Annotated in this window: 109 protein-coding genes and 4 tRNA genes (1 of these 113 only partly in view); 63 read left to right on the forward strand and 50 right to left on the reverse strand. The window is 69.3% G+C overall.

The genetic code is table 11. The features are described 5' to 3' along the window. Together E7T09_RS06685 and E7T09_RS06690 are read left to right on the forward strand one after the other, a co-directional pair. On the forward strand, positions 1-886 hold the 3' portion of the coding sequence (locus E7T09_RS06685; RefSeq protein ID WP_136388293.1) for an FAD-binding oxidoreductase. 101 nt of this gene lie to the left of the window's left edge; 886 of the gene's 987 nt are visible here — the last part of the coding sequence; its start codon lies beyond the left edge, outside the window; it ends in the stop codon at positions 884-886. Between the two features lie 43 nt (positions 887-929). Further along, positions 930-1,928 (forward strand): isocitrate/isopropylmalate dehydrogenase family protein, encoded by a 999-nt coding sequence (locus E7T09_RS06690; RefSeq protein ID WP_136388294.1) that lies wholly within the window; start codon positions 930-932, stop codon positions 1,926-1,928. Positions 1,929-2,025: 97 nt separating this feature from the next. On the opposite strand, the gene E7T09_RS06695 is transcribed toward E7T09_RS06690, so the two are convergent. Continuing rightward, on the reverse strand, positions 2,026-3,345 hold the full coding sequence (locus E7T09_RS06695) for a S41 family peptidase (protein ID WP_240741648.1): 1,320 nt from the start codon (positions 3,343-3,345) through the stop codon (positions 2,026-2,028). Between the two features lie 180 nt (positions 3,346-3,525). On the opposite strand from E7T09_RS06695, the gene ftsE reads away from it, so the two are divergent. The 8 genes from ftsE to E7T09_RS06735 all read left to right on the forward strand — a co-directional run bounded on the left by ftsE (position 3,526) and on the right by E7T09_RS06735 (position 9,250). Further along, positions 3,526-4,209: a cell division ATP-binding protein FtsE gene (gene ftsE / locus E7T09_RS06700; protein ID WP_136388522.1), complete on the forward strand. Its 684-nt coding sequence runs from the start codon at positions 3,526-3,528 to the stop codon at positions 4,207-4,209. Then, positions 4,206-5,069 (forward strand): ABC transporter permease, encoded by an 864-nt coding sequence (locus tag E7T09_RS06705; protein ID WP_240741649.1) that lies wholly within the window; start codon positions 4,206-4,208, stop codon positions 5,067-5,069. The genes ftsE and E7T09_RS06705 overlap by 4 nt, the downstream gene beginning before the upstream one ends. Next, complete coding sequence (locus tag E7T09_RS06710) at positions 5,066-6,496, forward strand: murein hydrolase activator EnvC (RefSeq protein ID WP_240741650.1); 1,431 nt, start codon at positions 5,066-5,068, stop codon at positions 6,494-6,496. Before E7T09_RS06705 ends, E7T09_RS06710 begins: the two co-directional genes overlap by 4 nt. A gap of 145 nt (positions 6,497-6,641) precedes the next feature. Next, positions 6,642-6,887, forward strand: a complete 246-nt coding sequence (gene rpsP / locus E7T09_RS06715) for a 30S ribosomal protein S16 (RefSeq protein WP_136388297.1) — start codon at positions 6,642-6,644, stop codon at positions 6,885-6,887. 73 nt (positions 6,888-6,960) lie between these two features. Then, positions 6,961-7,200 (forward strand): KH domain-containing protein, encoded by a 240-nt coding sequence (locus E7T09_RS06720; RefSeq protein WP_168734721.1) that lies wholly within the window; start codon positions 6,961-6,963, stop codon positions 7,198-7,200. An 11-nt stretch (positions 7,201-7,211) separates the two neighbouring features. After that, on the forward strand, positions 7,212-7,772 hold the full coding sequence (gene rimM, locus E7T09_RS06725; RefSeq protein ID WP_136388299.1) for a ribosome maturation factor RimM: 561 nt from the start codon (positions 7,212-7,214) through the stop codon (positions 7,770-7,772). Beyond that, a complete protein-coding gene (gene trmD, locus E7T09_RS06730) occupies positions 7,773-8,579 on the forward strand; it encodes a tRNA (guanosine(37)-N1)-methyltransferase TrmD (RefSeq protein ID WP_136388300.1) in 807 nt (268 codons plus the stop codon). Between the two features lie 59 nt (positions 8,580-8,638). Continuing rightward, a complete protein-coding gene (locus E7T09_RS06735; protein ID WP_240741651.1) occupies positions 8,639-9,250 on the forward strand; it encodes an LON peptidase substrate-binding domain-containing protein in 612 nt (203 codons plus the stop codon). Positions 9,251-9,308: 58 nt separating this feature from the next. Here the strand turns inward: E7T09_RS06735 and E7T09_RS06740 are convergent, their stop codons facing one another. Beyond that, complete coding sequence (locus E7T09_RS06740) at positions 9,309-10,373, reverse strand: peptidoglycan bridge formation glycyltransferase FemA/FemB family protein (RefSeq protein WP_136388301.1); 1,065 nt, start codon at positions 10,371-10,373, stop codon at positions 9,309-9,311. An 80-nt stretch (positions 10,374-10,453) separates the two neighbouring features. Between E7T09_RS06740 and E7T09_RS06745 the strand changes: the two genes are divergently transcribed. The 6 genes from E7T09_RS06745 to E7T09_RS06770 all read left to right on the forward strand — a co-directional run bounded on the left by E7T09_RS06745 (position 10,454) and on the right by E7T09_RS06770 (position 16,699). Further along, positions 10,454-11,536 (forward strand): peptidylprolyl isomerase, encoded by a 1,083-nt coding sequence (locus E7T09_RS06745; protein ID WP_136388302.1) that lies wholly within the window; start codon positions 10,454-10,456, stop codon positions 11,534-11,536. 176 nt (positions 11,537-11,712) lie between these two features. Beyond that, positions 11,713-12,528, forward strand: a complete 816-nt coding sequence (locus tag E7T09_RS06750; protein ID WP_136388303.1) for an intradiol ring-cleavage dioxygenase — start codon at positions 11,713-11,715, stop codon at positions 12,526-12,528. Between the two features lie 119 nt (positions 12,529-12,647). Then, on the forward strand, positions 12,648-14,339 hold the full coding sequence (gene ilvD / locus E7T09_RS06755; RefSeq protein ID WP_136388304.1) for a dihydroxy-acid dehydratase: 1,692 nt from the start codon (positions 12,648-12,650) through the stop codon (positions 14,337-14,339). 215 nt (positions 14,340-14,554) lie between these two features. Then, positions 14,555-15,202: a DUF6683 family protein gene (locus tag E7T09_RS06760; protein WP_136388305.1), complete on the forward strand. Its 648-nt coding sequence runs from the start codon at positions 14,555-14,557 to the stop codon at positions 15,200-15,202. 22 nt (positions 15,203-15,224) lie between these two features. Beyond that, entirely contained in the window at positions 15,225-16,160 is a 936-nt protein-coding gene (locus E7T09_RS06765; RefSeq protein ID WP_136388306.1) for a hypothetical protein, read from the forward strand. Further along, on the forward strand, positions 16,157-16,699 hold the full coding sequence (locus tag E7T09_RS06770) for a GNAT family N-acetyltransferase (protein ID WP_136388307.1): 543 nt from the start codon (positions 16,157-16,159) through the stop codon (positions 16,697-16,699). Before E7T09_RS06765 ends, E7T09_RS06770 begins: the two co-directional genes overlap by 4 nt. Before the next feature lie 108 nt (positions 16,700-16,807). On the opposite strand, the gene E7T09_RS06775 is transcribed toward E7T09_RS06770, so the two are convergent. After that, the gene (locus tag E7T09_RS06775) at positions 16,808-17,986 is read right to left on the reverse strand and encodes an acyl-CoA dehydrogenase (RefSeq protein ID WP_136388308.1); all 1,179 of its coding nucleotides are present in this window, start codon (positions 17,984-17,986) and stop codon (positions 16,808-16,810) included. A 37-nt stretch (positions 17,987-18,023) separates the two neighbouring features. Then, on the reverse strand, positions 18,024-18,275 hold the full coding sequence (locus tag E7T09_RS06780; protein WP_136388309.1) for a hypothetical protein: 252 nt from the start codon (positions 18,273-18,275) through the stop codon (positions 18,024-18,026). Between the two features lie 125 nt (positions 18,276-18,400). Between E7T09_RS06780 and E7T09_RS06785 the strand changes: the two genes are divergently transcribed. From E7T09_RS06785 to E7T09_RS06815, 7 genes are all read left to right on the forward strand, one after another. Then, positions 18,401-18,655, forward strand: coding sequence for a hypothetical protein (locus tag E7T09_RS06785; protein ID WP_136388310.1), 255 nt, complete (start codon positions 18,401-18,403; stop codon positions 18,653-18,655). Positions 18,656-18,749: 94 nt separating this feature from the next. Further along, the gene (locus tag E7T09_RS06790; RefSeq protein ID WP_168734722.1) at positions 18,750-19,790 is read left to right on the forward strand and encodes a rod shape-determining protein; all 1,041 of its coding nucleotides are present in this window, start codon (positions 18,750-18,752) and stop codon (positions 19,788-19,790) included. A gap of 98 nt (positions 19,791-19,888) precedes the next feature. Continuing rightward, the gene (gene fabZ, locus E7T09_RS06795; RefSeq protein ID WP_136388312.1) at positions 19,889-20,317 is read left to right on the forward strand and encodes a 3-hydroxyacyl-ACP dehydratase FabZ; all 429 of its coding nucleotides are present in this window, start codon (positions 19,889-19,891) and stop codon (positions 20,315-20,317) included. Positions 20,318-20,324: 7 nt separating this feature from the next. Further along, positions 20,325-21,470, forward strand: coding sequence for an LptF/LptG family permease (locus E7T09_RS06800; protein ID WP_136388313.1), 1,146 nt, complete (start codon positions 20,325-20,327; stop codon positions 21,468-21,470). Continuing rightward, positions 21,467-22,588, forward strand: coding sequence for a glycosyltransferase (locus E7T09_RS06805; protein WP_240741652.1), 1,122 nt, complete (start codon positions 21,467-21,469; stop codon positions 22,586-22,588). Before E7T09_RS06800 ends, E7T09_RS06805 begins: the two co-directional genes overlap by 4 nt. Next, a complete protein-coding gene (locus tag E7T09_RS06810) occupies positions 22,585-23,790 on the forward strand; it encodes a polysaccharide deacetylase family protein (RefSeq protein WP_136388314.1) in 1,206 nt (401 codons plus the stop codon). Before E7T09_RS06805 ends, E7T09_RS06810 begins: the two co-directional genes overlap by 4 nt. Before the next feature lie 10 nt (positions 23,791-23,800). Further along, a complete protein-coding gene (locus tag E7T09_RS06815; RefSeq protein ID WP_136388315.1) occupies positions 23,801-24,541 on the forward strand; it encodes a class I SAM-dependent methyltransferase in 741 nt (246 codons plus the stop codon). A 13-nt stretch (positions 24,542-24,554) separates the two neighbouring features. On the opposite strand, the gene E7T09_RS06820 is transcribed toward E7T09_RS06815, so the two are convergent. From E7T09_RS06820 to glcF, 3 genes are all read right to left on the reverse strand, one after another. Continuing rightward, positions 24,555-25,214, reverse strand: a complete 660-nt coding sequence (locus E7T09_RS06820; protein ID WP_136388316.1) for an FAD-binding oxidoreductase — start codon at positions 25,212-25,214, stop codon at positions 24,555-24,557. Beyond that, a complete protein-coding gene (locus E7T09_RS06825) occupies positions 25,201-26,649 on the reverse strand; it encodes an FAD-binding oxidoreductase (RefSeq protein ID WP_136388317.1) in 1,449 nt (482 codons plus the stop codon). Before E7T09_RS06825 ends, E7T09_RS06820 begins: the two co-directional genes overlap by 14 nt. Before the next feature lie 79 nt (positions 26,650-26,728). Then, positions 26,729-28,006, reverse strand: a complete 1,278-nt coding sequence (gene glcF / locus E7T09_RS06830; protein WP_136388318.1) for a glycolate oxidase subunit GlcF — start codon at positions 28,004-28,006, stop codon at positions 26,729-26,731. A gap of 143 nt (positions 28,007-28,149) precedes the next feature. On the opposite strand from glcF, the gene E7T09_RS06835 reads away from it, so the two are divergent. Beyond that, positions 28,150-29,202, forward strand: a complete 1,053-nt coding sequence (locus tag E7T09_RS06835) for an LLM class flavin-dependent oxidoreductase (RefSeq protein WP_136388319.1) — start codon at positions 28,150-28,152, stop codon at positions 29,200-29,202. Between the two features lie 39 nt (positions 29,203-29,241). On the opposite strand, the gene E7T09_RS06840 is transcribed toward E7T09_RS06835, so the two are convergent. Further along, entirely contained in the window at positions 29,242-29,820 is a 579-nt protein-coding gene (locus E7T09_RS06840; RefSeq protein WP_136388320.1) for a hypothetical protein, read from the reverse strand. A 93-nt stretch (positions 29,821-29,913) separates the two neighbouring features. Then, on the reverse strand, positions 29,914-31,080 hold the full coding sequence (locus tag E7T09_RS06845; protein WP_136388321.1) for an MFS transporter: 1,167 nt from the start codon (positions 31,078-31,080) through the stop codon (positions 29,914-29,916). 99 nt (positions 31,081-31,179) lie between these two features. Here E7T09_RS06845 and E7T09_RS06850 point away from each other — a divergent pair, with 99 nt between their 5' ends. Next, on the forward strand, positions 31,180-31,686 hold the full coding sequence (locus E7T09_RS06850; protein ID WP_136388322.1) for a hypothetical protein: 507 nt from the start codon (positions 31,180-31,182) through the stop codon (positions 31,684-31,686). A 94-nt stretch (positions 31,687-31,780) separates the two neighbouring features. Here the strand turns inward: E7T09_RS06850 and E7T09_RS06855 are convergent, their stop codons facing one another. The 6 genes from E7T09_RS06855 to trpC all read right to left on the reverse strand — a co-directional run bounded on the left by E7T09_RS06855 (position 31,781) and on the right by trpC (position 36,668). Further along, positions 31,781-32,314: an isoprenylcysteine carboxylmethyltransferase family protein gene (locus tag E7T09_RS06855; protein ID WP_136388323.1), complete on the reverse strand. Its 534-nt coding sequence runs from the start codon at positions 32,312-32,314 to the stop codon at positions 31,781-31,783. Then, positions 32,311-33,249 carry a methylmalonyl Co-A mutase-associated GTPase MeaB gene (gene meaB / locus E7T09_RS06860; protein ID WP_136388324.1) on the reverse strand — a complete coding sequence of 313 codons (939 nt, stop codon included), beginning with the start codon at positions 33,247-33,249 and terminating at the stop codon, positions 32,311-32,313. The genes E7T09_RS06855 and meaB overlap by 4 nt, the downstream gene beginning before the upstream one ends. An 11-nt stretch (positions 33,250-33,260) precedes the next feature. Then, entirely contained in the window at positions 33,261-33,974 is a 714-nt protein-coding gene (locus E7T09_RS06865; protein WP_136388325.1) for a histidine phosphatase family protein, read from the reverse strand. Beyond that, positions 33,971-35,029: a phosphoribosylformylglycinamidine cyclo-ligase gene (gene purM, locus E7T09_RS06870; RefSeq protein WP_136388326.1), complete on the reverse strand. Its 1,059-nt coding sequence runs from the start codon at positions 35,027-35,029 to the stop codon at positions 33,971-33,973. Before purM ends, E7T09_RS06865 begins: the two co-directional genes overlap by 4 nt. A 52-nt stretch (positions 35,030-35,081) precedes the next feature. Further along, positions 35,082-35,792 carry a TVP38/TMEM64 family protein gene (locus tag E7T09_RS06875; protein WP_136388327.1) on the reverse strand — a complete coding sequence of 237 codons (711 nt, stop codon included), beginning with the start codon at positions 35,790-35,792 and terminating at the stop codon, positions 35,082-35,084. Positions 35,793-35,873: 81 nt separating this feature from the next. Then, positions 35,874-36,668 carry an indole-3-glycerol phosphate synthase TrpC gene (gene trpC, locus E7T09_RS06880; protein ID WP_136388328.1) on the reverse strand — a complete coding sequence of 265 codons (795 nt, stop codon included), beginning with the start codon at positions 36,666-36,668 and terminating at the stop codon, positions 35,874-35,876. A gap of 62 nt (positions 36,669-36,730) precedes the next feature. Between trpC and hpt the strand changes: the two genes are divergently transcribed. Further along, a complete protein-coding gene (hpt, locus tag E7T09_RS06885) occupies positions 36,731-37,258 on the forward strand; it encodes a hypoxanthine phosphoribosyltransferase (RefSeq protein WP_136388329.1) in 528 nt (175 codons plus the stop codon). 131 nt (positions 37,259-37,389) lie between these two features. After that, positions 37,390-38,667, forward strand: coding sequence for an arsenical efflux pump membrane protein ArsB (arsB, locus tag E7T09_RS06890; protein WP_136388330.1), 1,278 nt, complete (start codon positions 37,390-37,392; stop codon positions 38,665-38,667). Between the two features lie 3 nt (positions 38,668-38,670). On the opposite strand, the gene E7T09_RS06895 is transcribed toward arsB, so the two are convergent. Next, on the reverse strand, positions 38,671-39,888 hold the full coding sequence (locus E7T09_RS06895; RefSeq protein WP_136388331.1) for a hypothetical protein: 1,218 nt from the start codon (positions 39,886-39,888) through the stop codon (positions 38,671-38,673). A 208-nt stretch (positions 39,889-40,096) separates the two neighbouring features. Between E7T09_RS06895 and leuS the strand changes: the two genes are divergently transcribed. Then, positions 40,097-42,577 (forward strand): leucine--tRNA ligase, encoded by a 2,481-nt coding sequence (gene leuS / locus E7T09_RS06900; RefSeq protein WP_136388332.1) that lies wholly within the window; start codon positions 40,097-40,099, stop codon positions 42,575-42,577. Between the two features lie 50 nt (positions 42,578-42,627). Here the strand turns inward: leuS and E7T09_RS21855 are convergent, their stop codons facing one another. Together E7T09_RS21855 and E7T09_RS06905 are read right to left on the reverse strand one after the other, a co-directional pair. Further along, positions 42,628-42,768, reverse strand: coding sequence for a hypothetical protein (locus tag E7T09_RS21855; protein ID WP_168734723.1), 141 nt, complete (start codon positions 42,766-42,768; stop codon positions 42,628-42,630). A gap of 278 nt (positions 42,769-43,046) precedes the next feature. Continuing rightward, a complete protein-coding gene (locus tag E7T09_RS06905; RefSeq protein WP_136388333.1) occupies positions 43,047-44,546 on the reverse strand; it encodes an amidohydrolase in 1,500 nt (499 codons plus the stop codon). A 101-nt stretch (positions 44,547-44,647) separates the two neighbouring features. Between E7T09_RS06905 and E7T09_RS06910 the strand changes: the two genes are divergently transcribed. The 4 genes from E7T09_RS06910 to E7T09_RS06925 all read left to right on the forward strand — a co-directional run bounded on the left by E7T09_RS06910 (position 44,648) and on the right by E7T09_RS06925 (position 50,866). Next, entirely contained in the window at positions 44,648-45,682 is a 1,035-nt protein-coding gene (locus E7T09_RS06910) for a response regulator (RefSeq protein WP_136388334.1), read from the forward strand. Between the two features lie 109 nt (positions 45,683-45,791). Then, on the forward strand, positions 45,792-48,482 hold the full coding sequence (gene alaS, locus E7T09_RS06915; RefSeq protein WP_136388335.1) for an alanine--tRNA ligase: 2,691 nt from the start codon (positions 45,792-45,794) through the stop codon (positions 48,480-48,482). 108 nt (positions 48,483-48,590) lie between these two features. Continuing rightward, a complete protein-coding gene (locus E7T09_RS06920; RefSeq protein WP_136388336.1) occupies positions 48,591-49,976 on the forward strand; it encodes a serine hydrolase in 1,386 nt (461 codons plus the stop codon). 8 nt (positions 49,977-49,984) lie between these two features. Beyond that, positions 49,985-50,866 (forward strand): carbohydrate kinase family protein, encoded by an 882-nt coding sequence (locus E7T09_RS06925; RefSeq protein WP_136388337.1) that lies wholly within the window; start codon positions 49,985-49,987, stop codon positions 50,864-50,866. Here the strand turns inward: E7T09_RS06925 and E7T09_RS06930 are convergent. Genes E7T09_RS06930 through E7T09_RS06940 form a run of 3 tightly spaced genes read right to left on the reverse strand, consistent with a single transcriptional unit; the run spans position 50,863 to position 52,055 of the window. Then, a complete protein-coding gene (locus E7T09_RS06930) occupies positions 50,863-51,411 on the reverse strand; it encodes a hypothetical protein (RefSeq protein WP_136388338.1) in 549 nt (182 codons plus the stop codon). The genes E7T09_RS06925 and E7T09_RS06930 overlap by 4 nt on opposite strands. A gap of 10 nt (positions 51,412-51,421) precedes the next feature. Beyond that, complete coding sequence (locus E7T09_RS06935) at positions 51,422-51,778, reverse strand: MmcQ/YjbR family DNA-binding protein (protein WP_136388339.1); 357 nt, start codon at positions 51,776-51,778, stop codon at positions 51,422-51,424. Between the two features lie 16 nt (positions 51,779-51,794). Further along, entirely contained in the window at positions 51,795-52,055 is a 261-nt protein-coding gene (locus E7T09_RS06940; RefSeq protein ID WP_136388340.1) for a hypothetical protein, read from the reverse strand. 90 nt (positions 52,056-52,145) lie between these two features. Here E7T09_RS06940 and E7T09_RS06945 point away from each other — a divergent pair, with 90 nt between their 5' ends. Continuing rightward, entirely contained in the window at positions 52,146-53,264 is a 1,119-nt protein-coding gene (locus tag E7T09_RS06945) for an FAD-binding oxidoreductase (protein WP_136388341.1), read from the forward strand. Positions 53,265-53,333: 69 nt separating this feature from the next. Here E7T09_RS06945 and E7T09_RS06950 read toward each other — a convergent pair whose 3' ends face one another. The 3 genes from E7T09_RS06950 to glp all read right to left on the reverse strand — a co-directional run bounded on the left by E7T09_RS06950 (position 53,334) and on the right by glp (position 57,344). Continuing rightward, complete coding sequence (locus tag E7T09_RS06950; protein ID WP_136388342.1) at positions 53,334-54,692, reverse strand: alpha/beta fold hydrolase; 1,359 nt, start codon at positions 54,690-54,692, stop codon at positions 53,334-53,336. 152 nt (positions 54,693-54,844) lie between these two features. After that, complete coding sequence (locus E7T09_RS06955; RefSeq protein ID WP_136388343.1) at positions 54,845-56,113, reverse strand: dienelactone hydrolase; 1,269 nt, start codon at positions 56,111-56,113, stop codon at positions 54,845-54,847. Positions 56,114-56,147: 34 nt separating this feature from the next. Next, positions 56,148-57,344: a gephyrin-like molybdotransferase Glp gene (glp, locus tag E7T09_RS06960; RefSeq protein WP_136388344.1), complete on the reverse strand. Its 1,197-nt coding sequence runs from the start codon at positions 57,342-57,344 to the stop codon at positions 56,148-56,150. Between the two features lie 62 nt (positions 57,345-57,406). Between glp and E7T09_RS06965 the strand changes: the two genes are divergently transcribed. The 3 genes from E7T09_RS06965 (at position 57,407) to E7T09_RS06975 (ending at position 59,940) form a co-directional block, all read left to right on the forward strand. After that, positions 57,407-58,534: a CAP domain-containing protein gene (locus E7T09_RS06965; RefSeq protein WP_136388345.1), complete on the forward strand. Its 1,128-nt coding sequence runs from the start codon at positions 57,407-57,409 to the stop codon at positions 58,532-58,534. Positions 58,535-58,650: 116 nt separating this feature from the next. After that, positions 58,651-59,127 carry a peptidylprolyl isomerase gene (locus tag E7T09_RS06970; protein ID WP_136388346.1) on the forward strand — a complete coding sequence of 159 codons (477 nt, stop codon included), beginning with the start codon at positions 58,651-58,653 and terminating at the stop codon, positions 59,125-59,127. Positions 59,128-59,259: 132 nt separating this feature from the next. Further along, complete coding sequence (locus E7T09_RS06975) at positions 59,260-59,940, forward strand: spermidine synthase (RefSeq protein WP_136388347.1); 681 nt, start codon at positions 59,260-59,262, stop codon at positions 59,938-59,940. A gap of 90 nt (positions 59,941-60,030) precedes the next feature. Here E7T09_RS06975 and E7T09_RS06980 read toward each other — a convergent pair whose 3' ends face one another. From E7T09_RS06980 to E7T09_RS06990, 3 genes are all read right to left on the reverse strand, one after another. After that, positions 60,031-60,663, reverse strand: coding sequence for a hypothetical protein (locus E7T09_RS06980; RefSeq protein ID WP_136388348.1), 633 nt, complete (start codon positions 60,661-60,663; stop codon positions 60,031-60,033). Between the two features lie 80 nt (positions 60,664-60,743). Then, positions 60,744-62,084 (reverse strand): aspartate--tRNA(Asn) ligase, encoded by a 1,341-nt coding sequence (gene aspS / locus E7T09_RS06985; RefSeq protein WP_136388349.1) that lies wholly within the window; start codon positions 62,082-62,084, stop codon positions 60,744-60,746. 175 nt (positions 62,085-62,259) lie between these two features. Next, on the reverse strand, positions 62,260-62,862 hold the full coding sequence (locus tag E7T09_RS06990; protein WP_136388350.1) for a hypothetical protein: 603 nt from the start codon (positions 62,860-62,862) through the stop codon (positions 62,260-62,262). 106 nt (positions 62,863-62,968) lie between these two features. Between E7T09_RS06990 and E7T09_RS06995 the strand changes: the two genes are divergently transcribed. Together E7T09_RS06995 and E7T09_RS07000 are read left to right on the forward strand one after the other, a co-directional pair. Continuing rightward, the gene (locus tag E7T09_RS06995; protein ID WP_136388351.1) at positions 62,969-63,829 is read left to right on the forward strand and encodes a CoA ester lyase; all 861 of its coding nucleotides are present in this window, start codon (positions 62,969-62,971) and stop codon (positions 63,827-63,829) included. Continuing rightward, on the forward strand, positions 63,822-64,301 hold the full coding sequence (locus tag E7T09_RS07000; protein WP_136388352.1) for a MaoC family dehydratase: 480 nt from the start codon (positions 63,822-63,824) through the stop codon (positions 64,299-64,301). The genes E7T09_RS06995 and E7T09_RS07000 overlap by 8 nt, the downstream gene beginning before the upstream one ends. Position 64,302: 1 nt before the next feature. Here the strand turns inward: E7T09_RS07000 and E7T09_RS07005 are convergent, their stop codons facing one another. From E7T09_RS07005 to E7T09_RS07025, 5 genes are all read right to left on the reverse strand, one after another. Next, the gene (locus E7T09_RS07005) at positions 64,303-65,031 is read right to left on the reverse strand and encodes an MBL fold metallo-hydrolase (RefSeq protein WP_136388353.1); all 729 of its coding nucleotides are present in this window, start codon (positions 65,029-65,031) and stop codon (positions 64,303-64,305) included. A gap of 15 nt (positions 65,032-65,046) precedes the next feature. Next, positions 65,047-65,931 carry an ABC transporter permease gene (locus tag E7T09_RS07010; protein ID WP_205746944.1) on the reverse strand — a complete coding sequence of 295 codons (885 nt, stop codon included), beginning with the start codon at positions 65,929-65,931 and terminating at the stop codon, positions 65,047-65,049. Next, the gene (locus tag E7T09_RS07015; RefSeq protein ID WP_136388354.1) at positions 65,928-66,791 is read right to left on the reverse strand and encodes an ABC transporter ATP-binding protein; all 864 of its coding nucleotides are present in this window, start codon (positions 66,789-66,791) and stop codon (positions 65,928-65,930) included. Before E7T09_RS07015 ends, E7T09_RS07010 begins: the two co-directional genes overlap by 4 nt. A 492-nt stretch (positions 66,792-67,283) precedes the next feature. Beyond that, the gene (locus E7T09_RS07020) at positions 67,284-68,261 is read right to left on the reverse strand and encodes an SDR family oxidoreductase (RefSeq protein ID WP_136388355.1); all 978 of its coding nucleotides are present in this window, start codon (positions 68,259-68,261) and stop codon (positions 67,284-67,286) included. A gap of 52 nt (positions 68,262-68,313) precedes the next feature. Continuing rightward, positions 68,314-69,726 carry a mercuric reductase gene (locus E7T09_RS07025; protein WP_136388356.1) on the reverse strand — a complete coding sequence of 471 codons (1,413 nt, stop codon included), beginning with the start codon at positions 69,724-69,726 and terminating at the stop codon, positions 68,314-68,316. Between the two features lie 203 nt (positions 69,727-69,929). Here E7T09_RS07025 and E7T09_RS07030 point away from each other — a divergent pair, with 203 nt between their 5' ends. Next, positions 69,930-70,451, forward strand: a complete 522-nt coding sequence (locus E7T09_RS07030; protein WP_136388357.1) for an NUDIX domain-containing protein — start codon at positions 69,930-69,932, stop codon at positions 70,449-70,451. Further along, entirely contained in the window at positions 70,448-71,359 is a 912-nt protein-coding gene (locus tag E7T09_RS07035) for a bifunctional riboflavin kinase/FAD synthetase (RefSeq protein WP_136388358.1), read from the forward strand. Before E7T09_RS07030 ends, E7T09_RS07035 begins: the two co-directional genes overlap by 4 nt. Positions 71,360-71,361: 2 nt before the next feature. Here the strand turns inward: E7T09_RS07035 and E7T09_RS07040 are convergent, their stop codons facing one another. Together E7T09_RS07040 and E7T09_RS07045 are read right to left on the reverse strand one after the other, a co-directional pair. Beyond that, entirely contained in the window at positions 71,362-71,880 is a 519-nt protein-coding gene (locus tag E7T09_RS07040) for a DUF6174 domain-containing protein (protein WP_136388359.1), read from the reverse strand. 43 nt (positions 71,881-71,923) lie between these two features. Then, the gene (locus tag E7T09_RS07045; protein WP_136388360.1) at positions 71,924-72,394 is read right to left on the reverse strand and encodes a DUF6174 domain-containing protein; all 471 of its coding nucleotides are present in this window, start codon (positions 72,392-72,394) and stop codon (positions 71,924-71,926) included. 73 nt (positions 72,395-72,467) lie between these two features. Between E7T09_RS07045 and E7T09_RS07050 the strand changes: the two genes are divergently transcribed. The 5 genes from E7T09_RS07050 to E7T09_RS07070 all read left to right on the forward strand — a co-directional run bounded on the left by E7T09_RS07050 (position 72,468) and on the right by E7T09_RS07070 (position 77,235). Further along, positions 72,468-73,328, forward strand: a complete 861-nt coding sequence (locus tag E7T09_RS07050; RefSeq protein ID WP_136388361.1) for a 1,4-dihydroxy-6-naphthoate synthase — start codon at positions 72,468-72,470, stop codon at positions 73,326-73,328. A 458-nt stretch (positions 73,329-73,786) separates the two neighbouring features. Then, entirely contained in the window at positions 73,787-74,731 is a 945-nt protein-coding gene (locus E7T09_RS07055) for an ABC transporter ATP-binding protein (protein ID WP_136388362.1), read from the forward strand. A 67-nt stretch (positions 74,732-74,798) separates the two neighbouring features. Further along, positions 74,799-75,572: an ABC transporter permease gene (locus E7T09_RS07060; protein ID WP_136388363.1), complete on the forward strand. Its 774-nt coding sequence runs from the start codon at positions 74,799-74,801 to the stop codon at positions 75,570-75,572. A 69-nt stretch (positions 75,573-75,641) separates the two neighbouring features. Next, entirely contained in the window at positions 75,642-76,055 is a 414-nt protein-coding gene (locus E7T09_RS07065; RefSeq protein WP_136388364.1) for a globin, read from the forward strand. A 91-nt stretch (positions 76,056-76,146) separates the two neighbouring features. Next, on the forward strand, positions 76,147-77,235 hold the full coding sequence (locus E7T09_RS07070) for a bifunctional 3-deoxy-7-phosphoheptulonate synthase/chorismate mutase (RefSeq protein WP_136388365.1): 1,089 nt from the start codon (positions 76,147-76,149) through the stop codon (positions 77,233-77,235). Positions 77,236-77,316: 81 nt separating this feature from the next. Here E7T09_RS07070 and E7T09_RS07075 read toward each other — a convergent pair whose 3' ends face one another. The 3 genes from E7T09_RS07075 to E7T09_RS07085 are packed head-to-tail and all read right to left on the reverse strand — an operon-like array spanning position 77,317 to position 79,631. Continuing rightward, entirely contained in the window at positions 77,317-77,916 is a 600-nt protein-coding gene (locus E7T09_RS07075) for a 2'-5' RNA ligase family protein (RefSeq protein ID WP_136388366.1), read from the reverse strand. 18 nt (positions 77,917-77,934) lie between these two features. Beyond that, complete coding sequence (locus tag E7T09_RS07080) at positions 77,935-78,579, reverse strand: metalloregulator ArsR/SmtB family transcription factor (protein ID WP_136388367.1); 645 nt, start codon at positions 78,577-78,579, stop codon at positions 77,935-77,937. Further along, positions 78,576-79,631: an Mrp/NBP35 family ATP-binding protein gene (locus E7T09_RS07085; RefSeq protein ID WP_136388368.1), complete on the reverse strand. Its 1,056-nt coding sequence runs from the start codon at positions 79,629-79,631 to the stop codon at positions 78,576-78,578. Before E7T09_RS07085 ends, E7T09_RS07080 begins: the two co-directional genes overlap by 4 nt. Before the next feature lie 110 nt (positions 79,632-79,741). Between E7T09_RS07085 and E7T09_RS07090 the strand changes: the two genes are divergently transcribed. The 4 genes from E7T09_RS07090 (at position 79,742) to E7T09_RS07105 (ending at position 86,666) form a co-directional block, all read left to right on the forward strand. Continuing rightward, positions 79,742-81,772 (forward strand): PEGA domain-containing protein, encoded by a 2,031-nt coding sequence (locus E7T09_RS07090; RefSeq protein ID WP_136388369.1) that lies wholly within the window; start codon positions 79,742-79,744, stop codon positions 81,770-81,772. Positions 81,773-81,827: 55 nt separating this feature from the next. Continuing rightward, entirely contained in the window at positions 81,828-83,345 is a 1,518-nt protein-coding gene (gene guaA, locus E7T09_RS07095) for a glutamine-hydrolyzing GMP synthase (protein ID WP_136388370.1), read from the forward strand. 124 nt (positions 83,346-83,469) lie between these two features. Continuing rightward, a complete protein-coding gene (locus E7T09_RS07100; RefSeq protein ID WP_136388371.1) occupies positions 83,470-85,092 on the forward strand; it encodes an HD domain-containing phosphohydrolase in 1,623 nt (540 codons plus the stop codon). Then, positions 85,089-86,666: a diguanylate cyclase gene (locus E7T09_RS07105; protein ID WP_136388372.1), complete on the forward strand. Its 1,578-nt coding sequence runs from the start codon at positions 85,089-85,091 to the stop codon at positions 86,664-86,666. The genes E7T09_RS07100 and E7T09_RS07105 overlap by 4 nt, the downstream gene beginning before the upstream one ends. Positions 86,667-86,673: 7 nt before the next feature. Here E7T09_RS07105 and E7T09_RS07110 read toward each other — a convergent pair whose 3' ends face one another. Next, positions 86,674-87,222, reverse strand: a complete 549-nt coding sequence (locus E7T09_RS07110; protein ID WP_136388373.1) for a GNAT family N-acetyltransferase — start codon at positions 87,220-87,222, stop codon at positions 86,674-86,676. A 163-nt stretch (positions 87,223-87,385) separates the two neighbouring features. On the opposite strand from E7T09_RS07110, the gene E7T09_RS07115 reads away from it, so the two are divergent. The 4 genes from E7T09_RS07115 to E7T09_RS07130 all read left to right on the forward strand — a co-directional run bounded on the left by E7T09_RS07115 (position 87,386) and on the right by E7T09_RS07130 (position 91,618). Next, positions 87,386-87,886 carry a hypothetical protein gene (locus tag E7T09_RS07115; protein ID WP_136388374.1) on the forward strand — a complete coding sequence of 167 codons (501 nt, stop codon included), beginning with the start codon at positions 87,386-87,388 and terminating at the stop codon, positions 87,884-87,886. 248 nt (positions 87,887-88,134) lie between these two features. Further along, positions 88,135-89,232: a redox-regulated ATPase YchF gene (ychF, locus tag E7T09_RS07120; protein WP_136388375.1), complete on the forward strand. Its 1,098-nt coding sequence runs from the start codon at positions 88,135-88,137 to the stop codon at positions 89,230-89,232. Then, complete coding sequence (locus E7T09_RS07125; RefSeq protein ID WP_136388376.1) at positions 89,233-90,066, forward strand: RNA methyltransferase; 834 nt, start codon at positions 89,233-89,235, stop codon at positions 90,064-90,066. Positions 90,067-90,118: 52 nt separating this feature from the next. Beyond that, positions 90,119-91,618 carry an FAD-dependent monooxygenase gene (locus tag E7T09_RS07130; protein WP_136388377.1) on the forward strand — a complete coding sequence of 500 codons (1,500 nt, stop codon included), beginning with the start codon at positions 90,119-90,121 and terminating at the stop codon, positions 91,616-91,618. A 16-nt stretch (positions 91,619-91,634) separates the two neighbouring features. Here E7T09_RS07130 and E7T09_RS07135 read toward each other — a convergent pair whose 3' ends face one another. The 5 genes from E7T09_RS07135 to E7T09_RS07150 all read right to left on the reverse strand — a co-directional run bounded on the left by E7T09_RS07135 (position 91,635) and on the right by E7T09_RS07150 (position 96,818). Next, positions 91,635-92,747, reverse strand: a complete 1,113-nt coding sequence (locus E7T09_RS07135) for an FtsW/RodA/SpoVE family cell cycle protein (RefSeq protein WP_136388378.1) — start codon at positions 92,745-92,747, stop codon at positions 91,635-91,637. Continuing rightward, on the reverse strand, positions 92,744-94,042 hold the full coding sequence (murD, locus tag E7T09_RS07140; RefSeq protein WP_240741654.1) for a UDP-N-acetylmuramoyl-L-alanine--D-glutamate ligase: 1,299 nt from the start codon (positions 94,040-94,042) through the stop codon (positions 92,744-92,746). The genes E7T09_RS07135 and murD overlap by 4 nt, the downstream gene beginning before the upstream one ends. 255 nt (positions 94,043-94,297) lie before the next feature. Beyond that, positions 94,298-94,450 carry a hypothetical protein gene (locus E7T09_RS21860; protein WP_168734724.1) on the reverse strand — a complete coding sequence of 51 codons (153 nt, stop codon included), beginning with the start codon at positions 94,448-94,450 and terminating at the stop codon, positions 94,298-94,300. 95 nt (positions 94,451-94,545) lie between these two features. After that, entirely contained in the window at positions 94,546-95,934 is a 1,389-nt protein-coding gene (gene trmFO, locus E7T09_RS07145) for a methylenetetrahydrofolate--tRNA-(uracil(54)-C(5))-methyltransferase (FADH(2)-oxidizing) TrmFO (protein WP_136388379.1), read from the reverse strand. Between the two features lie 44 nt (positions 95,935-95,978). Continuing rightward, positions 95,979-96,818, reverse strand: a complete 840-nt coding sequence (locus E7T09_RS07150; protein WP_136388380.1) for a YdcF family protein — start codon at positions 96,816-96,818, stop codon at positions 95,979-95,981. A gap of 45 nt (positions 96,819-96,863) precedes the next feature. On the opposite strand from E7T09_RS07150, the gene E7T09_RS07155 reads away from it, so the two are divergent. After that, positions 96,864-97,511, forward strand: coding sequence for a DUF305 domain-containing protein (locus tag E7T09_RS07155; protein ID WP_136388381.1), 648 nt, complete (start codon positions 96,864-96,866; stop codon positions 97,509-97,511). A 9-nt stretch (positions 97,512-97,520) separates the two neighbouring features. Here E7T09_RS07155 and E7T09_RS07160 read toward each other — a convergent pair whose 3' ends face one another. Further along, on the reverse strand, positions 97,521-97,826 hold the full coding sequence (locus E7T09_RS07160; protein ID WP_136388382.1) for a hypothetical protein: 306 nt from the start codon (positions 97,824-97,826) through the stop codon (positions 97,521-97,523). 96 nt (positions 97,827-97,922) lie between these two features. After that, a complete protein-coding gene (locus tag E7T09_RS07165; protein WP_136388383.1) occupies positions 97,923-98,789 on the reverse strand; it encodes a GNAT family N-acetyltransferase in 867 nt (288 codons plus the stop codon). Positions 98,790-99,046: 257 nt separating this feature from the next. Here E7T09_RS07165 and E7T09_RS07170 point away from each other — a divergent pair, with 257 nt between their 5' ends. Both E7T09_RS07170 and mnmE read left to right on the forward strand, forming a co-directional pair. Beyond that, positions 99,047-99,706, forward strand: a complete 660-nt coding sequence (locus E7T09_RS07170) for a DUF4258 domain-containing protein (RefSeq protein WP_370293751.1) — start codon at positions 99,047-99,049, stop codon at positions 99,704-99,706. Positions 99,707-99,768: 62 nt separating this feature from the next. Next, complete coding sequence (gene mnmE, locus E7T09_RS07175; protein WP_136388384.1) at positions 99,769-101,088, forward strand: tRNA uridine-5-carboxymethylaminomethyl(34) synthesis GTPase MnmE; 1,320 nt, start codon at positions 99,769-99,771, stop codon at positions 101,086-101,088. A gap of 51 nt (positions 101,089-101,139) precedes the next feature. Here mnmE and E7T09_RS07180 read toward each other — a convergent pair whose 3' ends face one another. Together E7T09_RS07180 and E7T09_RS07185 are read right to left on the reverse strand one after the other, a co-directional pair. Continuing rightward, positions 101,140-101,730: an ATP/GTP-binding protein gene (locus E7T09_RS07180; RefSeq protein WP_136388385.1), complete on the reverse strand. Its 591-nt coding sequence runs from the start codon at positions 101,728-101,730 to the stop codon at positions 101,140-101,142. Between the two features lie 52 nt (positions 101,731-101,782). After that, complete coding sequence (locus E7T09_RS07185; protein WP_136388386.1) at positions 101,783-102,268, reverse strand: roadblock/LC7 domain-containing protein; 486 nt, start codon at positions 102,266-102,268, stop codon at positions 101,783-101,785. A gap of 59 nt (positions 102,269-102,327) precedes the next feature. On the opposite strand from E7T09_RS07185, the gene E7T09_RS07190 reads away from it, so the two are divergent. Next, positions 102,328-104,445, forward strand: coding sequence for a phosphodiester glycosidase family protein (locus tag E7T09_RS07190; protein ID WP_370293753.1), 2,118 nt, complete (start codon positions 102,328-102,330; stop codon positions 104,443-104,445). A 155-nt stretch (positions 104,446-104,600) separates the two neighbouring features. Next, on the forward strand, positions 104,601-105,131 hold the full coding sequence (locus tag E7T09_RS07195; RefSeq protein ID WP_136388387.1) for a CAP domain-containing protein: 531 nt from the start codon (positions 104,601-104,603) through the stop codon (positions 105,129-105,131). 58 nt (positions 105,132-105,189) lie between these two features. Here E7T09_RS07195 and msrB read toward each other — a convergent pair whose 3' ends face one another. The 3 genes from msrB to E7T09_RS07210 form a co-directional block, all read right to left on the reverse strand. Further along, positions 105,190-105,657: a peptide-methionine (R)-S-oxide reductase MsrB gene (gene msrB / locus E7T09_RS07200; RefSeq protein ID WP_136388388.1), complete on the reverse strand. Its 468-nt coding sequence runs from the start codon at positions 105,655-105,657 to the stop codon at positions 105,190-105,192. Between the two features lie 134 nt (positions 105,658-105,791). Then, the gene (locus tag E7T09_RS07205; protein WP_136388389.1) at positions 105,792-107,657 is read right to left on the reverse strand and encodes an ABC transporter ATP-binding protein; all 1,866 of its coding nucleotides are present in this window, start codon (positions 107,655-107,657) and stop codon (positions 105,792-105,794) included. Beyond that, a complete protein-coding gene (locus E7T09_RS07210) occupies positions 107,654-109,564 on the reverse strand; it encodes an ABC transporter ATP-binding protein (protein WP_136388530.1) in 1,911 nt (636 codons plus the stop codon). The genes E7T09_RS07205 and E7T09_RS07210 overlap by 4 nt, the downstream gene beginning before the upstream one ends. A gap of 266 nt (positions 109,565-109,830) precedes the next feature. Here E7T09_RS07210 and E7T09_RS07215 point away from each other — a divergent pair. The 5 genes from E7T09_RS07215 to E7T09_RS07235 form a co-directional block, all read left to right on the forward strand. Further along, positions 109,831-109,906, forward strand: a tRNA-Thr gene (locus tag E7T09_RS07215). Between the two features lie 20 nt (positions 109,907-109,926). Further along, a tRNA-Tyr gene (locus tag E7T09_RS07220) sits at positions 109,927-110,012 on the forward strand. Positions 110,013-110,032: 20 nt separating this feature from the next. Then, positions 110,033-110,105: transfer RNA gene (locus E7T09_RS07225), tRNA-Gly, on the forward strand. 8 nt (positions 110,106-110,113) lie between these two features. Then, a tRNA-Thr gene (locus E7T09_RS07230) sits at positions 110,114-110,188 on the forward strand. A 159-nt stretch (positions 110,189-110,347) separates the two neighbouring features. Then, positions 110,348-110,582 (forward strand): GTP-binding protein (locus tag E7T09_RS07235; protein ID WP_240741655.1); only part of this gene is annotated, 235 nt, incomplete at its 3' end.

The following is a 110,582-nucleotide window of genomic DNA, read 5'->3' on the forward strand; positions in this document are numbered from 1 at the left end:
CATTCACGCCGCGAGCACCGTTCCCTCCGCGCTGCTGAATCCGGTGCGTGGACAGGCAGGTCGCGTGCCGGAGCGGGCGCTGGAGGGCCTGCCCTTCACGTGGGCGCTGCTGCGCGACCTGACCGGGGCTGGCTTCCGTATGCCCCACGGAGCCACCGGCGTGTACCGGCCCGTCCCGGACACGAAGACCCGTGAAAAGTTCGACCGGCACCGACCGGCCGCCCTGCGAGCGGACTGGCAACACGCCGACGACGTTCCCTTTCGCCTCGCCACCGGCTGGAATGCCGTTCTGCACCTGCCCGGGGGGGGCTGGGTGGACGGCGCGGCCTTCATACAAGGGCTGCGCTCCGCAGCGGGCGCCCCGGTGATCGCTGCGAAAGTAACCTCATGGACGGCCGATTCGGTCACGCTGGAGAACGGTCAGCGCCTTGCCGCCTCTACCGTCATCCACTGCGGAGGCGCCATCGGCGCGACCTGGGCGGGACTGGGCGGCACGCACCGCGCCGGAACCATGCTGCTGCTCGACCGGCCCGCCACACCGGCACCGGTCAGTTTCGGCGCCTACCTCGCCCCGGCGGCCACGGGTGGCGTCCTTGGGGCGACCTTCGAGTCGCCCACCGCGCTGTGGCATCCAGAGGCCCTGCCGCTCGCCTCGCTCGGCTGGCTGCTCGGGAAGGGCGCGGCCCTTGTTCCGCTGACCGGCACGTCCATCACCGGAACATGGAGCGGCACACGGCTGTCCGGTTCGACCGTGGGCCGTGACGACCGGGGCGTGTGGCACCTGCGGGGCCTGGGCAGCCAGGGCTTTCTGCTCGGACCGCTCCTGGCGGCGGAACTCGCGGTCACCGTCGCGCGTCACGTCGCGGGTGACGCTCCGGAACGCTGAACGCTCCTTTCCGAATGCGGCACTGGACTACACTGTGCGGGATATGGCGACTTACCGCATCTGCTTGATCGAAGGGGACGGCATCGGCCACGAAGTCATTCCCGCCACCCGCCGCGTGCTGGACGCCGCCGGCTTCGACGCCGAGTACGTGCATGCCGAGGCCGGGTACGAGTACTTCCTCGACCACGGCACCAGCGTGCCGCAGGCCACCTACGACGCCGTGGAGAACACGCACGCCACGCTGTTCGGCGCGGCCACCAGTCCCACCGGCGAGAAGCCCAAGGGCTTCGCCGGGGCCATCCGGCACCTGCGCCAGAAGTACGGCCTGTACGCGAACGTTCGCCCCACCAAGACCCGCCCGGTGCCCGGCGCGTACGAGAACGTCGATCTGGTCATCGTGCGCGAGAACACGCAGGGGCTCTATGTCGAGCAGGAACGCCGCTACGGCGACGTCGCCATCGCCGACACCGTGATTACCAAGGACGCCAGCGATCGTATCGGGAAGTACGCCGCGAACCTCGCCATGCAGCGCGACAAGCGCCTGACCGTGGTGCACAAGGCGAACGTGCTGCCCGTCACGCAGGGGCTGTTCCTGAACACCATCCTCGACCACTGCAAGACCGTCGATGGCCTGAACACCAGCACCATGATCGTCGACAACGCCGCCATGCAGCTGGTGCGCAACCCCCGGCAGTTCGACGTGATGGTCATGACGAACATGTTCGGCGACATCCTCAGCGACCTCGCGGCCGGGCTGGTCGGCGGGCTGGGCATCGCCGCCAGCGGCAACGTGGGCGACAAGTTCGGCATCTTCGAATCGGTGCACGGCAGCGCCCCCGACATCGCCGGGCAGGGCGTCGCCAATCCCACCGCCAGTATCCTGGCCGCCGTGATCATGCTCGACCACATCGGCGACCACGCGACCGCCCGCCGCCTCGACAACGCCGTGAACAAGGTGCTCGCCGAAGGCCCCCGCACCCGCGACCTGGGCGGCACCGCCGGCACCAAGGAATTCACCGACGCCGTGATCGCCGCGCTGTAAGTCCGGTTCCAGGGACGCCGGGCCGGGGGCCGTCACTTCTCCATCAACGAACCGCCGCCTCCCCACCAAGGTGGGGAGGCGGCGTTCACGGCGGTGCTTACTTGAACTGGGCCAGTCCGGCCTTGAGGATGGCATCGGTGTTCACGTCCACGACCGCTTCGCCCTGGGCGGCGCTGCGGGGCGGGCGGGCAGCCTCGCCGGTGTAGCTGAACTTGCCGTCCTTATCGGCGGTTACCGTGACGGGCTTGCCCGCCACTGTCAGCGTGACCTTATCGCCCGCCTTGAGGCCGCCGCCGGTGAAGTTCAGGGGCTGGGTGGAGCGGGTGTCGGTCACAACCACATCGGGCGTGATGCCCTTCTTGTGAATCTGACGTCCCTTGGGCGTGAGCCATTCGTTCGAGACGATGGCGACCTTGCCGCCGTCGGGCAGGCCGTCGATCGGCGTCTGGGCGACCCCCTTGCCGAAGGTCTGCTCGCCGATGATCTTGGCGCGGGCGTCGTCCTGGAGGGCACCGGACACGACCTCGCTGGCGCTGGCGGAGTTCTTGTTGACGAGCACCACGAGCGGCCCGGTGTAGTCGGTGGTCGCGGGTTTGGCGGTGCCGTACACCACGGTCTTGCCCGCGCGGTCGCGCAGGGAGACCACGGGGCCGCTCTGGAGGAACTGATCGGCCACGTCCACCCCGGCGTTCAGCAGGCCGCCACCGTTGTCGCGCAGGTCGAGGATCAGGCCCTTGACGTTCTTCTTTTTCATGTCGGCCACGGCGGCGCGGAACTGCTCGCTGACCTTGGCGTTGTAGAAGGTGTTCAGCGCGATGTACCCGATGTTCCCAGGCAGCACCGTCTGCTCGACGCTGACAATCGTGACGGGCTGGCGTTCCATCTTCACGACGTAGGATTTGCCGTCGCGGGCGAACGTGACGTTCACGGTGGTGCCCTTCTCCCCGCGAACGAGGCGCACGATGTCGTTGAGTTTTTTCGTGCTGACGTCTTCGTCGCCGATCTTCTGGAAGGTGTCGCCGATCTGTACGCCCGCCGAGGCGGCCGAGCCGCCCCGGAAGACATTGTCGATCTTGCCGCCGGTGCCGTCGGAGTTCGCGGCGATCAGCTGCACGCCGATGCCGTAGAACTCGCCGTTCAGATTCTCGGAGTCGATGGCGGTGTCGGCCGGTTCGCTGTAGTACGTGAACTGGTCGTCCAGGCTGCCGATCGCGCCGGTGATCGCGCCGCGCAGCAGCTTTTCCTGGTCGATGGGATGCAGGTAGTACTTGTTCAGGTCGCTCAGGACTTCCAGAAAGGTGCGTCCGGTGGCGCTGGAGTTCAGGGATTCCTGAGTGTAGGCGCCGAGCTGGGCGTACGCAACGGCGGCCGTGGCCGCGCCGGCGGTCAGGATCAGGGTGAGGCGTTTGGCATTCACGGCGTCAGGATAGGCCGGACGGATGAGGACGATTGAATGCCCCATGACATCACGGGTGAGAAGGGCCGCGTCCCGGCTGGACGTTCCTTCATGGTGCTGCGGAAGGGCTGGGCTATGCTGCGTCGCGAGCATGGCCAACCCCTCCTGCACCCTGTCGTCTGCCTCCGGTCGGAGCGCGGCGTGATCGAATTCCGGCACGTTTCCCTGGAGTACCCTGTGACCCGCACCCTGGCCCTGGACGACCTGAACCTGCACATCGGCAAGGGCGAGTTCACGTACCTGGTCGGGCACTCGGGGGCCGGGAAGAGTTCCTTCATGAACCTGGTGCTCAAGCGGGCGCTCCCCAGCAAGGGAGAGGTTCGCGTGGCCGGGGAGTCCCTGACCCGCTACCGGGGCCGCCGCACCGCGCTGCTGCGTCGCCGCATGGGCACGGTGTTTCAGGAGAACCTGCTGCTCTCGCACCTGAACGCCTTCGACAACGTGGCCTTCGCGCTGCGCGTGACCGGGGTGCCGCAGCGCGAGTGGGCGCAGCGGGTCACGCTGGCGCTGCGCACGGTGGGCCTGGAGCACAAGAAGTACGCCCTGCCGCTGCAACTGTCGCAGGGGGAGCAGCAGCGCGTGGCGATCGCGCGGGCCATCGTGTCGAACCCGCCGCTGCTGCTGGCCGACGAGCCGACCGGGAACCTCGACCCGGACAACAGCCGCGAGGTGCTGAAGGTGCTGCAGAACGTGAACCTGCGCGGCACGACCGTCGTGGTGGCCACGCACGCCCGCGACCTGGTGGAAACGTACCGTCACCGCACCCTGACGCTGCGCAAGGGCCGCCTGGTGCGGGATGACCCGTACGGCGGGTACGCGCTGTGATGTACCACCTCAGGCAGGCGCTGCTGGCCATGCGGGAGAACCTCACGGCGACCCTGGCGACCCTGGTGACCATGACCCTGACCCTGCTGATGCTGGGCTCGGTGCTGCTGCTCACGCTGAACGTGAACCGGACGCTGGCGCAGCTGGAATCGCAGGTGGAGGTCGCGGCGTTCCTGGCGCCGGGTTCCGACACGGCCGGTCTGCTGAAATACGCGCAGGCGCTGCCGCAGGTGAGTTCCGCCACCCTGGTCTCCAGCGATCAGGTGCTGGCCGAGATGACCAAGGACTCCCCGTACACGCGGGACGCGGCGGCCCTGGTGGGCAATCCCTTCCCAGATACGCTGCGCCTGCGGGTGGCACGGGTCTCGGATTCCCGGATCGTGGCAGCGGCGGTGTCGGCCCTGCCGGGCGTGGAGGACGTCGAGTACGGGGCCGGGTACGTCGACCCGACGGTGAAGACCCTGACCGCCGTGCGCGGCGTGGGGTACGCGCTGGTGGGCCTGCTGCTGCTGGGCACGCTATTCAACATCCTGAACGCCGTGCGGGTGGCCATGTACGCGCGGCGCAACGAGATTGCCGTGATGCGCCTGCTGGGGGCGACGCGGGCGTTCATCCGCATGCCGCACGTGATCGAGGGCCTGATGGTGGGGGTGCTGGCGGCCGTGATCGCGCTGGCGCTGCTGACGCCCGGTTATTTGCAACTGGTGGCGCGGGTGCATCAGCTGGCGCCGGTGTTCCCGGTCGTGACGGATCAGGCGACCCTGCTCCCGGTGCTCGGCGGCGTGGGCCTGCTGGGCATCCTGGTGGGCCTGCTGGGGAGCCTGTTCGCCACGCAGCGCTACCTGCAGGAGCTGGAGTGAGCCAGGCCGTGGCCGCGCTGCGCGGGATGATCCTGGGACGACCCGGCCGCGTGTGGGCGCTGGCGGCGCTGCTCGCCACGGCGGCGGCGCAGACGACCAGTGAGCGGCTCCAGCAGCTTCAGCAGCAGCTTCAGGATCAGCAGCAGCTCAGCACACAGCAGGCCGCGCAACTCGGGAAACTCCGGGCGAACATCGCGAACCTCAGTGCCCAGCAGAAGGCGACCCTGGCCCGTCTGGAAGCCCTGGCGGCGAACGTCGGTTCGCTTGAGCAGCAGGTGGTGACCCTGAACGCCCGCGTCGCCCTGGCCGAGCGGGCGCTGGCCGACACGACCTCGCAACTGGCGGTCACGCAGGCCCGCGTCGATCGCCTGAAGGGCGACGTGCGCGAGATCCTGACCACGCTGTACCGCGACCGCAGTGGCCGGTACCTGCAACTGCTGTCGCAGTCGAGCAGCCTGTCGGATCTGCTGATCCGCGTGAAGTACGCGAACCTCGCCGGGCAGTACAACGTAAAGGTCATCGAGACGCTGCGCGGTGACGTGCAGGTGCTCCAGACCCAGCAGGCCCAGCAGACCCAGCAGGCGAAGGATCTGCGGGACGTTCAGGCCCAGCGCACGGCCGCCCTGGCCAGATTGCGCGAACAGCGTCAGCAGCAGCAGGCCCTTCTGGCGCAGCTGCGCCAGTCCGAACAGGGCCAGCGCACCCTGGCCGCGCAGCAGCAGGCTGAACGGGCCCTCACGACCAACACCATCAACACGCTGTTCACGCAGGTGGTCGCGGAACGCGCCCGGATCGAGGCCGAGCGGCAGGCCCGCCTGGCCGAGGAACGCCGCCGCCGCGAGGAGGAAGCCCGCCGGATCGCCGCCGAGCAGGAGCGGGCGCGGCAGGAGGCCCTGCGGCTGGCGCGCGTGCGGGCCGAGCAGGAACGCCAGCGGGTGGCGGCGTCGCAGCTCGCCGCGCAGCGGCAGCGGGAGCAGCAGCTTCAGCAGGAACAGTCGGCGTTGAGGGCCCGGCAGGATCAGGTGCGGGCCGAGCAGCAGCAGGCCGACGTCCAGCTCGCGCCGCTGCCACAGACCAGTGGAGCTCTGGCCTTCCCCCTGCCGGGTGGGCGGGTGGCCGCGCCGTACGGCACGGACGGGTCGCCATGGGTGGTCCTCAGCGGCGCGGACGCCTCGACGGCGACCGCCGCCCGCGCGGGCAATGTGCTGGCGGCCTCGCTGTACGGCACGCTGGGCTACGTGATCATCGTGGATCACGGCAGCATGCTCACCGCGTACATGGGCCTGCGGGAACCCACCGTGAGTGTCGGGGACCGGGTGGCGCAGGGCACGCCGCTGGGAAGTATCGGCGGCAGCCCGGTGTTCGGGCCGGGCCGCATGGGCTTCTCCGTGAAACGGGGCGACTCGTACGTCAACCCCGGCTTCTGAGCCGACTCCGCTTGCCACATATGGCCCTGGGCTGATACTCTTCTGCGGTGCGCTTCCCGGTTGGCTGCTGACGGGCGCATGAACCCCGCGACCTAGGCGGGCGCTCACCCCTCATCACCACCCCAAAGCACGAGGTTACTCCATCATGGTCAAGATCCGCCTGTCCCGTTTCGGTTCCGCGCACAACCCCCACTACCGTATCGTCGTCGCCGATGCGCGCCGTCCCCGTGACGGTGGCTACATCGAGAACCTCGGCCACTACGACCCCCGCAAGACCAGCGAGAACCACGTCAAGATCGACGTCGAACGCGCCACCCACTGGATCGCGCAGGGCGCCCAGCCCACCCAGACCGCCAAGCGCGTGCTCAAGAGCCAGGGCGTCAAGTTCTAAGCTCCTCCAGACACACCGGAAAGGCTCCTGCGGGGGCCTTTTCTGTTGGCGGCACTGCACTACAATGCCCCGCATGAAGACCGATCCCGTTGACCTGACCCTGTTCCTGGCCCAGAGCGTGGTGGATCAACCGCCGCTGGTGCGCGTCTCGCGGCGGGGGCCGACGGTGATCGTGCGGGTCGCCCCGGGCGAGGAAGGCCGCCTGATCGGCCGTCAGGGGCGCGTGATCCAGGCGATCCGGACGCTGGTGCGCGCGGCGAGCGATCCGCGCGAGCGCGTGAACGTCGACCTGGACGCCCCCCGCAAGCAGTGACGGACGGGGCCATGACGGGGGCCACGGCCAGCGACCGTACCCTGCTGGGGCATCTGCTGGGGCCGCATGGCGTGCAGGGCGGCGTGAAGGTGTACGTGCTAGGCGATCCGGGCCAGTTCAGGGCGCTGAAGCGTGTGTACGTCGATGAACGTGGCTGGCTGAAGATCCGGCGCGTGGACATGCTCGCGCCGGGCGTGGCCCTCCAGCTGGCCGGCATCACGACCCGCGAGGGAGCCGAGGCGCTGCGCGGCCTGAACGTGTATGCAGCCGACGCGGAACTGCCGGCCCCCGAGGCCGGCGTGTACTACTACCACGAGCTGCGCGGCCTGACCGTCTCCGGCGCCGACGGCACGGCCCTGGGCGAGGTGCTGGACGTGCAGGACATGGGGCCGCAGGACGTGCTGGTCGTCCGACATGCGGGCGGCGAGGCGCTGGTGCCCCTCCAGGCGCCGTACGTGGTCGTGAACCTGAGTGGGCGTGGACGGCCCGAGTCGCTGACCCTCACCGCCGACACACCGGACGATCTGCTCGACGCGGACGAGGCGGCCGGAGAAGCTTCGTCCGGGACGTAGATGCTGACCTTCTCGTTCCTGACGCTGTTTCCCGAACTGCTGGTTCCCTTCGCGCAGGAGGCCATCGTTGGGAAGGCCACGGCACGTGGCCAGCTGAGCGTGAACGTCGTGGACATGCGGGCATTTTCGGGCAACAAACACCTGAAGGTGGACGACACGCCGTATGGCGGCGGGGCCGGCATGGTCATCCGGGCCGACGTGACCGCGCGCGCCCTGGCGAGCCTGCCACCGGCGGACGAAGTCATTCTCCTGACTCCGGCCGGGGAACCATTCACGCAGGTGGTCGCGGAGGAACTGGCCGCCTGCACGCACCTGGCGGTGCTGTGTGGCCGCTACGAGGGCTTCGATGCGCGTGTGGAGACGCTGGTCACGCGTGAACTGAGCATCGGGGATTTCGTGATGATGGGCGGGGAGGCCGCCGCCGCCTGCCTCCTGGAGGCCGTGGCCCGGCTGGTGCCGGGCGTGATCGGCGACCCGGACTCGCACCGCGCGGACTCGTTCAGCTCCGGCCTGCTGGATTACCCGGAGTACACCCGCCCCCCGGTGTGGAACGAACAGGACGTGCCCGAAGTGCTGCGCGGCGGAAACCACGCGGCCATCGCGGCGTGGCGCCGGGAGCGAGCGCTGGAACGCACCCTGCGCCGCCGACCGGATCTGCTGGTCAACGCCGAGCTCACTCCACAGGACACCGTGACCCTGGCCAATCTGGGCGCCACGCCGGAACAGCTCGTGGGCTGGAAGGCCCCTCCAGCTCCGCCACCCCGCCGGACGAAACGGAAAAAAAGCGTTCCTGACGCTGAAAAGTAAGCCGGGATCACCTTCGTCTGTACCATTTACGCAAGTTGGATCCCACGAAGGGGCGCACCATGACCGACAGGATGCCCGTGCCCCTCTTTCCCCTGCCCAACCTGGTGCTGTTCCCCGGCGTGGCCCTCCCGCTGTACGTCTTCGAGGAACGGTACCGTGCGCTGCTGCGGGACGTGCAGGCCTCGGGTGAGCCCTTCGGGATCGTGCGGGTGCTGGAATCCTCGCAGGAGTCCGCAAAACCATTCCAGGAACGCGTCTCGCGGGTGGGTACCCTCGCTCACCTGCGGCAGGCCCAGCTGCACGACGACGGCACCAGCACCATTCTGGTCGTGGGCGGCGAACGCTTCGAGGTTCAGGAGTTCCACCTCGATCAGCCATACCTGAGCGCGGACGTGCGTCTGTGGCCCCTGGACGACAGTGGCGTCGGGGCCGAGGCCGAACACGCGAGCGCCCGGCAGGTGCTCGCGGCCCTGCTCCGCCTGCGGCCCGCCGACAGCGAGGAGATCCGCCAGGGCGCACCGGACGACCCGCTGCTGATGGCGAGCTTTGCCGCGAACGTCCTCCCGCTGGACGGCGAGCAGCGCGAGGAGATCCTGCGGGCGCCCACCGTGATCGACCGGCTGGAACTGTTGCTCGGGATGGTGCCGAGTTCCGCGAAAACGCTGAACTGAATCGAGCCCGACCTGCCGTGTACGGACATCGACGCGGCGGTGCGGGCAAGCTTCAGGGTTACAGCACGTCGTCGGCGCTGCCGCGTTTGCGGAGGTTGTTCTGCGTCTTGCGCCAGCGCAGCGCCTTCACGATGGCGGGCGCCGCCGGGTTCAGGGGCAGGTCGTACGCGGGGTACCACACGCGCTGCTCGCTGAACTTGAGTTTCATCTTGAACACGCCGTACGAGTGCTTCTTCTCGTCGAGTTCGCGGGGAATCCCCCAGAAGTCGAACAGGTCGTACCCGCGCCGTTTGGCGTCCAGCATGGCTTGCCAGTAGAACGCGTCCGGGGCCTTGCTGTCTTTCAGAGGCTGCCCGGCGTCGTCCACGCGGTCGTCGCGGATGCTGCCGCCGAACAGGTAGGACGTGCCCTTGCCCATGGCGAGGAAGAAGCCGCCAGCCAGCGCCCGGCCCTGGTAGCGCGAGAGCACCAGGTACGCCTCGCCACCGTGGGCGTTCCCCTCGCGCAGCATGGTCTCGTAGTACTTGCGGGGAAACGCCCCGAGTTTCGCGCGCTCGTTGGTGGCGGTGAAGATCTCCCAGAAGGCGTCGAAGTCGTCGTCGCGGCCCGCGGTGACGCCCAGCTTCTGGGCGGTGCGGACGTTGCGGCGGGCCATCTGGTTCAGTCCCGCGAACATCTCGTCCTCGCTGCGGCCCAGGTCGGCGATGATGGTGTGCTCGGGCTGCTCGGTCTCCGCGCGGCGGAACGGGCCGTAGGCGTCGGGGATCACCGCCCCCTCGGTGGCGGGCAGCGGCACGGGCGGCTCGATCTTCAGCAGCGCGTCGGTCGGTCGGGCCACGGTGCGGATCGCCCGCGCGACCTCGGGCAGCAGATCGAGCCTGTCGAGGGCGGGCCCGCGTGGCGCGTACAGAATGCTCAGGCCCGGCACGAGACGTTTGCGGAGCAGCTGCACGGCCCCGACCGTGCGCCCGGCGTCCTGGATCAGGTAGCGCATGGGCTGCTGCCCCAGCGCGCGGCGAGCCTCGCCATACCCCCAGCCCTGGAGGGCGCTGGTGATGGGCAGGTGGGCGACCACGTCGTCGTAGACGCGCGGATCGCTGGTGGGAACGAGGGTCAGACGCACGGGGGGGATTGTAGCAGCCGGGCCCTGTTGTTCACGCTGTCCTCAACGCGGGACCGCCGCTGGGCGCTACAGTAGGGAACGTGAAACAATTTCTGCTGACTCTCGCTCTGCTGGGCGGCGTTGCGGTCGCCCAGACGACCCCGGCGACGCCTCCAGCGACGACCACTCCCGCTCCCGCCACGCCGGCGGCGCCCGCTCAGGATCCCGCGACGCTGGTCGGGAAGGTCGGCGCGGAGGACATCACGCTCGGCGAGTTCGAACGCGCTTTCCGTCTGGCGGCCGCCCGCGTCGTGAATGCCCAGGGCATTCCCTTCCAGGACAGCTTCCTGACCGAGTTCGCCTCGGCCCGCCCGGAGTTCCTGAAGCAGTACTTGCACGACCGCGCCACGTACCAGCTGGCCCGTGTGAACACCAGCGCCGACCCGGCCGAACTGGATCAGCAGCTCGAGGCGGCCCGTGCGGACTTCAAGTCCGACGAGGAATTCCAGACGGCCCTGACCGGCACCGGGTACACTGATTCGCAGGACCTGCGGACGGAACTGGAACGGCAGGCCGTGGTGGGCGGGTACCTGCAGACGCTCAAGGATCGTTTTACCTTCGGGGACGCCGTGGTGGCCGGGTTCTACAGCCTGAACAAGGCGAAGTTCACGAAGGCGGCCGAGGCCTGCGTGAAGCACATTCTTGTGCCCACCCAGGCCGAAGCGCAGACCATCGTCGCGGATCTGGCGGCCGGCGCGGACTTCGCCAAGGTCGCGGCCGAGAAGAGCCAGGATCCGGGCAGCGCGCCGCAGGGCGGCGACCTGGGCTGCTTCGGTCCTGGTCAGATGGTGGAGGCCTTCGACAAGGCCAGCTTCAGCGGCCCGGTCGGCCAGGTGCAGACCGTGCAGTCCCAGTTCGGCTGGCACGTCCTGGTGGTCACGAAGCGCACCGATGCCGGCGTGACCCCGCTGGCGGACGCCGCGCCCGTGATCCGCGACCAGCTGGGCAACGAGGCCGCGCAGCGCTACCTGGACACACAGATCGCCAAGTTGAAGACCGAGTCGTACCCCGAAGTCGTGACGGTGGCGCCCAGCCCCGATGCCCCCGCGCCCGATGCCGCCCCGGCTCCAGACGCGGCCCCAGACGCAGCACCGGCCGATCCCGCCGCCCCGCCGGCTCCCTGAGTGGCGTAGCTCACAACTGAAGGCGCAGGGGTGGACGGAGCAGGACGCGTCCACCCCTGCGCTCGTCCTGCGTTCAGTGGACGCTCAGCGCTTCCAACCGGGAGCTAACCGGGCGGGAGCACCATGGCCACAGGCACCGCGCACGACACCGGACACCTGCCGGAAGGAGGCCAGACATGAACCCACCCCACGATCCCCGCCTGACCGCTCCCCACCTGGACGACGACAATGACGATGAACTGGTCGGCAGCATCCTCAGCCGCCGCCGCGCCCTGAGACTGCTCGGACTGGGAGGAAGCGTGGCGGCCCTCGCTGCCGGAGGAGTCGTCGCCCAGCGGGCCGGTGGCCCGGCCGGTGCGGGCGGCACCAGCGCCGGCACGAGTGGCGCGACCGGCCTGCCCGGCTGCGTGGTGCGGCCCGCCATGACGGAAGGGCCGTACTTCGTGGAGAGCGAACCGCGCCGGTCGGATCTCCGCAAGGACACTACGACGGGCAAGGTCAGCGCGGGCGTGCCACTGACGCTGACCTTCGTGGTGAGCAAGGTCGCCGTGGGCAGCTGTACGCCACGCGGGAGCGTGCTGATCGACGTGTGGCACTGCGACGCGCTGGGCGTGTATTCAGGAGTCAGCGGCAACACAGGGAATTTCCTGCGCGGCTCGCTCGTCACCGACGCGCAGGGCAAGGCCAGCTTCACGACCGTCTACCCCGGCTGGTACCAGGGCCGCGCCGTGCACATCCACTTCAAGTTGCGCCCCCTGGACGCCAGCGGCAAGGCCACCGGGGAGTTCACGTCGCAGCTGTTCTTCCCCGAGAGCGTGAACAGCGCCGTCTTCGCGCGCGCTCCGTACAGCCAGAAAGGCCCGAAGGCCGATACCCCGAACGCCCAGGACGGCATCTACCGCAACGGCGGCAGCCAGCTTCTGCTGGATGTGAAAGGCGACGCCAGCAAGGGCTACACGGCGACCTTCGACGTCGGACTGAATCTCGGCTGAGGATCTTCACCGCAGGTGCGGGGATTGGCGATCCACAGACGTGGGGATCGCTGTCCGGTCGCGGGCGGAGACGTCGAGGTGTCTCCGCCGCCCAGCAGTCTTTGGGAGTAGCCTGAACCATGACCACCACGAGCAGGAAGAAGTTGAACTGGAACAGCCACCACGTCACGCAGGGCGACGAGCGGGCCCCGAACCGCGCGATGCTGCGGGCGGTGGGGTTCGAGGACGGCGATTTCGACAAGCCGATCATCGGGGTGGCACACGCGCAGAGCAACATCACGCCGTGCAACAACGGTCTGGGCGAACTGGCTGACCACATCACCGGGGCAATCCGCGAGGGCGGCGGGATGCCGCAGGTCTACGCGACCATCACCGTGTCGGACGGCATTTCGATGGGCACCGAGGGCATGAAGTGCTCGCTGGTCAGCCGCGAGGTCATCGCGGACTCCATCGAGACGGTGAGCCGGGGCCAGTCGCACGACGGCGTGATTGTGGTGGGCGGCTGCGACAAGAACATGCCGGGCGCGATGATCGGCATTGCGCGGCTGAACATTCCGGCGGTGTTCGTGTACGGCGGCACCATCAAGCCCGGCCATTACGCCGGAAAAGATCTGACCATCGTGAGCGTGTTCGAGGCGGTCGGGGCCTTCGGGGCGGGCAAGATCAGCCGCGAGGACTTCACCGAAATCGAGAAGCGCGCGTGCCCCGGCAACGGCTCGTGCGGCGGCATGTACACCGCGAATACCATGAGCAGCGCCTTCGAGGCGATGGGCATGAGCCTGCCTTTCTCCAGCACCATGAGCGCTGTGGACGCCGAGAAGGCCGTGAGCAGCGCCGACTCCGCCCGCGCGTTGCTGGGACTGATCGAGAAGGACATCCGCCCGCTGGACATCCTGACCAAACAGGCCTTCGAGAATGCCATCACCGTCATCATGGCCGTGGGTGGGTCCACCAACGCCGTGCTGCACCTGATGGCCATCGCACACGCCTGCGACATCGACCTCACCCTGGAGGACTTCGAGCGCATCCGTGAGCGCACGCCGGTCTTCTGCGACCTGAAACCCAGCGGCAAGTACGTGGCGACCGACCTGCACGCGGTGGGCGGCATTCCGCGCGTGATGAAGATGCTGCTGAAAGAGGGCCTGCTGCACGGCGACTGCCTCACCGTGACCGGCAGAACCATCGCCGAGAACCTCGCAGATGAGCAGGACGTGCCAGACGACGGCCAGGACGTCATCCGGCCCTACGACCAGCCCGTGTACACCGAGGGCCACCTCGCCATCCTGCGCGGGAACCTTGCCACTGAGGGCTCCGTGGCCAAGATCAGCGGCCTCAAGCACATCAAGATCACCGGCCCGGCCCGCGTGTTCGACAGCGAGGAAGCCTGCATGCACGCCATCATGGCCGACCAGATCAACGCCGGCGACGTGCTGGTCATCCGCTACGAGGGACCGAAAGGTGGCCCCGGCATGCGTGAGATGCTCTCCCCCACCAGCGCCATCATCGGCAAGGGTCTGGGCGACAGCGTGGGCCTGATCACCGACGGGCGCTTCTCGGGCGGCACCTTCGGCCTGGTGGTGGGACACGTCGCGCCGGAGGCCTACGTCGGCGGCACCATCGCCCTGGTGCACGAGGGCGACACCATCGAACTGAACGCCGAGACGCTGCAACTCACCCTGCACGTGGACGAAGCCGAGATCGAGCGCCGCCGCGCCGCCTGGGTCGCGCCGGAACCCCGCTATAAGCGCGGTGTGCTCGCCAAGTACGCGAAGCTGGTCAGCAGCGCGAGCGTCGGCGCGTATACGGACTGACACCAGCGTTGCCGGGCCGCCTGCCGATATGGTGGGCGGCCCTGCCTTATATGTCTGTCTGGAGAAACGGGAATTCGCTAAGCTCAGCCTCAATGGCCGGGAGGTCAGCTCCTGGCAGGGATGGGGGCGGGCTGTGCGGAGCGGGCCAGAAGCACTCGCGGAGAACCCGGCCGGGCCGGATGGGAGCAACCATGGGGATGGCGTTCAGGACGAGGGTGGCGGCCACGGCACTGGTGGGGCTTCTGGGCTGGAGTGGGCAGGCCCAGTTTTTCACGCCTTCATTTCAGAACTACCAGACCTTCGCGCAGCGTTCGGTCGGCTATGTGGCCGCCACGGTCAGGCCGGACTTCACCGCGAAGGCCGTGCAGCAGGCACTCTCGCCCCAGACGACCCCCGTGAAGTACAAGTACGCCCTGTCCAGAAGCGACTTCCCGTTCAAGGGGAGCCCCACCCAGCAGAAGACCTGCGCCGCCATGGTGCAGAAACCGGACGACCAGCGGCAGATGGCCACGCTGTGCCTGAAGCTGTTCGCCGCGGCCCAAGACATTCCGGACTTCCGCAAGAACAACCTCGCGTCCGGTCTGGCCCTGCTGATCGGGGTCAGTCTTCAGGTCAGCACGGGCAGCGAGCTCACGGATGCGGAAACGGACGCCCTGTACCGGGGCCTGAATGACGTGCTGATCGACGCGGGTGTCATGAAGGGCAAGCCCGCCGAGATCCAGGCCATGTACGAGACCGCCGTCATGACCGGCGCGCTGATCGCGGGCGTGGCCCAGGTCGGCACCGACGACCACAACGCGGACATGACGACCGTGGCCCAGACGCTGGCCCTCGTCGTGCTCAAGGGCTTCGGGTTGAAGTGAGCCCAGGCACAGTGGAGACACAATGAGGCAACACCTGACCATGTGGAGGCTGGGGCGGGCGGCGCGGGCGGTGGGACTGGCGGTCCTGATCTGCATACCGCCTGTGGTGCCGAACACCCTGCTGGCTGCACCGATTGGACTGGCCCAGGCACAGGTCGTGCTCGGCCCGGCCCAGCAGGAACTGAAGAGGGTGTCTGCGAAACTCAACAAGGCCATCACCTCCGGCAAGGCAGCGGATCTGGTCAATGCCGTGGCCGATGCGGAGACCACCATCAGGAATGCGCAGGCCCTGCCCACCAACCAACTGGACGCAGCCATCAAGGCCGCGAAAACGCTGTACGCCAGGGCGTATCTGAAGTTGATCGGTCAGCTCGTCGGGAGCTGCGAGAAGGGACACCGGGACGATGGGCAGGCCGCCACGACCTTTCTGGACAAGGTCGAGGCCGGCGCGGGTGACGTGGCCGACCAGACCCAGATCAGGACCTACCGGGCGCGTCTGGCCAAGTGTCTGCCCGTGGTGAAGTACGAGGGCACCTACTCTTTCAAGTCCAGAACAGCCACATCCTCGCAGAATTACGTGGCGACCATCACCTGGACGCTGTGGCAGCAACTGCCGGGCGGCATCCGCACGTACCGGGCCTCCGGCAAGATCGACGCCACCGGCACGAGCGGCGAATGCAGCGGCAGCCTGCACACCACGATCGCCAGCGACCTCGGTCTGCTGACGGTGAACGAGATCACGGGAGCGGGAGTATCCATTCCGGACACGTACATGTTCGCGTTCGGCTCGCGGGATCTGATGAAGATGACCTGTCCGAAGGGTGAACCACAGCAGGAACCGCTGTCCGGCGGCGACACCTGCGAGCCGAAGCCGTACGCAGACATCACCACCCTGGTGGGCAGTTGTCAGGACAGCGGCACCGAGGGCCGGTGGCTGTTCAGGGCCGTGAAGGAATGACCTCGCCTGTCGCTCCCACCCTCACGACTTCCCGCCTGCTGCTGCGCCCGCACCGGGCCGACGATCTGGAGGCGTGCCTGGAACTGTGGCAAGACTCGGTCGTCACGCGCCATACCAGCGGCCGGCCCCTGTCGCGGCAGGACGTGTGGACGCGGTTGCTGCGGCATCCGGGGCACTGGGCGCTGCTGGGGTTCGGGTACTGGGTGGTCGAGGAACGTGAGACCGGTCGCTTCGTGGGCGAGATCGGCCTGGGCCGCTTCAAGCGCGACCTCCTGGCCGGACAGCCGGAACTGGACGCCATGCCCGAGGCAGGCTGGGTCACCCTGCCGTGGGCCCATGGGCGGGGGTACGCGCACGAGGCCGTGTCGGCGGCGCTGGCGTGGCGGGATGAGAATGTGCCGGGCCCCGCGACCTTCTGCATCATCAGTCCGGAGAACGCGGCTTCCGTGCGGCTGGCCGAGCGGGTGGGGTTCGCGGTGACGGGCGAGGCTGGTTCACCGGAAGATCGGGTGCTGGTGCTCACCCGCTTGCTGAAATGACTGGACGGCCCGCTGCCAGCGTTCCTGTGCGCCCCGAATTCGGCCTGGGCCTACAGGAGTTGGCGGAGCATTCCCGCCACTGTGACCGGCACGGATCGAGTGGTGGGTTCAGCGCTCCAGGTCGCTGAACACCGCGCGGCTGATCACGAGCTGCTGGATTTCGCTGGTGCCCTCGTAGATCTCGGTGACCTTCGCGTCGCGGTACAGGCGCTCGACCGGGTATTCGCGGCTGTAGCCGTTGCCGCCGAAGATCTGGATGGCGTCGCGGGTGGCGTCCACGGCCGCCTCGCTGGCCAGGAGCTTGGCGATGCTGGCCTCCTTGCCGTAGGGCTGGCCCTGATCCTTGAGCCACGCGGCCTTCAGGGCGACGAGGCGGGCGCTCTCGATGCGGGCGGCCATGCGGGCGATCTTGAAGGACACGCCCTCGAACTCGCGGAGTTTCTTGCCGAACTGCTCGCGCTCGTTGGCGTAGCGGGCGGCGTGCTCCAGGGCGCTGCGGGCGATCCCGAGGGCCTGCATGGCGATCCCGATGCGCCCACCGTCCAGGCTGGCCAGGGCGATGATCAGGCCCTGTCCCTCGTCTCCGACCATGTACGCGTGGGGAATACGGACGTCCTCGAAGCTGACGGTGGTGGTGTGCGACGCGTGCAGGCCGAGTTTCTCCTCGGGTTTGCCGAAGCTCAGGCCCGGCGTGGGGCTGGGCACGATGAAGCAGCTCACGCCCCGTGCTCCGGGGCCGCCCGTGCGGGCCATGACGAGGTAGGTGTCGGCCTGCCCGCCGCTGGTGATCCACGCCTTGGTGCCGCTGAGGAGCCAGTCGTCACCGTCGCGCACGGCCTTCAGCCTCAGGCTGGCGGCGTCGCTGCCCGCGTGCCCCTCTGTCAGGCAGAACGCGCCGATGTGTTCCCCGCTGGCGAGGGGCGTCAGAAAGGTCTCGCGCTGCCTGTCCGTACCGTAGTTCAGGATCATCTGTTCGGGCAGGCCGTTCTGCACGCTCACGATCACGGCCACGCTGGCGTCGGCGGCGGCGATCTCCTCCAGGCACAGGGCGTAGGTCACGGAGTCCAGGCCCGCGCCGCCCCAGCGTTCCGGGATGGTCGCGCCCAGCAGGCCCAGCGCCGCGAGGCCACGCAGCTGCCCACGGGGGTACTCGCCGCTGCGGTCGAAGGCGGCGGCGTGGGAGGCGATCTCGGCCCGGCAGTAATCGCGGACGTGCGCGAGGATCAGGCGCTGGTCGTCGGACAGGGCGAAGGACATGCCGTCCGGAGCGGCGAGGGTGGCGGTCATGGCTCAGCGTACCAAACGGGCGTTAGGTTCCCGTGATTCAGGAGGCGATCAGGGCGTCGCGCAGCGCCTCCTCGATCCCACGTCCACGCCAGCCGGATTCGAGCTGCATGGCCTGTCCCCCATCCCAGCGCAGGGCCGCACCGATCACCGCGCCCCCGGCGATTGCCAGAGCTGCCGCCTCCAGGGTTGTGACCGGCGCGTCCGGGCACAGACGGGCAGCCGCCGCGCGCAGGGCTGGAGACAGGGGAAGCGGCGGACGGGTGACGCGGACGCGGGCGGGCAGGGCCATCCGGTCAGTGTAGCCAGGGCTCCAGTCACAGCCTATTTGTGTGAACTTCTTCACGGCACTGACAGGAAGCGTGTTTAGAATGCCCCGGTAACCGTGAGAGAGACTGCGCCGAAAGGGAACCAGGGTTGAAGATCGTCGCATGGCTGGCCATGGCCGTCCTGATCGTGCTGGCCCTGGTCATGGCCGCCCTGACCCTGGGCGCCTTCGCCACCCTGAACACGGGCGCACCCCTGCTGCTGCGCTCGGTCGGCACCCTGAGCGCCACCACCCTGGATCAGGTCGGCCTGGGGCGCGCCGCTCCCCTCGACCGCGCCCTCATCCTGAGCGTAGCGACCGGGCTGGTGGCCGCCCTTGCGGCATATATCAAACCGCGATCCTGAGCGCTTCCTTCAGCGCCTGAGCATGCCTTAACACCGCTTCAAGCCGTTCTCATACACCGTGCTACGATTGGATGGTTTGTCCCGGAGGGTGAGTGTGAGGCTGTCAGAAGATATTGGTATCGACCTGGGAACGGCAACGTTCCTGATTTACAGCAAGAGCCGCGGACTGGTGCTCCAGGAGCCCAGCGTGATCGCCATGGCGCGCGACAGCAAGCAGGTGAAGGCCGTGGGCGAAGAGGCCTACCGCATGATCGGGCGCACGCCCGGCGGGATCGTGGCCGTGCGGCCCATCAAGGACGGCGTGATTGCCGACGAGGGCCTGACCGAGAAGATGATCACCATGTTCCTGCAGAAAGTGCAGGGCAGTGCCGGACGCCTGTTCGGCTTCAAGCCGCAACTGATGGTGGGTGTACCCAGCAATGTAAGCGACGTGGAAAAACGCGCCGTGCTGCGTGCCGCACTGAACGCCAATGCCAAGCGCGCCTTCCTGATCGAGGAGCCGCTGGCCGCCGCGATCGGCGCGGGCCTGAAGATCGCTGAACCCATCGGCTCGATGGTCGTGGACATCGGCGGGGGCAGCACGGACGTGGCCGTGATCTCGCTGGGCGGCATCGTGGTGTCGGAATCCATGCGGATCGCCGGGAACGAGTTCGACGAGAGCATCATCCGCTACGTCCGGCGCAAGCACAACGTCCTGATCGGGGAACGCACGGCCGAGGAGATCAAGGTGAAGGTCGGCGCGGCCATGCTGCTCGACGACGCCGAGAACTTGACGGCCGAGGTGCGTGGCCGCGACCTGGTGAACGGCCTGCCCAAGACCATCTCGCTCGACAGCCGCGACGTGGTCGAGGCGCTCTCGGAACCCGTCACGAAGATCGTGGACGGCGTCAAGCGCGTGCTGGAGATCACGCCGCCGGAACTCGTGAGCGACATCATCGACCGGGGCATTGTCATGACCGGCGGCGGCTCGCTGCTGCGGAACTTCGACGAACTGCTGCGCCAGACGACCGGCATCCCCGTCGCAGTGGCGGAGAACGCCGTCGAGGCGGTCGCGGTCGGCACTGGCATGGCGCTGGAAATGATCCCTGTGCTGGGCGACTCGCTGGTGTCCAGCGACAATTACCTGCGCCGCTAAAGAAGCGGTAAGCGGCGGGCCCGGAGCTCTGGGGAAAGATGGTGGGAGACGGCCCGACGCCTCTCCCCCTCTTTTTTGCCCGCCGACAAGGAGACCCGATGGATCCGATCATGATTCAGGACGTACTGAAGACCCTGCCGCACCGCTTCCCGTTCCTGCTGGTCGACCGGGTGCTGAGCGTGGAGGGTGGCGTGGTGCATGCTGTCAAGAACGTCACCATCAACGAGCCGTTCTTTCCCGGTCACTTCCCGCAGGAGCCGGTGATGCCCGGCGTGCTGATCGTCGAGGCGCTGGCCCAGGCAAGCTTCTTCTGCATGCAGGAGGCGCTGGAACCCGGCATGATCGGCTACCTGGCCGGGATCGAGGGAGCACGGTTCAAGCGCAAGGTGGTGCCCGGCGACCAGTTGCACCTGCACGCCAAGCTGGAATTCGCGCGGCGTGGCCTGGGCAAGACCACCTGCCGCGCCGAGGTCGACGGCGTGGTGGCGGCCGAGGCGACCATCCTGTTCGCCGTGGGCAGGGGCTAACGCGCGCTTGACCCGCCTGACCCACTACGTCACGGCCGAGCTCATCCCGCCCCTGCTGGCGGGCACGCTGCTGTTCACGGCCATCCTGTCGTTCGGGTATTTCTTCGTGTCGAGCCAGTGGCTCGCGGGCGTGCCTGTGGGCCTGATCGCCCGCTGGATCGGCTTCCAGGTTCCAGACACCCTGGTCAAGGTGCTGCCGATGGCGGTCGTGCTGATGACCGTCGTGGCCTTCGGGCGCATGAGCACCGAGCGGGAACTGATCGCCGTCCAGTCAGGCGGCGTGTCGCTGGGCCGTGCGGCGCGACCGGTCGCGGTGGTCGCCCTGCTGGTCACGCTGCTGGGCGTGTGGCTGAGCCTGTGGGTCGCGCCGCGCTCGAACGTGGAGACGCGCGGCCTGTACTGGGATGCCCTGACCGGCGCGGGCCTGGGCCAACTGGTCGGCAAGACGGTGGATCTGGGCGGAGGGTTGACCCTGGCGCTCGGCGGTTACGACCGCACGGCGCGCACCATGAGGGACGTGCGCGTGGAGAAGTGGATCCCGGGCACGCCGCGCACCGGGACGCTGATCTTCGCCCGGAGCGGCACCTTCGAGAACAACCGCCTGAGTCTGCTGGACTACACGGTGTTCACCGTGGACTATTCGGCCGCCGCCGCCCTGTCGAAGGTACCGGAGGGCGACCCGCTGGCCTTCCGGGCAGCCGTGCAGGCCGTGTTCCCGAACGTGATTCTCCCGGAGAAGGCCACAGACGCCCTGACCGTGGACACCGGCCTGAGCCGCAAGCAGACGCTCGCACAGTACGCCGACGCGATCGGCGCGGACGCCCAGGGCTGGACGGAACTCGTGGCGACCTTGCGGAACCCGGCGGCGTCCCCAGCCGACCGGCAGGCAGCGCGCCTCAGCCTGAACCGCAAGCTGGCGCTGCCGTTCGGGAACCTGGTGCTGGCCCTGGCGGCGCTGCCCTTCGCGCTGCGCTTCGGCCGCACCCTGAGCGTGAGCCTGGGGATCGCGCTCCTGATCGCCGTGGCGTACTACCTGCTGTTCTTCGTGGGCCTGACCGTGGCGGCCGCCCTGCCTGCCCTGCCGGAACTGGGCGCGTGGCTCGCCAACCTCGTGTTCGCCGCCGCCGGGTTGGTCCTGCTGAGGCGGACGTGAGCCCGGAGCCGCTGCGCGCCCTGATCCTCTCCGCGTCGTTCGGAAACGGGCACCACCAGGCGAACGACGCGGTCGACCGGGCCCTGCGCGCCACCGGCCAGGACATCGACGCCCACCACGCGGATTTCCTCGTGTACCTGAGCAAGGTCGAGCGGGCCATCACGGCGGGCACCTACGACTGGTGGCTGCGCCACGCGCCCGGCATGTACCGCGCGTTCTACGACTGGACGGATAGGGACAGCGAGCCGCAGGTCGTGACCGGGGCGTTCTCCACCCTGGGCCTGCGGGGCCTGCTGGCGGACATCGAGCGCACGCGGCCCGAGGTGGTGCTCAGCTCGTACCCCAGTCCGGTCGCGCTGGCCGACGCGGTTCGTCAGCGGCTGGGCGTGGCCTTCCTGAATGCGCTGGTGGTCACGGACTACCGGGTTCATCACCACTGGGCGCGGCCGGACGCCGACCTGATCCTGGTGCCCACGGCCGAGGCCCACGAGCAGATGCGGGGCTGGCGTATCCCCGAGGAGCGGATCGAGGTGACAGGCATTCCCATCGCGCCCGTGTACGGCGCGCTGATCGGCGCGGATCGCGCGGCCCTGCGGGAACGTCACGGCCTGCGGGCCGACCGGCCGCTGATCATGATCTCGGGCGGCGGCACGGGCGCCTTCCGGGCGCTGGGGCGGGTGCTGGGCGAACTCTCGAACCTGGGGCGGCCGGTGCAGGTGCTGGTCATGGCCGGCGCCCGCGGGCGGGGCACGGAACAGGTGGGGAGCGCGACCCTGCACCGCCTTGGCTTCTCCACAGACTTCCCGGAGCTGCTGGCCGCGTCGGACCTGGTGGTCGGCAAGGCGGGCGGCCTGACGGTGGCCGAGGCGACCACTCTGGGCGTGCCCTTCGTGATCCACGAGCCCATTCCCGGCCAGGAGGAGCACAACACGCTGTACCTGGAACGGCACGGAGCGGCCCACTGGGCGCGGCAGATCGGCGATCTGCGCCCCGCAGTCCTGCGGGCCCTGGATGTGGACGAGCACGGCCGCATGGCCGCCGCGTCGGCCGCGCTGGGCGTGCCGGACGCCGCCGACCGCGTAGCCTCGGCGCTGCTGCGCCGTCTGGGCCGCGCGTGAGCCGCCGCTGGGTGGCCCTCGGGGCGGGCGTGCTGGGGTACCTCGGCCTGCCGTATCTACTGGTGCAGTGGGCGAACCTGGGTCTGCTGCGCGAGGGAAAGCGCGCCCGCCTGGAGATCGCCCTGACCTTCGACGACGGCCCACAGCCCGCGACCACGCCGGCAGTGCTGGACGCGCTGAGGGACGCGGGCATGCACGCCACGTTCTTCGTCCTCGCCGCACACGCGCAGGCCCACCCGGCGCTGATCCGCCGCATGCTGGACGAGGGCCACGAGGTGCAGGCGCATGCCGTGAAGCACGTCCACGCGTGGTGGCGCTCTCCCTGGGGGGCGTTCCGCGATCCTGGCGAGGCGGCACGCCGGATCGGGGCCGTCACCGGCCAGCCCGTGACGCTGCACCGCCCTCCACACGGCGCGTATACCCTCGCCACCATCCTCGGCCAGCGGGTGGCGGGGCTGACCGGCGCGCACTGGAGTCTGGAGGGAGGCGACTGGCGCAGGAACGCCATGCCAGACGGCGTACGCACGGCCCTGCTGGAGCGCCTGGTGCCCGGCGCCGTGGTCGTCCTGCACGATGCCGGGCCGGGAGCGCGGGTCACGGTGCCCATGCTGCCGGCCCTGCTCGGCGCTCTGCGGGCCCGTGGCTACACGTCCGTCCCCCTGTCCCGCCTGGAGGGCGCGACGCCGGTGAACGCCGCGGCCCTGAACCGTCGCGCGTTCATCGCACTCGACCGGCTCTTTGACAGGTTGGGCGGCATCCGGCCCGCCGGCGGGCTCGCGGACAATATCTTCCGCGTGGGACTGGCAGCTTTCCCCATGCAGGAGGTGACCCTCCACGACGGTCTCACTGCCACGCGGGGCATGCCGGGCGTGGAATTCCACGTGAACAACCCGGTGCTCGTCGACCTGGGGCCGCGGGCCAGCGTGCGTCGTGGTCGCCAGGACTTCCGTGCGCTGGCCCGCGACCTCCAGACCGTTCCCGAGTACCGGGACGCACAGGTGGTCTATTGCCTGAGCGCTCTGGCCCCGCTGCTGGCCCTGGTCGGCTTCGAGACACACGACCTGCCGGAAGGGCAGACCCGCCGTCTGCAGAGCTGGGCGAACATGCTGCGCCGCGCCTACGGTAACCCGCCCGAGGCGAAGGCCCCGAAGCTGAGCGTCCTGTCCCGCGACGCGTTCCTGCGGCTCTACGGGGAACGCTAGAGTCGGCAGCGTGGATTACGACGCGTTCGCCGACCTATACGACCACCAGTACGACCTCTACCGCGACGACCTGCACTTCTACGCCGGCCTCGGTGAGCGGGCGAACGGCCCCGTGCTGGAGATCGGCGCGGGCACCGGGCGCGTCACGTCCTTCCTGGCCCGGCGCGGCGTGGCGATCACGGGACTGGAACCCAGTGAACGCATGATCGAACGCGGCCGGGAGCGCGCCGCGAAGGAACAGCTGTCGCTTGCCTTCGTGCAGGGCGACGCCCGTACCTTCCGGCTGAAGCAGACGTTCGCGCTGGCCATCGCCCCGTTCAACGCGCTGATGCACCTCTACACGCCGAACGAGCAGCTTCAGGCCCTCGAGAACATCCACGCGCACCTGAACAGTGGCGCGCCATTCGCCTTCGACCTGTACGTGCCCCGCTTCGGCAAGGCCAACACCATGCGCCACGAGGGCGAGACGTTCCATTCACCCGATGGTGCCCGCACCGACGTCTTTCTGGTGCAGCGCCACGACCGGGTGCGTCAGCACATCACCACCGAGTACCACGTGGACACCACGCAGCCCGGCGGCGCCCTGACCCGCCGCCACTACACCCTGACCCAGCGCTACTACACCCGCTATGAGGTCGAGTGGCTCCTGCGCTACGCGGGCTTCGAATCCCCGCGCGTGACCGGTTCCTTCCAGGGCGGCCCGCTGGAACGGGGCAGCGACGTGATGGTCTTCCAGACACGGGCGCTGTAGGAACGACAGCGGATTACAGGCTCGCGGCCAGTTTCCCGAACAGCGCGGGCATGGCGGGGACGTTCCCGCCGTTCACCCAGCCGAAGCGCCTATCCCTTAACGAACCCCCCTCGCCGACGCCAACGCCATCGGGGAACAGGGGGCGCAGGTCGGCGTGTCCAGTCACGTCCTGCGCGCTGAGAAGCCGGCCCACGCTCTGCTCGACCTCGCGCGCGTGCCCAAAGTGCAACAGGTGGACGTGCCCGGCGTGCTCCCACGCGAAGCGCGCCGCCGTGTCGGGCAGCGCAGCCAGCGCGCCGGGGGCCGCAACATGCCGGAGTACCAGCCCAGGCCGCAGCCGCAACGTCACCTCCAGCGCCTCGCCCAGGGCCCCGAAACTGCCCACGAAGGGCCGGGTCAGGTCGTAACCCTGCACGTTCTTCACGGTGCGTCCCCCGGCCCGCACGACCCGCCCGGACGGCGCGCGGAAGGCCACGCCCAGCACCTCCGCCCCGAAGAAGAACGCCTGCCCGAAGCCCCCACGGGCCACGAGACCGCCCACGCCGCCGGGCAGTTCCACCGGCGGGAACGGCGGGTAGAGCCCGGTGGGCAGCGCAGCGTACACGTCCAGCAGATCCGTGTCGCCGCTGACCGTGATGGTCTGGTCGCCCGGCGAGAGGTCAAGGATGGGCATGGAGGCCTCCAGCCACGTCGTCCGGAAGGATCTTGCCGGGGTTCAGCGCGCCGGTGGGATCGAGGGCGCGTTTCACGTCCCGCAGGGCGCCGAGGGTGACTGGATCGACGGCATCACGCATGAAATCGCGTTTCATGGTGCCGATGCCGTGCTCGCCGCTCAGCACCCCACCGTGCCGGATGGCGACCAGCGCGATCTCGTGGGCCAGCGTGTGTACCGCCTCGGCCGACTCGGTGCGTGGGTTGAACAGGATGTTCGGGTGCAGGTTGCCATCTCCGATGTGACCGAACTGCACCAGCGTGAGCCCTGAGGCGTCGCCCAGCGCGCGGATCTCGCGGACGACCTCCGGCAGCGCGCTTCTGGGCACGACGATGTCCTCGTTCATGCGCTGCGGGCGGATACGGCCCAGCGCGGGCGACACGCTGCGCCGCGCCTGCCACAGCGCGGCGGCCTCGGCGTCCGTGGCCGCGCGGCGCACCTGACCGCCTGCCGCCAGACAGGCCTGCTCGACCAGGGCGCGTTCCTCCTCGACCGTGTGCAGATCGTCGCCGTCGGTATCGACCAGCAGCACGGCCCCGGCTTCGCGGGGCAGGCCCAGATGCAGGTAGTCCTCGATGGCGTTCGTGCAGGCCTGATCCATGAACTCCAGCTTGCTCGGTACCGCGCCCGCCGCGATGGCACTGCTGACCGCCTCGGCGGCCTGCCCCACCTCGGGAAAGTGAGCCATGAGGGTTCGGGTGTATTTAGCGGGCGTGCTCAGGCGCAGGGTGGCGTCCGTGATGAGGCCCAGCGTGCCCTCCGAGCCGATCAGCAGGCCCGCGAGGTCGTAGGCGTCGCGCGTGAGCTGATGCACGTCGCCGTCGGCGTCCACGAATTCCAGGGCTTTGACATAGTCGCCGGTCACGCCGTACTTGAAGCACATGGGGCCGCCTGCGTTCTCGCCCAGGTTGCCGCCGATGGTGCTCGTGCGGAAGCTGGCCGGATCGGGGGGATAGACCAGGCCGTGCGGTCTGGCGTCCTCCGAGACTTTCAGCGTGATCACACCGGGCTGCGCCAGGGCCTCACGCCGCTCCGGGCGGATCTCCAGCCGGGTCATGCGCGTGAACGAGATGACCACCGCCTCGACCATGGGGGCCGCGCCGCCCGACAGGCCGCTGGCCGCGCCGCGCCCCACCACGGGTACGCCCGCCGCCCGCGCCGCGCGCATAACGGCCACCACGTCCGCCGTGCTTTCCGGCAGCAGCACGCACAGGGGCGTGACGCCGAACTGGATCGCGTCGTAGCGGTAATTCAGTCGCTCCGAGAGGTTCGACAGCACCTTGCGCGCGCCGAGCGCACGGGTGAGAGCCGCCGCCAGCGCGTTCGAGGAACGGCCCTCGGACACGGGCGTGTGGGCGGAGGACGTGCTGGTCAGCGCCTGCTTCTCGGGACTCATGCTCGGCCTCCGCCGGACGCCGCACCGCCGCCTGCCCGCTCGCGGCCCACGAATGCCTGCCCTCTGCGCGACACCGCCGTCACAGCTCGCCCCGGTACGCCAGATCCAGCACTTCCACGGTGTGCATGACGGGCACGCCACTGTGCTGACGACGCACATGGCTCTGAATCTGCGTATGGCAGCCGATGTTGCCGCTGGCGATCAGGTCAGGAGTCGTGGACAGGATGTGCTTCGCCTTGCGCTGGCCGAGCTGCGTGGCAAGCTCCGGCTGTTCGAGGTTGTAGGTGCCCGCGCTGCCGCAGCACAGGTCGCCTTCCGGCACCTCCAGCACGGTCACGCCAGGAATGGCGCGTAGCAGGGCACGCGGCGCCGCCTTCACGCCCTGCGCGTGCGCGAGGTGGCAGGCGTCGTGGTACGCGACCTTCAGGGGTCTGGATGCAGGCACCATCGGCTCCAGCGCGCCGTCCTGCAACAGACCATTCAGGTACTCGCTGATGTCCATGACCTTCGCCGCGAAAGCGCGGGCGCGGGCCTCATCGGGTTCGCCATGCAGCACCATCGGGTATTCCTTCAGGCCCGCGCCGCAACCGGCGGCGTTCGACAGGATCGCATCGAAGTCGTCCGGGTCAAACGCGTTCAGGTTCGCGCGCACGAGCGTTAGAGCCTCGTCCCGCGCGCCCGTATGCAGGGCGGCCGCGCCGCAACAGCCCTGACCGTCGGGCACGACGACCTCGATGCCATTGCGGGCGAGCACACGCAGGGTCGCCGCATTGAAGTTCGGAGCGAGCGCCTGCTGCGCGCAGCCGACCAGGAACGCCACCCTGCCACGCTGCGGCCCCTTCGCGGGCGTGATTGCCGGGCTGGGCTGCATGGCGGGCACGTGCTCCGGCAGCAGGTCGAGCGGCGAGCGCAGCGCATTCGGCAGCAGCGGCGCGAGCGGCTTGGCGTACTGGCCCACGCGGGCCGCCACGCTGAACAGCTTCGGGGCCGGGAGCGCCTTGAGGATCGCGTACCGTTTTGCCCGGTCGAAGGGAGTACGTGTGCGCCTCGGCTCGCTCCACCCCCGGAAGGCCGTGATGAGTTCCCCGTACGGCACGCCGCTCGGACACGCGGTCACGCAGCCCATGCAGCCCAGGCAGCGGTCCAGGTGCGGCGCGGCGTCCATCAGGGGCAGGCCGCCCTCCAGCACCTCCTTCATCAGGATGATCCGGCCACGCGGGCTGTCCATCTCGTCGCCCAGCAGCGCGTAGGTCGGGCACGCGGGCAGGCAGAAACCGCAGTGTACGCAGGCGTCCACAGCGTGCGCCATCACCTCGCCCTGACCGCCGGGCACGTGCGCGGGAATGTCGTTGTTCAAGCGCGAAACTCCATACGGCCCAGGATAGGCGTGCCAGTCAGGAACAAATGGGCGCGCAGGCGCGGTGGGCTAGGGGTGTGGAGAATATCCGTTCGTGACCCATCCCAACGTCTCACTGCTTGATCTGGCGCACACTCGCCCCTATGACTCTTCCCTCTCCCCTGCCGCTGTCCGTTCTCGATCTGGTGCCGGTGCCGCTCGGTTCTGACGCGGCGACTGGCGTGCGGGACGCGCTGCACCTGGCGCAGGATGCCGAAGCGATGGGATATGCCCGGTACTGGGTGGCGGAGCACCACAACATGGGATCCCTGGCGTCGAGCGTGCCGCTGGCGGTGCTTGCGGCGGCGTCTCAGGTGACGAGCACCATCCGGCTGGGATCGGGCGGCGTGATGCTGCCCAACCACGCGCCGCTCTCGGTGGCGGAGGGCTACCGACTGCTGGGGGCACTCGCGCCGGGCCGGGTGGATCTGGGGCTGGGCCGCGCGCCGGGCACGGATGGTCGCACGGCGCGGGCTCTGCGGGGCCAGAGCGCACTGATGGAGGAACCCTTCGAGCGCCAGTTGAGCGACCTGATCGCGTATGGCACGGGGGAGTACCCCGCCGGGCATCCCTTCGCGGGCACGATTGCGGCTCCGGCAGGTGAGGGACTGTTCCCGCCGCTGTGGATTCTGAGCAGCAGCGGGTACGGCGCGCGGGTGGCGGCGCAGGCGGGGGCGGGGCTGGCGTTCGCGTGGCACATCAACCCGGACACGGCTCTGGCAAGGCAGGCTGCCGACCTGTACCGCGCGGAGTTCGAGCCGAGCGACACGATGCCGGACGCCCGGGTGATCGTCGCAGCGAGCGTGGTCTGCGCGCCCACAGCCGCCGAGGCGGAGGAACTGAGCCTGCCGCTGGGGCTGATGTTCCTGCGCCTGACGCGGGGCGAGAGTGCGCCCTTCCCCACCGTGGAGGAAGCGAAAGCCTATCCGTACACGCCTCAGGAGCGGGCGGTGGCCGATGGGATGCGGAAACGCGCGATTATCGGCGATCCGGCGGACGTCGCCCGGCGATTGCTGGAGCTGGCGCGCGACACGAACGCCGACGAACTGATCCTGACCAGCATCCTGCCCGATCCTGACCGGCGCCGTTCCTCGTACCGGCTGGTCATGGACGCCGTACGGGCCGCTGAGGGGAAAGTGGCCGTGACGGCCGGGTAAGCGAGGAGGTAATCGGCCGGAGGCCCGAGCCCTCGGCTGTCAGTTGAGAGGCGGCGTTCCAGGGTCATGCCCGGTGTCGTCGCCCTGGTCGTTCGGGGCAGTGATCAGCAGGGTGAAGGTCACCAGATCCCAGGCGTTGCGGACGCCCATGCTCAGGAGCAGCAGCAGGGTGAGGCCCGCCATGGTCAGGGCCGCGCGGGACTGGCTGCTGAGGGCCAGCTCCCCGGAGACGATCAGCAGCGCGCCGCTGACCACCGGTGCCACCGCGTACCATGTCCAGTCCGCGACATCCCAGCCGCGCACGCCGCGCGTGTACATGGAGCGGAACACGGCGGCCATGTACCCCAGGGCGGCCACGCCCGTCAGGATCAGCCCGAGACCGAAGACCTGCCGGGTGAGGGTGGGCATCAGCAGGGCGGCGGACAGGATCAGGGTCAGCAGCAGCGCCAGCAGGGCCGGATCGAGGTGAGCCCGCAGGATCGGCAGGCGCTGACGGGTCGCCGTGCGTTGCCCCATGGTTACGGCGATGAACGTCAGGCCAGCCAGGGTGGCGGCGGCGGTGCCGAGCAGGAGGGCGAAGGTTTCCCACTCCTTGAGCAGGCTATGGAACTCGTGCATGTGGCCTCCAGCCTCCAGTTTGATGGCACCCAGTCGTGGCACCACGGCCGCTCGGGAGCGGTCTGGCGTGGCCAGGCGTTCTGTGGGCCGCTGTTACCGGAACTCGCCACGCCCCGGTTCGGGCAGCCGCGTGGCGATCACGGCGCTGGGGACGAGCAGGATCATGGCGCACAGGGCGGCCGTGGTGGGACTGGTCACGTCGGCCAGGGCGCCGACGAGAAACACGAGGATGCCGGCGAAGCCCCAGGAGAAGCCCATCATGATCGAACTGGCGACCGCGACGTGACCGGGCGCGTACTCCTGCGCCGTGACCACGCCGACGGGAATGCTGGCGTTCACGGCCGCGCCCACCAGGAAGGTCAGCGGGTAGAACCACCAGTTGGCCGGGCTGCTCAGGATCAGCGCGACGAAGAAGGGAAGGGTGGTCAGGATCGCGCCCCGCAGCACGGGGGTCCGGCCGTAGCGGTCGCTCAGGCGTCCGCCGAGGAGGCCGCCGGCGGCGCTAGCCACGGCGAACACGGCGAGGGTGATGACGACCTCGCGCGTGCCGTACCCCCGGCCCAGCAGGATGAACGGCAGCATGGCGTTGTAGCCCATGCTGGCCAGGGATCTCAGGACGGCCATGGCCCACAGCCACACCATCGGCCCCCGGAAGATGCCCACGTACTCGGCCATGCTGACCCGGCGGGCCTTCTGCACGCCGCTGGGGGTGACCGCGAAGGTCAGCGCGGCCACGGCCACACCAATCAGCGAGAACCACGGCAGGTGCGTGAGGCCCACGCCGGCGAAGACCGGACCCAGCGCGCTCCCGCCCGTGCCCCCCGCGCTGAAGATGCTGGCCCACAGGCCGCGCCGGTTCGGCGGGCTGTGCTGCGCGACGTACGCCGCCCCGGCCGGGTGGAAGAAGCCGCTGCCGAACCCGGCGGCGGCCACCAGCAGAACCAGCGCGCCGAACCACGGCACGAAGCCCAGCAGGGTCAGGCCCACGCCGGTGACGAGTGGCCCCAGGGCCGCCGCGTACCGCCGGTCGAGCCGCTCGCCGATGATGCCCAGCAGGGGCTGCAGCACGGAACTGGTCAGCGAGAACACGCTGGCCAGCAGGGTCACCGCGGCGATGCTCACCCCGAACTTGTGCTGCAGGGCGGGCGTGAGGGGCGTGAGCATCGCTCCGTAGGCATCGTTGATGAAGTGGCCCGCCGTGACGGCCAGGGCAATCGAGGCAGCGTGGCGGGTGGCGGTCACGGTGGCGGCAGCCTGCATGTCCTGCACGCTACTCCCCAAAGGGTGGCGCTGCCAGCCAAGCGGCCACGCGTCGGGGGGGATGGTGTCTGGACGCGCAGAAACCCGCTAACATGAGGCATGGCGTCGTTTTTCCGTTCCGTGGTGTCGTCCTTGCTGCCCAGTGAGGAACGGTTGATGTCCAGGTTGCAGAATCTGAACGAGAAGGACATTCAGAGCATCTCCGACGAGTTCGTGGTCGGCCTGCCGGAGATCGACGCGGTGATCGGGCTGCCGGGTGCGGAGGGGCTCGCGCAGGCCCTGGCGACCCTGCGCGGCCTGCCGCTGATCATGGCGCACCGGGAGGAGACCTCCGGGTGGTGGAGCTTCGACACGGAACCTGCCGAGCGCACCCAGCAGGCGGTGATCGTCACCGAGCACTTCACGGACGGCCTGCCGGAACTGGAGGTCGTGGTGCAGGCGTCGAAACTGGGGTACCTGGTGCAGTGGGTGGCGTGCGCGATCGAGCGGACGAACGAGCCGGGCCGGTCCCGCCTGGAATTGCAGGGCCTCCAGATCCTGCCGGCGGTGCAACTGGCCGATACGCCGCGCGGTCTGGTGATGGAACGGCGCTTCCCCCAGAACTGAGACACGCCTTCGAGTCCAGTTCACATTGACAGCCGCTCCGGAGCTTCCGGACAGCTTTCGAATTCTTCAAAGGTTCAGCCGGATCCTGTGGCTTTCAACCGGCAGGATCATCGATTCTGGCCCCGTAGGCGGCCAGGGCGCATTCCTCGGCAGGAATGCGGATCAGGAGCAGCAGCGCGGCGTTGAGCGCCGTGAAGGCCAGGGCGCTGCGCCACGCCCCGACCGCCAGAGGCGCTGCCGCGATCTCCAGCGCCACGACCGCGTAATTGGGGTGTTTCAGAAAGCGGAAAGGCCCGCCTGAGACGCGCTCGCCGCCGGGCACGATCAGGATTCGGGTGTTCCAGTACGTGCCGAGCGTGCGGATCACCCAGAAGCGCAGGGGCTGCGCCAGCAGGAACAGCAGCAGGGCAGGCACATTCACGGGCCCGCGCGAACGGCGGCCCTCGAGATACGTGGCGATCATCCACGCGGGGTGCAGCACGAAGAACAGCGGGTAGTGGTCGCGGCCATATTCCACGGCCCCGTGCGCGCGGGCCCAGCGTTCGTTCGAGCGCGCGACGCGCAGTTCCAGCAGGCGTTGCACGGTCAGCAGGGTCAGCAGCAGGGGCGCGGCCGTCCGGGCGTTCATGGGCGGCCCAGCAGTTCGTCGGCGGCGGCCTCGGCATCCAGTTCACCAGCGGCGACGCGGGCATAGAGATCGTGGCTGACCTCGCGGGCGCGGCGCTGCAGGCGCTCCTGCACCAGCGAGCGCACCTCGAATTCGGCGCGGGCCTCCCGCCGGGCGCGCAGGCCGCTCTCCCCCAGGTGGGCCCGGTGGGCCTCCACCGCGTCGATCAGGACGTCGATCCCCTCCCCTTTCGCGGCGATGGCCTTGCGAATGGGCGCGAACCAGGTGTGCTCGTCGTGGGCGCCGAGGCCCTGCGCGGCCAGCAGTTCCCGCACGGTTCGGTCGGCGCCGGGCAGGTCGGCCTTGTTCACGGCGATCACGTCGGCGATCTCCATGATGCCGGCCTTGAAGGCCTGCACGCCGTCCCCACCGGCCGGGGTGAGCACCAGCAGGGTGTGGTCGCAGGCGGCAGCGATATCCACCTCGGACTGGCCCACGCCCACCGTTTCGAGGATCACCCAGTCGAACCCGGTGTCCCCGTGGCCCGCTCCTTCCAGGAGGGCCAGGACGCTCATGGTGCGCGCCGAGAGGCCGCCCAGGGCGCCCCGGCTGGCCAGCGAACGCACGAACACGCCCGGATCGGCGTGCCAGCGCAGCATCCGGATCCGGTCACCGAGGATCGCGCCGCCCGAGTAGGGCGAGCTGGGATCCACGGCCAGCACCGCGACCCGCTGCCCGCGCGCGCGCAGCACAGCGATCAAGGCGTCCACCAGGGTGCTCTTGCCGCTGCCGGGACTGCCGGTCACGCCCAGCACCACCGCCTGCCCGGCCCGTTCGCGCGCGGCGCGCAGCAGGGGCCGCACCTGCGGCAACCCCGCTTCGGCCAGGGTGACGGCGCGGGCCAGGGCGCGGGCCTCGCCAGCCCGGTAGCGCGTTTCCAGGGTGGCCACGTTCAAGGGAGGCAGTGTCAAGGGGACTGGCCGAGCACGTCGTCGGCCTCGGTCGCCTCGATCAGGTTCTCCAGGTGCGCGTCGTCGTTGAAGCCCAGCAGTGTGCCGCTCGCCTCGCCCAGCAGCACGCGGGTGATGCTGGTGTTCGTGACGCTCAGGCGCGACCAGGCGTTGGCGGGCACGCCGCCCAGCGCAAGCCCCACGGCCACGCGCACCACGCCGCCGTGCGTGAAGACCAGCACCCGCTGCCCCGGATGCCGCGCCCGCAGCGCGTGAAAGGCCGCGCCGCAGCGGTCGTAGAGGTCGGCCATGCTCTCACCGCCGGGGCGTCGGGTCGCCCACGGGTCGGCTTGCAGGGCGCTCAGGTAGTCGGCATGCCGGGCGCGGATGTCGGCGATGACCAGGCCGGAGAGCGCGCCCACATCGATCTCCCGCAGGCCCGGATCGAGCTGCACCGCCGGACGCCCGGCCAGGCGTTCCACCACGGCCGAGGCCGTCTGGGACGCGCGCTTGAGGTCGCTGGAGTAGACGGCCGCGAAGCCCTGCCCGGTGAGGCGCTCGGCCAGCGTGGCCGCCTGCAACACCCCGATGTGGCTCAGCGGAACGTCGGCCTGGCCCTGGTACCGGCCGTCGGCATTCCAGGTGCTCTCGCCGTGCCGGACGACCCAGAATTCCGTGGCGCTGGCCCGGTCTGGTGGCGTGAAGCCGGTCGGAGCGAGCCGATGGGTCAAGGAGTGCCCTCTGTGAACGCCACGCCCGCACCGGGCACCATCCGCCCGATCACCCAGGGATTCTCGCCGGCCGTGCCCAGGGCGGCCAGGGCGCGTTCCTGCTGTGCGGAGGGCACGATGAACAGGAAGCCCACGCCCATGTTCAGCGCGCGGAAGGCCTCCTGGCGCGGAACCCGCGCCTCCTTCACGATCAGCTCGAAGACCGGCGGCACCGTCCAGGAGGTCGTGTCCACCTGCATGCCGATCCCGGCCGGGAACACGCGCGGGGGATTGTCCACCAGGCCGCCTCCCGTGATGTGGGCCATCCCGTGCACGGCCACGCCCGCGTTCTCCAGGGCGTCGAAGGCGGGCACGTACGCGCGGTGCGGCACGGGCAGCACGTCCGCCAGGGTGCGACCCTCCAGATCCGCGCGGGCCTCGTGCCAGTCCAGGCCGTCCAGCGCCAGCCGGGCCAGCGAGAACCCGTTGGTGTGCAGGCCGCTGCTGGGCAGCGCGATCACGCTGTCCCCGACCTCGATGCGCGATCCGTCGATCAGATCCGGGCGATCCACCACCCCGACGATGGTGCCTACGATGTCCAGTTCACCCTCGACGTACACGCCGGGCATCTCGGCGGTCTCGCCGCCCAGCAGGGCCACGCCCAGCACTTCGCAGGCCCGCGCGGCCCCCGTGACGACCTCGGCCACGACCTCCGGGCGGAGTTTGCCCATGGCGACGTAATCGAGGAAGAACAGCGGCCTGGCGCCCTGCACGAGGATGTCATTCACGCAGTGGTTCACGATGTCCGCGCCCAGGCCCCCGTGCTTGCCGACCTTCACGGCCACCTTGGTCTTCGTGCCCACGCCGTCCGTGCTGGCGACCAGCACCGGGTCGGCCATATGCCCGAAGGCCGCGCGGAACAGACCGCCGAAGCCGCCGATGCCGCCCAGGACGGCGGGCGTGTGCGTGCGCGCCACCGCGTCCTTCATCAGTGCCACCGCGCGGTGACCGGCATCGATGCTCACGCCCGCGCGTTCATAAGCCGACGCCGCAGCGCCCTCGTTGCTCTCCGTCATGACCCTCCCAGCAACCCGCCGCCCGGTTGAGCGTGCGGAGATCGCCAGCAGTTTACCCGACCGGAGGAGCGACGCGACGCGCCGCCTGCCGCGCCAGCACCCAGCGCGTCACGGCCACGATGGCCACGCCGGCCGACAACAGCGCCAGGCCCACGATCAGGCGGTGGGTATTGCCACTGAGCCACACGACCAGCGCCGTGACCGGCAGGGCGCCCGCCGCCGTGGCCAGCATGAAGGGCCGGAAGCCCATGCGGGCCGCGCCCGCCACGAGGTTCATCACGTCCGAGGACAGGATCGGCATCATGCGGATCATCAAGACGCCCTGGATGCCGTAGCGGGCGGCGAAGTCCTGGGCCTTGCGCTGTCCCTTCTCGCCCGCCAGCAGACCCACCAGGGTGTCGCCCACGGCGCGTCCCAGCGCGTAGCCGGCCGCCGCGCCCAGCACCGTCCCGACGTACACGATCAGGAAGCCTTCCAGCGGGCCGTATGCGCGGGAGGTCACGGCGATCAGGAACACGGCGGGCAGCACTGGCAGCACCGCCTGGATCATGAACGCCGCGATCAGCGCGAGCGGCCCGGCCCAGCTCAGCCCGGACACGAAAGCCCGCGTGACCGCCGGATCACTCGACCGCAGGGCCGCGTACCCCCGCCCCAGGAACTCCCGGACGTCCGGGATCAGGGCCACGCTCCCCAGGATCAGCAGAGCGACGGCCAGGATCAGCCAGCGCAGGTGCCGGGGCGGCGAGGGAACGGCGGTCGTCATTCCTTCCAGTCTAGGCAGTTCAGGGTGGGCGTGCGCCCACATAAAGTTCAGCGTGTCCGGGGGTGTGGCCTCACCCCTCCATCACGGCGCAGGGGCCATCAGGTCGCGGGCCGCCCGCGTCAGGTCGCCGCTTCCGGCCAGACTGGTGCCCACCAGCACGGCATCGGCCATGTCCCTCACGGGTGCCAGGTCCGCCGGCGTGCGGTAGCCGCTCTCCGCGACGAGCACCCCAGCAAAGCCCGCCTCCCGGGCCCGGCGGATCAGGCGCGGGCTGACCTGCAGGTCGATCTGCAGCGTGGTCAGGTCCCGGTTGTTCACCCCGATGATCCGCGCCCCGCAGGCCAGGGCCACGTCCAGTTCGGCCTCGCTGTGCACCTCGACCAGCGCGTCCAGGCCCAGGTCGTGGGCAATTTCCAGGTACGCCCCCGTGGCCTCGTGCAGCACGCTGACCATCAGCAGGGCGGCCGACGCGCCCCACTCGGCCGCCTCGCGCAGCATGGCCGGATGCACCACGAAATCCTTGCGCAGCACCGGCACGTCCACCGCGGCCACTACGTCCAGCAGCGCCTGCGCGTTGCCGTCGAAGTGGCGGGGCTCGGTCAGGCAGGAGATGGCCGCCGCGCCGCCCTCCTCGTATGCGCGGGCCGCCGGCGCCGGGTTCAGGGGGGCGATGGCTCCCTGGCTGGGACTGGCACGTTTGACCTCCGCGATGAGAGACAGCCCAGGAGCGGCCAGCGCCGTCTCGAAGCGCCGGGCGGCAGGTCGTATGGCGCCGGTCTCGGCACTGAACCCGGCGTAATCGGCGGCCCGCTGCGACACGATGCGGCCCAGCACACCGGGCACGGACTCGAGGTTAAGCTTCGGCAGGCCCGTCATGCGCCCGAGTATATGGGGCGGATTCCGCCCGGAGGCGGAGCGCATGTTAGCCTGAGACCCCTATGAGTCTCGCGCCCGGCACCGGCCCCGTCCAGATCACCCAGGAGCAGCTTCAGGCGCGCATCCATGAGCTCGCCGCGAAGATCCGCGAGGACTACCGAGGCCGTGAACCGCACCTGATCTGCGTGCTGAACGGCGCGTTCATGTTCCACGCCGATCTGGTGCGGGCGCTGGGGGTGCCCTGCACCATCGATTTCCTGCAGGCCAGCAGCTACGGCGACGCCAAGCAGTCGAGCGGCGAGGTGCGACTGGTCAAGGATCTGCAGTTCCCCCTGAGCGGCCGGCACGTGATCCTGGTCGAGGACATCGTGGACACCGGCATCACCATGAACTACCTGCTGCAGTACCTCGACGGGCGCGGTCCGGCCAGCCTGAAGGTCGCGGCGCTGCTGTCCAAGCCCAGCCGCCGCAAGGTCGAGGTGCCCGTCGAGTACCTGGGCTTCACGATCCCCGACGCGTTCGTGTACGGCTACGGCCTGGACCGCGCGCAGTACGACCGCAACCTGCCGTTCATCACCAGCCAGGACTGACACCGCCACACTCCAGATGCCCGTGGGCACGCGCCGTGAGCGTCCGGAGGCGACTTCACCAGACTTGACGGTTTCTTGACGTTCCCGCGACGCTCTTCAGCCTCCCCAGATCGCGCTCTACAGTGCCCCTGATGCTTGCCGTCCTGATTGTCCTTGCCACTGTCGCGCTGGTCATCTGGCGGCCCCTGGGGATCGGCCCGGCACGCGCGGCGACGCTGGGTGCGGTGGTGGCCCTGCTGCTGGGTGTGGTGCACGTCTCCGACCTGCCGACGCTCTGGAACGCCACGTGGAATGCCACGCTCAGTCTGGTCGGCCTGATCGTCCTGAGTCTGCTGCTCGACGCGGCGGGCCTGTTCCGCTGGGCGGCGCTGCACGTGGCCCGCTGGGGAGGTGGAAGTGGCCGGCGGCTGCTGGCGCTGCTGGTCGTGTTCAGCGCGGTGGTCGCGGCCCTGTTCGCGAACGATGGCGGGGTGCTGATCCTCACGCCCATCGTGCTGGAGCTCGCGGCCCTGCTGAACCTCAACCGGGCCGCGACCCTGACCGTCGCCCTGGCAGTGGGTTTCGTGGTGGACGCCGCCAGCCTGCCCCTGACCGTCAGCAACCTGACGAACATCATCGCCGCCGACGCCTTCAAGCTCGGCTTCGGCGCGTATGCGGGCGTGATGCTCCCGGTGGATCTGGCCGTGGTGCTGGCCTGCCTGGGCACGCTGCTCCTGGCGTACGGCCGGACGCTGCCTCGCCGCTACGACCTGGCGGCCCTGCCGGAACCGGCCAGCGCCGTGAAGTCCTGGGGGGTGTTCCGCACCGGATGGCTGGTCACGCCGCTGCTGCTCGCGGGCGCCTTCCTGGCCGAGCAGTTCGGCCTTCCCCTGAGCGCCGTGGTCGGCGCGTGCGCGCTGATCGTGTGGATCGTCGCCGCGCGCAGCGGGAACGTGGGCAGCCGCGCCGTCCTGAAAAGCGCTCCGTGGAACGTGGTCGCGTTCAGCCTCGCCATGTACACCGTCGTGTACGGCCTGCGCGGCGCGGGCGTGACCGGCGCGTACGGGGCGTGGCTGTCGGGCTGGGCGGCGCACGGCACCCTCAGCGCCGTGCTCGCCTCCGGCCTGAGCGTGGCCGCGCTCAGCGCTGGACTGAACAACCTGCCTGCCCTGCTGACGGCCATCCTCGGCATCCAGGGCAGCGGCGTCAGCGGACACGCGCAGCAGGCCCTGGCCTTCGGCTCCCTGGTCGGCGCGGACATCGGCCCGAAACTCACGCCCATCGGCAGCCTCGCCACCCTGCTGTGGCTGCATGTGCTGAAAGGCCGCGGCCTGAGCGTGAGCTGGGGCGAGTACCTGCGCGCCGGACTGGTGCTCACCCCCCCGGTGCTGCTGGTCGGCCTGCTGGCGCTGTGGCTGCGGCTGGGGTGACGCTCACTCCTCGTGCGGTGGCGGCGCGTCCGGGTCGCAGTAATCGATGGTCGAGGGACGGAAGGTGCCCAGCACCACCTCGCGCTTGAAGGGATACCCCAGGCGGACGCCCTCGGCCGCACACTCTATGGTGAAGCGCTGCCCGCGCGGAACGGGCGTGTCCCCGATCACGACGGGCCGCACGGCTTCGTACACGGCAGCCCAGGGCGTGCAGAAGTAATAGCCGACCAGGGCGCCACCGGGGTGCCGGGCGTAGGTCACGTCCTGCCGGGCCACGGCCTCCTGGATGTCCTGCCACAGCCTCACGCTGGCGCGGGGATCCGGGTCGAGGCTCCACATGTCGTCAATGACCGCGTGCGTCTTGGGATCACGTCGGATGCCCGCGACGGAATTCGGGTCGGTCATCACCCACGGGTCGAAGCCGGGCTCGCCGGGCAGGGCCACCTGGGGGCGCGCGGCGGGCGGGCGACCCACACTGCGGGCGGGCGGCTCGCGCAGCAGGGCGGGATAGCTGACGAGCTGGCCCACGCGGTAGATGTCCTCGACGGCCTTCTTGGCGCGTTCCTCGATCTGTTCGTGCAGGGCGGCGCTCGCGCCGGGGGTGTACATGTCCCTGGCATACGTGGCGCCGCTGATGGCCTGGGCGAACAGGCCGCGCAGCCGCGCGAGGTTCTTCGCGTCGGTCTCCGGCGTGTGCGCCTCGAGGGCCTGCATGGCGGCCTCCAGGTGCAGCTGCATGGCCTGCAGGGCGGCGATCATCGCGTCCAGGTGGGGGCGCGGGCACGGTTCCACCGGCGACCACTCCGGGAGTTTCGCGGGCAGCGCCCCAGTGGGCAGCGTGAAGTCCGGATCGTGCGCGGCCCGGGTGGCGTGCGCCATCCACGTCTGCACCTCGCGGTAGTACGCGTCCACCTGCCCGAAGGTCACCGGGGGCACGAACCCAGCCGTGTCGGGATCCGCCACCTCGTCGGCGTGGAGCATCTTGTCGCCGAGGGTCTGGAGGGCGAAGGCGTTCCAGATGCACGCGAGTTCCGTGCCGACCTGCGCGGTCATGGCAAAGGGGCTCACGCCGGTCGCCGCGAACTCGAAACGGCGGCGTTCGGCGGCGTCCAGCAGGTCGTGCACGGACGCTCCGGCCCGCTTGTAGGCATACAGGGTTTCGGCGTCCTGTTCGCCGCGCAGACCTGCCCTGATGCGTTTCCAGACTCCGGGTCGTTCCATGTTCCCACCTTACGGGCCTGGGGAACGCGGCGTTCCCACACGTGCCGCCCCGGCGGGTGCACGGGCGGGTGTCGTGCGCTAGACTGGGGCCATGATCCGCTCTGCGCTTCCCGGCTGGGGACGACTCGACTGACCGCAAGGTGTGTGTTCGAGCGTCCCCGGCTGCGTGCCGGGGCTTTTTATTGACCTTTTCTCAGGAGTGATCCCCATGACCCAGACGAACGAAGCGAGTCCCATCCACATCCAGGAACCGCGCATGGAGCGGTACAACCCTCACGCCATCGAGCGCAAATGGCAGGACGCCTGGGCGAAATCCGGGCTGTACACCTTCGACGAGAACGCGCCGGGCGAGAAGTTCTACGCCCTGACGATGTTCCCGTACCCGAGCGGGAACCTGCACATCGGGCACTGGTACGCGAACGTCGCGCCGGACGCCCGCGCCCGCTGGCTGCGGATGCGCGGCTACAACGTGCTGTTCCCGATGGGCTTCGACGCCTTCGGCCTGCCGGCCGAGAACGCGGCCATCAAGAACAACGTCGATCCGGCCAAGTGGACATACGAGAACATCGACCGCATGGTCGGGCAGTTCCAGCGGATGGGCACCATGATCGACTGGAGCCGCCGGTTCGCCACAAGCGACCCGGAATACTACCGCTGGAACCAGTGGTTCTTCATTCAGTTCTACAAGCGCGGCCTGGCGTACAAAAAGGGCGGCTTCGTAAACTGGTGCCCGAAAGACCAGACGGTGCTGGCCAACGAACAGGTCGTGAACGGCCACTGTGAGCGCTGCGGCACGGCAGTCGAGCGGCGCAACCTGAGCCAGTGGTACATGAAGATCACGGACTACGCCGACGAGCTGCTGGACTTCAGCGACACGGACATGCCCGAGAAGGTTCGGCTGATGCAGACGAACTGGATCGGCAAGTCGGTGGGCGCCGAAGTGACCTTCGACACGCCGGCCGGCCCGGAGACGGTGTTCACGACCCGTCCGGACACCCTGATGGGCGCGACGTTCATGGTGCTGGCCCCTGAGCACGCGAAGGTGGCGGCCCTGACCACGGACGAACAGCGGGAGGCGGTGGAGGCGTACGTGGCCGCCGCCGGTCGCAAGACGGACGTGGAACGCCAGCAGGAGGGCGAGAAGACCGGGGTGTTCACCGGCAGCTTCGCCACACACCCGATCACCGGACACCAGTTGCCGGTCTGGGTCGCGGACTACGTGCTGGTCACGTACGGCACCGGCTCGATCATGGCGGTGCCCGCGCACGACGAGCGCGACTTCGCCTTCGCGCGGCAGTTCGGCCTGGACATCGTGGAGGTCATCCGGCCGGAGGGGGGCGAGCCGATGGCCGCCGACGCGGCCGAACCCTACTCCGGTGAGGGCCTGATCGTGAACTCCGGCGAGTTCGACGGGCTGCCCGGCGGCAAGGCGAGCATCGCGGGGATCGTGGCGCGGCTGGAAGACAGGGGGATCGCGACGGCGAAGACCACGTACCGCCTGCGCGACTGGCTGTTCGCCCGCCAACGCTACTGGGGCACCCCGATTCCCTTCGTGCACTGCCCGGAGCACGGCGCGCAGCCGGTGCCCGAGGATCAGCTGCCCGTGAAACTGCCGGAGAACGTGGCGTTCACCCCCACCGGCCAGAGCCCCCTGAAGCTGGATCGGGACTGGCTGGCCACCACCTGCCCCGTCTGCGGCGGCCCCGCCGAACGCGACACGGACACCATGGACACCTTCGTGGACAGCAGCTGGTACATGTACCGCTACCTGTCGCCGCACTACCACGAGGGGCCCTTCGATCCGGCGAAGGCGAAACTGCTGCCCGTCGACCTGTATACCGGCGGCATCGAGCACGCGATCCTGCACCTGCTGTACTCGCGCTTCTGGATCAAGGTCATGCGCGACATGGGCCTGACCTCGCAGAACGAACCCTTCGCTCGCCTGCGCAACCAGGGCATGATCCTGGGCGAGGACGGCGAGAAGATGAGCAAATCGCGCGGCAACGTCGTCGATCCGGACGACCTGGTCAGCGAGTACGGCGCGGATACCGTCCGGACGTACCTGATGTTCATCGCCCCGTGGGAACTGGGCGGCCCGTGGGATCCGCAGGGCATCAACGGCCCCGCCAAGTGGTTGAGCCGCGTGTGGAACGTGTACTTCGAGGAGAAGTCCAGCGGCCCCGCCGAGACGGTCAGCGAGGCCGACCTGCGCTACGCCGTGCACAGCACCCTGAAGAAGGTGGGTGGGGATTTCGAACGCCTGAGCTTCAACACGATCATCGCCTCGCTGATGGAACTGACGAACACGCTGGTGAAGGCCAAACGCGCGCCCGTGTTCGGCACGGCCGCATGGAACGAGGCGCTGGACGTCTTCAACCGCATGCTGGCCCCAGTGGTGCCGCACATCGCCGAGGAGATCTGGTGCGAACGTGGTCTGGAAGGCAGCGTGCACACCGCAGCCTGGCCCGCCGTGGATGAGGCGGCCGCCACCCGCGACACCGTGACCATGGGCGTGCAGGTGGGCGGCAAGGTGCGCGGGCAGGTGACCATCTCCAAGACCGCCACGCAGGCCGAGGCCATGGCCGCCGCCCGCGCGAATCCGGACGTTGCCCGGTTTGTCGAGGGCAAGGAGACGGTAAAGGAAATCTACGTGCCGGGTCGGATCATCAATATCGTCGTGAAGGGCTGACCAGACTCCGGTTCAGTGCTCGGCCCCGCTCGCGCTGAGCGGGGCTCTGCTCACGGCACCCGATAGAGCGTGGGCTCATCGCGTCCCACCTGGAGGTAGCCGAGCGAAGCCAGATATCGGGCGGCGGCGCCCACCGCCGCCGGATCGGTGATGGCTGAGTCGACCGGGAGGTGCAGGTTCAGTTCGGCCATCAGATCTGGAATGCTCAGCTCTGTCCCACTGGGCAGCCCTAGGATGACTTGAAGAGCGAGAGCCTCTAACACCGGGGCAGCCATACCCCGTTATCCCTGCTTGAAATCCACTTTTCCAGCGAATGTGGAGACTATGAGGCCTGAACTAACAGTGCCGTGCGCGAAGTGGCAGCCGGATATGAACACCACCTTCGAGATTTCAGCACGACGGGACGAGCCTGGATAGTGGGCGTCCAGTGATGCCTTCTGCCATCAACCTGACCAGCGCTCAGAACACATCAGAGCACCAGGGCCTGCGCGGTGGCACCCAGCCTGTCCCACAGGGTGAAGGCCGCCCGGGCACCTGGGCGGATGATGCCCTCATCATTCCAGCCGGCGGCCAGGGCTGGCCCACGGGTGTACGCCCGCAGGACGTCGAGGTCGCTGATGGTCTCACCGGGTGTGAGCCGCCGGCCGCCGTCGTCGAGGCGGGTCGTGGCGGCGGCGAAGGTGGCGCGCACGTCCGGGGGCGCAACCGGCGCGTCGCTGCCCAGCGCGAGGATCGCCCCGGCGTCCTGAAGGGACTTGAAGGCGTAACTGCCGGCCTCTAGGTGTGGCAGCAGCGTCCGGATCATGGGGGCGTCGGCCTGGAGGTGGATGGGCTGCACGCTGGCAGTCAGGCCCCGGAAGCGGGGGATGTCCTGCGGGCGCAGGTGCTGGGCATGCTCGATCCTCAGGCGGATCCCACGAGCCTCGGCCGCCGGCCGGAGCTGGTCGTAGGCGTCCAGCACCTCGGTGTTCGCCCGGTCGCCGATGGCGTGCGTGACGGGCGTGAGGCCCAGGTCGATGGCCTGACGCCCGCGTTCCACGATCAGTTCGGGCGGGTCGAGGGGAATGCCGGTGCCGCTACCGTCCGCGAACCCAGGGGCATGCAGCCAAGCGGTGCGGCTGCCCAGGGCGCCGTCCGCGAAGAATTTGACGCCGCCCCACTGGAACAGGCCGCCGGGGGCGAGGGCCAGCCCCAGTTCCCGCGCATGCTCCAGGCGCTGGTGCGGCAGGCACGCCCAGACGCGCAGGGGCAGCTCCCCCCGGGCGGCCAGGGTCTGCACCGCCCGCGGCGCCCCGGGCTCCTCGTAGGCCATGGTGTGCGCGCTCACGAAGCCGCGCGAGGTCAGATCGTCCGCACCGGCCTTCGCGTGCGCGAGCCACTCGGCCTCGGTGGGCGACGGCAGCTGCGCCACGACCAGATCGGACGCGCCCTCCAGCAGGCAGCCCAGGGGGTGCACGATCTTCCCGCCTTCCGGATCGGCTGTGGCGTCAGTGATCCCGGCGGCGCGCAGGGCGGCCGAGTTCACCCAGGTCATGTGGTGGTCGCGGGAGTACAGGATTACAGGGTGGTGCGGGCTGACCTCGTCGAGCAGCGCGGCGGTGGGGTAGTCACCGAGGCCCAGTTCCGACAGCAGGAACCCGCCCCCGCGAATCCAGGTGCCCGTAGGGGTGGTCACGGTCCGCTGCGCGACCTTCGCCTGCACCTCGGCCACGCTGCGCGCCCCGGCGAGGTTCACCTCTCCCAGCGACGCGCCGTACATGACGAGGTGGATGTGCGCGTCGCACAGGCCCGGCGTGAGCAGGAGGTCGCGGTGGTCGAGCACCTCGGCACGCGGGGCCTGGGCGCGCAATTCGTCGGCGCTGCCCACGGCGAGCACCCGGCCCCCTCCGACCAGCACGGCCTGAACCTCGGGCAGGGCATCGTCTAGCGTGAGTGTCCGGGCGTGGATGACCGTCAGGGGCGCGCGCATGTGCACAGGGTAGGGCAAGCCACGGGCGCGGGTGCGACGCAGACGGGCACCGCTGCATACGGGCCGCTTTACGCCCCGCGCGTTCCTGTTAGACTTTCTTCATGCCCCGCATATTGGTCGTGGATGACGACGCCGCCATCCTCAAGCTCGTGAGCGTGATCCTCTCACGCGCCGGGCATGAGGTTCGCACCAGCAGCCACCCCGTCGAGGCGCTGGACCTGCTGAAGGTCTTCACGCCGGACCTCGTGGTGAGCGACGTGGTGATGCCGTACATGACCGGCCTGGAGTTCCTGGAAAAGATCCGCGAGAACCCGCAACTGGCCAGCGTGCCCTTCATGCTGCTGTCCAGCCACGCCGAGCGGGGCGATGTGCGGCGCGGCATGAACCTTGGCGCGGACGATTACCTGCCCAAACCCTTCACACCCGCCGACCTGACGACCGCCGTGGACGCCCGCCTGCGCCGCGCCGGCCTGACCCTGCAGGGCGAGAGCGGCATGCTCGCCAAGGGCCTAGGCACCGCGCAGGTCGTGTGGCAGGGCGCGGCCGTGTCGTGGGTCAGCCGCAAGGCGCTCGAACTGTTCTTCTACCTGCTGGAGCACAAGGAAGTCACCTCCTGGGAAGCGGCCGAGGCCCTGTGGCCCGAGAAGGACGAGGCGCGCGCCAGCAGCCTGTTCCACACGACCCTGCACCGCCTGCGCCGCAGCCTGAGCAACGACGCCGTGGTCAGCGCCAACCGCCGCTACGCCCTGAACAGCGACCTGAACCCTGAGTACGACGTGCAGCGCTTCGAACTGCTGACCGCGCAGGCCGAGCAGGGCGCGCTGGGCCTGGAGGAAATGCGGGAACTGATCAGCCAGTACGGGAACTTCCTGCCGGGCGCGGATTCCCCCTGGGTGGATGACGTCCGCGCCCGCCTGGAACAGAAGCAGTTCAGCCTCCTGGGCATCGCCGCCAAGGCGGCCACCAGCGCCGGGAAGGCCAAGGACGCCGCCCAGTTCCACCAGCGCGCCCTGGCCATCGATCCCATGAGCGAGCAGGACTGGCAGGGACTCGCCAAGGCGCTGGATTCCATTGGTGACCCCCGCGCCCGCCTCGCCGCACAACGTGAAGCGTGGTGGGCCGTAGACATGGACTGACACGGCGTCTGGGTTGATGGGCTCCCCGCGTGGGGAGTTCTTTTTTGCAGAGCCTTCACCGGCACGCTCGTCCCGGTCTGCTTTCCCGGCCCGCGCTAGACTTCCCTTTATGACTGGCCCCCAGCCCTCCTCGACACTGTCCACGTCCGACATCCGCGAGAAATTCCTGCACTTCTTCGAGAGTAAGGGGCATCTGCGCCTGCCCAGCTACAGCACCATTGCCCCCGATCCGACCACGCTGTTCACGGTGGCGGGGATGCAGCCGTTCAAGGAGCAGTTCATGGGCGCCCCCGCCGTGTTCGACGGTGTGGCCAGCAAGCGCGTAACCACGGCGCAGAAGTGCCTGCGGATCGGCGACATCGAGAACGTGGGCCGCACGCTGCGGCACTGCTCGCTGCTGGAGATGCTCGGGAACTTCAGCTTCGGCGATTACTTCAAACGCGAGGCGCTGACCTGGGCGTGGGAGTTCCTGACGAGTCCCGAGTGGATGGGCCTGGACAGCTCTCGCCTGTACGCCACCATCTACCAGGACGATGAGGAGGCCTTCGCCATCTGGACGCAGGAGAACGGCCTGCCACCGGAACGCATCCTGCGCTTCGGGGCCGACGAGAACTTCTGGCCGGCGGACGCACCCAAGGAAGGCCCGAACGGCCCCTGCGGCCCGTGCAGCGAGATCTTCTACGACCGTGGCCCCAAGTACGGCGACGACACCTGGGCCGAGTACGCTGACACCCGAGAGAGCGCCCGCTTCCTGGAAATCTGGAACTGTGTGTTCCCCCAGTTCGACCGGCAGGAACCGCTCCCGGACGGCACGCCGGTTCTGAAGGATCTGCCGTTCAAGAACATCGACACCGGCATGGGCCTGGAGCGCATTGCCACCGTCGTGCAGGATGTGTACGACTTCTACAGCAACGACGTGTTCGCGCCGATCATTGCCAGGGTCGCCGAACTGAGCGGGCAGCCGTACGAGGGGCCGCAGAGCGTGTCGCACCGCGTGGTGGCCGAGCACATCCGCAGCGTGAGCATGGTCGTGGCCGATGGCAGCCAGCCCAGCAACACCGGGCGCGGGTACGTGGTGCGGAAGATCCTGCGCCGCGCGTGCCGCCACGCGTACCTGCTTGGCCTGCGCGAGCCGAGCCTGTACAAGCTGGTGCCCATCGTGGTCGAGCGCATGGGCGACGCGTACCCGGAGCTGAAGGCGAATCTGGCGAAGATCGAAAGCACGGTGAAGGCCGAGGAGGAGAGCTTCCTCAAGACGCTGGAAGGCGGGATTCAGCGCCTGGGCAAGCTGCTGACCAGCATGGAGCAGGGATCGACCCTCTCCGGCAGCGACGCCTTCGTCCTGTACGACACCTACGGCTTCCCGGTCGATCTGACCAAGGAGATCGCCGAGGAGTACGGGATCACGGTGGACGAGGCCGGGTACGCGGAGAGCCTGGAGAACGCGCAGAACCTCGCGCGGGCTGGCAGCAAGTACGGCAAGTCCGAGCTGTTCGGCGGGAACATGGAAGCCCTGGATGGCCTCTCCCCCACCCAGTTCGTCGGCTACGACGATCTCCAGGCCGAGGGTGAGGTCGTGGCGCTCGTCGGTGCGGGCGAGCGCCTGAAGCACCTGCCCGCCGGGAGCGAGGCGACCGTCGTGTTGTCGCGTACGCCCTTCTACGCCGAGGGCGGCGGCGAGGTCGGCGACACCGGGCGCATCGAGTGGGACGGCGGAGCCGGTCAGGTGCGCGATACCCGCAAGACGCCCCAGGGCGTGTTCCTGCATGACGTGCTGGTCGAATCTGGCGAGCTGAGGGAAGGAACGAGCGTGCGCGGCGCGGTGTCCGGCGAGCGGCAGTCCATCCAGCGGCATCACACGGCCACGCACCTGTTGCAGTCGGCGCTGCGGGCGGTGCTGGGCAGCGGCGTGCAGCAGAAGGGCTCGCTGGTCGCGGCGGATCGGCTACGCTTCGACTTCTCGCACGGCGCGGCCCTCACGGCCGACGAGATCGCGGCGGTGGAAACCCTGGTCAGTCGCTGGGTGAGGGCGAACTTCCCCGTGTCGTGGAAGGAGATGCCGATTGCCGAGGCGAAGGCGGCGGGCGCGACGGCCCTGTTCGGCGAGAAGTACGGCGAGACGGTGCGCGTGGTGAGCGTGGGCGGCAGCGTGGAGTACCACGGGCAGACCGTGAGCAGCATGGAACTCTGCGGCGGCGCGCACGTCACCCGTACCGGCGACATCGGCGCGTTCGTGATCCTGAGCGATGAGAACGTGGCGGCCGGCGTGCGCCGCGTAGAAGCCCTGGCGGGCGAGCAGGCCACCGCATGGGTGCGCGAGCGCCTGACCGCCACCGCGAAGGCCGCCGCCCTGCTGAACACCAGCCCGGACGGCCTGGAAGCCCGCGTGATCGGACTTCAGGCGCAACTGAAATCGGCCGAGAAGGACATGGCCGCCGTGCGCCGGCAACTGGCAGAAGCGCAGATGGGCGGTAGGAGCGGCGGCGCGGCCCCGATCCGCGAGCTGGGCGGCTTCCGGATCGCCGCCTTGAAACTCGCGGGCATCGAGGGCAATGACCTGCGGAGCGCCGCCGACAAGCTCCTCGACCAGAGCGGCGCGGACATGGTGGTGATCGCTGGCGACAAAGGCCTCGTGGTGAAGGCCACCAAGGACGCGGTGGGACGCGGCGCACACGCGGGCCAGCTCGTGGGCAAGCTCGCGGCGGCGGGCGGCGGCAAGGGCGGCGGGCGACCCGATATGGCGCAGGCGGGTGTGACGGACGCCGACGCCGCACTGGGAGCGCTGGAAACGGCGTTCTGAGTGACTGATCACGGAGCCGCCCCAGAACGCCCCGTTCTGATGCAGGTGCGCCGCTGAACCCAACCGAGCCTCCGCTGGCGATAGAGGCGTACGCGCTACCCTCCACCCATGCCTCTGCTTGAGACCATCCGTTCCCTGGCCCCCTACCTGGCATCCTGGCTGGAGGTTCAGCGCGACCTGGCGCGGGTGCCGGGCGTGCAGGTGGCGGTGCGCGTGCAGGGCGAACTGGCCGCGTCATTCGCGCTGGGCGTGGCGAACATGGGGACGGGCGAGCGCCTGACGCCGGGGCACCTGTTCCGGATCGCGTCTCATTCAAAGACCTTCACGGCGACCGGCATCTTCCAGCTTGTTCAGGCCGGGCAACTGCGCCTGGACGACCCGGCGGGCCGCTGGCTGCCGGAACTGGAGGGCTCGCCTGCCGCGGCCATGACGGTGCGGGAACTGCTGGGGCACCAGTCGGGCATCAACCGGGACGGCGCGGACAGCGATTACTGGCAGCAGCTTCACGACTTCCCGGATCGGGAGGCGCTGATCGACCTGTGCCGCGCGGAGGCGGTGTTCGCGCCGAACGAGCACTTCAAGTACTCGAACATGGGGTACTCGCTGCTGGGGCTGATCATCGAGGCGGCCAGCGGGCAGTCCTACGAGGCGTTCGTGGCGGCGCAGATCACCGGGCCGCTGGGGCTGCGGAATCTGGGGCCGGAACTCCCGGCCCAGCGCGAGGCGGAGCTGGCCTCCGGGCACAGCGGGCTGCTGGCGGGGAACGACGTGCGGCGCGCGCTGCCGTCATCGGACACACGGGCGATGGCGGCCGCCACAGGCTTTTACGGCACGGCGGAGGACGTCACCGCCTATTTCGCGGCGCATGCCCTGGGGCAGACCACGCTGCTGTCCGACGCGGCGAAGCGGCTGATGCAGCGCCGGGAATCCGAGATCCGGCGGCCCACACGGCGCTGGTACGGGCTGGGATTCATTCTGGATGAGGTGGGGGGACGCCCCCTGGTGGGACACTCAGGCGGGTTTCCGGGTCACATCACGCAGTCGTGGCTCGATCCGGAGTCGGGCCTGTCGGTGTCGGTGCTCACGAATTGCCTGGGCGGCCCCGCGACCGAGTGGGCCACGAACCTGATCAAGCTCATCGATCTGGCCACGAAGCCGCCGGAGAGGAAGGAGGCCGACGCGCCGGGGGTCAGCCTGGACAGCTTCACGGGCCGCTTCGCCACCGACTGGGGCGTGTTCGATGTCGTGAATCTGGGGGGTCGGCTGGTCTCACTGTCTCCGCAGGGCGACCCTGCCCTGAGTGTCACGGAGTTGACCGTCGTGGATGCCGACACGCTCGCCCCGGCCCCGGAGGCGGGCTTCGGCGCAGTCGGTGAGGCCTTCCGCTTCCAGCGGGGTGCGGACGGCACCACCCTGTGGGTGCGCCAGGGCGGCGGGCGGGCCTGGCCCATCGCGGCGTACCGAGCCCGCGTGGGCCTCGCGCCGCTGGGCTGAGCTTCGTCATGACCCGTCCCCTGCTGGTGTGCGGCAACGCAAATCTGGAGACCGTGCTGGGTCTGGAGGGCGAGTTCCTGCCCGTTCAGGGCGACGCGGTCACGGATCGCCTGAGCGTGAACGTCAGCGGAGTGGGGGTCAACCTCGTGCGTGGCCTGTCCCGGCTGGGCAGTCCGGTGCGGTTCGTCACCCTACTGGGGAACGACGTGGCAGGTCGCACCGTCCGGCAGGAACTGGACGGAATCGAGTGGCACGCCATGCCCGTCCGGGCCACCGCGCAGACGCTCGCGCTGGTGCGCCCGGACGGTCGGCACACCTTCTACCGGGACATCAAGGGAAACGAGCAGGCCGACACGCCAGTGGCCGCGTTCCGGGCGGCCCTCCCCGGCTGCGGCGCGGCCCTGCTCACGAACATCGGCTGGACGCGCGACCTGCTGCCCGTGGCGCGGGCGGCGGGCGTGCCCATCCAGACAGACGTGCACGAGATCTCCAGCGTGGACGCTCCGTACGACCAGCCGTACCTCGACGCGGCGGACGTGCTGCTGTTCAGCGCGGCGCGGCTCACGGATCCGGCAGGCTTCCTGCTGGCCCTGCGGGAGTGCTGCCGGGCACACGTGATCATTGCCGGGCTGGGCGAAGGCGGGGCGCTGCTGCTGGAACGCGGCGCCGACCGTGTGCACCATCAGCCCGCGTTTCGCGTGGTCGCCACACACCGGGGCGGCGCGGGCGATGCCCTGGCCGCCGCGTTCGCGCACTTCCTGTTCACACGCGGGCACGATCCGCGCGAGGCGCTGCGGTTGGCGTGTGCTGCGGCGGCCCTGAAACTGCGCGGGAAGGGCAGCGGCGAGGGCCACGCGACCGAGGCGGAAGTGCGGGCGCTGGCGGGCTAACCCGGTGCCGTCGCTCCCTTCACGGCGTCAAGAATCACGCTGGTGAATCCCGGTTCCCCCGCCCTGGCGCGCCAGCCCGCGTTGCGGTGGTCGAGCTGCCGGCTGCGGTAGATAGGAGCGGCGTCGGCCTGCCAGTCCGTTTGGTGGAAGGTGCCGGCCGCGTCCCACCATTCCAGGGGACGCACGTCGAAGCCCGCCCGCGTGAACACCGGGGCGAAGGTGTCGATGGTGTACAGCACCCGGTGGTCGTGCGCCGGGCCAGGGCCGTTCAAGGCGACGAGGGCCTGATAGGCAGGATCGGGGTGGTGGCCGTCCAGCACGGCGACCCGCAGGAACCCGCCGGGCTTCAGGTACGCGAAGACGAGGCGGGCGGCGCGTTCGCTCTCGGCTGCCGTCAGGTGCTCCGAGACGTGCTCGCACAGGAAGGCATCAGTACGTCTCTGGCCGAAGTACGAGGCAAAACTGGCCGGGTCGAGCAGGTCGAGTTCCGCCTGCTGCGTCGGAATCCAGCCCTCCCAGCACTGCTCGCCCGCTCCGATGGTCATGAAGGCGTGGTCACAGGCCCAGTTCCGCCCGCGTGGCGCGCGTCAGGCCCTTCACGACCAGGGCATGGCTTCCCGCCAGCAGCTCGCGCACCAGTCCGTCGGGCACGCGGCCGTCGAGGGTCACGGTGATCCAGTGCCGTTTGTTCAGGTGGTAGCCGGGAACGATCGCGTCGTAGGAGGCGCGCAGCTCGTCGCCGCGTTCCGGACGCACCTTCAGCGAGAGGGTCAGGGGATCGCCGTTCACGTCGGTCAGGGCGTACACCTTGCCAGCCACCTTGAGCACCAGGGTGGTCATGCCGAACGGGAAGGTCTCCTGCGAGTGCGGCAGCGCGGCACACGCGGCGCGAAGGTCGGCAATCGAGTGCATGACCGCAGGATAGAACTCAGCTTTCCGTGATGGGGTCGATGCCCTCGGCCTGCTCCAGCGCCTCGTTCGCCTCGACGATACTGCCGTCGCCACCGCCCACGAGGTCCGTGACTTCCTGCGCGCTCAGGCGCTGCCCGGTTGGCCTCTGGAGCTGGGGAGCGTCCGGCAGGTCGGCCGGCATCGGCCCCTGTTCGGCCGGCTGGTACTCCGGGGGTGGCGTCTGGTGCGGGAGCAGGGTGGGATTCACGGGCAGCGGGTCACGGTCGTCTGAGGTCATGCTCCACTGTGGCAGGGCCGCGGGCGCCGTGGTTGAAGGGCTCCTCAAGGCACCGTGAGCGTGGCGGGCGCCCGCTCTACACTGCCGGTCATGGCCGGGTCGGATGTGGTGGTGGTCGGGGCGGGCATCATGGGCGCGGCGTGTGCGGCCCGCCTGGGCGAGCGGGGCCTGCGCGTGACCGTGCTGGAGCAGGCGGCCAGTCCGGCGCTGGGCTCCAGCGGGCGCAGCGCGGCGGGCGTGCGCACGCAGTTCCATACGGACACGAACATCCTGCTGTCCATGCACAGCATCGCGGAGTACCGGACGATGCCGCAGGCGGAGTACCGCCCGGTCGGGTACGCGATCCTGGTGCCGCCGGACGCCTGGGCGGCGCACGCGGCGGGAGTCGAGCGGCAGCGGGCGCTCGGCGCGGACGTGCGGGTGCTCGGCCTCCAGAACGCTCAGGAAATCGTTCCCTTCGATGCCAGCGGCCTGCATGCCTGCACCTTCGGGCCAGGTGACGGCGTGGTCGATCCGCACGGCATCACCTACGCGTTCCTCCAGCAGGCGCGCGACACGGGCGCGGCGCTCTACACCGACACCCAGGTCATGGCCCTGGAACGTCGCGGGGAGCGGTGGCACGTCCGCACCGACCGGGGCGACTTCGACGCGCCGATCCTGGTGAACACGGCCGGCGCGTGGGCGGGGGAACTGGCGGCCCTGGCGGGGTTCGAGCTGCCCGTCTGGCCGGCGCGGCGCATGGTGTACGCCACTGGCCCCCTCCCGGATCGGCGGCCGGTACCGATGACGTTCGACCTCAGTTCCGGCGTGTGGCTGCGTTCCGAGGGACAGCGCATCATCATGGGCCGCGCCAACCCGGCCGACCGGGGCTGGCAGGGCGGCCTGGACTGGGACTGGCTGCCCGATACGCTGGAGCCCGCCCTGACGCGTTTTCCATGGCTGGAGGCGGCGGGCCTGGATCGCCACGCGAGCTGGTGGGGGTACTACGAGGTCACGCCGGACGAGATGCCGATCGTGGGCTGCATGCCGGGCGTGCCGGGCTGGGTGAACGCCTGCGGCTTCTCCGGACATGGCGTCATGCAGGCGGCCGCGATCGGCCGGGTGGTGGCGCAGGAGGTGCTGGGCGAGAAGACGTTCATCGACATCGATCCGCTGCGCTTCGAGCGCTTCTCGCATGGCTCCACGCAGGTCAAAGACCTTCAGGTCTGAGCAGAGGAGTTCTGGAACAGACAGGCTCCCCACCGGTCAATCCGTGTGGGGAGCCTGCGAGACCTGGGGTTACTTCGGCAGCAGGTGGTACAGCTCGATCCCGCGCGCGGTGCGATCCTTGAAGCCCGTCCAGGAGGTGTCGTCGGGCTTGGGGGTGCCGTCGGCGTTGCGGCTGAACTTGATGTCGTTCGAGTGCTGCACCGGCACGTTCAGGTAGGTGGCGGCGGCGGCCTGGCCCTTGAGTTTCAGGTTCAGGAACGCGGTCACGAAGTGCTCGTTGAGGTTGTTCAGGCGGCCCATGTCCCACGCGGGTTCGGCGTAGTGCATGTAATCGTCGAAGGAGTTCAACGCCGCGGCCGGGGGCGGGTTCGGGGCGGCGTTGTGCGCGGCGTTCTCGTATACGACCATGTACCGCTCGGCGTTCACGGCGTTCTCGAACAGGGGTTTCACGCCGCCCTCGTAGAAGGCCACGTCATCGCGGTCGCCGACGATGAACAGGGTGGGCACCTTCAGGTTCTGCAGTCCGGCGTCCTCCCAGAATCCGTACTTGCCGCCGAAGTTCACGCCGATGGCCTTCACGGCGGCGTCTCCCCCCCAGGGTGCGAAGGCGACGACCGCCTTGATGCGCGGATCGACCGTGAAGTTCCCCACCTGCCGCTGCGTGAAGGCCCCGCCGGGCACCAGTGGGGCCATCTGCGGGCCGTAGCCGGCGCCGGCCGCGTTCAGCGCGCCGTAGCCGCCCATCGAGTAGCCCACGATGGCGGTCTGGTCGGCGTTCACGACATTGCTCAGGAAGGAACCGCTGGCCGACTGGCCTAAGCGCGCCATCTCGCCGAGCACGAAGGTGTCGTCCAGGGCGCGGTTGACCAGGGTGCTGGCGAACGCGGCCTTGTCGCCGTGCGTGGAGTCGGTGTGGTCGATGGACGCGACGATGTACCCCTTGCTGGCGAGGTTCTCGGCCAGGTAGGACATCAGGTACCGGCTGCCGGGGTAACCGTGCGAGAGGATCACCAGCGGGAACGGCCCGGCCTGCACGGCGGGCGCGTCGCGGGTGGCGCGGCCCGGCGTCTCGAAGGGCGTGTTCGGGCGCTTGGGGTCCCCAGGGCCACTGCCGAGCACGTCCTGGTACGTGGTGCTGCCACTGCCGCTCACGCCGGGCGCGGGGTACCAGACTTCCACGGTCAGAGGCCGGTCGTACAGCGGGATGGCGCCGTCCTTGGGGGCGTGCACGATGTCCTGCTGGCCCGAATGGACGAGCTTCAGCGTGCGGACGCCGACGGCGTACTGCCCGCGCGCCGCGAGTTCCGGGGCGTCCGGGCGCAGATCGCCGGGCACGGTCAGCGGGGCAGGCATGGTCTGGGCGCGTGCCGGGAGCACGCTGGCGGGGATGAGCAGGGCGCAGGTCAGGAGCAGGCGGGATCGCTTCATGGAACAACCTCCAGGGTGCCGTCACCCATGACAGGTGATCAGCCGGGTCGAACAGATGTTCAGTGCTGTGCCCAGCCTACCCTCCCGCCGCACCGTCAGGCCATCGTCAAGAAGAAATGAAGATGCCGGGGCAGTGTGCCTGCCCCACCGCGTTACTTCTCGGTGGGGTGAGGGCCGTTCAGATGGTGCAGCTCAATCCCCACGGCACTGCGCGGCGGAAAGCCCGGCCACGGACGGTTCGGCCCCGCGTCATTCGAGCGGGGCGTCGGCACGTCCAGATACGCGGCGGCGTCGGCCCGGCCCCGCAGATGGCCGTCCAGGAACGCGGTGATGAAGTGCTGGTTGAGGTTGTTCAGGCGCGTGGTGTCCCACGCGGGTTCCGCGAAACGCATGAAGTCGTCGTGGCCCACACCGGAGGCCAGCGTGGACGGCATGGCGTTCGGCGCGACGTTGTGCCGCGCGTTCTGGTACACGATGAGCACGCGCTCGGCGTTCACCACGTGCTCGAACAGCGCCTTCACGCCGCCCTCGAAACCGGACACGTCGTCCAGGTCACCCGTGATGAACAGCGTGGGCACCCGCAGGGCTCCCAGGCCCTCGGCGTCCCAGAAGCCGTGCGGGCCACCATTGGGAATGCTGGCGGTTCTCACGGCCGTGTCGCCTCCCCAGGGCGCCAGCACCGCGACGGCCTTGATGCGCGGATCGATGGTGTACGCGCCGGTCAGCCGCGCCGCGAGCGCGCCCCCCGGCACCAGTCCCAGCAGGTTCGGGGCGAAGCCCGCCCCGGCCGCGTTCAGGGCACCGTAACCGCCCATGGAGTACCCGATCAGGCCCGTGTGGGAGGGATCGACCGCGCCCTCCAGCGGGGACGCGCTGCCGGGAGCCCCGAGGCGGGCGAGTTCCTCCAGCGTGAACAGGATGTCCGTGGGCCGGTGGAGCAGCGTGACGGCAAACGGCCCCTGATCCGCGAAGGTGCTGCCCGTGTGGTCGATGGCGGCCACCACGTAGCCCTTGCTCGCCAGGTTCTCGGTGAGGTTCGTCAGGAAGTACCGGCTGCCCGGATAGCCGTGCGAGACGATCAGCAGCGGGAAGGAGCCGCCCTCCAGGGCCGGCGCGTCCCGCCACGCCCGGCCCAACACCTCCAGTGGCAGGGCACCGGGCAGGACGTCCTCATAGGTCTCCTGGCCACTGCCGCTCACGCCGGGCGTGGGGTACCAGACCTCCACGGTCAGGGGCCGGTCGCGGCGCGGCAGCTCACCGCCGGTCAGTTCCGCCGTCACGTCCGGCTGGGCCGGGTTCAGCAGATGCAGCGTCCGGACGCCCACCGCATGCGGGCCGCGCGGCGCGAGGGCCGGAGCGTCCGGCCGGGCATCGCCGGGCACGAAGAAAGCGGTGGACTCGGACGGCAGGCTGGAGGTCATGCCCTGGATGATAGAGGCGCGGCGTGGCAGACCCCTACAGCAGTACGACCTGCACGTCGTCGCCCGCTGCGACCGGCTGCCCCTCCGGCACGATCACCAGCGCGTCCGCGTCGCTCAGAGAACGCAGGATGCCGCTGCCCTGCCTGCCGTAATCGCGCACCTGCCCGCCCTCGATCACGCCCCGCCAGAAGGCCGCCTTGTCCGGCAGCGCCCGGAAGGGCGTGGCCGCGCGCAGTGTCAGCGCCTGGACTGGCAGGCCGGTCAGCGCCGGGCGGACGATCACGTGGAACACCACCAGCGAACTGACCGGGTTGCCCGGCAGGCCGATCACCGGGAGGCCCTGCCACCCACCCAGCAGCGCGGGGCCACCGGGACGCATGCGTACCTTCCAGAACGCCACCCGGCCGTGCTCGATCAGCAGGTCGCGCATGAAGTCGTACTTGCCCATGCTGACGCCGCCGCTGGTGACCAGCAGGTCGGCCCCACCAGCCCGCTCGATGGCGTCGTGCAGGGCGGCGGGCGAGTCCGGCGCGTGGCCGAGCATCAGCACGTCGCAGCCACACTCGCGCAGCATGGCCGCCAGACCGTAACGGTTGCTGTCGTACACCTGTCCGGCCTTCAGCGGCTCGCCGGGTTCCAGCACCTCGTCCCCGGTGCTCAGCAGGGCCACCCGGTGACGGCGGCGCACCGGCAGCTCGCGGTGGCCGAGCGCGGCGGCCAGGGCCACGCGGGGCGCGCTGAGGTACAGGCCCGCGGCCATGACCGGATCACCCGCGCGGAAGTCCCCCCCCTCGGGCCGGACGTCGCCGGGACTGGCGGGCCGCAGGAGCTGCACGTCATCGCCAGCGTCGGTGAGTTCCTCGACCGGGCAGATGGCGTCCGTACCGGGCGGGATGGGCGCGCCGGTGTAGATTCGCACGCACTCGCCGGCCGCCACCGTGCCCGCGAAGGGCTCCCCGGCGCGGCTCTCACCGATCACCCGCAGGCCCACCGGCCGCTCCCGCGTGGCCCCCAGCGTGTCGGCCTCACGGCAGGCGATGCCGTCCAGGGCGCTCTCGGTGGCGCTGGGATGGCTGACCAGGGCGGGCAGCGGCGCGGCCAGCGTGCGACCCAGCGCCGCCTCCAGGCCCACGGTCTCGGTGCCGGGCATGGGCAGCAGCGCGGCCAGCATGGCGCGGGCCTCCTCGACGCTGACGTGCATGGGAAAGTTCCGGGCGGGCAGGGCGGTCATGAAGGCAGGATAGGCGTCCGGCCAGGACCGCAGCCGTGCCTGCCTGCGTACCATGAAGACCCATGATTCGACGGGCGCTGTCCGCGCTACTGCTGTTCGCCGTGCTGTTCGGGCTCGGCGTGTGGGCGCTGTGGGCCAGGGGGTGGCTGCCGTGGCAGCAGGAGGCAGGCCCACCATCCCCTCTACCGGCCGCCCAGCCACCTGCCGTTCAGCCACCGATAATGCCGCCCGCGACCGTGCGGCTGCCCGCCCCGGTACCGCCGGTGATCGTCCCTCCCGCTCCCACTCCGGCCCAGCCGCCGGAGGTGCAGCCGGCCCCGGAGACCGTGACGCCGGCTCTGCCGGTGCGGCCGACGGTTCCCGCCCCGCTCCCACAACGACCGGCGGCCCCGGCGGTTCCTTCCAGAACGACGCCCCCGACCAGCAAGTCCGCGCTGGCCCCGCTGAATGCCGTGCGGACGCTCGCCGCTCTGCCGCCCGTGATCCGCGCGCCGGGCTGGGAGTCCCAGTGCGCGGCGCATGCCCGGTACCTGGTGAAGACGGATCGGGGCGAGCACCGCGAGGAACCCGACAGTCCATTCCGCTCGGCCGCGGGCGTGGCCTGCGCGCCCGGCCATTACTTCGTGTCGTCTCAGCCGACCGCGGACCTGGAGCGGGCGGCGGCGTACTGGGCCACCGGGCCGTTTCATTTGCCACAGCTGATCGATCCACGCCTGACCCGCGTGGCCGTGGGGAGCGCGCACGACGGAGCGGGCCGCGTGCAGTCGGCAGTGCTCTTGGATGGCGGACGGGGCCTGACGGGGATCGGAGCCTACCCCGTGCGCTTCCCCGCACCCGGCCGCACGAGTCCGTTCACGACGGCCGCTCCGGCGGAATGGCCGGATCCCCTGCCGTCCTGCTCCGGGTACGCCGGGCCGGTGGGCGCGCCGATAGCGCTGCTGCTGGGGCCGGGACGTCGCGTCACGGGCGCAGCGCTGAAAGTGAATGGGCGGGCGGTCGCCGCCTGCCTGCTGACCCCCGCCTCCTTTCGCGGCGCGTCGACTGGCGACACGCGGGCAGGCCGGAACGTGCTGGCCGCGCAGGGAGGCGCGGTGCTGCTGCCCCGGCGTCCGCTGCCGCCGGGAGCGGCGGTGCACGTGGGGTTCAGCACCGACCGTGGGCGCGTGGGCTGGGCCTTCCACGTGCGCTGAGCGCGGCCCGCGCACGTCATGTGATCCCCGCATGAAAGAAGACGGTCATTCCTGCCGCTGGGCCCACGGGGTACACTCCTGGAGTTGCATCACCCCACCGCAGGAACGGAGACCCCATGAACATCACCCAGGACAAAGTTGTTGAACTCGATTACAAGCTCACGGTGGACGGCGACGTCATCGACCAGAGTGAGCCCGGCGAACCCCTGACGTACCTGCACGGTCACAGCAACATCATCCCCGGACTGGAACGGGCCCTCGAAGGCCACACCACGGGCGATACCGTGCAGGTCACGGTGGCTCCAGAGGACGGCTACGGCGAGCGCGACGAGGAGAACGTCGAGGAACTCGACCGGGCCGACTTCGAGGACGACATCGAGATCGGTGCGACGTACTACGCGCAGGCCGAGGACGGCAGCGTCATTCCCTTCACGGTCATGAGCATCGACGGTGACACTGTGCAGGTGGATTTCAACCCGCCGTTGGCCGGCGAGACCCTCAACTTCGACGTGACCGTGCTCGGCGTGCGCGACGCGACCGGCGAGGAACTCGAGCACGGGCACGCGCACACGCCCGACTCGCACGCCCACTGACCGGCCCGCGAGGCCACGCAGCGGTGCCCCCGGCCAGTCCGGGCGGCACCGCTGTGCTGGTGACGGGTACACTCGCGTGATGCCAGTTCCCGATTCTGTTCACACGATTTCCCCTTTGCCGGTGGGCTGGCCGTGAAGCCGTGGGTGCCGCTGGGCCGCGCACCGATTCCCGGCAGCAAGGATGACCTGCTGCTGTGGCGGCGCGAGGACGAGTTCAGCATCCGCATCAGCGGGTACGTGAGCGAGCTGATGAACAGCCGCCAGCACGCCAGCGAGGAGGCCCTGGCAACCTACGCTGTGCCGCTGATCGCCGACCGCGACGCCGCGCACGTGCTGGTGGGCGGCCTGGGCATGGGCTTCACGCTAGCCGCCGCGCTGCACTCCGCCGGGCCGGACGCCACGGTCACGGTCGCGGAACTGGTGCCCGAGGTCATCGACTGGAACCGGGGGCCGCTTGGGGAGGCCGCCGGTTTTCCCCTTCACGACGCCCGGACGTGCGTGCACGTGGGCGATGTGAGCGCCCTGATCCGCGCGTCCGCCCGCCGTTTCGACGCGGTACTGCTCGACGTGGACAACGGGCCGGAAGGCATGACGCAGTCCGGGAACGACTGGCTGTACAAGCCGCGAGGACTGGCGGCCATCCAGGCGGCCCTGCGTCCAGGCGGTGTGCTGGCTGTATGGAGCGTGGAGGCCGTACCGCGCTTCACCACCGCGCTGGAGCGCGCAGGCTTCGATGTGGACGTCCGCCGCGCCCGCGCCCGCGAAGGCAAGGGCGCCTGGCACACCATCTGGGTGGCGCGCAGCCCCCAGTAAGCGTCACAGGTCTCCAGCGCAGTCTTGGAGGTCGTGAACCCGGAGAGTGCGGATCACCCGTCCTTCCATGCGTCCGCCCGTCCGAGGAACCTAGCGGCTGATCTGTGTCAGGGTCAGGGTGAAGGAACCGTCCCCGTTGACTTCTTTGACCAGCCCGACGCCGCGCGCGTACCACAGCGTGACCGTGGTGTCGCGGTTCATGGCCTCGGCCGCACCGGCAGGCAGGGTCGTACCCGGCGGCACCGTCAACTTATGCTTCGTGATCGTCTCGACGCGGAATGCGGTGAAGGTTCCGGCAGGCGTCGTGACCGTCTCCTGGGCGGCAATGCGGCTCTGCGACGTGCTGTTCATGGTCACGCCGGACACCGTCGTGACCCGGCTGAGACCGGGCCAAGTCTTCCCGACCTTCCATTGGCTAGCGGGCGGCATGGTTCCGGAATCGGCCTGAAGGGCGCCCGTACCCGGCCCGAATGACGCCGTCAGGCCCTGCTCCGTGCATGTCCAGGTGGTCGTGCTGGACACGCCTGAGAACGTGCTCTGCACGACCACCGTGTCTCCTTCCACAGTGGCTGACGTGATCATGGTGGCCGTCCGGCCGCCGACGACCAGGTCGAAGGTGCGGGTGCCGCCGGTCACGAAACCGTCCGGATCGCACTCGGCGTGGGCGGCACCGGCGAGGAGGGCCAAACTCAGGATCAAGGCGGTCGTGACGGATCGGCGCATGTTTGACATCCAGGCAGAGGAACCAGAATCAGCCCACACGGCCCGGCCACAGCGAGCCAGAAAACCCAGGCGCCGTGCCCTCAGGGCGTCAGCCGGTGCCGGTCGCGGGGGAACGCGCGGGCGTAGCGGACGTTGCTGATGCCCAGCAGCTTAGCGGTCAGGCGCTCCGCCCCGATGGCGAAGCCGCCGTGGGGCGGCATGCCGTACTTGAAGACCTCCGTGTAGCCCTCCAGTGATGCCGGATTGAGCTTGTACGACGCGATGGAGTCCATAAGCATGCCGTGGTCGTGGATGCGCTGCCCGCCGCTGGTGATCTCGATGCCACGGAACAGCAGGTCGTAACCGCGCGTGAGGTCGGTGCTCAGGCTGCCGTCCGGGTTGGCGTCCGGATGTGCGTAGAAGGGCCGCGCCGCGCGGGGGTACTTGGTGACGAACACGAAGTCGCTACCCTCAGTTTCCGCGTAGTGCTGTGAGAGCAGGCGCTCGGCTTCCGGGTCGAGGTCCTTGCCTCCCACGTGATGCCCGTACTTCTCGGTGACCAGCGCGCGGGCGTCCAGCAGGGTGATGCGCGGAATGTGCGCGGGCACGTCGGGAATGGTCGCGCCGAGCAGGGTGAACTCGTACTGAGCGCGCTCCCTCAGGCGCTGCATAATGGCGGCCAGCACGCGGTTCTGCAGCGCCATGACGTCTTCCTCGTCGGTGATGAAGCCCATCTCGACGTCCAACGACAGGTACTCGTTCAGGTGGCGGCTGGTGGCGTGCTCCTCGGCGCGGTACACGGCCGCGACCTCGAACACCCGCTCGAACACGCCCACCATGATCTGCTTGTACAGCTGCGGACTCTGCGCCAGGAACGCCGGGTGCCCGAAGTAGTCGATGGGAAACAGGTTCGCGCCGCCCTCCGCACCAGCCGACACTATCTTCGGCGTGCTGATCTCGGTGAAGCCCTCGGTGATCAGGTGATCGCGGAAGCCCGCGACGAGTTCCGCCTGCACCTTCAGGGCCGCGCGTTCTTTCAGGCCGCGCACCGTGACCACGCGGTAGTCGAGCATGGTCTCGGGGTTCACGTTCCATTCCATCTTGGGGATCTCGACCGGCGGGGCCTCCACGGACGCGCTGATCACGCGGAAGTCCTCGACCTGCACCTCAAAGCCGCCCGGCGCCTTGGGGTGCGCCTTGACCTTGCCCACGACTTCCACGCTGCTCTCCGCCAGGGGCAGGCTCAGGCCACTGCCCACGCACTGCGTGATGCCGGACACGTCGCGCAATACCACGAACTGCACGCCGCCCAGGTCACGCCGGGCATGCACGAAGCCCTGTAGGCGTACCGTCTGCCCGTCGTGCGCGGCGAGGTCACGGGTCAGGGTGCGGGGCAGGGGTTGGGCGGGACGGTCGGTGCTGGCTTCGGGTGTGGTCGTCATAGGGCTCCTTGGGGGCATTGCTGAAACACCCCCGACTCCGTGGCGGGGTCGGGGGCGCGGTATGCGGCGAGGCGTCCCCTAGCGAGGATCGTCATTCACGGTATTCTCGGCCGCGATCATGCCGGGCAGTGTAGCCGCCCCGCGCAGGCAGGGTCAACGCTGCGGCTAGGCAGCCCTACCACAGCCGCACGCCCGGCACGAAACTCACGGCCAGCAGGAAGATCACCAGGCCCAGACCCAGCATGACCAGGATCGGGAGCCAGACCGACTGCGGCGTCTCGCCTGCCACCAGCAGAGCGGCCCCAGGGGCGAGCGTGTATCCCGCTTCCTTCAGCGCCGTTTCGACCTCCATCGGGACGACCGCCGGGCCGGTATGCACGATGCCCTGCACAGTATGCGGCCCCCGGCGCAGACACCCATCGGCCGCCCCGCTGCATCCCGCCGGGATGAAATGGTCGCTGACGACCACCAGCACCGGCTCCGTCGCCGTCCGGCCGGACGCGGGCCACAGGGCGTACTCAATGAAGTCACCCCCGGCCGCCGGATCGTGCGACCCGACGTACACATACTCCCCCGTCGCCACGCCGCTCAACCGGACGAACCGGGCGCCGCCCAGGCCGGAGTGCGCGACCTGATCCATGCTCAGGATCTTCAAGTGCACACTTCGCACGCTGTCGCGCAGCCCGCCGATGCCGTAGGTTCCGAACCCGTACAGGGCCGCGATGAGCACCAGCGTCCGCAGCAGCCAGGAGGCCGTCGGTACCGCCAGAACGAACATGATCCCGTCAGTCTGACAGCGTGACGCGGTGTCCGCTGCGGCAGATGCGGACGGCCCGGTATCTTCGGCGCATGACCCCTGACTTCGCCCTCGCCGGAAGCTCGCTGTGACGGCGGCCCGGCTGACCCGGCCCCGCTCATTGCTGTTCGCCCCAGGGAACCGTCCGGAACTGATCGCCAAGCTCCCCAGATCGCAGCCGGACGCCGTGGTGATCGATCTAGAAGATGCCATTCCCGCTGGCGCGAAGTCTGCCGCCCGCTCGGTCGCGCGCGACGCCGCCCGCGACTTGATCGCCGCCGCGCCGCACCTGCCGGTGTTCCTGCGCGTCAATGCGCTTCACACGGAGGAGTTCACGGACGATCTGGCCGTGCTCACGCCGGAACTCGCGGGCGTGGTCGTGCCGAAACTGGAATCGGCGGCCGACGTGCGCTCGGTGGTGGCCGCGCTGGGCGCACACGGCCTGGAACTGCCGCTGCTGGCAGGCCTGGAGACTGGGGCGGGCGTGTGGCACGCGCTCGACATCCTGTGCGAGGACGCGGTGAACTGGGCGTACTTCGGGGCGGAGGACTACGTGGCCGACCTGGGCGGCGCGCGCACGCCCGGCGGGCTGGAGGTGCTGTACGCCCGATCGACGGTGGCGCTCGCCGCGCGGCTGGCGGGCGTACCCGCGCTGGATATCGTGGTCACGGCCCTGAACGATCCGGCCACCTTCCGCGCGGACGCCGCGCAGGGTCGGGCTCTGGGCTACGCCGGGAAGCTGTGCATCCATCCAGCCCAGGTGGCCCTGGCGCACGAGGTCTTCGGCGCGACCGCCGCCGAGGTCAGCCGCGCCCGCGCCCTGCTGGACGCCGCGCATACCGCCGCCACCGCCGGGCACGGGGCCTTCAGTTTCGAGGGACAGATGGTGGACGAACCGATGCTCGCCCGCGCGCGCGCCATCCTGGCGCAGGAGGCCGGAGATGAATGAGGATCTGGATCGCCCGCAGGGCCGCTGGTTCGAGGAACTCCCGGTCGGCACGGTCATCCGGCACCGCGTGCGGCGCACCGTCACGGAATCGGACAACATCCTGTTCACGACGCTCACCATGAACCCGCAGCCGCTGCACCTGGATTTCGAGGCGGCTGCGCACAGCGAATTTGGCCGCCCGCTATTCAATTCGATGATGACCCTGGCCTTGCTGGTCGGCCTGAGCGTTCACGAGCTGAGCCTGGGCACCCTGGTCGCCAATCTGGGCCTGACGGACGTGGTGTTCCCGCACCCCGTCTTCCACGGCGACACCCTCCACGCCGAGTCCGAGGTGGTCGAGGCGCGGCACAGCCGCTCAAGGCCCACGCAGGGGGTCGTGACCGTCGAGCACCGCGCGTTCAACCAGCGGAATGAACTGGTCGCGCAGTGCCGGCGGACGATGCTGATGCGGCGGCGGCCTCAGGAGAGCTGAGTTACGCCTGAGCGAGGGCCTTCAGTTGCGAGTCGGCATTCTCGGTGACGAGGCCCCCGTGATACGCGAGGATGGTCTGCACGTCGAGCCCGGCGAGCTTCTTCACGGACGCCAGTGCTGTGGGCATGTCCGGCGTGGCCCGCTCGTTCGGGCCGTTCAGCCGGCCGTCCTGCGAGGTGAGGGCGTCCCCGGTGATCAGGGTCTTGCTGCCGGTCACGTACACGCTGGCATGCCCAACGGTGTGCCCCGGCGTGGCGATGATGCGGAGGCCGCCCGGCAGTTCCTCGCCGTCGTGCAGAGCGCGCGTGACCGGCACCTTCACTGGCGGGCGGGTGAGCATCGCGCGCCGGGCCGGGTCGAGATCCGGGTCGGCCAGCAGCTTCTGCGTCTCCGCCTCGCTGGGCAGTTTCTGCGAGCGCTTCTCCCCCGTGATGTACGGCACCTCGTCCTCCAGGGCCAGCACGGCCGCCCCAGTCTGGCCGACGATGGCCTCCAGGCTGCCGATATGGTCGAGGTCGTGGTGCGTCACGATGATCTGCTTCACGTCGGCCAGCGAGAACCCGGCCTCGCGCAGCTGCGCGTCGATGGTGTCCTTCATGCCGGGCAGCCCGGTGTCCACCAGGGTCAGCGTGCCGTCCGGCATGACGATGGCCGACGGGCGGAACACCATGTGGTTGCCATTCACGGTGGATTCGAGGTCGAAGACGATCAGGTCATTCACGCGCTTCATGCCGTCAAGGTACGCCTACCCGGCCCGTTTGAGCTTGCCCGTTCGTTTAGCCCACGTTTCCGCCTTGCCGAACACGAACAGGCCCAGCGGAATGGTCACCGCGCCGAAGGCCAGCAGGATGCCCAGTTCCGGCAGTACCGCGCCCAGGCCCACACCCGGCTCGAAGGTCGTGCCCGTGCCGTTCACGCCCAGGATCTTGCGACAGGCGTCCAGCGCGTACGTGGCGGGCGACAGCGCGCTGATCGGCTGTATCCATGCCGGCAACACGCTCACCGGGTAGTACACGCCGGAGATCAGGAGGAACACCGCCTGGATGATGTTGGTGGCCTGCGCGCCGTTCTCGGTGCTCATGACCGGCAGCACCGCCGCCATCAGCCCGATACCCATGAAGCCCAGCGAGGCCACCATGAACACCACCAGGCACTCCAGCACCTGCACGAAACTCGCGCCGATATTCACGAACAGGCCCATGAACAGGAACACCAGCACGCCGCGCAGCAGCGCATACGCCCCCGCGAACAGGCTCACGCCGACCAGGTGCGTCAGACGGCTCACTGGGGCCATGAAGGTGTACTCGATGGTGCCCTCCCAGCGCTCGTAGCTGATCGAGTTGGCGATCTCGCCAAAGAGGCGGCCCAGGAACGACCACATGACCGCACCCAGCAGCAGCGTGAGCGTCAGGCGTGGGTCGTGCGCGGCCACGCCGATCAGCATGATCGACGCCGCCGACACCATGTCGTAGAAGGTGAACACCAGCACCCACGACCAGTACCGGCGGGTCAGGTGGTAGTCGCGGAACACGAAGGCCAGTGCCGCGCGGAACTGGTGCGCCAGCGTGCCGGGCGTCGTGCGGGCCGGATCGGGCACCGGCGTGGGTGGGGAAGCGTGCGGGGTGGTCATGCGGTCTCCTTCTCGTCGAGTTCCTCGCCAGTCAATTCGATGAAGGCGTCTTCCAGGGTCTTGCCCGGTCCGGCCAGCGCGCGGAGTTCCTCGGCCGTGCCCTCGGCCACGAAGCGGCCGCCGCTGATGAACGCGATGCGGTCGCACAGCCGCTCGGCCTCCGGCATGTCGTGCGTGGTCAGGATGATGGTGGCGTCGTGGACGTCGCGGAGTTCCAGCACGAACTCCTGCACGTCCCGCCGGGACTTCGGGTCGAGGCCAGTGGTCGGCTCGTCCAGCAGCACCACGATGGGGCTCGTCAGGAACGCGCGGGCGATGGCGACTTTCTGCTGCATCCCCCGCGACATCTCTTCGAGCGGCTCCTGAAAGGCCTTGTCTTTCAACCCCAGGCGGCGCAGTGTTACCAGCGCCCGTTCCTCGGCCACGTGCCGGTCGAGACCGTACAACTGCGCGGAATACAGCAAATTCTCCCGTGGCGAGAGCTTCTTGTAGAACGCTGCGTCCACCGACACGCGGTTCAGCAGCCGTCGCACCTGCGCCTCGTCCCGCACCACGTCCAGGCCGAAAATACTCACGCTGCCCTGATCCGGGATCAGCAGCGTGCTCATGGCGCGGATCAGGGTGCTCTTGCCGCTGCCGTTGGGGCCGAGCACGCCGTAGATCTCGCCCCGGCGCACATGGAAAGTCACGTCGTCCACGGCGCGGCTCTCGGTGAACTGCGGCCGGAGCAGGGTGCCGCCGGACTTCTTCCGGAAGCCCTTCACGAGATGCTGGACGTCCAGCGCGATCTCACGATCACTCAAGTCACGGTTTGGCGCGGACAGGTCAGGCGCCGCTGCACTGAGAACAGTCAGGGTCATGGAGGAACCTCCGGTTGGCAGGGGAAAGGACGAAGTCAGGCCACACGCCCCAGCGGGCGGCGCACGCGCGAGGCCGGCGCCTCAACGCTTCAGGAAGATGACGTCGTCCTTCATCGCTGCCCAGCGTAGCGGGAACGCCGAGCCGACGCGATACGCGTAACGGCGTACGGACAGGCCCGCACCACATCACGGCAGATAGGGTGACGGGCTGAACTGGCGTTTGCCCTGTTTGCCCCATATTCAGCGCTACTCTGCAAGTCTTCGACGCTCACCGGGGAAAGAGGTTAAAAACCGCAGCGTCCCGCCCTACAAGTAAACCGAGTGCCATCGTGCGCGCAGCGCGCGGGCAGTGACGGCGTGAACGCAAAGGGCGAAGACGCCCCACGGAAACGAGGCCGCCACGGGGCCAGCCGGATGACAACAGCGACCACATGCCCAGCGCAGCGCTACTCCCCCTGCCCCTTTGGGGTAGGGGGTTGGGGGTGGAGCTACTCAGCCGCGATACCGCGCAATCAGCGAGTCCATCGTCGCGTCCATTCCCTCATCCACCCGCTGCCGGGAAGGGTCGGCGTCGTACCACGCCATGATCTCCTGCGCGCCCTGCCAGAAGGGAATGGTGCACATGAATTCCGGCACGATGCGTTTGATCTTGCTGTTGTCGAAGATCATGGAATGCGCCTTGTCGCCCAGCAGGCCCGCACCCCAGTCGGGGTCGGCGGCGGCGATGGCGTCGCTGGGAATGTGGACGAGGTCGGCGGTGACGCCGGCCGCCTGGGCGACGGTGTGGTAGATGGCGTTCCAGGGAAGCCACTCATCGCCGGTGATGTGGTACGTCTCGCCGATGGCGGCCGGATGCCCGAGGAGCGGCACGAAGCCCTTGGCGAAATCGGCGTGGTGCGTGAGCGTCCACAGGGACGTACCGTCGCCGTGGACGACGACAGGTTTGCCCTGCCGCATGCGGTTCACGACGGTGTATCCGCCGTCGAAGGGAAGCAGCGTGCGGTCGTAGGTGTGCGAGGGCCGGATGATGGTCACGGGGAAACCATCGTCGCGGTAGGCGCGCAGCAGGCGGTCTTCGCAAGCGATCTTGTTCCGGGAGTATGGCCAGAACGGGTTGCGCAGCGGCGTGCTCTCGGTGACGGGCAGGGTCTGCGGTGGCGTCTGGTACGCGCTGGCCGACGAAATGAAGACGTACTGCCGGGTGCGGCCCGTGAAAAGCTTCAGGTCGGTTTCGATGTGCTCCGGGGTGAAGGCCACCCAGTCGACGACCGCGTCGAAGTCGTGATCGGCCAGCGCCGCCATGACGCTGGCAGGGTCGCGGATGTCGCCGTGCAGGACGTGCGCACCCTCTGGGGTGGGGCGGGAGGATTCGCCACGGTTCAGCAGGTACAGTTCCACGCCCCGCCCTAAGGCGAGCTGGGTGCTGGCGCTGGAGATGATGCCGGTGCCGCCAATGAACAGGACTTTCATGTGTTCCCTCCGGGAAGTGGTCTGTCGCCACTCTAGCGCCGGGGTGCCCGCCTCAGTCGGTGCCGCTGAGGGATTCAGGCGTACCCATGAACAGGTTGTTGATGCTCTCGCACAGGGTCGGGTGCGCGAAGGTGGTGTTCCGCAGGGCACTGGCGCTCAGGCCGCCCTGCAGGGCGAGTTGCAGCGCCCCCATGATCTCGCCGCCTTCCGGCCCCAGAACGGTCGCGCCGAGCAGCAGGTCGCTGGCGTCGTCCACCACGGCGCGCATCAGGCCAGCCGTTTGACCGGTCTCGATGGCGCGGGCCACGCTGGTCATCGGGAGGGTATAGATACGGGTGGCGCGGCCCAGCGTGCGGGCCTGCTGCCGGTCGAGGCCGACGCGGGCGAGTTGCGGATCGGTAAACAGCGTGTACGGCACGATCCGGTTCCTGGTGCTGCGCTGCTGGCCGTGCAGCAGTGCGTCCCGGACAATCCGGTGGTCGTCGTAGGAGATGTGAGTGAAGGCGGGGCCGCCCTTGATGTCGCCCAGAACGTAGACGCCATCGGCCGCCCTGAGGTGCTCGTCCACGACGATGAACCCGTGCCGGTCGAGGGCCGCGCCGGCGGCCTCCACGTTCAACGTGCCTGTATTCGGCGTGCGGCCCACAGCGACGAGCAGGTGCGAGGCGGTCACGCTGACCTCGCTGCCGTCAGGACTGGTGACATCCAGCACGACCTCCGCGCCGTGGCGGGCGACCTGACGGGCCCTGGTGCCGAGATGGAAGGTCACGCCCTCGCCTTCCAGCGCGGTTTTCAGCGCCTCCACCACGTCCTCGTCCTCGCGGGGCAGCAGGCGGGCGCCGTTCTCGACCACGGTCACGCGGCTGCCCAGGCGGGCGTACAGTTGCGCAAATTCCAGGCTGATGTACCCGCCGCCCAGGATCAGCAGGTGGGTGGGGAGCACTCGCAGCAGCAGGATGTCCTTCGAGGTCAGCGCGCCGACGTCCCGAACGCCGGGCAGGTCGGGCCAGCGGGGGCGGGCACCGGCATTGATGAACACATGCCCCGCCCTCAGGGTCTGGGTGCCGCCCCCGTCCAGCGTAACCTCGACCTGCCGCGTGCCCGTGAAGCGTGCGTCGCCGCGCAGCAGCGTGACTCCGGCCCGGCGCAGGCCCGCCTCGCTGCCCTCGCGGAACTCCGTCACGATGCGCTGGGTGCGATCCACGATCCGGCCCAGATCCACGGTCACGTCGGCCATCACGCCCAGGTCGGCGGACGAGCGGGCCAGGTGCGCGGAGCGGGCGCTGGCGATCATGGTTTTCGTGGGGGTGCAGCCCTCGTTCACGCAGGTGCCGCCGACGTGCTCGCGTTCGATCAGGGTCACCTGCCAGCCTGCGCGGGCGAGCGCTCCGGCCAGCGGGCCGCCCGCCTGCCCGGCCCCGATGACGATGGCGCTGGACTTCATGGGACTGGCCTTCTCAGACATGGGCGGCGATCCGGGCGATGGCAGGAATGTGGTGGATGGGGTTCATGTCAGCCTCCGGAGCACAGGGGAGCGGAGGTGATCCGTCCCACGCTCCCTCTCCAGGGCTACGGGCGCGGACTCACCGGAGTTCAATCGTGCCACCTGGAAGCTCAGGACAGCCCGGTTCACGTCCATGGATCGCCCAGACCCTCTACAGTCGGGTCATGAGCGACGCGGACACCAGGACGAAGGTCATCTACGACGGGCACATCGTGCGGCTGGAATTGCTGGACGGCAAGTGGGAGATCGTGCGGCATGCCGACGCCGTGGCCGTGCTGGCCCTGAACGACGCGGGCGAGATGCTGCTGGTACGGCAGGAACGGCGGGCGGTCGGCGCCTTCACGGTGGAGGCCCCGGCCGGTCTGGTGGACGCGGGCGAGGACGCCGCGGCGGCCGCCCGCCGGGAACTTCAGGAGGAAGCGGGGCTGGACGGCGACATGGAGATGCTCACGCACTTCTACGCCAGCCCCGGCTTCTGCGACGAGGCCCTGACGGTCTTCCACGCCACGAACCTGCGCGAGAGCAAGCTGCCGCACGACGACGACGAGGACATCGAGGTGCTGTGGATGAAGCCCCAGGCGGTGCTGGACGGCCTGCGGAGCGGCACGCTGGTGGGCAGCGCGTCCACCGTCACGGCGGCGCTGTACGGCCTGCTGAGGGCTGCGCCGATGGACACTGGACGATGAAGACCTACGTCTCCCCTGCCCAGCGGCCGGACACGGAGACGGTCGTGGCGGTGGGCTCCTTCGACGGCGTGCACCTGGGGCACCAGGCACTGATCGCGCAGCTCAAGGCGAAGGCGCGTCAGCACCGCGTGCCGAGCGTGGTGTACACCTTTGATCCTCCCACGCGTGTGCTGATGCAGGGCGTGGAGTTCCTCTCGACCCTGCCGGAGAAACTGGATCTGCTGGCCCGGTACGGCGTGGATGAGGTGGTGGCCGTGCCCTTCACGACAGAGTTCGCGGCGCGGCCGAAAGACGCCTTCCTGGACGACCTGCGCACGCTGCGACCCCGCACGGTTGTGGTGGGCGAGGATTTCCATTTCGGCCGGGGCCGGGCCGGGGGCGTGGACGACCTGCGGCTGGTCGCCCCCGAGGTCGTGACATTGCCCATGCACCAGCTGGGCGGTGAGGACATCAAGAGCACCCGGATCCGCGAGTACCTCAAGGAGGGTGACGTGGCGGGCGCGCAGCGGCTGCTGGGCCGCCACTACGACGCGCAGGGTGTGGTCGTGCAGGGCGACCGGCTGGGCCGCACCATCGGCTTCCCCACGGCCAACATCAGCGTGCCGGACGGCAAGGCGCTGCCGCTGGGCGTGTTCGCAGTGGTGGTGATCGGTGATCCGTCCCTGCCGCGAGGGGGCCGCTGGCATGGCGTGGCGAACGTGGGCTTCCGCCCGACCGTGAACGGCAAGGCGCGCCGCTTCGAGGTGAACGTCTTCGACTTCAACGGCGACCTGTACGGGCAGGAGTTGCAGGTCAAGTTCTTCCAGTACCTGCGCGGTGAGCAGAAGTTCGGTGGACTGGACGAACTGAAGGCCCAGATCGCGCGGGATGCCCAAGCGGCCAGGGACGCGCTGAAGGACGTGCGCTAGGGTCAGCGGCTGGATTTGAACTTCGTCAGCGTCCACTCGCCGAAGCCGTCCATGATCCCGGCGTCACCCATGCCGCTGTACAGGTGCGTCGGGTAGCCGAGGCGCGGATCGAAGCTGATCCGCACCTCGGGGCAGGGCGTCATCCGCCGCGCGGCCAGCGTCCGGGCGAGGTCGTCGAAGCGCGCCTCGATGGTCTTGAGGGCCAGCGGGTTGGGTGCGCCTTCCTGGCCGGGCAGGATCGCGGTCGCCACGGCGCGGCCTGCCCGGACGGTCACGCGCGTGTCGGGGAACAGCACGGGCGCGGCAATCTGGTGCACGTCGTAGGTGTAGTCGCGAACCGCGGCGGCCGTCCAGCGGGCCTGGGCGGCCTGGAGCTGCCGGGTCAGGGCCGCGAAGTCGGGGCGGACATAACCGTCGCGGCAGGCACGCGGCAGGACGGGAGCGCCGCCACCTCCGGCGTGGGCGGGGGTGACGCTCAGGGTGGCGAGGGCCAGCAGCGCAGCAGCGAATCGGCGTGACATGTGGGTCAGCGTACCGGGCGCGTCTGACGCTCCGCTGAGGCGCTCAGGGCTGCGGCGTGAACCCGGTGAGGCGCCAGCCGCCAAAGCCGTCCGCGATGGCCTGCTGCTCGATGGCCCACGCCAGGCTAGAGGGATGCCCGTCCGCCGGATCGTAGGTGGCGCTCACCGTCAGGCAGTCCGTCGTCTTCACGCCGTCAATCTGCTGAGCGACGCGGGCGAACATGTCCTCGACGGTGCCGAGACTCTGAATGCCATCCGGGATGACGGCCGTGACCTGCCCGGCCTGGATCGTCACGGTGAGGAGCTGCACCGGCGCAAACCCGGTGTACTGCATGACGTACGTATAGTTCGCCGTTCCCGCCGCCTGCCAGCGCACCCGCGCGGCGTTCAGGTCGCGGGTCAGGGCCACCGTATCGGACCGCACGTATCCGGCCACGCACTTCGCCGACGTCGGCAGGCCGCACCCTGCCAGGCCGAGCGCCGCGCAGACGATCAAGGGCAGGTAAGGGCGCATAGCTCCATGGTACGCAGCGGGAACGTGGCGTGGCGCTGCAATGGTGTGCGCACCCCGGCGCTACGCTCGGGGCATGACGTCCTCCTCCACCCTGCCCGATACCCTGGAACTCGGGTATTCCTTCTGCCCGAACGATACCTTCATCTTCCACGCGCTGCACGCCGGGCTGGTGCGGGGGCCTCTGCCGGTGCGCGAGGTGCTGGAGGACGTGCAGACGCTGAACGAGTGGGCCGTCCAGGGCCGCCTGCCCATGACGAAGATCAGTTACCGCGCGTACTTCGAGGTGATGGAGCAGTACGTGGCCCTGCGGGCGGGCGGGGCACTGGGCCGGGGGGTGGGGCCGCTGATCGTCACCCGCGGGAGCGTGGACGACCTGAATGGAAAGGTGGTGGCGTCGCCCGGCGCGCTGACCACCGCCGAGCTGCTGCTGCGGATGGTCTTTCCTCAGGTCGAGGTCGTCAGGATGCGCTACGACGAGGTCATGCCGGCCGTGCAGCGCGGCGAATATCAGGGTCAGGGTGTGGACGCCGGGCTGATCATCCACGAGTCGCGCTTCACCTTCCAGAACTACGGCCTGACGAAGCGCCTTGACCTGGGCCAGTGGTGGGAACAGGACACCGGCCTGCCCCTGCCCCTGGGCGCAATCCTGGTGCGGCGTGACCTGCCCCTCGACACCCAACGGGGTCTGAACGCGGCCGTGCGGGCCAGCCTGGACTATGCGTACGCGCATCCGGACGCGGCCCGGACGTACATCCGGCAGCACGCGCTGGAGATGTCGGACGCGGTCATGCAGGCGCATATCGACCTGTACGTAAACGAGTTCAGTCTGGATGTGGGCGACGAGGGGGAACGGGCGGTGCAGGAGCTGTACCGCCGCGCGGCCAGTCTGGGTGCGGTTCGTCCGGGTGAACAGCCGCTCTTCGTAGACGTCTGACAGCGGTCACTCACCCCGCCCGGCTCCGTTGACGGTGAACGGATGGAACGGTTCCCATGACTCGCCCAGCGCCCGCCCTACCTTCGGAGCGTCCGGCGGATCAAGGTCAGGCCGTTCAATTGGGCTCCATACCCTTCCGAGTGTTTCTGTCCTCGGTCAGAGGGCGTATTCGTCTGGAACCCTGTTGTCCCCTCCACCACCCCTTGTCTGTCTGGCGCGCCGCCGGACGGCAGACGTTCCGCGTGCTCCAACACCGGACGGTAATTCCCCTGAACATGGGCGGATGAGCGGCATGTCGAGGAGATGAGTGGATCTTCAGAGAAGCTGGAATGCCATCCGGATCGCAACAAGAGTGCACAGATGAACACCGGTGCAATCCCCGTCCAGTCGCTTCGCTCCGCGTGGTCGGCGTGAAAATTGTAAGAACTTAGTGGACTTTCCTAGGATAGGCTTGGCGGGTGACGGCGACGAAACCAGGTGCACCGGCAATTCCAGCCGTAGAGGTGCGCGGCCTGTACAAGAGGTACGGATCCACCGCAGTTCTCGAGGATGTCCATATGATCGTCCGGGCGGGTGAGGTGTACGCCCTGACCGGCCCGAACGGTGCGGGGAAAACCACCTTGATCCGCACCATGACCGGCCTGGCCTTCCCCACCGACGGCGAGGTGCGCCTGCTGGGCCGCGATGTGCACTCGGACGGCTCGCGCGCCCGCGCATACCTGGGGGCGGTGGTGGAGGCTCCCGCGAAGTTCTACCCGCAGCTGACCGGCACGCAGAACCTGCAGGTGCACGCGAACCTGTCCACCATGGCGCCGGGAGGCCGCCGGATAGGGCGCGAGCGCTTGCGTGAGGTCATGGCGCTGCTGGAACTCACGCGCATGGCCGACCGCAAGGTGCAGGAGTACTCGCTGGGCCAGCGCCAGCGGCTGGGCGTGGCGAGCGCGATCCTGGCCGAGCCGAAGGTGCTGATCCTCGACGAGCCGACCAGCGGCCTGGATCCGCTGGGCATCGGCCTGATCCACCGGATCGTGACCAGCCTGGCGACCAGCGGCTGCGCGGTGATCCTCAGCACGCACCACCTGCGGGAAATCGCGACGTACGCGCATACGGTGGGCATCCTGACCGGTGGCCGGCTGGTCGATACCGTGGATCTGCGGGCCAGGCAGGCGGCGTACCGCTTCCGGGTCGATGATCCGGTCGCGGCGGCGGCCGTGCTGGAGCGCTTGCCCTTCGTGCGCAAGGTCAGTACGCGCACGCCGTACGCGATCGCGCACCTGGGCGGCGAATCCCGCGTGCCCGACGCCCTGGCTCACCTGGGTGCCGAGGGCATCCGGGTGTTCGAGGCGAGCCCGGATCATTTCGACCTGTACGAGTACTACCGCGAACGCGTGGAGCAAGCCTGATGATGCCCGTATCCCATGAGGCTGCGCCGTGTGCTGGCCCCGCTGATTCCGTGCCTGGAGGCCGCCCATGCTGACCCTGCTGATGTTGGAGTACCGCAAACTGTTTGGGGCACGCAGCGTGAAACTGGCGCTGCTGGTCACGTTCCTGCTGCCGCTGGTGTGGGCCTTCGCGCCGCGCCTGAACACCCTGATCCGCGTGAACCTGATCAGCGGGTGGCAGCTCCCGGCCGTGAGCATCGGCGTGACCATCCAGTACCTGCTGCCGCTGTTCATCGCGCTGACGGTGGCCGAGATGATCGGTTCGGAGGTCTCGCAGGGCACCCTGGCCCCGCTGCTGCTGCGGCCGGTGGACCGCACCAAGGTCATTGCCAGCAAGCTGATCGTGGCCCTGACCTACCCCTTCTTGCTGCTGATCACCACGGTCGCCGGGTCGCTGCTGGCGGGCATTCCGCTGGGCTTCGGCACCTTCCTGGGTGGCACCGGCCTGGGGCCAGGGCTGTTCGTGGGTGTGGGGCAACTGTCGGGTGGCGCGGCCTTCGCCGAGGTGGTACGCGGCACCGCCCTGGCGGGCGTGGCCCTGATGCCCATCGCGGCGCTGTCCCTGCTGTACGGCGTGCTGTACCTGAACACGGCGGCGGCGGCCCTGGCGACCTTCGCCACGCTGATCCTGATGCGCCTGCTGGTCGTGTTCCCGGAGACCATCCAGCGCATCCTGCTGACCTCCCATCTGGGCGTCTACGCGCAGCAGGGCGACATCGCGCAGCCGTTGATCCTGCTGCTGATCTACACGCTGGGCTTCGGCCTGATGAGCATCTTCGCCTTCGACCGCCGCGACGTCTGAGCTGCTGGGCGAACCAGGGAGGGCCACGTGTCCTCCCTTTCGCTGTGGCCCCGACGGTAGCCTGAGGCCATGACCGCGCCCATGAACCTGACCGAGGGCGGCAGCCTGTACGACCGGATCGGGCCGGACGCCCTGGCGGCGCTGGTGGGGGCCTTCTACCGCCGGGTAGCGGCCGATGCGGATCTCGCGCCGATCTTCCCGGCCGACCTGGGCCTCACCGCCGAGAAACAGGTCGCGTTCCTGACGGGCTTCCTGGGGGGGCCGCCGCTGTACCACCAGCGCTTCGGGAACCCCATGCTGCGGGCCCGGCACCTTCCACACGAGATCACGCCCCGCCGTGCGAAGGCCTGGCTGGCGTGCATGTCGGCCGCCCTGGCCGACACCCATCAGATTGCCCAGGCCGAAGCGCAGGAACTGTACGCGGCGCTGGCGCGCGTGGCCGCCCACATGGTCAATACCCCGGACACCGCGACCGAGAGGTAAACACCTCCTGCGCTGGCGCACATGGACAACTCTTTCCATTTGACTAGTACGGTGGATGCCGCGCACAGAGCGCTTAATTAAACTGCGCAGCATGACCCAACCCAGTATCGATGACCTGCGCAGTGAGGTCGATCAGATCAACCGCGAGCTCCTCACCCTGCTGTCCCGCCGCGGCGAGGTCGTCGCGCAGATCGGCCACGCCAAGACCCAGGAGGGCCGCCCGAACCACTACGACCCGGCCCGGGAGGACAAGCAGCTCAAGGAAATCGAATCCCTGAACCCCGGCCCGTTCACGGGCGCGGCCGTCAAGGCGATCTTTAAGGAGATCTTCAAGGCCAGCCTAGCCCTGGAGGAATCCAACGACAAAAAGCAGCTGCTAGTCTCCCGCAAGGTCAAGAGTGACGACACCGTGCTCGACATCGACGGCGTGCGGATCGGCGGCGGTGAGGCCCCCATCGTCATCGCCGGGCCCTGCTCGATCGAGTCCGAGGAACAGATGGAGCAGACCGGGGCGTTTCTCGCGGCGCGGGGCATCAAGATCCTGCGCGGCGGTGCGTACAAGCCCCGCAGCAGCCCCTACGGCTTCCAGGGCATGGGCGTCGATGGCCTGATCATCGGCAACCGCGTCGCGAAGGAACACGGAATGCTGTTCATCACGGAAGTCATGGACACGCGGGACGTGGAGATCGTCGCGGAGTACGCCGACATCCTGCAGGTGGGCGCGCGGAACATGCACAACTTCGCCCTGCTGCGCGAGGTGGGCCGCGCCCGCCGCCCCGTGCTGCTCAAGCGCGGCCTGAGCGCCACCATCGAGGAGTGGCTGTACGCCGCCGAGTACATCCTCTCGGAGGGTAACAACGAGGTCATCCTGTGCGAGCGCGGCATCCGCACCTTCGAGAAGTGGACGCGCAACACCCTCGATCTGTCGGCGGTGGCGCTCGCCAAGCAGGAAACGCACCTGCCGGTCATCGTGGACGTCACGCACGCCGCCGGACGCCGTGACCTGCTGATCCCGCTGGCGAAGGCGGCCCTGGCGGTCGGCGCGGACGGCATTCACGTCGAGGTTCACCCCAGCCCCGCCACGGCCCTGAGCGACAACGAGCAGCAGCTCGACTTCGCCGGGTACGACGCCTTTGCCGCCGCGCTCTCCAGCCTGCTGAAGGTGCCCGCGACCGTCTGACAGCGTTCTCTTCACGGCGCCACCCACCGTCCAGGGGGTGGCGCCGTTGCGTGACGGGCTGTTATCCCCCGGTCGCCGACCTCAGCTCGGAACGACTTCTGCGCTGCCCGAGGCTGACGTGCCTGGAGCTGGATCCTGCATGCTCTGAAGGGGGAAGGTATGCAGTTCCTGCACCTCGCCGCGCGCCTCACGGGTCAGGCTGAGGGCCTCCACGGTGAACCCGCCCAGCGGCGGGATACGGCCCTGGACGGCCTCCCACAGCTGATCGGCTCCCCACGGCAGCACGCCCAGGGCCAGCGTCAGGTGTGGGCGGTAGTCCGGGCCGTCGTAGAGCGCGCGGGTGCTGGGGCCCACGCTCAGGATCAGGTCATGCAGCCGCAGCAGGGCCGGATCCGGCTGGCACTCCAGGAAGATCACGCCGGGCAGCCGTTTCCAGCCCTTGATCCGCACGTCGAAGGCAGGCTGATCCCGCAGGGCCTGGCGCAGACTGCCGACCAGTTCCGTGGTACCCAGCGGCGTCTGAAAGGGAGCGCGCAGGTTCAGGTGGGGCGTGCCGAACCCCGACACGTTCAGTTCTGACTGCAGTCGCCGCATCCAGGTGTCCAGGGCCGCAGGCGGCCACGCGACCACCGAATGCAGGGGTCGGGTTCCGTCGATGGCGGCCGGCAGGGTCGTCGTCATGGCTCGTCGTGGGACGGCTCAGCCGATGCGGTACCGGCACACACCCTGGCCACAGGCAATCCGCCGGTCGCGCTGCACGGGCGCGTCCAGCACCTGCAGGTACAGGGTGAGTTCCGATTCGCACAGCTGCGGGTACTGCCGGGCGACCGTCAGGTTCGGGCAGTTGCGTTCCACCAGGTACCACGCGTCGCCGTCCTGCTCGACCTGGGTGTCGAAGCCCTGCTCGTCGAGGCGGGCCGCGAGGGCCCGCACGCGCTCGCCCAGCGGCAGGTGGGTGGGCAATTCACTGCTCAGGCGACTCGCCAGCTCGACATTCCGGGCGTCCAGAACGCGCAGCACCGCGCCACCGCCGAACAGCGACTCGATGTGCCGCAGGACGTCCACGCACAGCGTCGAATAGGACTTCGGGAAGGTGGCCTCACCCCGTTCGGTGAGGGTAAAGACATGCTGGGGCCGACCACGCCCGCCGGGCCGCTCGGTCCGGCAGACGATCAGTTCCTGATCCAGCAGGTCGCCCAGGTGGCGGCGCGCGGCGGGCACACTGACGTCCAGCCGCTGGGCGAGATCCTGGGCGGTCAGCGGCCCGTGGCGTTTGACGAGTTCCAGCAGCCGGGACTTGGTGCGTTCCGGCATGGGGGTGCCCAGGGCGGGCAGGGCGCTCATACGACGGTCAGCTGATCCGGCAGGCTGGCGAGCGACCGCACACTGATCTGCCCGGCCAGGGTACGGGCGACCTGCACCAGCGCCTGCGAGGCGGCCGAGTCCGGGTGGGCGAGAACACCGGGCGTGCCGTGGTCGGCATCGGCGCGCAGATCCACGTCGATGGGCACCTCGCCCAGCAGCGGGAACTGGTCGCCCAGGCGGCGGCTGCCGCCCCGCCCGAACAGGTCGTAGGTGAGCCCGGTATCGGGCGCGACGAAGTAACTCATGTTCTCCACCACGCCCAGCACCGGCACGCTGGCCTTGCGGAACATGTCGATGGCGCGCGCCGCGTCGATCAGCGCGACGTCCTGCGGTGTGGTCACGATCACGGCGCCCGTGACCTGCACCGTCTGTGTCAGGGAGAGCTGCACGTCGCCAGTGCCCGGCGGCAGATCCACGATCAGGTAATCCAGCTCGCCCCACGCGGCGTCCTTGATGAACTGCTGGATGGCCGAGTGCAGCATCGGGCCGCGCCACACCAGCGCCTGACCGGCGGGTGAGAGGTTCGCCATGCTCAGGAATTTCAGGCCGTGTGCGTCCAGGGGCTGCATCTTGCGCTCCGTGTTGGCGGTGACCTTCGCGGCGCCCTGGCCCATCATGTGTGCCACGCTGGGGCCGTACACGTCGGCATCGAGCAGGCCCACGCGCGCACCGTCGCGGGCGAGGCTCGCGGCGATGTTCACGGCCACGCTGCTCTTGCCCACGCCGCCCTTGCCGCTGCCCACCAGGATGACGTGCTTCACGCCGGGCAGCGCCGGCTGGGCCGCAGCGCGCACCATCGCGCCGAAGGTCACGACGACCCCATTCACACCGGGCACGCGCTGCACGGCCTCGCGCACGTCCCCCTCGATCTTGCCCTTCAGGGGGCAGGCGGGCGTGGTGAGGTTCACCTTCACATGGGCCACGCCGTCGGCGTCGACATCGGCCCGCTCGATCATGCCCAGCGACACCAGGTCACGGTGCAGTTCGGGGTCGTTCACGGTGCCCAGGGCGCTCAGGACGGCTTCACGCATATCCGCCATTAGTACCGCATCGCCGGGGGCGCGGCAAGCCACAGGGTTACAGACGGCCTTGCCAGACTGTGTGCGAACCCGGCCCGGCGGCAGCATTTATACTTGCCGTCGTGAAGCCCATCGGCCCCTATGTGGCAGTGCGGGACCTGCCAGCTGGCCCGGAGGACGGGCCCATCCGCACGCTGCGGGCCACGGATCGCCTGACCGGGATGCCCGTGCTGTTGCACGTGCTGCCCTTCGCGCCCCGGCTGCCGGAACTGCCGGATCACCCGGGCCTGCTGCCCATCGTGGACGGCGGCATGGACGGCAAGGACGCGTACGTCGTGACCGAGCTGCCCATGCAGGCCACCCCGGCCAGCGACCCCCTGCTCGCCGCCCAGGGAGCGCTGGCCGCCCTGGCCGCGTTGCACGGGCAGGGCCAGACGCACGGGGGCATCAGCAGCGCGCAACTCTGGGAGGTCGACGGCCGCGTGGCCCTGGCCGGCGCGGGCCTGCCGTGGCAGGACCACCCCACGCCCGGACGCGACCTGCGTGACCTGATCCTCGCACTGGAAGGCATCGGGATTCTGCCACCTGCCCTGACTCCCCTGCGCCGTGCGCCCGACGAGCTGGAGGCCGGGGAGGCCCTGGCCCTGCTGAATACCCCCGAGGGGCAGGTGGATGCAGGTCGAGCCGTGCCCGCGATCCCACCACCGGCGACGACCCTGCCGAACCGTGAGGCCGCCGCCCCAGAACCGACGAGCCCACCCCAGCCGTCGGTGGTCGTCCCGAACACGGCACCCCCTGCGCCGCTCGCACAACCTCCGGAGCGGGCGACTGCCACACCCATCCAGAACCATCCGCATGACGGCACACCGATCGTGCTCGGCGGCGAGATCGCCGATGATGGGCCCGTCGCGACGGAGGAGAACCCGCCTCCCACCGTGATCCCCTCCACCCCACCCGTGACGCCGAAATCCCGTAAGTCCCGCGGCGTGCTGAACCGTGGAGACGGTGGCCGTGAGGCGCTCTCCCCTCCGGCTGCTGCTCCGGTCATCTCGCCACCTCCGGGCACGGACAGGCTGCTCGACGCCGAAGACGCCTCGCCGTCCCCTCCTCCATCCAGCGAGAACCCGCCGCACATGCCTGCGACCCCCACGGAAGCAGCGATCCCTGAACCGGTCGATCCGTCTCCCCGGCCGACCACCCGCGACGTGTCCGAACCCGCACCGCTCACCAACACCGAGCCACGGCCAGCTGCTCCGCTTCCAGAGCTGGCAACTCCAGACGCGGTGATGGCTGCCACCGCTGGCACACCCGTTCCCGCCTTCTCCAGTGCGCCGGCAGGAACGGTGGAGACCCCGCAGGAGCGGCGGCGGCGGCAGAACGAGGAACGGCTCGCACAGGCCAGGCTCGACGCGCAGGCAGCGGCGGCCCGCAAGGTGGAGCGGCTCCGGGCCGAAGCGCTGGCCCGGCCACCCACGACCGTGCAGATCGGCTTTACCGGCCCGGCCGCCAGCGCAGGGGCCGTCATCGGGGAGGATGATCTGCCCGACTGGACGCCGCCCGCCGACGCTCCAGCGGAGGATGGCAGCAACCCGCCAGCGCGGCCAAAACTGACCATGCGCACCGTGGAACGGCTGCCGGAATCGTTGCGCCGGGCGCCGGAACCCGAGCCGGAACCGGAACCCAGGCCCAGCGGCCTCCTCCCGGCCCGCCACATGGCAGGGGGCCCGATCCGGATCGGGTGGGACGAGGACGATTCCTGGCGGGTGGTGAAGACCGTGGACGGCCCGCCCGTGCGGGAACCGCGCCGCGCGCCGCGCTGGCTGCTGCCGCTGATTGGCCTGCTGGCGCTGCTGGCCCTGGTGGCGGTCGTCGTGCCGCGCCTGCCCCGACCCGGGACTCCGGCCACCACCTGCTGCGATGTGGCCTTCACGCTGCGGGGGGCGGCCGGCGCCACCGCGCGCCTCACGCTGGACACCGCGCCCAAGGGGGCGAACCTCACACCCGGTCAGGAACTGGGGCGCGCGCCGGGCAAACTCCACCTGCCGGTACCGGGCACGTACCGCCTGCGGGTGATCGCGGAAGGGTATGCACCCGGCCAGCTGAGCGTGACCGTGCCCCGGTCGCAGCCGGTCAGCATCAACCTGGGGCCCTGAACGGTCTGTCCAGGGAGGACGCCTGCCGGGCCGTGGCGTGGCACAATCGGCCACGATGAGCGTCGTCATTCTGGATTTCGGCAGTCAGTTCACGCGGCTGATCACGCGGCGGTTCCGTGAACTGGGCGCGTACTCGGTGATTTTGCCGGGTACCGCGCCCCTGGAACGCATCTTGCAGGAGAAGCCGCAGGGGATCGTGCTGTCGGGCGGCCCGAGCAGCGTGTACGACGAGCGTGCCCCGACACCGGCGCCGGGCGTGCTGGAGCTGGACGTGCCGATCCTGGGCGTGTGCTACGGCATGCAGTACCTCGCGCAGCAGGCCGGCGGGGACGTCAAACGCGCCGGAAAGCGGGAGTACGGCAAGGCCGACCTCACGAAGTACGGCGGGCAGCTGTTCGCCGGCATTCAGGGTGAATTCGTGGCGTGGATGAGCCACAGCGATTCGGTCACGGCGCTGCCGAAGGGCTACGAGGTGGTCGCCGAGACCGAGGACACGCCGGTCACGGCCATCGAAAACGCGAAGGCGCGGCGCTACGGCGTGCAGTTCCACCCGGAGGTCGTCCACACGCCCAAGGGGGGGCAGCTGCTCGCGAACTTCCTGGACATCTGCGGTGTGACGCGCGACTGGAACGCGGAGCACATCATCGACGAGCTGATCGCGGACGTGCAGCGGCAGGTGGGCAGCGGGAAGGTGCTGCTGGCGATCTCGGGCGGTGTGGACAGCTCCACGCTGGGTCTGCTGCTGGCCCGCGCGGTCGGTGAGCAGCTCACGGCGGTGTTCATCGACCACGGCCTGTTGCGGCTGGGCGAGCGGGAGCAGGTCGAGGCGGCCCTGAAACCGCTGGGCGTGAACCTGATCACGGTGGACGCCCGCGCGGAGTTCATGGGCGCGCTCGCGGGCGTCAGCGACCCGGAGGAAAAACGCAAGATCATCGGGCGGGAGTTTATCCGGGCCTTCGAACGTGAGGCGCGCGGCCTGGGGCAATTCGACTTCCTGGCCCAGGGCACGCTGTACCCGGACGTGATCGAGTCAGCCGGGGGCGAGGGCGCGGCGAACATCAAGAGCCACCACAACGTGGGCGGCCTGCCGGCAGACCTGAACTTTAAGCTGGTCGAACCTTTCCGCACGCTGTTCAAGGACGAGGTGCGCGAGATCGCGCGGCTGCTGGGCCTGCCCGAGCACATCCGCATGCGCCACCCCTTCCCCGGCCCCGGCCTGGCGATCCGCTGCCTGGGGGCGATCAGCGAGGAGAAGATGGACATCCTGCGCCGTGTGGACGACATCTTCATCTCGGGCCTGCGTGAGTTCGGCCTGTACGACGGCTGCTCGCAGGCCCTGGCGATCCTGACCCCGATCCAGTCGGTGGGCGTGATGGGCGACGAGCGCACGTATTCGTACACGGCGGCGCTGCGGGCCGTGACCACCGATGATTTCATGACCGCCGAGTGGGCCCGGCTGCCGTACGAGTTCCTGGCGACCATGAGCAACCGCATCGTGAACCAGGTGCATGAGATCAACCGCGTGGTGTACGACATCACCGGCAAGCCGCCCGCCACCATCGAGTGGGAGTAAGCATCCCTGGAACGCTCAACTGTCAGAGCGGTGCAAGACCTGAGGAGTAGACTCGCCGCATGTCTCGCGCCCTGCCGCTCCTGGTTTGCCGGCAAACCACTGGGACGTCGGTGCAAGCGCCGCTGTGACCGTGCCCGCCCCGGTGGGCTCAATGGACGCCTTCGGGCTGTCGGAGCACCTCAAGCCCGCGCTGGAAGCCCACGCGGTGGTGCTGCTGGCGCAGTCCGCCGAGGATCTGTTTCACCGCTGCGTCTCGATGGCCCTGCACAGTACCCGCGCGACCACTGCGGTACTCCTGCTCTTCCGTCCCCATCACGACGCACTGGAGGTCGTGGCGGCCAGCGGCCATCACAGTGACGAGGCCCTGGGCCTCCTGCTGCCGCGCGGCCAGGGACTGAGCTGGCAGGTATTCAGCAGCGGCGAGGCGCTGCTCATTGACCAGGCATACCGTCACCAGGCCGCGCACTTCGTGGCAGGCCATCCCCAGGCCGGCGCGTACCTGGGCGTGCCGCTGCTCGATCCAGACGGCCACGCCCTGGGTGTGCTCTCGGTAGACACCACCAACAGCGACGAGGTGCTCGGCGCCGATGACAGCCGCACCCTGACGCTGCTGGCGCAGGCGGCGGGCGTGGCCTACAGCCGCCACGTCGCGCTGGAACTGGCGCAGGCGAACGCCCGCAAGTTCGAGCGGCTGGCACAGCTGTCGGCGGAAATAGAAGGCCTGGAGGATCCCGACGAGATTGCCCGCCACGCCCTCCAGACCCTGATCGACCTCAGCGGCTTCACGACCGGCGCCATGTTCACGCTGGACGACCACGAGCAGACCGCCCTGCACCTGCTGGTCGGCGACGTTGGCGACTCGCGCCTGGCGGAGGCGTGGGTGCGGCATCCCCATGCGCCCGAGGGAGTAGTGGCCGAGGTAATGACCACACGGAAGGTCGTGTCGGTTCACCAGTATGCCGGCTGGACGGGCGCTGCCCAGGTGGGGGGCCGGGGAGTGTACAGCGCCGTGGCGGCGCCGCTGCATGCTGCGGGCCGTCTGGTGGGCGTGATCGGGCTGCTGCACGTCCACCATGTGCACGGCGGTCCGCCCGGCGTCGGCAGCCTGCTCGAAATGGTGGTCGCCCGCATCGAACGTGCGACGGAACGCGTCCGCGCGCAGGAGCACCTGCGGGACATGCGGGAAGCGGCCCTACGCGCGGTCGGCCGGGTGCTGGAGGGCCGCGACGGGGAGACGTACGGGCACACGGATCGGGTGACGGCCCTGGCCCTGCAGTTGGGCGAAGTCCTCCACCTGACCGACGACGAGCGTCAACACCTGCGCTGGGGAGCCTATCTGCACGATATCGGCAAGGTCACGGTGCCTGACGCGATCTTGCTCAAGCCGGGCGCCCTCACCCCCGAGGAACGCCAGACCATCGAGCAACACGTCGTGATTGGCGACGGCATGCTGCGCGACGAGGTCTTCGTGCCGCGCGAGGTGCGGGCCGTGGTGCGCTCCCACCACGAGCGCTGGGATGGGCGCGGGTACCCCGACGGCCTCCACGGCGAGCAGATCCCTCTGCTGGCCCGGATCTTCAGCGTGGTGGACGTGTACGATGCCCTGATCAGCGAACGCCCGTACAAACGCGCGTGGTCGCACGACGACGCCATCGCGGAATTGAAGCGCAGTGCGGGCACGCAATTCGACCCACGGGTCGTCGAGGCCTTCTGTGCCCTGGCCACGCTGAAGGTGGACGACGCATGACGGCCGAGGCGGCATCGATCGGCCCCCTCTCCGGGCGGGCCGAACTTCAGACGATCGAACAGACGCTGGCGAACGCCACGGCCCTGACTCCGGCGGCACGGGCGCTGCTGCACCGCGACGCCGTGTACCTCGCGCTGGATCTGGGTGATGTCGCAGGAGCCATGGCCCACGCCCTGGCCTGCCTGGAACTGGCGCGCAGCAGCGGGGACGCATCTCTGCAGGTCAAGGCGCACGTGGCCCTGGCCCTGGTGCAGGCGGACTCCTACGACGACCAGGGGGCCAGCACGCACTTCGCACTGGCCGACACCCTGGCGCGCAAGGTGGGGGACGACCGTGGGGTGGCGCTGGTGGCCATCAACGCCGCGCACCATGAACTGGAGCGGCGTCGGTACCGCGCCGCCCTGTCGGTGCTGCTGGCCCTGATCCAGTCGCCACACCTCCGAAGCCTGTCCAGGCCGGATTCCACGCACCTGAACGGGATCTTCCACATGAACTTCGTGGTGAGCGCCGCCGAGTGCTTTATCGCCGGGGATGACCTGGGCGGCGCGGAACCGGCGGTCGAGGCGCAACTGCTGGCCTCTGCGACGTTCCTCCAGCAGGCCGCGCTGGAGGTCGCGCACACCCCGGTCGTGGACGCAGCCGGAGTCTTCGACGCCCTGACGCGGCATGCCCTGTGGATGGGCGACCTCGCCACCGCCCGTGATCTGGCCGACGAGCATGTCCGGATCACCCACGCCGCCGACCTGCCCCTGCTGTACGGCCGGGCGCTGCTCGACCGCAGCCGGGTGCATGCGGCCACCGGGGATCTGGACAGCGCCATCCTCGACGCCGAACTGGCCGTGCGGTATTTCGGCGAGGCGTCCTCCATCCTGTGGGAGGCCCGCTCGCGCGAGACGCTGGCCGCCGCCTATGCCCGCGCCGGCCGCTACCGAGACGCCTACGAGACGCAGCTGGCCGTGACCCTCGGCGTGGAGAACCTGTACCGCGATTACCACCAGCAGCGCGCCCTGGTGGGCCAGATCGAGCAGCAGGCCCGCGACGCCGAGGTGCGCGCCCAGGCGCTCGCCGAGGCCGCCCTGCGCGATCCTCTCACCGGAGCGCCCAACCGCACACAGGCCATGCAGGTGCTCGGCGACCTCCACCGCCGCGCCCAGCACGGTCAGGCCAGCGCCATCGCGCTGCTCGACCTGGATCTGTTCAAACGCGTGAACGACACCTACGGCCACCTGGTCGGAGACGCCGTGCTGATCGAGGCGACCCGACTGCTGAGCGCGGAACTGCGCGAACAGGATCTGCTGGCGCGGCTGGGGGGCGAGGAGTTCTTGGTCATCCTGACGGACGTGACCGTGGACGAGGCGGCTGTCGTGTGTGCGCGGCTGCGCGACACGCTGCATCGGGCGTCATGGGAGACGCTGGCACCCGGTCTGGTCACGTCCGGGAGTTTCGGCGTGGCCGTGCTGGACGGAAAGCACGACATCACGGGCACGCTGAAGGTGGCCGATCAGGCGCTGTACGCTGCCAAGGCGGCGGGCCGCAACACCGTCCGGGTCGCCCCCGCGCACGACGCCGGCTGAAGGCGGATCAGCGGGCCGGACGGTCCAGCCAGTCGCGGTGCAGCAGGCCGTACAGGGCGTCATCCGTCCACTCGCCGCGGTGGTCGTAGGCCTGGATGAGGGTGCCCTCGTGCCGGAACCCGAGTCGAAGCAACAACCGGGCCACGGGCCCGTTGCGGGGGTCGATGCTGGCGTGCAGGCGGTGCAGGTTCAGAACCGTGAACGCGTGGGTCACCAGAACCGCCCCCGCCTCGCCCGCGTACCCTTGGCCCTGTGCGCTGGGGGCCAGCGTGATGCCGAACTCCGCCTGGGCGCCATGCGTCCGCAGCGCCACATCCCCGAGCAGCCGGCCATCTGGCAGCGCGATGCCGTACTGCACCCAGCCGGGATCTCCCAGTCGTTTTCCGGTCATATCCTGGATGAGCGTCCGGGCGTCCGCCAGCCGGTACGGCACCGTCCAGCCCTGGAAGGCCGCCACGGCGGCGTCGTTGCGGTACGCGCACAGAACGTCGGCATCCTCGGGCAGCAGGGAACGCAGGATCACGCGCGGCCCGGACAGAAGGGCAGGGGACGACATGACTCCAGCCTACGGGGTGAGGCTTCCCGCCTGCACCTGCGTGTTACCGGTCGCCCCACCAGACCGTGGGCCAGCCCGCTTGAAGCCCGGGTGGGAAGGGTAAACTCTGGGAACACCACAGCTCCCCGTCACCGACCGTGCCGCCTGTCCCTGGAGGCGATCCGTGAACATCCTTTTCACGCCCTTTCCACCGCAACTGAGCATGACGTTCACCTCCGCCCAGCTGGCGCGGCTGGATCGCCGCTTCGCCTGCCCCGAGCTTCTGCCCCTGGATTTGTCCCTGCTGGTGCAGGACAGCGCCGCGCTGCTCAGTGCCGCCCTGTCGGTTCGCACCGAGGAGGGACGCTGGGCCAGACACCCGGAGGAAGCGTCTGTCCTGCCGAGCGTGGACGAAGCCACATGGGAACGTCACCTGTTGCTCGCCGGTACGCCAGTACACGTCTGCTCGGTCGAGGAAGCCGCCTTCCTGCGCGACTGGACGGACGGCCTGGTGTACCTCTTCTGTGGCGGCACCCACCTGCGACGCCGTCTGAACCTCGGCCTGTTCTGCGACCGGATGGAAGTCGACTTTCTGCTGTCCGAACAGTGCCTGGGCGTGAAAGTCCTGCGCGCCCACCGGCTGGAAGCGGACGGCACGCTGACGCTGTGGCGGGTCACCTGCTGACTCCGGGGAACAACCGGAGAGCAATCAGGATTTGCGGTGGTGACCCTAACCCGGCCTACAGACAGCGCCGATCGGGTGTGCTGGGCCGGTCGGCTGATATCCGGTTCGCGCCCACCTGAACAGCCCATCACCGTCGGAACCGGTGACCGCTGTGAGTTCCTTCCGCCTTGGCACTCCGGGCATCCCGTACACTGGCAGGGTTGCCTTGCCTGGGCCAGGAGGTCCGGCAAGTGAAGGAGTCGTGGATCATGGGATTAGCCATTGGAATTGTAGGACTGCCGAATGTCGGGAAAAGCACGCTGTTCAACGCCATCACGCGGGCGGGCGCACTCGCCGCGAACTACCCGTTTGCGACCATCGAACCGAACGTCGGGCGGGTGACCGTACCGGACGAGCGCCTCGCTGCGCTGAGCCGGGTGTTCACGAAGGGCGAGCGGATACCACCGATCATTCCGACCTTCGTGGAGTTCGTGGACATCGCCGGGCTGGTGAAGGGGGCCAGCCAGGGCGAGGGCCTCGGCAACCAGTTCCTGGCGAACATTCGCGAGACGGACGCCATCGCACACGTGGTGCGCTGCTTCGAGGACGGCAACGTGATTCATGTGGCGAACCGCGTGGATCCCATCGACGACATCGAGACCATCAACACCGAACTGATCCTCGCGGATCTGGCGGGCCTCGAAAAGCGCGTGCAGGGCCTGAGCAAGAAGGCCAAGGGCGGCGACAAGGACGCGCGCGAGCAGCTGGAGCTGGCCGAGGCGATCCTGAAGGTGCTCGGCGAGGGCAAGCCCGCCCGCTCCGGCACCTACGACGCGCCCATTCCGAAGGACTTCGGGCTGATCACCATCAAGCCCGTGATCTACGTGGCGAACGTCGGTGAGGACGAACTGACCGGCGACAACGACCTTGTCATGAAGGTTCGGGAACTGGCCGCCGCCGAGGGAGCGAGCGTCGTGAAGATCAGCGCGCAGATCGAGGGCGAACTGGCCGAGATGCCCGAGGACGAGGCCCGCGCGTTCCTGACGGAACTGGGCGTGGAGGAAAGCGGCCTGGATCAGCTGGTGAAGGTCGGGTACGAGACGCTGGGCCTGATTACGTTCATCACGTCCGGCGAGAAGGAAGTCCGCGCGTGGACGATCCACCGGGGGGAGACCGCGCCCGAGGCGGCCGGCGAGATCCACAGCGATCTGCAACGCGGCTTCATCCGCGCCGAGGTCATCGAGTGGGAGAAGATGGTCGAGGCCGGCGGCTGGGCGGCTGCGAAGAGCAAGGGCTGGGTGCGCACCGAAGGCAAGGAGTACGTCATGAAGGACGGCGACATCATGAACGTGCTGCACAACATGTAGATGGCGCGAACCGTCCACCTGAGAACGCGCACCGCGGAATTCCAGCATCTGGAGACGCTGCGCCGCAGCCGCGAGAAACGGCACCGGCACGGCGAGTTCTTCGTGGAGGGCGTTCGCGCGATCACGCAGGCCGTGACGCTGGGCTGGCAGGTGCGGGCCTTCGCCCATTCCAGCGAGCGTCCTCTGTCGGCGTGGGCCGTGGACATGCTGCGCCGGGCCGACGCGGATCTGCACTACACCCTGCCGGACGACGGGATGGCGGAACTCAGCGAGCGCCACGAGCCGTCGGAACTGATCGCCGTGGTGCGGATGCCCGGCGATGATGCCCGGCGGCTCGACCCACCGGAGGGCGCGGGGCCGCTGCTGGTCGTCGCCTTCGACCGGCCCAGCTCGCCGGGCAACCTGGGCAGCCTGCTGCGCTCGGTGGATGCGCTGGGCGGCCACGGCGTGGTCATCGTGGGGCACGCGGTGGACGTGTACGACCCGGAGGTGATCCGGGCCTCCACCGGGTCGTTCTTCGCGGTGCCCGTGATCCGCGTGGCCAGCGTGGGGGAGCTGCTGGCGTGGCGGGCGGGCCTACATGAGCGCTGGGGCGATGTGCCCCTGGTCGGCACGGACGAGCACGCGCCGCTTGAGGTGAGTGGGCAGCCGCTGGACGGGCCGGTGATCCTGGCGCTGGGCAACGAGACGCACGGCCTAAGCCGGGCCTTCCTGGACGCCTGCTCTGCCACCGTGCGGATTCCCATGACGGGCACGGCGTCGTCCCTGAACGTCGCGGCGGCCGGGTCGATCCTGCTGTACGAGGCGGATCGCCAGCGACGCCTTCCGCGCTGAGCCGGATTCCGGCCGCGGTGGGCCGGGGGTACGCTATGTCCGGAGGCATCCAATGACCACAGCGGGAACGGACGTGGTGATCTCGGGGGCCGGGCCGACCGGCCTGATGCTGGCCCTGTGGCTGACGCGGCTGGGCGTGCGCGTCCGGGTGGCCGACCCGAAACCGGGGCCGGTGCAGGAAACGCGGGCGATCGCGGTGCAGGCGCGGACGCTGGAGTTCTACGACCAGCTCGGCATCGGTGAGGAGGCGATGGCGCGCGGGCGGCATTTCGCGGCGATCGGCCTGTTCGTGAACGGGCAACGCCGGGCGGCCGTGTCGCTGCGCGGCGTGGGGGATGATCTGACGCCGCACCCGTACCTGTACATCCTGACGCAGGATCAGAACGAGGAACTGCTGGTCGCGGCGCTCGCGCAGCTGGGCGTAGGGGTCGATTGGGAAACGGAAGTCATCGGCCTGACCCAGGACGACGCGGGCGTGAGCGTGACGCTGCGCCACGCCGGGCAGGACGAGGTGGTGCGGGCGACCTACGCCGCCGGATGCGACGGCGCGGGCAGCGTAGTGCGTCGGGCACTGGGGATTCCGCTGAGCGGCGGCACCTACAGCCAGAGGTTCTTCGTGGCGGATGTGGACGCGACCGGGGCCATCCGCGACGGCGACCTGAACCTGTCGCTCACCAGCCACCGGTTCCTGGCCTTCTTTCCCATGCCCGAGCCGAACCGGCACCGCGTGGTGGGTGAGTTCCCACCGGAGCTAGACGAGGGAGCGGGCTTCGAGGCCGTGCGGGCCCAGGTCGAGTCGGACGGTCTGGCCCGCGTCCAAAAGGTGCACTGGTTTGCCACGTACCGCGTGCACCACCGGGTCGCAGATCACTTCCAGCAGGGCCGGGCGTTCATCCTGGGGGACGCCGGGCACGTGCACACGCCGGTGGGCGGGCAGGGCATGAACACCGGGCTGGGCGACGCGTCGAACCTCGCATGGAAGCTCGCGCAGGGCGTGCGCGGGCGGCCGGCCGCCCTGGCCACCTACGAAGCGGAGCGGCGGCCCTTCGCGCTGTCGCTGGTGAACACGACGGATCGGGTGTTCACGACGGTCGTGAATCCGTCCCGGCTGGCCGCGTGGGTGCGGACGGTGGCCGTGCCGAACGTGCTGCCCCGCGTGATGCGCTTCCGGGCGGCCCGCCGCTTCCTGTTCCTGACCGTCTCGCAGACCCGCCTGCACTACCCGGACAGTCCCCTGAGCGAGGGCCAGGCCGGGCGGATCGGAGGCGGGAAGCGGCTGCCGTGGATACACGGGCCTGGAACCGACAATTTCGCCGCGCTGCGGAGCCTGTCATGGCAGGTGCACGTGTACGGCACGCCGGAGCCCGCGTTGCTGACGTGGTGCGGTGGTCGTGATCTGCCGCTGCACGTCTACCCGTGTGGCGTGTCGGCGCGACGGGCGGGCCTGGCCGAGGATGCCGTCTACCTCGTCCGGCCCGACGGGTACGTGGGCCTCGCGCAGCCAGTCTTCGACCGTGCGGCCCTGGAGGCCTACGCGGAGCGTTGGCTATAAAGGTTCTGCCTCCGGTTCAGTCGGCGGGCAGGGCGATCACGTCGGCCTCACTCACTTCCTCGGGCAGGTTGCGGCGCACCTCCCGCAGCGCGGAGTGGATGATCCCCAGCGCGAGGCTCATGGTGAGCATGCTGGAAAACCCGTAACTGACCAGCGGCAGCGGCACGCCCGTGACCGGGAAGTACCCGGCCGCGACAAGCAGGTTCACGACCGCCTGCCCCACGATCATGAACATCGTGCCCGTGGCGAGGATACTGGCGCCGTGGATCTCGGAGGTCATCGGGCGGATGCGCGCGGCGAGCTGCGAGGTTTCCAGGGCGGTCTGCATGATCAGCCAGTACGCGAACAGGATCATGGCGACGCCCAGCAGACCGGTCGTGAAGCCCACGGACGCGATCACCATGTCGGTGTGCGCGGCGAAATACGGGTAACGCAGGCCGTCCGGCCCCTGGCCCCACAGGCCCCCGAAGTTCAGATCCCGGTGCACCAGGCCGATCTGGTCGAGCCCCCGCTGCGCAGTCACGTCCCGGTTCACGTGCCCGAAGAAGCGCTCGGCGATGTAGGGGTGTTTTTCCAGGTACACGCCGGCGATCGGAATGGCCATCAGTCCCAGGGCCAGCATGAAGCCCGCGATGTTGCTGATCCGCACGCCCGCGCCGTACATCAGGATGATGCCCAGCCCGAAGGTCAGGACGCTGGTGCCGACATCCGGTTCCATGAAGACCAGGGCGGTCGTCACGACGATCATCAACGTGGCGCTGATCAGTTTGTGCTGCACGCCCCGCCGGCTGAAGAACGACGCGAGCATCAGCACCAGCCCCAGCTTGGCGAGTTCGGACGGCTGGAATTTGAGGGCCCCCAGATCGAGCCAGCGCTTGGTGCCGGGGCTGGTCTCGGTGCCCACCCCGATGAACAGCACCAGGATCAGCAGCAGCAGGGTGAACGCCCAGAAGGCCGGGCCGATCTTCAGGAACGCGCGGGGCCGCAGCCGGGCGACCACGAAGGTCAGGCCCAGGCTCAGCAGGGCCTTGGTGCCGTGGTCGACGATCAGGTCAGGGCGCGCGGCGGCGATACCGAGCAGGCCCAGCCCGAGCAGGAGAATCTGGGCGATCAGCAGTTGCAGGCTCATGCGGGGGTCTCCGTGGTGGCGTGGACGAGGGCCAGGGCCGCGCGGCGGAACGCGTCGCCGCGCGCCTTGTAGTCCCTGAACTGATCGAAGCTGGTGCCGATCGGCGCGAGCAGCACGGTGCCGTGGCCGGGCAGGGCATCGAGCCCGGCACGGGCGGCGCGCTGCATGGTGTCGTCGCCGTCCGCGCCCACGACAGTGGTGGAGGGCAGTCCCAGCCCGGCGGCGAGGGCGGGGCCGTCCTCCCCGAAGGCGATCACGCGGCTGACCCGGCCCTGCGCAGCTCGCCGCAGCGGTGCAAGGTCCGCGCCCTTGTCCCGGCCGCCGACCAGCCACGCGATGGGCGGCCTCGCCCGTTCCAGTGCGGCCTGCACAGCGATGGTGCGCGTGGCGATCGAATCCTCGACGAACTGGACATTCCCCACGCGGGCGACCGTCTCGAAGCGCCCGGACACCGGCTGGGCGGAGCGGAGGCCACCGGCCAGCACCTCCACCTCCACCGGGTGACCGAGGTGGCGCAGCAGCGCCTCGGTGGCGAGCAGGGCGGCGGCGGCATTCGCAGGATGAATGCCTTCGGGCAGCTCGGACAGGGGCAGCACCTCCGATCCGTCCACGAGGCGCAGGTGCACGGCCTCGAAGGGGCAGACCGTCGCGCGGGTGGGCACGTCCAGGCCGGCGGGCAGGACCAGCACATCGCCTGCCTCCTGCCCCGCCGTGATGTTCAATTTTGCGGCGTGGTAGGCGTCCACCGTCCGGTGCCGGTCGAGGTGATCCACGCCCAGGTTCGTGATGACCGCCACCGGCAGGCGCAGACCGGGCACACGTTCCAGCTGGAAACTGGAGAGTTCCACCACCGCGACCTCGGCGTGATCCACCACATCCAGCAGGGGCGGATCGATGTTCCCGCCCTCCAGCGCGTTCAGGCCGCAGACACGCAGCAGGTGCGCGATCAGCACGGTGGTGCTGCCCTTTCCGGCCGTGCCAGTCACGCCGATCATGGGCAGCGTGGGGCGCATCCGGGCCGCCAGGACGACCTCCCCGATCACCTCGGCCCCACTGGCGCGCAGTGTGTCCAGATCCGGATGGTCGATGGGCACGCCGGGAGCGGCGACCACCGTGGCGTAGGAGCGGGTCAGGTCACCGGGCGTCAGGCCCAGCGCCGTGGTCAGGGCCTCGTCGTCGGGACTCGGGCGCGCGTCGAGCCAGTCGGCGCGCACGCCCTGCGCGGCCAGGAAGCGCGCCACGCCCCGGCCACTGCGGCCCAGACCGTAGATCAGCACCGGTTCGGTGGGATTCACGCCCACACCATAAGCGAAATGCGGACGTCATGGTGAGGAACGACGCTGACGACAGTGTCCAGGGTCAGGGCGTGGCGTGCACCGGTTCAGCCGTGGAGGGTCAGCTGTCGCTCGATCCGGAGGAATCGCCCGAGTCCCCACCCCCGGTATCCTGGCCTCCATCCCAGGTTCCGCCGGAATCGTGGCTGCTACCGGGGTCATGGCGACCGTGGTGGTCATCACCGCCATATCTGTGTTCTTCGGAAGAACTGCCGCTCACCGCTGTCTCCGGCCAGGACGACCTGAATCCGTGCTGACCCCGGACGGAGCCCGGCGGGCCGTGCGGGAGGCCACCCGGAGGGCTGAACCGATCAGCACGGCGGCCACGATGAGCAGGACGATGGCGGCACCCATCAGCAAGACCGTCATGCCTGCGCTACGGCCCAGGCCAGTCGGAGGTTCCAGGACTCTCTACCGGCGGAAGGTCGCGGTCAGGGCATCAGGGCGACGGCCTCACCCACGACTCACTGCGGGAAGACCGGCAGCGCGACGTCCAGCCCGGCCTCCTCGCGCGCCCAGGTGGTGAAGGCATTCAGGGCGCGGCGGTACATGATGGGCCGCTTCTCGCGCTTGCCGAGCTTCCGGATCTTGCCGCTGGGGCCGGGTTCCGGAGCGGGTAACTCCGGTACGAGCGCCCAGTTCACGTTCATGGGCTGGAATCCCTTGGGGTTCGCGGTGGCGAGGTAGCGCACCAGGCCGCCCAGCATGCTCTCGGCAGGCGGCACCAGGGGTGCGTGGCCCAGGGCGAGGCGCGCCGCGTTCGTGCCGGCCAGCCAGCCGGTCGCGGCGGATTCCAAGTAGCCCTCCGTGCCCGCCAGGACGCCGGCCACGAACTTCTGCGGATCGGCACGCAGGCCCAGGGTGGCGTCCAGCACCTCCGGGGCGTTCAGGTAGGTGTTGCGGTGCATGACGCCGTAGCGGACGATCTCGGCGTTTTGCAGGCCGGGAATGAGTTGCACAACGGTTTTCTGGTCGCCCCACTTCAGGCCCGTCTGGAACCCGACCAGGGACCACAGGCGGCCCTCGCGGTCTTCCTGCCGGAGTTGCGCGACGGCGTAGGGCCAGCGGCCGGTGCGCGGGTCGTCGAGGCCCTTGGGGGACATGGGGCCGAAACGGGGGGTGTCTACGCCGCGCCGGGCGATCTCCTCGATGGGCATGCAACCCTCGAAGAATTCCAGCTTCTCCCAGTCGTGCGGGGTGTGCGCGCGGGCCTGTTCCAGCGCCGCGAAGAAGGCCAGGTACTCGTCCTTCGTGAACGGGCAGTTGACATAGTCAGCGCTCTGCTCGTAGCGCCCGGCCCGCCAGGCCACGCCGAAATCGATGCTGTCGGCGGCGATCACGGGGGCGGCGGCGTCGTAGAAGCTGAGGCGTTCGCTGCCGGTCAGGCGCGCGACATCGGCCGCCAGCGCGTCCGAGGTGAGAGGCCCGGAGGCGATCACGACGATGCCGTCGGGGACGGCCTGCACCTCCTCACCGCGCACCTCGATCAGCGGGTGCTCCCGCAGGGCCGTCGTGACGCGGGCGCTGAACTCGTCGCGTTCCACGGCCAGGGCGTTCCCGGCCGGAAGTTTCGAGGCGTCGGCCGCACCGACGATCAGGCCGCCCACGGAGCGCAGTTCGGACTGCAACAGGCCCTTGCTCTGCTGTTCGCCCTCGCCACCCAGGGAATTACTGCACACCAGTTCCGCGAAATTCCCGCTGCGGTGCGCGGGGGTCATTTTCACGGGGCGCATCTCGTACAGGCGCACGCGCACGCCCGCGCGGGCGGCGGCGAGGGCCGCTTCGGAACCGGCGAGACCGGCCCCGATGACAGTGATGGCGGGCGTGGCACGGGAATCAGGGGTGATGCTCATCAGTCCGTCAGTCTAGGCCCTGCCCGCGACCGGAAGTGTGGGCGTCAGCGTTCCGGCGTGCCGCCCAGCGCATTCTTTAGTCGGGAGAGCCACTCGTAGGCGAGGATACGTATTGCCCACAACCGGTCGCCCGGCAACGGCAGGGTCGAGTCGAAGCGCACCTCGCGGGCGGGCACGGACACGACGTCCAGGCCGTTCGCGCGGAACAGTCCGGCAGCGCGGCGCGAATGGCTGGGGGTGGTGACCAGCAGCATGCGCTTCCAGCCGCGTGCGCTGGCGTAGGCGCGCACGCGGGCCGCCTCGTCCTTGGTGGTCGTCACGTTCGCCAGGGTCAGTACTGCCGGCCCGCCCTGCGGGTACAGGGCCGTGATCTGCGCGCGTTCCAGGGCGCTCATCTTCGGGCAGTCGGCCGGGCCGATCAGTCCCGACTGCTCGGAGACGGTCATGACAGGCGCGTATCCGGCCCGCCACAGTTCCAGGCCACGTTCCAGGCGCGTCATGCTGGACGCCTCCAGGACGGCGGAACCGCATTGCACGCCTCCGCCCAGCACCACGATCACGTCGGCCCGCACGGGGGCCTGCGCCAGGGTCAGGGCGGCCAGCGGCGCGCGCAGCACCGGGGTCAGGAGGCAGGCGGCCAGCAGGGCGGCGATCACGCCCGAAGTCCACAGGAGCGCACAGCGAGTCCATGTGAAGGCACCGGCCACAGTACACACCAGCAGCAGGGCCAGCAGCGCGGGCACACCCGCGCGCACCTCTCCCAGGAAGGCGGCCAGGACACCCAGGGCCGAGCCCACCGCCGCGCCGGTCAGGATGCCGCGCCATGGGCTGCTCCGGCGCTCCAGGGGAAGCGACGTCGAGGAGAATGGGGGACGCAGACTCATGCCGTTCACAGTGTAGGGGGCAGGTGCCACCCCTATACTCCCCGCGTGACGCGCCGACCTCGCTGGCCCCTGGCCCTGCTCCTCGTGCTGCTGGCCGCCCTGGCCGCCTTCGGCCTGCTCGCCCGGGGACGCGCTGCGCCGACCGAGGGCAGCGCGGAGGTGACTTTCGTGCGCGGCATGATCCAGCACCACGCGCAGGCGGTGGACATGGCGACCCGCATCCGCGACCGCAGCAAGAACCGCACGCTGCGGTCGCTGGCGCTGGACATCATCCTGTCGCAGCAGGAGCAGATCGGGCAGATGCGCGGCTGGCTGACCCTGTGGAACCGTCCGTGGGCTGGGGCCGGGATGGACGCCGAGCACGCCCGCCTGATGGGCATGGCCACGCCGGCCGAGGTCACGAGCCTAGACACCATGCCCGTGAACACTGCCGAGGTGACCTTCCTGCAACTCATGCGCCGGCACCACCAGGGCGCGCTGGCGATGGTACGGCCGGTGCTCGACCATCCGGCCCGCCCGGAAGTGCAGGCGCTGGCCCGGCAGATCAACGCCACGCAGTCCGCCGAGATCCGGCTGATGGATCAGCTGCTTGCCCAGAGAGGTGCTGCTCCCCTGCCCGATCCTGGTGGGATGCCGGGGATGCCCGGCATGGACATGGGCGGCGCGGGAACGAAGTCTACCACGCCGCCCTGAGTGGCCTTCCTACACTTCGTCGTCGAGGTCGCTCGCGCGGCTGGCGCGGCGGGCACGCTTGCGCTCCTCCTTGCCCGCCTTGCGCTTCGGGCGGGGTGGCAGGGTCAGGTCGTAGAGCCGATCCGGACGGCACGGGGCCGGGTACTCGCCCAGGGTGTCGCCAGGGTCAGCGTCGCGGATATTCCCGGCGAGGTGCAGGTGACGCTCGCCGCAATACGGGCATTCGTCCACCACCCAGAACATCACGCGGGTACCGGGCATATCGCGCAGGGAGACGAACGCGGTGCGCGGCACATTCCGGTCTTTCTTGCCCATAGGCGCCGAGGCTACTGCGCGCGTGAACCGGCGTTTGTGTCCCGCGTTCTCGTGTCCGCAAACATCTCCCGCTGCCTGCCCGTCACCCAGCCTTCCTCAGACGTCCTCGTCTCCGTCGCGCATGTACGTGACCACCGAGCGGCAGTGGGTGAGACCCGCATGCGTGTACAGGGCGCGGGCCGGGCGCATGTGGTCGTGCGCCCGGACACGCAGGGAGCGCAGTTCGGGCTGCGTCTGCGCCTCGGCGGCGGCCAGCGCCAGCAGCAGTTGCCCGTACCGCTGCCCACGCTCGGCGGGATGCACGGCCAGGTACGTCACATCGGCCCGGCCCGCGTCCGGTGCGAACTCCAGTTCGGCGAAGCCCACGGCGTGCGTGCCGCGCATCAGGGCCAGCAGGCGCACGTCATCGCGGGCGAAATGGGCGTCGTACTCCTCGGGCGTCCAGTCCAGCCGGTTCGCCCAGGTGTCCTCGCTCTCGCGGTACAGGGCGCGGTATTCCGCGATGGGCAGCGTCCGGCGCAGCGTATGGCCCGACGGCAGTGCCGCCCGCCGGGCGAGCGGGGCCAGCGGCGCACTGTAGAAGTCCGTGGTGTGCATGGGCGCGAACCCGGCAGCTTCGAGCGCGTCCCGCACGCCCTGGTTGTCCCGCGCGCAGAAGGCGTAGACGGGCAGGCCCTGCGCGCCCTGCACCGCGCGGCTGACCAGGGCGCGCAGGTTTCCGCCGTCTCCAACCGGGCCTTCGAGCACCAGTCCATCCCGGAACGGCGACAGGGCGCAGTAGGCCCGCACGCCGTCTCCAGCGTCGTCCTCCATGACCAGGCAGCGGCTGTCCTCGCATTCCAGAATCAGTTCGGTCGGATCGCGGGCGTCCGGGGCGAACACCTCGCGTTCCGGGGCGTCGTCCATCCAGTGCAGCAGGGCCAGCAGGTCGGCGGCGTCGGTGGACTGCATGGGGCGGATCATGGCGGGAACCTCCGGAACAGGGCGGGGACGTGGGACGTTCGCTCCACAGCGTAGACGCCCCGGCGGGCGTTGTCTGCCGTGCGCTTCACGCCCGTGGCTGGCCCGGCGTGCTATCGTGCACGCATGCCCTGAACAGGGTACGCCGCCTGCCTCCCACCGAACACGAAGCCGTGTTTGAGGGGATTTTTTCGTTTTGGGCGTGCTGCATGGGGCGTGCCAGGACGAAAAAGGGCAGGAGCCTGACCGGAGGTGCCGCCGTGACGAAACAGTCCAGCAAACCGGGGAGAGCCGCCCCACCTGCCCGCGCCCGCAGCGGCGAGCCGCCCGCCGCGCCGCTGGCCGCCGGCCAGACCGGCAACGATCTGTTGGCGCTGCGTGCCCAGCTGGCCCGCGCGGAAAAGGCGGCCCGCCGCACCCCCACCCCCGCTCCAGTCCGCGCCGCCCGTCCTGCGCCGGTCGCTCCTCAGCGCGAGGCGGAACTCGTCGGTGTCCTGACCGACGAATTCTCGCTGCACCGCGCGCACGCCAAGCTGCGCGACGCCGTGTACGACGGCCGCTATCATCTGTGCCCACACGCCATCGGGCACGCGCGGGCCGAGGGCTTCCTGGAGCACGACATCATGAATGTCCTGCTGTCCGGGCGGGTGCGGGCCGTGTATCCGGACGACCACCGCTGGCTGGTCTGCGGCCGATACGAGGCGTGCGGCGTGAGCGTGCCCCTGAATGTAGTCGTGCAGCACCACCGGGACGGGCACATCGACATCGTCACCGCCTTTGTGCCCAAGCACCCGCACCATGTGATCAGCCGCGCCCGGCTGGCCGTCATGCTCCGCTACGACGACCAGACCATCCGCGCCCACACGAGTGCCCCGACCGCGCGGGCCGGACAACGCGGACGGGGCCGCTGGAAGAGGTGACGTCCTGACGGACGGCGCGTGGGCACAGTCGTGCGGCCCACGCGCCTGCTAGCCTGCCCCGCGTGACGCGTACCGGGCTTGCCGACACCATCGCCGCCATTGCCACCGCGCCGGGCAGCGCCGGGGTGGGCATCGTGCGCGTCAGCGGCCCCCGGGCGCTGGAGGTCGCGGACGGCGTGTTCCGGGGCAAGCGACGGCCCTCACGGACGAGGGGAGGCCGCTTTCTGTTCGGCGCGCTGGTCGCGCAGAGCGGTGAGGTGCTGGATGAGGGCCTGTGCCTGATCTTCCGCGAGGGCCGCAGCTACACCGGCGAGGACGTGGCCGAGTTCCAGACGCACGGCAGCCCGGCGGTGCTGGCGACAGTGCTGGCGCGGACGCTGGAACTCGGAGCGCGGCTGGCCCGTCCGGGCGAATTCACCCTGCGCGCGTACCTGGCCGGGCGGCTCGATCTGGCGCAGGCGGAGGCCGTGCTGGGGCTGGTCGAGGCGCACACGGACGCGGCGCGGCGGCAGGCGACCCTGGGCCTCTCGGGCGCGCTGGGCGCGCGGGTGGCCCGCATCGGCGCGCACCTGACCCGCACGCTGGCGGCGCTCCAGGCCATGCTGGATTACCCGGACGAAGGGGTGCCCGAGGAAGACCGTGAGGTGCCCCTGGCTGCGGCCACCGAGGATCTCCGCGCGCTGGTGGGCACGGCCCGCGCCGGTCAGGTCGCCACGCGCGGCGCGCGGCTGGCGCTGGTGGGTCGCCCGAACGCCGGGAAGAGTAGCCTGCTGAATGCGCTGGTCGGGTACGAGCGCTCGATCGTCACGCCGATTCCCGGCACCACGCGCGATTACCTGGAGGCCGGCGTGGAACTGGCCGGCGTGCCGGTCACGCTGGTCGATACGGCGGGCATCCGCGAGACGGGCGACGAGGTCGAGGCCGCGGGCGTCCGGCAGGCCCTGAGTCTGGCGGGCGGAGCGGACCTCGTGCTGGCCCTGGAGGACGGCTCGCTGCCACGCGAGGTGCTGCCTGTGGCGCTCCCGCCCGCCGCCCGCGTGATCCGGGTGCGGACGAAGGCCGACCTGCCGCCCGTCTGGACGGACACGGACGCCCTGGACGTGAGCGCCGTCACGGGCGCGGGCCTCCATGCACTGCGGGACGCGATGGGCGCGGCGCTGCTGGGAGACACGTCCCGCAGCGAGGCGTGGCTCACGACCGAGCGGCAGGCCGATGCCGCCCGGCGCGCGCTGGCGCACGTGGAGGCCGCCGGAACCCTGCCAGATGACCTCGCGAGCTACGAACTGGAGGAGGCCCTGCGCTGCCTGTCGGAACTGACCGGCCGGGACGTGCAGGAGGACGTGATCGATGCCGTCTTCATGAACTTCTGCGTCGGCAAATAGCGCAGCGGCCGACTCCATCCGGAACCGGCCACCGCAGCGGGCACGCCCCGGTTACTTGTTCTTCGACAGGCGTTCGAGCACCAGCCGGCTGACGGTCTTGAGCGTCTCGAACACGCCGGCGCCCTTGTCGGACATGGCCTCGAACATCAGGAGTTCCTTGCCGGGATCGATCACCGACCGGATCATGTCGGCGGGCAGAGCGTTGGGCAAGTCGCGTTTGTTGATCTGCAACACGATCGGCACTTCCTTGACGTCGATGCCGTGCTCAGCGAGGTTCTCGCGCAGGTTGCGCATGCTCTCGGCGTTGGCGCGCAGGCGATCCGGGGCGCTGTCGGCGACGAACACGATGCCGTCCACGCCGCGCAGGATCAGCTTGCGGCTGGCGTTGTAGAAGACCTGGCCGGGCACGGTGTACAGGTGGAAGCGGGTCTTGAAGCCCTGCACGGTGCCCAGGTCGAGCGGCAGGAAGTCGAAGAACAGCGTGCGTTCGTCCTCGGTCGCCAGGGACACCATGTCGCCGCGCAGGTGGCCGGGCACGCGGGAGAAGACGTGCTTGAGGTTGGTGGTCTTGCCGCTCATGCCCGGACCGTAATACACGATCTTGCAGTTGATTTCCCGGGCCGCGAAGTTGATGGTGCTCATGACGGGGTCTCCTGTGACGGGCCTTGTGACAGAGGGAGGCGCGGGGTGGGCATCAGCCGAGCAGGTCGTCGAGCAGGGCGTTCACGCCCCGGTTGAAGTCCTCCCCGAGCTGCACGGTGGGCGCGTCCTTGAGCTCTTCGAGGATCGCGGCGATCTGCGCGACGGTCTTCTTCGCGTAGACCTTCACCTTGCCGAGCGGCACGCTCGAGTCGAAGATCAGGGTCAGCAGGGTGTCGTCCCCGACGGATTCCACGTACAGCGTGCCGTTCTCGCCCTGGTGGATCTGTTCGCTGAAGGTGCGTTCGCCCAGCAGGTTCGCGAGGGCGGCGGTGGCGGCAGCATTGCTGGCGACCAGCGTGGCCACCGAGTCCAGGGCGGGCGGCCGGGGAGCCCAGAGGGCCTCTTTGTGCGACAGCACGAAGCCCTTGCGGTCGACCAGCAGGCCGTAGCGCACGCCGGTGGTGTCGAGGAGATCCTGAAGCTGCTGATCCACGCGCTCGTAGGCGTCGCCGTACAGCTCAAGTGAGGGTTCGATCATACAGAGGCCAGCATAGGGCACGGACTCGCACACAAGCCTGACGGCGGGGGGGGCGCGGCGTGAATTCCCTCCGGTACGCGGCCCTGTGCGCGGCGGGCACGTGGACGGCGTTCATGATCGCGTCAGGAGCGGAAGGTACACTCGCCCGCGTGAACTTCAGGCGCAGGATGTGGACGTGGTCGGTCGCGGCGGGGCTGGGACTGCTGGGCACGGCGCTGGCCCGGCCGGTGGCCATTGGCGGCTTCATGCAGAGTTCCAGCGGCGACACGCGCGTGATCGGGAACGTGGAGCTGATCCCCGTGTCGGCCCTGCCGCGGCTGGGCGTGGCCGTGCGGAACGACCCGCAGGATCTACGGCTGGTGCTGGGCGCGCGCGAACTGCGGTTCTCGCCGGTGAGTGGCTGGAAGGCGCTGGGCTTCACGCTGGCAGCGCCGCTGGCCTTGCCCCAGGTGCAGGAGGGGAACCTGCTCGTGCCGCTGTCGGCCCTGACCGGGCTGGGCGTGGTGATCCTGGCCGACACGCCGAACCTGCTGGATTTCGCCGCACCCGCCATGGTGCCCGCCGCGACCCTGCCGCCCTCGTCCACGGCCGCCACCCCGGCGCCCGCCGCTCAGGCGCCAGCACCTCCCGCCACGCCCAGACCGGCCGTACCGGCGGCCACGCCGCCCGCCACCACGACGATCGTATCGCCCCCAGCGGCCGTGGTTCCGGTACCGGTGGCGACTCCTCCTGTCGCGGCTCCGACGACACCGACACCGGCCGTGCCGGCCAGCATCGAACTCCAGCCGGTGCCCATGCCGGCCATGACGGCTCCCCCGCTGGTGCCGGGCGTGGCGGTCACGCCGCCGCCCGTCTCGACGCGGGCCCTGGCGAACCTGGACACGGTGCGGGTCAGCCGCAGCATGTACCGCACCGTGGAGGTGCAGCGTGTGGTGCTGGAATTCAGCGACGTGGCCCCCTACAGCGTGGGCCGGGAGACCGCCGCCCTGAGCCTGCAACTGCCGGGCGTGACCGCCCAGGCCCAGACCCAGGCCCTGCCGTCCGGGGACACGCTGGCCATCCAGTCGACCCCGGTGGGCAGCGCCGTGCGGCTGGATACGGCGGGCGGGAAAAGCTCCATCTTCACGCTCGACAACCCCTATCGGATCGTGGTGGATACCGTGACCTACACGGATTCCAGCGTGCCCCCACCCCTGAATCCGTCGGCCCTGCCAGATGGCGTGACGTATACGCAGCGGGGCGGGCTGCACCTGCTGAGCTTCGACCCGGACCGGTTCCAGCCGCGCGTGGTCAGTGCGCCGGTGGGCCGCGCGGTGGGCGTCGCCGATCTGGTGCGCGGCGTGGGCGGCGTGGCCGGAGTCAACGGCGGGTACTTCGATCCGGCCAGCAACCTCCCGGTGGATCTGGTGGCGCTGGGCGGCGTGATGACCTCCGGCAGCCTGGAGAAACGCGGCACCGTGGGCTTCACCGCGCAGGGCCAGCCGATGTTCGGGTACCCGCGCCCGCGCTACGTGCTGGGCGGCGCGTTCGGGACGGTCACCGTGAATGCGGTGCGCGCCAAGGCTGACCCGGCCCTGCTGACCGCCTTCGTGGGCGACGGCCATTCCAGCGTGGGCGGCACCGGGTTCCTGACCCTCCAGATCGCGCCGGGAGCGGCCGTGGTCGCGCGGGCCGACGGCGGCGCGGTGGTACCCCCGGCGGGCACGCTGGCCTTCTCCTTCGACCCGCTGCGCTTCCCGCAACTGCCGCATACGGCGGGCGACGCCCTGACCGTCACGCTCAACTGGCAGGCCAGCGACGCTCCATGGAACACGGCCCTGGACGCTCTGGGGGCGGGGCCGCTGCTGGTCGCGGGCGGACGGGTGGTGCTCGACGCGGCGCGCGAGGGGTTCAACACGGCGGCGAGCATCTGGCGGCCCACGCGGCAGGTGGGATTCGGCGTCATGGGAGGGCGACCCGTCATCGCGTTCCTGGAGTACGGCACCCCGGACGACTTCGCCTCGGCCCTGGCCGCCGCGGGCGTGCAGGTGGCCGTGCGACTGGACAGCGGCAGCAGCGCCACCGCGTATCTCACGGGCGGGTATGGCGGGCTGGGCGGCTACCTGAACACCGTGTGGAGCCGGGCTGTGCCCAATGCCATCGTGTTCGTGCCGCGAACCCCCAACGCGATCAAGTAGAGTCCGCTCCCCGGTGGCCTGGACGGAAATCGTCCGGCGTCTGGGCGCAGGTTCCGATTCCGGCTGTACCCCCGTCCCCCCGCCCCCATCCGGGCGGCCCGGCGCGCAATTGCGTACGGCGCGCCCGGCGGTCACTGCGGTCGAATGCGGTCAGGATGCAACGCTCACTCTCCGCACTGTTCCTGTTGCTGCTCAGCGCCTGCGGCACCGTCACCTCGCCGGTTCCTACCGTGGGTGCTGGTCGGGTCACGGCGGCCACGCCGTCCACGGCCTTTGCCCAGCGGGTCTTCGACCTGACGAACGCCGCGCGGGCCGAGGCGCGTCAATGCGGCAGCACCTCGTACGCCGCGACGGGGCCTCTCACGTACAACGGGAAACTCGAAGTGTCCGCCCAGGCCCATGCCGACGATATGGCCGCGCAGAACTACTTCAGCCACACCAGTCTGGATGGCCGCACCTTCGACCAGCGCATCACGGCGACCGGCTACACCTGGGCGGTCGTGGCCGAGAACATCGCCGCCGGACAGGTCACGCCGGAGGAAGTCGTGCAGGCGTGGCTGAACAGTGAAGGTCACTGCGCAGACATCATGGCCCCGGATCTCAGGGAAATCGGGATCGCGTACACAGCGGCCAGCAGCGGCAAGTACAGCACCTACTGGGTACAGGACTTCGGCACGTCCAAATAAGCACAAGACAATGGGGTGGGAGCGAGAGAAGGTTCGCTCCCACCCTGATTCACCTTGATCAGCCCTCGAAGAGTGACCGGTACGCCGCGTATCCCTCGGCCTCCAGCTTGTCGGCCGGAACGAAGCGCAGCGCCGCCGAATTGATGCAGTAGCGCAGCCCGCCCTGGTCGCGCGGGCCGTCCGGGAAGACGTGCCCCAGGTGCGAGTCGGCCATGGACGAACGCACCTCGGTGCGGGCGTACCCGACCTTGTAATCGGTGTTCTCCGTCAGGGTCTGCTTCTCGATGGGCCGGGTGAAGCTGGGCCAGCCGCATCCGGCGTCGTACTTGTCCTTGCTGCTGAACAGCGGCTCGCCCGACACGATGTCGACGTAGATGCCGTCCCCGGTCTGATCCCAGTATTCGCCCGTGAAGGCCCGCTCGGTGCCCTCATGCTGCGTCACCTGGTACTGGATGGGGCTCAGGCGCTCACGCAATTCCGTGTCGCTGGGCTTGACGAAGGCCGGCTTGGGATCGGTGGTGGTCATGATGGGAGTGTAGGCGGCGGGGCGACAAGCAACCGTGGCGGGCGCCGCTTCACGCTCCCTTCGGGCTCAGGCCATATGAAGGCGGGCACCGGCCTTGATCGGCGGGTGCCCGTGTCGGCGGCCTTAGCGGCAGGTCAGTCGGCCGCTTCGCCCTTGGCGTACTGAAGACGGTGCAGTCTGGCGTAGTAGCCGCCCTTGTCGAGCAGTTCGCGGTGGCTACCCTGTTCGACGATCCGGCCCTTGCGCATGACCACGATCCGGTCGCAGTGCTCGATGGTGCTCAGACGGTGCGCGATGATGATGCTGGTGCGGCCCAGCATGACCTTCTCCAGCGCGTGCTGGATACGGATTTCCGTCTCGGTGTCGACATTGGCGGTGGCCTCGTCGAGTACCAGCAGGATGTCCGGGTTCTGGATCAGGGCGCGGGCGAAGGCCAGCAGTTGCTTCTGCCCGGTGGACAGCGTGGCCCCGCGTTCGCGAACCTCGGTCTGGTAGCCGTCGTCCAGGGACAGGATGTACTCGTGCACACCCACGTACTTGCACGCCTCCACGACCCGCTCGTGGGAGATGTCCGGGTTGTTCAGGGTGAGGTTGCCCTCAATGGTGCCGGCGAACAGGAACACATCCTGCAACACCACGCCTACGTGGCGGCGCAGATCGTGCTGGGCGAGGTCGCGGACGTCATGTCCATCGACCTTCACGCCGCCCCGCTGCACGTCGTAGAAGCGCGAGACCAGGGCGGTGACGCTGGTCTTGCCCGCGCCGGTCGCGCCCACCAGGGCCACGCTCTCGCCCGGCTGGATGTGCAGGTCGAGGCCGCGCAGAATCCAGCGGTCGTCCGTGTCGGGCGTCTCGTCGGTCACGCTGTCGTCGTAGGCAAACCACACGTTGTCGAAGTCCACGCGGCCCGCGAAGTGCTCCAGACGCTGGGCCGCGGGCTTGTCGGTGATTTCCTCGGGGGTGTCGAGCACGCCGAAGATCCGCTCGGCGCTGGCCATGGCCGCCTGCAGGGTGTTGAACACGTCGCTGAGATCCTGGATCGGCTGGAAAAGCTGCTGCGTCCACTGCACGAAGGCGAACAGCGTGCCGACTGTCACGGCTGCGCCCAGTCCGGTGCCCACGGCGGCCGGGCCGAGGATTTCACGCGCGGTGAAGTACAGCACGAGCGCCACGGCGACCTGACCGAGCACGGCCACGACCGGCATGAACAGCGAGAACCATTTCACACTGGTCTCGTTGGCGGTCAGCAGGGCGCGGTTCGACTGGTCGAAGTTCAGGGCGCTGCGGCGCTGGCGGCCGAACAGCTGCACGGTGAGCATCCCGGTGATGTTCTCGTTGAGCTTGGTGTTCACGATCGCCTGCTGGATGCGGGTGTCGCGGTACGCGAGGCGCATCTTGCCCCGGAAGTAGTTCGTGGCGAAGTACAGCACGGGCAGCACCGTGAACGCAATCAACGAGAGCCGCCAGTCGATGGTCAGCATGACGACCATGTACACGATGATCAGGAACGAACTCGTGATCAGCGAGATCAGGCCGCCGGTGATGAACTGGTTGATGGCGTCCACATCGCTGGTCACGCGGGTGATCAGGCGGCCGACCGGGTTCTGGTCGAAGAACGCCAGTTGCAACCGCTGGAGCTTGGCGAACACGTCGGCACGGATGTCGCGCAGGATGTTCTGCCCCAGGTACCCGATGGCCAGCGTGGAGAAGTACGTGACCGCAAAGGCCACGGCCTGCAGGGCGATGTACCCCAGCGACGCGACCAGCAGCAGGCGGTAGAGCGGCTCGGGATTCTGCGCGGGGTTGCTGGCGAAGGGTTGCAGAGCGTGGTCGATGGCGTAGCGTTGCAGCAGGGTCGGGAGCGGCTGGATGGCCGCCGTGACCAGGGCCAGCAGCACCCCAGTGACCGCCAGGCCCCGGTAGGGTTTCAGGTAGCCCAGGATGCGCCGGGTGAGGTGAGCATCGAAGCTCTTGGAGTAGGCGTCGTCGGGCTGGGTCATGACTTCACCTTCTGAGATGTGGTGGGCCGGGGGACTTCCAGGCGGTCGGCGGCCAACTCGGGATCGGCCACCGCGTCATCGTCGTCGTCGAGGTCGCTGGCGAGGCGCTGCAGGCGTTCCAGTTCGGCGTAGTGCCCGCCGAGCGCAATCAGCTCATCGTGGCTGCCCTGCTCGGTCACGCGGCCCTGTTCAAGGATCACGATGTGGTCGGCGTGGCGCAGGGTGCTCACGCGGTGGGCGATCAGGATCACGGTGCGGCCCGCGCTGACCTCCCGCAGGCCGTCCAGGATGCGCCGCTCGGTCTCGGTGTCCACCGCCGAGAGGCTGTCGTCGAGGATCAGGATGCTCGGTTCGCGCACGATGGCGCGGGCAATCGCGGTGCGCTGCCGCTGGCCGCCCGAGAGGGTCACGCCGCGTTCACCCAGCATGGTCTCGTAGCCCAGCGGGAAGCCTTCGATGTCGCCGTCCAGGCCAGCCAGCCGCGCGGCGTTCCTCACGCGGGCCGGATCCGGGTGCTGCGGCACGTCCGGCGTGGCGGCCAGGCCTACCACGCTCACGCCCGTGGGCACGATGGGCAGCTCCTGCGACTCGATGCCGAACCCGATGTTGTTGGCGATGGTGTCGCTGAACAGGAAGGGCTCCTGCGGCACCACGCTGATGTGCTCGCGCAGGCGGGCCAGCGGAACGAAGCGGAGGTCGGTGCCGTCGATCCTGACCACGCCGCTGGTCGGGTCGATGGCCCGCGTGATCAGCTGGGTCAGCAGGGTCTTGCCGCTGCCGGTCGGGCCGGTCACGCCCACGAAGGTGCCCGCCGGGATGTTCAGGCTCACGTCGTCCAGCACGGTGGTATTGCCGTACTTCAGGCTCACGTGGTCGAAGGCCACGTCGCCCCGGATGGTGCGGATGGTGGGATCGGTGCGGCCGGGCGTGTCGTGGATCTGCGCGCCCGCGTCCAGCAGTTCACGCAGCCGCAGCCACGAGGCCAGGCCACGCTGCGTGACGCCGGTGATCCAGCCGATCATCATCATCGGGAAGGTCAGGCGGCCGACCGTGATCAGGAACTGCACCAGCATGCCCACCGTGAACCCGGCGGTGGCACCGGCAGCGTTCCCCGAGTACAGGATCAGGCGGCCGCCGACCAGCAGGATCAGCCCGAAGGCCACGCCGATCAGCAGCGTGGTGAACGACCGCAGCGGGCCGTCCACCTTCGTCAGGGCGATGTTGCGGCGCAGCAGCTCCAGGTTCATCTCGCGGTATGTGGCGATCTCGCGGTCTTCGATGGCGTAGCCCTTGACCACGCGCGCCCCACTGAAGTTCTCCTGCGCCATGGCCGCGATCAGGGAGTTCTGCTCCTGCGCAGCCTTGTGGCGCACGTTGATCTGCCGGGCCAGGTACGACAGGATGCCCACGATCACGGGAATCAGCGCGATCACGATCAGCGTGAGCTGCCAGCTCAGGCTGAACATGACCGCGAAGGCCGTGACGAAGCCCGACACGATGTTTACGATCTGCCACGCGCCGAAGCCCAGCATTTCGCGCACCGCGCCCAGATCGCCGGTCAGGCGGTTCATCAGGTCGCCGGTGCGGGCGCGGTCGTAGTAGTACTTGTCGAGCGTCTGGAGGTGCGCGAAGATGTCGCGCCTGACCTCGTACTCGCTCTGGCGGGACGCGACCACGATCATGCGGCGCATCAACAGCGTGAAACCACCAGCGATCAAGGCCGCCACCACGATGCCCAGCGCGTACAGCCCGGCGCGGGCCAGGGTCAGGCCGGGAGTCGCCGGGTCAGTGTCGATCTGCCCGGTCAGACCATCGATCGTCCAGCGGATGAAATAGGCGGGCAGCAGGTTCACGGCGTTGGCCACGGCAATGGCCACCAGACCGATCACGTACTGCCGCTTGTGCATCATCAAATATGGCCACAGCGTGCGCAAACTCTCCAAAGGAAACCTCGTTCTGGGCGGAAATTCGGGGGTGACCCGCGCCCGTGCGGGGCAAGCATACGCCCACCTGCCGACCTTGAAATGCGCGTAATGGCGCATGTGGCCGCCTTCTTAAGGAACGATTGACACCCTCCTGGGCCGGTGCTACTATTCCCAGCCGGAAGTGAACGCGCCAAGCGGGCGCTTCCGCGCTCAGGGCACCCAACGCCCGGTCGTTTTTCAGGGAAGGTGCCACCCTAGCTCAACTGGTAGAGCACCCGACTTGTAATCGGAAGGTTGGGAGTTCGATTCTCCTGGGTGGCTCCAAGAACGCTGGACGTCGGTGTGGGTAGGTGGCCGAGTGGTTAAAGGCGACAGACTGTAAATCTGTTCACGTACGTGTACGGCGGTTCGAATCCGCCCCTGCCCACCACATCTCTCCGTCCTTGTTTCGCGGGAATAGCTCAGTTGGTAGAGCGTCAGCTTCCCAAGCTGAATGTCGCGAGTTCAAGTCTCGTTTCCCGCTTTTTTCCCGCTTCTGTAGCTCAGTGGTAGAGCACTCCCTTGGTAAGGGAGAGGTCGTCAGTTCAATCCTGACCAGAAGCTCCACACCCGGCGCGGCTTGCAGATCCTGCAGGCCGCGCTTTCTTCACCGTCCCGGATGTGCGGCGCATTGGAGCAGCTGCCCTTTGCGTTTCCCAGGGGGACGAGTAAACTGGCAAGGCTTGTCCGGAATTCCGGACAGATCCATTTCAGGAGGAACCCATCATGGCGAAAGGAACGTTCGAGCGCACGAAGCCCCACGTGAACGTGGGCACCATCGGTCACGTCGACCACGGCAAGACCACCCTCACCGCGGCCATCACCTTCACCGCCGCCGCCGCCGACCCCACCATCGAAACCATGGACTACAGCCAGATCGACAAGGCCCCCGAAGAAAAGGCCCGCGGCATCACCATCAACACCGCCCACGTCGAATACCAGACCCCCACCCGGCACTACT

It is taken from the genome of Deinococcus sp. KSM4-11, from assembly GCF_004801415.1.
Taxonomy (GTDB): Bacteria; Deinococcota; Deinococci; order Deinococcales; family Deinococcaceae; genus Deinococcus.

Excerpts from the sequence above, each read along its gene's own strand:
- E7T09_RS06690 (WP_136388294.1), top strand. The coding sequence starts at position 930 with ATGGCGACTTACCGCATCTGCTTGATCGAAGGGGACGGCATCGGCCAC.
- rpsP (WP_136388297.1), top strand. The coding sequence starts at position 6,642 with ATGGTCAAGATCCGCCTGTCCCGTTTCGGTTCCGCGCACAACCCCCAC.
- E7T09_RS06720 (WP_168734721.1), top strand. The coding sequence starts at position 6,961 with ATGAAGACCGATCCCGTTGACCTGACCCTGTTCCTGGCCCAGAGCGTG.
- rimM (WP_136388299.1), top strand. The coding sequence starts at position 7,212 with ATGACGGGGGCCACGGCCAGCGACCGTACCCTGCTGGGGCATCTGCTG.
- trmD (WP_136388300.1), top strand. The coding sequence starts at position 7,773 with ATGCTGACCTTCTCGTTCCTGACGCTGTTTCCCGAACTGCTGGTTCCC.
- E7T09_RS06735 (WP_240741651.1), top strand. The coding sequence starts at position 8,639 with ATGACCGACAGGATGCCCGTGCCCCTCTTTCCCCTGCCCAACCTGGTG.
- E7T09_RS06750 (WP_136388303.1), top strand. The coding sequence starts at position 11,713 with ATGAACCCACCCCACGATCCCCGCCTGACCGCTCCCCACCTGGACGAC.
- ilvD (WP_136388304.1), top strand. The coding sequence starts at position 12,648 with ATGACCACCACGAGCAGGAAGAAGTTGAACTGGAACAGCCACCACGTC.
- E7T09_RS06765 (WP_136388306.1), top strand. The coding sequence starts at position 15,225 with ATGAGGCAACACCTGACCATGTGGAGGCTGGGGCGGGCGGCGCGGGCG.
- E7T09_RS06770 (WP_136388307.1), top strand. The coding sequence starts at position 16,157 with ATGACCTCGCCTGTCGCTCCCACCCTCACGACTTCCCGCCTGCTGCTG.
- E7T09_RS06775 (WP_136388308.1), bottom strand. The coding sequence starts at position 17,986 with ATGACCGCCACCCTCGCCGCTCCGGACGGCATGTCCTTCGCCCTGTCC.
- E7T09_RS06780 (WP_136388309.1), bottom strand. The coding sequence starts at position 18,275 with ATGGCCCTGCCCGCCCGCGTCCGCGTCACCCGTCCGCCGCTTCCCCTG.
- fabZ (WP_136388312.1), top strand. The coding sequence starts at position 19,889 with ATGGATCCGATCATGATTCAGGACGTACTGAAGACCCTGCCGCACCGC.
- E7T09_RS06820 (WP_136388316.1), bottom strand. The coding sequence starts at position 25,214 with ATGCCCATCCTTGACCTCTCGCCGGGCGACCAGACCATCACGGTCAGC.
- E7T09_RS06825 (WP_136388317.1), bottom strand. The coding sequence starts at position 26,649 with ATGAGTCCCGAGAAGCAGGCGCTGACCAGCACGTCCTCCGCCCACACG.
- E7T09_RS06835 (WP_136388319.1), top strand. The coding sequence starts at position 28,150 with ATGACTCTTCCCTCTCCCCTGCCGCTGTCCGTTCTCGATCTGGTGCCG.
- E7T09_RS06840 (WP_136388320.1), bottom strand. The coding sequence starts at position 29,820 with ATGCACGAGTTCCATAGCCTGCTCAAGGAGTGGGAAACCTTCGCCCTC.
- E7T09_RS06845 (WP_136388321.1), bottom strand. The coding sequence starts at position 31,080 with ATGCAGGCTGCCGCCACCGTGACCGCCACCCGCCACGCTGCCTCGATT.
- E7T09_RS06850 (WP_136388322.1), top strand. The coding sequence starts at position 31,180 with ATGGCGTCGTTTTTCCGTTCCGTGGTGTCGTCCTTGCTGCCCAGTGAG.
- E7T09_RS06855 (WP_136388323.1), bottom strand. The coding sequence starts at position 32,314 with ATGAACGCCCGGACGGCCGCGCCCCTGCTGCTGACCCTGCTGACCGTG.
- purM (WP_136388326.1), bottom strand. The coding sequence starts at position 35,029 with ATGACGGAGAGCAACGAGGGCGCTGCGGCGTCGGCTTATGAACGCGCG.
- E7T09_RS06875 (WP_136388327.1), bottom strand. The coding sequence starts at position 35,792 with ATGACGACCGCCGTTCCCTCGCCGCCCCGGCACCTGCGCTGGCTGATC.
- trpC (WP_136388328.1), bottom strand. The coding sequence starts at position 36,668 with ATGACGGGCCTGCCGAAGCTTAACCTCGAGTCCGTGCCCGGTGTGCTG.
- hpt (WP_136388329.1), top strand. The coding sequence starts at position 36,731 with ATGAGTCTCGCGCCCGGCACCGGCCCCGTCCAGATCACCCAGGAGCAG.
- arsB (WP_136388330.1), top strand. The coding sequence starts at position 37,390 with ATGCTTGCCGTCCTGATTGTCCTTGCCACTGTCGCGCTGGTCATCTGG.
- E7T09_RS06895 (WP_136388331.1), bottom strand. The coding sequence starts at position 39,888 with ATGGAACGACCCGGAGTCTGGAAACGCATCAGGGCAGGTCTGCGCGGC.
- leuS (WP_136388332.1), top strand. The coding sequence starts at position 40,097 with ATGACCCAGACGAACGAAGCGAGTCCCATCCACATCCAGGAACCGCGC.
- E7T09_RS21855 (WP_168734723.1), bottom strand. The coding sequence starts at position 42,768 with ATGGCCGAACTGAACCTGCACCTCCCGGTCGACTCAGCCATCACCGAT.
- E7T09_RS06905 (WP_136388333.1), bottom strand. The coding sequence starts at position 44,546 with ATGCGCGCGCCCCTGACGGTCATCCACGCCCGGACACTCACGCTAGAC.
- E7T09_RS06910 (WP_136388334.1), top strand. The coding sequence starts at position 44,648 with ATGCCCCGCATATTGGTCGTGGATGACGACGCCGCCATCCTCAAGCTC.
- alaS (WP_136388335.1), top strand. The coding sequence starts at position 45,792 with ATGACTGGCCCCCAGCCCTCCTCGACACTGTCCACGTCCGACATCCGC.
- E7T09_RS06920 (WP_136388336.1), top strand. The coding sequence starts at position 48,591 with ATGCCTCTGCTTGAGACCATCCGTTCCCTGGCCCCCTACCTGGCATCC.
- E7T09_RS06925 (WP_136388337.1), top strand. The coding sequence starts at position 49,985 with ATGACCCGTCCCCTGCTGGTGTGCGGCAACGCAAATCTGGAGACCGTG.
- E7T09_RS06930 (WP_136388338.1), bottom strand. The coding sequence starts at position 51,411 with ATGACCATCGGAGCGGGCGAGCAGTGCTGGGAGGGCTGGATTCCGACG.
- E7T09_RS06935 (WP_136388339.1), bottom strand. The coding sequence starts at position 51,778 with ATGCACTCGATTGCCGACCTTCGCGCCGCGTGTGCCGCGCTGCCGCAC.
- E7T09_RS06940 (WP_136388340.1), bottom strand. The coding sequence starts at position 52,055 with ATGACCTCAGACGACCGTGACCCGCTGCCCGTGAATCCCACCCTGCTC.
- E7T09_RS06945 (WP_136388341.1), top strand. The coding sequence starts at position 52,146 with ATGGCCGGGTCGGATGTGGTGGTGGTCGGGGCGGGCATCATGGGCGCG.
- E7T09_RS06950 (WP_136388342.1), bottom strand. The coding sequence starts at position 54,692 with ATGAAGCGATCCCGCCTGCTCCTGACCTGCGCCCTGCTCATCCCCGCC.
- E7T09_RS06955 (WP_136388343.1), bottom strand. The coding sequence starts at position 56,113 with ATGACCTCCAGCCTGCCGTCCGAGTCCACCGCTTTCTTCGTGCCCGGC.
- glp (WP_136388344.1), bottom strand. The coding sequence starts at position 57,344 with ATGACCGCCCTGCCCGCCCGGAACTTTCCCATGCACGTCAGCGTCGAG.
- E7T09_RS06965 (WP_136388345.1), top strand. The coding sequence starts at position 57,407 with ATGATTCGACGGGCGCTGTCCGCGCTACTGCTGTTCGCCGTGCTGTTC.
- E7T09_RS06970 (WP_136388346.1), top strand. The coding sequence starts at position 58,651 with ATGAACATCACCCAGGACAAAGTTGTTGAACTCGATTACAAGCTCACG.
- E7T09_RS06980 (WP_136388348.1), bottom strand. The coding sequence starts at position 60,663 with ATGCGCCGATCCGTCACGACCGCCTTGATCCTGAGTTTGGCCCTCCTC.
- aspS (WP_136388349.1), bottom strand. The coding sequence starts at position 62,084 with ATGACGACCACACCCGAAGCCAGCACCGACCGTCCCGCCCAACCCCTG.
- E7T09_RS06990 (WP_136388350.1), bottom strand. The coding sequence starts at position 62,862 with ATGTTCGTTCTGGCGGTACCGACGGCCTCCTGGCTGCTGCGGACGCTG.
- E7T09_RS07000 (WP_136388352.1), top strand. The coding sequence starts at position 63,822 with ATGAATGAGGATCTGGATCGCCCGCAGGGCCGCTGGTTCGAGGAACTC.
- E7T09_RS07005 (WP_136388353.1), bottom strand. The coding sequence starts at position 65,031 with ATGAAGCGCGTGAATGACCTGATCGTCTTCGACCTCGAATCCACCGTG.
- E7T09_RS07010 (WP_205746944.1), bottom strand. The coding sequence starts at position 65,931 with ATGACCACCCCGCACGCTTCCCCACCCACGCCGGTGCCCGATCCGGCC.
- E7T09_RS07015 (WP_136388354.1), bottom strand. The coding sequence starts at position 66,791 with ATGACCCTGACTGTTCTCAGTGCAGCGGCGCCTGACCTGTCCGCGCCA.
- E7T09_RS07020 (WP_136388355.1), bottom strand. The coding sequence starts at position 68,261 with ATGAAAGTCCTGTTCATTGGCGGCACCGGCATCATCTCCAGCGCCAGC.
- E7T09_RS07025 (WP_136388356.1), bottom strand. The coding sequence starts at position 69,726 with ATGTCTGAGAAGGCCAGTCCCATGAAGTCCAGCGCCATCGTCATCGGG.
- E7T09_RS07030 (WP_136388357.1), top strand. The coding sequence starts at position 69,930 with ATGAGCGACGCGGACACCAGGACGAAGGTCATCTACGACGGGCACATC.
- E7T09_RS07035 (WP_136388358.1), top strand. The coding sequence starts at position 70,448 with ATGAAGACCTACGTCTCCCCTGCCCAGCGGCCGGACACGGAGACGGTC.
- E7T09_RS07040 (WP_136388359.1), bottom strand. The coding sequence starts at position 71,880 with ATGTCACGCCGATTCGCTGCTGCGCTGCTGGCCCTCGCCACCCTGAGC.
- E7T09_RS07045 (WP_136388360.1), bottom strand. The coding sequence starts at position 72,394 with ATGCGCCCTTACCTGCCCTTGATCGTCTGCGCGGCGCTCGGCCTGGCA.
- E7T09_RS07050 (WP_136388361.1), top strand. The coding sequence starts at position 72,468 with ATGACGTCCTCCTCCACCCTGCCCGATACCCTGGAACTCGGGTATTCC.
- E7T09_RS07060 (WP_136388363.1), top strand. The coding sequence starts at position 74,799 with ATGCTGACCCTGCTGATGTTGGAGTACCGCAAACTGTTTGGGGCACGC.
- E7T09_RS07065 (WP_136388364.1), top strand. The coding sequence starts at position 75,642 with ATGACCGCGCCCATGAACCTGACCGAGGGCGGCAGCCTGTACGACCGG.
- E7T09_RS07070 (WP_136388365.1), top strand. The coding sequence starts at position 76,147 with ATGACCCAACCCAGTATCGATGACCTGCGCAGTGAGGTCGATCAGATC.
- E7T09_RS07075 (WP_136388366.1), bottom strand. The coding sequence starts at position 77,916 with ATGACGACGACCCTGCCGGCCGCCATCGACGGAACCCGACCCCTGCAT.
- E7T09_RS07080 (WP_136388367.1), bottom strand. The coding sequence starts at position 78,579 with ATGAGCGCCCTGCCCGCCCTGGGCACCCCCATGCCGGAACGCACCAAG.
- E7T09_RS07085 (WP_136388368.1), bottom strand. The coding sequence starts at position 79,631 with ATGCGTGAAGCCGTCCTGAGCGCCCTGGGCACCGTGAACGACCCCGAA.
- guaA (WP_136388370.1), top strand. The coding sequence starts at position 81,828 with ATGAGCGTCGTCATTCTGGATTTCGGCAGTCAGTTCACGCGGCTGATC.
- E7T09_RS07105 (WP_136388372.1), top strand. The coding sequence starts at position 85,089 with ATGACGGCCGAGGCGGCATCGATCGGCCCCCTCTCCGGGCGGGCCGAA.
- E7T09_RS07110 (WP_136388373.1), bottom strand. The coding sequence starts at position 87,222 with ATGTCGTCCCCTGCCCTTCTGTCCGGGCCGCGCGTGATCCTGCGTTCC.
- ychF (WP_136388375.1), top strand. The coding sequence starts at position 88,135 with ATGGGATTAGCCATTGGAATTGTAGGACTGCCGAATGTCGGGAAAAGC.
- E7T09_RS07125 (WP_136388376.1), top strand. The coding sequence starts at position 89,233 with ATGGCGCGAACCGTCCACCTGAGAACGCGCACCGCGGAATTCCAGCAT.
- E7T09_RS07130 (WP_136388377.1), top strand. The coding sequence starts at position 90,119 with ATGACCACAGCGGGAACGGACGTGGTGATCTCGGGGGCCGGGCCGACC.
- E7T09_RS07135 (WP_136388378.1), bottom strand. The coding sequence starts at position 92,747 with ATGAGCCTGCAACTGCTGATCGCCCAGATTCTCCTGCTCGGGCTGGGC.
- E7T09_RS21860 (WP_168734724.1), bottom strand. The coding sequence starts at position 94,450 with ATGACGGTCTTGCTGATGGGTGCCGCCATCGTCCTGCTCATCGTGGCC.
- trmFO (WP_136388379.1), bottom strand. The coding sequence starts at position 95,934 with ATGAGCATCACCCCTGATTCCCGTGCCACGCCCGCCATCACTGTCATC.
- E7T09_RS07150 (WP_136388380.1), bottom strand. The coding sequence starts at position 96,818 with ATGAGTCTGCGTCCCCCATTCTCCTCGACGTCGCTTCCCCTGGAGCGC.
- E7T09_RS07160 (WP_136388382.1), bottom strand. The coding sequence starts at position 97,826 with ATGGGCAAGAAAGACCGGAATGTGCCGCGCACCGCGTTCGTCTCCCTG.
- E7T09_RS07165 (WP_136388383.1), bottom strand. The coding sequence starts at position 98,789 with ATGATCCGCCCCATGCAGTCCACCGACGCCGCCGACCTGCTGGCCCTG.
- E7T09_RS07180 (WP_136388385.1), bottom strand. The coding sequence starts at position 101,730 with ATGAGCACCATCAACTTCGCGGCCCGGGAAATCAACTGCAAGATCGTG.
- E7T09_RS07185 (WP_136388386.1), bottom strand. The coding sequence starts at position 102,268 with ATGATCGAACCCTCACTTGAGCTGTACGGCGACGCCTACGAGCGCGTG.
- E7T09_RS07195 (WP_136388387.1), top strand. The coding sequence starts at position 104,601 with ATGCAACGCTCACTCTCCGCACTGTTCCTGTTGCTGCTCAGCGCCTGC.
- msrB (WP_136388388.1), bottom strand. The coding sequence starts at position 105,657 with ATGACCACCACCGATCCCAAGCCGGCCTTCGTCAAGCCCAGCGACACG.
- E7T09_RS07205 (WP_136388389.1), bottom strand. The coding sequence starts at position 107,657 with ATGACCCAGCCCGACGACGCCTACTCCAAGAGCTTCGATGCTCACCTC.
- E7T09_RS07210 (WP_136388530.1), bottom strand. The coding sequence starts at position 109,564 with ATGCACAAGCGGCAGTACGTGATCGGTCTGGTGGCCATTGCCGTGGCC.